Here is a 111,175-nt window from a genome sequence, read left to right on the forward strand (position 1 = left end):
CCGGGAACCACCCGCTCGGTCTGCCGCGGGTTGGTGGCCGTGCCCGAGATGCGGTGGATCTGGTTCTCGAACTTGGCCTCCGTGATCTGCGCGTTGCGGCCGCGGTCGGGCCGGAAGGCGTCAAGCAGGAAGGCATCGGCCACCGACAGCCGGCTCGGCCCGAAGTCCTTGCTGGCATCGCCTCCGCCAAGCCCGAACAGCAGGAGGATGGGCCGGACGCCGGGCTTGTCCGCCTCGTTCAGGCCGAGCAGCCTGTCGCCCGGAAGGGCGCCGGTCGTCCATTCGAGGAGCGCTCGCATCCGCCCCTTGAGCGAGGAGCCCGGCACATAGGGCAGTTCCGTCACCGGGTCGCGGATGACCGGCCGGTCGATCCCGCCGATCCGCATTTCGAGATCGCCGGCGCCGATGTGGAGGCCGGTCACGACCTCGAGCTCGGCCTCGATCCGGTGGATGGCCTGAAGGGCGCCATGGGGATTGTCGTCGGGCATCTTCAACCTCACTTGTCGGGTGGCATGAAGCCGATGACGGCCTCGAACATGGTGCAGGCGTTGGCCAGCGTCTCGCGGTCCCTCACTTCCTCCAGAAGGCGGCGCAGGAAGGCCGTGAACTCGGCGCTGACAAGGTTGCCGCCATCGCTCTTCCGTTCCGCAGCATAGGCCGCGCGCGCATTCAGCATGCGGATGAAGGGCAGGGCCCTCCGGAACTCCTCGTCCTCGCCCCCGGCTGGCGCGTGCGCAACGGGAAGGCGGGCCCGGAAGCGCAGCAGCTCGTCATAGAAGCGTCGCACCTGGCTGCGCTTGTTGGGTCCCTGGCCGGCCGCCGGCCGCAGGGTCTTTGCCACCTGCTGCGCCACGGTATCGAACAGGCCGGGCTCGGGCGACGCGAGGCTGATCTTCTCAATGACAGTCTTGAACTCCTCGCTCTGGACCTGCGGCCGATCGTCGGCGCGCCGCGGGCCCTGTCCCGGACCGCCCGGCCCTCGCGGCCCGCCCCCCAATCCTCGTCCGGGCTGCTGCGGCATCAGTCCCTCCGTGCGTAGATCTGGTCGAACAGCGCGATCCGGAAGGCATCGCCCGACCGGCCGATGCCTTCCTCGCCAAAGTCCCGGATCATGGCCAGGATCGCTGCATCCTGCCGGCGCCGCGCCTCGTCATCCCGCGCGCGGCCATCCGCGCGCTCGACATGGCGCCGGGTCTGGTAGAAGAGGTGGCTGCGCCACAGCGCATCCTCGGGGCGGATCCGCTCGCCCTCCCCTCTTGGCGCGTCGAGCCGCCGCTTCATCTCGGCAAGCCGCAGCAGCCCGTAGAGATAGCCGGAGCTGAGTGCCGCGCCATCGCCGTCTCGGCCCTCGTCCTCGCGCGCGCTGCGACGGACTTCGTCCCCGAGGTGCCGGCTGAGCCGCCCCATCATGTCGGTCACCCGCTCCCACTCGGCCCAGCCAATCACGCTGTCGAACAGCGCGATCGCATCCTTGAGCGGTTTCCCATCCGGCGCCTTGCGGCCCTTGGCCTGTTCCAGGGCGTCGTCGGCGGCGCTGGCCAGCTGCCGCACCGGGAAGCCGGGCTTCGCCATGGCATAGCCGGCCGAGAAGTGGATGGCCGGGTTCTCCGCCACATAGCGACGGAAATCCTCCCGAAGCGCCTCCGCGAACCGCCGCGTCGTGCGCCACGGGCCGATGAAGAAGAAGTCGTCGCCACCCGCGAACACCGTGTAGATGTTGCGCAACGTTGCATCGGCGGCCAGCCGGTGCGGCACCCAGAGCGTGAAGAAGGCATTCACCCGGCGCGACAGCTCGGCGAAGCGGGCGAAACTGGGCTTGCCGGGCATCCGGGCGAACAGCGCGCCCAGATCGTCGATGTCGCCTTTCAGTACGCCCAAGGCCTCAACTCCGACGACCCGATCATCCGCAAGGACATCACGATCCGCGCGCGCCAGATGCTCGAAGGTCAGCATCTGCCCGCGCGCCACGGGCTCGAGCCCGTCGAAGCGCGGGTCGGCGGCCGGATCGTGGCCGGCAACCGGCACATGCGCCGCGATTGCCCGCCGCGCATAACCGCTCCACGGCACGGCATCCGCCTCCGGACCGGGCAGCGACAGGTCGAAGGCGCGGCGCAGCCGCCCGTCGGCGGCGAAAGCGCCGAAATTGCCGGTGGCGTCAGCACTCCCGGTCAGCAGCACCCGATAGCCGAAATAGTCGAGGTCGAGCATGCCCGTCGCGTCCGGCGCGCCGTCGGCCCGGAAGACGAGGAGGCGCGTGTCCGAAGGGTCGGCGAGCGCCGCGCCCAGCGCGATCGCATCGGCCGAAAGCGGATGCGCCCCCTCGCGATCCACTTCGAGCCCGGGTGCCGCCGGCAGCCGTCCGTCGAACCGGCAGGCCCCGAATGCGAAGTCGGCGGCCCGGATCGGCTCCGGTGCCCCGGTCCCGGCCAGTGCGAATATCCGCCGCTTCGCGACCTCCAGCTCTTCCCACAGCCGCTGCTGCACGGCAGCAAACCGGCCGTCCGCCACGAAATCCTCGGGGCTCGCCGCGGTCGCGGCAAGCGCGATCCCGAACAGGCCGAAGGTCTCCGCAACGAACCAGTCGTCCAGCCGTTCTCGCACCCGCGCGACCGCGGCCCGGGCGTTCTCGCAATTGGGCGCCACGATCAGGAACTTGCCCGCCGCGTTCAGGATCTGGCTCGTTGGCGGCAGCGCCAGTTCGTCGAGGAGGGCCAGCGCCGCGAGCTCGGTCAGCAGCGAGACCATCGCCGAGCGTCCGCGCAAGAGCCGAGCCGCCTTCTTCTGCGTCTCGGCCGCCCCGCCGAAGACGAACTGCTGGATCCCCGTGAAATCGCCCTGCACCAGCAGGAACTTGGGTTAGCTCCAGTCGCTGCGGTCCCGCTGCGCCGCCACGACCATGGCCTCGTCGTCCCCCCGGTCGTGATGGAAGCGCCACAGCGCCGTCGCCAGCGCCGCCACGGCCTTCGAATGGTCATAGAGCGAGACGTCGGGCCGCGTGCCGAAGGCGGTCGCCGACGGGATGGCGTGCGCCACCGTCAGCCACAGCGTGTCGAAATGGTCGAGCCACAGCGGCCATTGCGTCCGGTGGCTCTTAGGGATCAGCCCAACGCCCGATTTCTCCGCCTCCCGCCCGGCGAGCTGGTCCCACAGCGCCCGATAGGCGGCCACCGCCTCCGCCTCGCTCGGCGCGCGGCGCGGCTCCGGCATCAGCGCCACCGGCGAAAGCGGCTTCAAAGGATAGCGGAACTGAAAGTCCCGCTCGGACGCGATGCGAGGAGCCTCGGCCTCGGGCCCTCCATACTCCTCGAACCGCACGAGCAGCCGCGCGGTCCGGAAATCCTCCCGGTCCTTCGCCGCGTTATAGTCCTCCCAGGTCTCCCGCTCGAAACCCGAAGCAATCCGGTCGGCCGCCGCCACCACCCACTGCAGGAAGGTCTTCGGCTTGTGATGGGCGGCCGCGGCATTCACCAGACTATCGGTCACATCCGGCGCCGCCATCGCCGCGAACGGGAAGGGGTCGGCCCCGAGCAGCTCCGGCAGGTGCCGCTCGAGCATGTCGAGCGCCAGCGCCGTGTCCGCGGCATGCAGGTGGGAGAAGTAGCCCGGATCGCGGTCGTTGGCCCTGCGATGCGGGCAGTAGAGCTGCTGGTTCGCCTCCCGCTTCGGGTCGTTGTCAAACAACCGCGCCCGCTGCGCCAGCTTGCCCAGATCGTGCAGGAAAGCAGCGAAAGCGACCCGACAGCTCGCTTCCATCAGCCGCTTGTCCGTCATCGTCCCTCCCCTATCGAGTCGCATGCAACAGCAGCGCGACAAGCAACGCAAGCCACCCGCCCCAGAACAGGGCGGTGAGCCAGCGGCACCAGGGGGGCGTGCGTTGCGACATGCCGCGCCCCTGCCACACCCGCGCACCCCCGTGCCGGCCTGCAAGCTTGCAGCCCCGGCCCTGCCCCGCGGCCTGCAAGCCTGCAATCCGCCCGCGGGCCCGCGGCGCCTGCCATCATGCCCCCATGCACCGCATCCCCCACCTCGTCGCCTGGGACATCGCCTGCCCCCGCCGCCTCGCCCGCGTCGGCCGGGCCGCCAAGGGCTGGAAGACCGCCGGCCAGCTTTCGGTCGCCGAATGCCTCGTCACCCCGGCCGAGCGCCAGGCGCTCGCCACCGAGCTTGCCGGCCTCGTCGCCCCGGCCGAGGACCGTCTCCACCTCTTCCGCCTCGATCCGCGCCAGCCGCCCCTCCTCTTCGGCGTCGCCCGGAGCCAGGGCACGCGCCCCTTCCTCGTCACCTGACGGAGCCGCCCCATGACCAGCCTCTACGTCGACCGCCGCGGTGTCGCCCTCAGCCTCGATGGCGACGCCATTGCCTTCCACGAGGGCGATGCCCGCATCGGCACCGTGCCGCTCGGGCCCGTCGAGCGGATCTACCTGCGCGGCGACGTGCTCCTCTCCGCCGGCCTCCTCGGCCGCATCGGCGCGCAGGGCGTCGGCGTCGTCATCCTCTCCGGCCGCCGCGCCCAGCCCACCCTGCTTCTTCCCCGCCCGCACAACGACGCGCGCGTCCGCGTCGCCCAGCTCGACTCGGCGCGCGCGCCAGCCCGCGCGCTTGCGCTCGCCCGGCTCTTCGTTGCGGCCAAGATCGCCGCCCAGCACGATCTCCTCGTCGAGATCCGCGCCAGCCGCCCCGAGCTCGGCCACGCGCTCGCCGAACCCGTCCAGGCGCTCTTCCGCATGCGCGGCCACGCGGCCCGCAAGGCCGATCTCGACCAGCTGCGCGGCCTCGAGGGCGCTGCCGCGCGCCAGCATTTCGCCGGCCTCGCCCACGCCTTCGCGCCCTCGCTCGGCTTTGCGGGCCGCAACCGCCGCCCCCCGCGCGATCCGGTGAATGCCACCCTCTCGCTCGCCTACACCCTCCTCCACGCCGAGGCCGTGCTCGCCGCCCACGGCCACGGCTTCGACCCGCATGTCGGCTTCCTCCACGGCATCGACTTCGGCCGCGAGAGCCTCGCCTGCGATCTCGTCGAGCCGCTCCGGCCGGCGATGGAGCGCCTCGCCTGGCGCCTCTTCGCCGAACAGACGCTTCGCGACCGCGACTTCACAACCGAGAAGGATGGCGCCTGCTTCCTCCAGAAGGCGGGGCGCGCCCGCTTCTACGAGGCGGTCGAACCCGCGCTCGAGGACTGCCGCCGCCGGCTCGACCGCACGCTCGCGGCACTCCGCCGCCAGCTTCTCGGCGACGAGGGCGTGGAGGCGGTCGAGGCCGCGCTTGCCGCCGGCGCTGCGCCCGACGCCGGCGCCGACCCGGACTCCGACGGCGATGGCTGAGGCAGGCCGCCGGCCCTTCCTCGTCGCCTACGACATCCGCTCGGCGAAGCGCTGGCGGCGGCTGTTCCGGGGGCTCAAGCGAGTCGCCATCCCCATCCAGTATTCGCTCTTCTACGGCGAGTTCACTGCCGCCGGTCTCGCCAAGGTGGTGGCGCTCGTCGAGGAGGTGATCGACCCCAGGGCCGACGATGTTCGCATCTACCCGCTGCCGAAGGGCGGCTGGCAGGCGCGGATCGGCCGGCCGGTACTGCCCGAAGGCATTGGCTTCACCGGGCCTCCGGCGGCGTTCCGGGGCGGGGTGCGCGGAGGTGAGCAGGGCAGGGCCGCGCCCACCCCTTCGCCGGCAGCGGCGCCAGCCGCGCGGCCGCGGGAGGCCCGGGCGATCGAGGCGCGCGCGCAGACCGGCCAGCGCCGCGGCATCCGCCTCTTCTGAAGGCAGCGGCTTGCCTTGGGCCGGGGATTCGCTAGTCTTGCCGTGCCGTGCGGCGGGAAGGGCATGGCGTCCGGCACCGCGGCGGCTGCGGCAGGAAAGATGGTTAACGCCGATATACCTCCTCGGGTGGCCGCGATTCTGCCTAAGGCTCTTTGGAACCTGTTGAGAACCTTGGGCGAATCCGGCGCTGGAGTCGGAACGACACCCCGATCTTCAGGGGATTGAGACAAACATCTGCCTGGCAATGTCCTCAGGCAGCTTATAGTCGGAACGACACCCCGATCTTCAGGGGATTGAGACTCCAGGCAGGCCGCGCCCTTGACGACCGCGATGGTCGGAACGACACCCCGATCTTCAGGGGATTGAGACAGAGTGCTCACGGCGGGGCGTCACCCCCGCCGCGTCGGAACGACACCCCGATCTTCAGGGGATTGAGACCGCCGGGGCGAGCGCATTGTAGACGTCATCGATTGTCGGAACGACACCCCGATCTTCAGGGGATTGAGACCGGCACCACCGCGCCGGGCGTGACGAACCTTGTGTCGGAACGACACCCCGATCTTCAGGGGATTGAGACTTCTCAGCTTCGGCGAAGAAATGCGCGAGGGATGCGTCGGAACGACACCCCGATCTTCAGGGGATTGAGACCGGCACCACCGCGCCGGGCGTGACGAACCTTGTGTCGGAACGACACCCCGATCTTCAGGGGATTGAGACTTCTCAGCTTCGGCGAAGAAATGCGCGAGGGATGCGTCGGAACGACACCCCGATCTTCAGGGGATTGAGACCGGCACCACCGCGCCGGGCGTGACGAACCTTGTGTCGGAACGACACCCCGATCTTCAGGGGATTGAGACTGTCGAAGCCGGTGCGGGCTTCGACGATGGTGCGGTCGGAACGACACCCCGATCTTCAGGGGATTGAGACATGTACCCTGCCACCCAACGGGCGCAGGGGGTCTTGCGTCGGAACGACACCCCGATCTTCAGGGGATCGAGCCTCCCGAACCTGCCCCCCGCGCCCGGCGGTGGCAGCCGAGCGCAGTCCCGCACGCGTCGGCCCGCCTCGCAGCCACCACCGCAGGGGTTGCGCTTTCCCGCCCGCAACGCGAAAGGCGCGCACATGCAAGGCGGTCATGCGGAAAGGGCGGCGGAGCGGCCGCGGCGCTCGGTGCTCTACCTGCCGGCCGCCAATGCCAGGGCGCTGGAGAAGGCGAAGGGGCTTCCTGCCGACTGCCTGATCCTCGATCTCGAGGACGCAGTCGCCCCTGACATGAAGGAAGCGGCGCGCGACGCGGCGGTGGCAGCGGCGGCGGCCGGGTTCGGCCAGCGCGAGGTGGCGATAAGGGTCAACGGAGTCTCGACCCGCTGGTTCGAAGCCGACGCGGCGGCCGTGGCGCAAAGCGCGGCCGACGTGATGGTGGTGCCCAAGGTGGACGGCCCCGGCGACGCCGCGCGCGCCGTGGCAGCAGCCGGCGGCAAGCCGGTCTGGGTGCTGGTCGAGACGCCGAAAGCGGTGCTGGCGGCGGACGCGATCGCGGCGGTTCCCGGCATCACCGGGCTCGTCGCCGGCTTCGCCGACCTTGCCAAGGACCTCCACGCCCGGCCGGGCAAGGGCCGCGAACCGCTGCACCTTGCCATGGGGATGATCGTGCTCGCCGCCCGCGCGCACGGCATCCTCGCCTTCGACGGCGTCTTCATCGACCTCGACGACCCGGCGGGACTGGAAGCGGAGACGCAGGCTGCGCGCGCCTTCGGCTTCGACGGCAAGACCTGCATCCACCCCTCTCAGCTCGAGGTGGTGAACCGGCTGTTCAGTCCGAGCCCGGAGGAGATCGCGGATGCGCGCGCACTGATTGCCGCGCACGAGGCGGCGCTGGCCGAGGGGCGGGCGGTTGCGACCCACCGGGGCAAGATGGTCGAGGTGCTGCACGTCGCCGAAGCGCGGCGGCTGCTTGCGATCGCTGCGGCGATCGGGGCGGAGGGCTAGGCGCGCCCTTCCGGAAGCCACGAAGGGCGCAGCAGGGTGGCAGGCCGGCCGCCGACGGTCAGCGGGGCATCGAGGAACTCGGTGCGCAGGAGCGCGAAGCGAAGGTCGCCCGCCCCTTCCCCGCGCAGCGTGCCCGCCTCGCGGTCGCCCGCCATCACCCGGCCGTCGCCGGCCGGGCCCGAGAGGCGGAGCGGCAGCAGGCGCTTCCGCACCCTGTCGCGGTGGTGCATCCGCGCCGTGTTCTCCTGGCCGACGTAGCAGCCCTTGGTGAAGGAGACGGCGTTGAGCTCGCGCGCGTTGGTCTCGAGCCAGAGAAGCTCGTCCTGGCCGATCTCGGCCTGCTCGGGCACGCCCTGGGCGATGCGGTGAGCGTGCCAGTCGGCAAGGCTCGCATCGGGCGCGCAGGCGCCGGCGGGGGCGATCCAGCGGCGGCCGAGCGCGGCAAGCCGCGGGTCGGCGGGCATGTCGGGAAGGGTGTCGCCCCAGGCGGCGAAGACGGCAAGCTCGGTCGGCGCCACCTCGACCGCGCGGCGCAGGCGGAACATGAGGAGGCGCTTCTGAAGCGCGTCGGCGACGCTCGTGTCGCAGTCGAGGAGCACATCGTCCCCGTCGGCGTGGAGGAGGAAGGCAAACAGCGCCTTGCCCTGCGGCGAGAGAAGCCCGGCGGCGAGCGGGCGGCCTTCGGCGAGCTCGCCGATGTCGGAGGGGATCATGGCCTGCAGGAAGGCGCGGGCATCGGGGCCGGAAATCCGCAACAGCTTGCGGTCGCTGAGGTGGGCAAGCGGCATCGCCGCGGCTAGATAGGTTTCACGCCCATGACGACAAGGTTCGATCTTCTCTTCCGCCGTGCCGAGGTCTGGACTCCGGGCGGCCTCGCGCCCCTTGACCTTGCCGTCTCTGACGGTCGCGTCGCGGCGCTCCTGCCGCGCGGGGCAGGGCACGCGGCGGACGAGCTGGACTGCGCCGGGCTCACCATCCTCCCCGGCGTGATCGACACCCAGGTCCACTTCCGCGAGCCGGGGCTTGAGCACAAGGAGGATCTCGAGTCCGGCTCGCGCGCAGCGGTGATGGGCGGCGTCACCGCCCTCTTCGAGATGCCGAACACCAACCCGCTGACCGACAGCGCCGAGGCCCTTGCCGACAAGCTTTCGCGCGCTGCCGGGCGGATGTGGTGCGACCACGCCTTCTACATCGGCGCGACCGCCGCCAATGCCGACCAGCTTGGAGAGCTGGAGCGGCTGCCGGGCTGCTGCGGAGTCAAGGTGTTCATGGGGGCGTCCACCGGCAACCTGCTGGTGCCCGACGATGCGACGCTTGCCCGGGTGCTCGCCTCGGGCCGGAGGCGGGTTGCCATCCACGCCGAGGACGAGCCGCGGATGCAGGCGCGCCGGCACCTGCGCGTTCCCGGCGACCCCTCGAGCCACCCGGTCTGGCGCGACGACGAGAGCGCGCTCCTCGCCACCCAGCGGGCGGTGCGACTGGCTCGCGCCCATGCCCGGCCGGTCCACATCCTCCACGTGACGACTCCCGCCGAGCTCGAATGGCTGGCCGGCCACCGCGACATCGCAAGCTCGGAAGTGACGCCGCAGCACCTGACGCTCGCCGGCGAAGAGGCCTATCCCCGGCTCGGCACGCTGGCGCAGATGAACCCCCCCATCCGCTCGGCCGCCCACCGGGAGGGCCTGTGGCACTGGCTGGCCGAGGGCGTGCCCGACGTGGTCGGCTCCGACCATGCGCCGCACACGCTGGACGAGAAGGCGCGGACCTACCCCGACACGCCCTCGGGCATGCCGGGCGTGCAGACGCTCCTGCCGCTGCTCCTGCACCACATGGCCGAGGGCAGGCTGACGCTCGCCCGGCTGGTCGACCTCACCTCGGCCGGCGCCCAGCGGCTGTTCAACCTGGCGGCCAAGGGCCGGATCGCGGCGGGCTATGATGCCGACCTTTCGGTCGTGGACCTGAAGGGGGAGATGACGGTCACCAAGGACTGGCTCCAGTCCCGCTGCGGCTGGTCCCCGTTCGAGGGGATGCGGCTCAAGGGCCGGGTGGTGGGCACCGTGGTGCGGGGCCGCCGCGTCATGTGGGAGGGCGAGCTCCTCGGGCCGCCCGCCGGCCGGCCTATCCGTTTCGTCGACACGCTTGAGAAGGACGCATGACCCTCACCCTGAGCTTCCCCGAGAGCGCGCCTGAGGCGCCGGCGCTGGTCCTGTTTGCAGCCGAAGGCGGCGCGCTCACGCCCGCAGCCGCCGAGGCCGACCGGGCGACCGGCGGCCAGCTTGGCCGGGCGATGAAGGCGGCTGCCTTCACCGGCCGCAAGGGGGCGATGGTGGAGCTGCTCGCCCCCGCCGGGCTTGCGGCCGAGCGGGTGCTGCTCCTGGGGCTGGGCGAGGCGGGCAAGGCCGATGCCCGGGTCTTCGAGGAGCTTGGCGGCAAGATCGCCGAACATCTCCAGCTGAAGGCGAGCGGAGCCGTGGCCGATCTCTCCAGGCTTTCGGGGCTTGGCCTGCCGCTCGCGGAGGCCGCCGCCCATCTCGCGCTCGGCGCGGCGCTCAGGGACTGGCGCCACGACCGCTGGCGCACCACCTTGAAGGAGCATGAGAAGCCGAAGCTCGCGCGCCTTGCGGTTGCCGGTGCACCGGGTGCCGAGGCCGCCTTCGCGCCCCTTGCGAAGGTGATGGAGGGCGTGTTCCTCACCCGGCGGCTGGTCACCGAGCCCGCCAACGTCATCTACCCCGAGACCTTCGTCGAGCAGGTGATCGCCGCCGCGAGCCCGCTCGGGCTTGCCGTCACCATCCTCGACGAGGCGGAGATGACGCGGCTCGGCTTCGGCGCGCTGCTTGGCGTGGCGCAGGGGTCTGCGCGGCCGCCGCGCCTTCTTGCCCTCGAATGGAACGGCACGGGCGACGCCAACGCGGTGCCGCTGCTGCTGGTGGGCAAGGGCGTCACCTTCGACACCGGCGGCATCTCGATCAAGCCGGCGGCCGGCATGGAGGACATGAAGTGGGACATGGGCGGCGCGGCAGCCGTGGCCGGCGCCATGGTCGCGCTCGCTGGCCGCAGGGCGAAGGCCCGCGTGGTCGGCGTGTGCGCGCTCGTCGAGAACATGCCCGACGGCAAGGCGCAGCGGCCCGGCGACGTGGTGACGACCCATTCCGGCCAGACCGTCGAGGTGATCAACACCGACGCCGAGGGGCGCCTCGTGCTCTCGGATGCGATGTGGTGGGCGCAAGCGCGCTGGAAGCCCGACGTGATGCTCGACATGGCGACGCTGACCGGCGCCATCATCATCAGCTTGGGCCACGAATATGCCGGCATGTTCGCGAACGACGACGGGCTCGCCGCGCAGCTTGAGGCCGCTGGCGAGGCTTCCGGGGACCGGCTGTGGCGGATGCCGCTCGGCGAGGCGGGCGGCGCCTACGACAAGCTCATCGAGAGCCAGATCGCCGACATGAAGAACGTGGGGCCGCGCGAGGGCGGCTCGATCACGGCGGCCCAGTTCCTCCAGCGGTTCGTGGCCGAAGGGGTGAAGTGGGCGCACCTCGACATCGCTGGCACCGTCTGGAAGGCAAAGGCGGGGGCGACGCACGACAAGGGCGCGACCGGCTTCGGCGTGCGGCTCGTCGACCGGTTCGTCGCAGCGACGCGCGAGGCCTGAGCACTTGGGCGATTCCGGCCGGATCGAGGTCGGCTTCTACCACTGCACCCGCCGGCCGGCGGCGGAGGTGGCCGTCCAGCTCGCCGCGCGGGCCTGGGAGGCGCGGCAGCGGCTCCTCGTCGTGAGCGGGGCGGAGATGCTGGAGCGGCTCGACCGGCTGCTCTGGACGCAGGACCCGGCGAGCTTCCTGCCGCACGGGCGGGCGGGGGGGGGAGACGAGGCGGAGCAGCCCATCCTGCTTGCGGAAGCCGTCACGCCGGCCAATGGCGCGGAGCTCCTGATGCTGGTCGCAGCACCGCTGCCGCCGCTGCCGCAGCCCTTCGCCCGCGTGTTCCACCTGTTCGACGACGGGAGCGAGGCGCACCTCAGGGCGCGGGAGGAATGGAAGGCGCTCGCCGGCAGCCCGCACGCCACGCGCATCTTCTGGAAGCAGACGGCTTCGGGCAGGTGGGAGAAGCAGGGCTGAGGGGCGCCCCCGGCCCCGCGATATGCTATGGGCAAGCCATGAGCCATGTCCTCGACGCGCCGCCGCCAGAGGCCGCGCCCGACTGGACCGTGCCGCAGCGCTGGGAGCGCTTCACGGCCGGGGAGCACGCGCGCTGGCGCGCGCTGTTCGACCGGCAGATGCGGCTGCTTCCCGGCCGCGCCGCGCCCGAGTTCCTCGACGGGGTGGCGAAGCTCGACCTTGCCGACGGCGTGCCCGACTTCCGCCGCCTCTCCGAGCGGCTCATGAAGCTGACCGGCTGGCAGGTGGTCGCCGTGCCCGGCCTCGTTCCCGAGGCGGTCTTCTTCGCGCATCTTGCCGAGCGGCGGTTCGTTGCCGGCAACTTCCTGCGCGACGCGGGCCACATGGACTATCTCGAGGAGCCGGACGTCTTCCACGACGTCTTCGGTCATGTGCCGATGCTCGCCCACCCGGTCTTTGCCGACTACATGCAGGCCTATGGGCAGGGCGGCCTCCGGTCGATCGGGTTCGGAAGCCTCGACAAGCTGGCGCGGCTTTACTGGTACACGGTCGAGTTCGGCCTGGTCGAGACCGCGGAGGGCCTCAGGATCTACGGCGCCGGGATCGTGTCTTCGGCTGGCGAGAGCCGGTTCGCGCTCGAGAGCCCGAGTCCCAACCGGCTGGGCTTTTCGCTCGAGCGGGTGATGCGCACCCGCTACCGGATCGACGCCTTCCAGCAGACCTACTTCGTCATCCCCTCGTTCGAGGCGCTGCTCCGCCAGACGCTCGAGACCGATTTCGCACCCCTCTACGCCCGGCTTGCCGCGCTCCCCGACCTCGGGATCACCGACATCCTGCCGGAAGACCGGGTCTTCACCCGCGGCACCCAGGCCGAGGCCGCCCCACTGCGGGATGCCGCCGCCTAGAGGATGAACTTCGAGAGGTCGCTGTCGCGCGCGATTCCGGCAAGCTGCTTCTCGACATAGGCGGCATCGACCGTCAGCGCCTTCGTCTCGCCGGAGTCGAAGGAGATTTCCTCGAGGAGCTTCTCCATGACGGTGGCAAGCCGCCTTGCGCCGATGTTCTCCACCCGCTCGTTCACCTCCGCGGCGATGCGGGCGATCGCCTCGATTCCGTCGGGCGCGAAGGAAAGCTCCACGCCTTCGGTCGCCATGAGTGCCACATACTGGCGCACCAGCGACGCCTCCGTGTCGGAGAGGATGCGGACGAAGTCCTCCTTGGTGAGGCCCTTGAGCTCGACGCGGATGGGGAGGCGCCCCTGGAGCTCTGGCAGGAGATCGGCCGGCTTCGCCACGTGGAAGGCACCCGACGCAATGAAGAGGATGTGGTCGGTCTTGACCGGGCCGTACTTCGTCGCGACCGTCGTGCCCTCGATCAAGGGCAGCAGGTCGCGCTGGACGCCCTCGCGGCTGACCGAGCCGCCGCGGATGTCGGAGACGGCGATCTTGTCCACCTCGTCGAGGAAGACGATCCCGTTCGCCTCGGCTGCCTTCACCGCCTCGCGCGTCAGCTCTTCGCGGTCGAGCCGCCGGTCGCTCTCCTCGTTGACAAGATGCTCCCACGCGGCCTCGACCGGCATCCGGCGCCGCTTCGTCCGCCGGCCGCCCATCGCCCGGCCCAGGATCTCGCCGAGGTTGATCACCTGACCCGCGCCCATGCCGGGAAGCTCGAAGGGGAGCGGAGGCCCCGTGTCCTCCACCTCGATCTCGACTTCGCGGCCCTTCATCTGGCCATCGAGGATGCGCTGACGGAAGGCGAGCCGGGTGGCCTCGCTTGCGTCCTTGCCGACGAGGGCGTCGATGAGGCGTTCGAGCGCGGCGGCCTCGGCTGCCTCGCGCACGCTCGCCCGGCGGGTGTCGCGCACGAGGCGGATCGCGTCCTCGACAAGATCGCGGATGATCGAGTCGACGTCACGGCCGACATAGCCCACCTCGGTGAACTTGGTTGCCTCCACCTTCACGAACGGCGCGTCGGCGAGCTTCGAAAGCCGGCGGGCGATCTCGGTCTTGCCGCAGCCGGTCGGGCCGATCATGAGGATGTTCTTCGGGACCACCTCCTCGCGCAGCTCGGGCGGGAGCTGCTGGCGGCGCCAGCGGTTCCTGAGCGCGATGGCGACTGCCTTCTTGGCCTCGGTCTGGCCGACGATGTGGCGGTCGAGCTGGGCGACGATGGCCTTTGGCGTCAGCGCGGCATCGGGCGCGAAGGCGGCAGGCCTCGGCATCTCGTTCATCCGATCGACTCCAGGGTGAGCTGGTCGTTGGTGTAGACGCAGATGTCGGCGGCGATCGCCATGGCCCGCCGCGCGATCGTCTCGGCGTCGAGGTCGGTTTCCGCCAGCGCCCGGGCAGCGGCCAGCGCATAGTTGCCGCCCGAGCCGATGGCCGCGATGCCGTCATTGGGCTCGAGCACGTCTCCGGTGCCGGTGAGGAGGAGGGTCACGTCGCGGTCGGCCACGATCATCATGGCCTCGAGGCGGCGGAGGTAGCGATCCTGCCGCCAGTCCTTGGCAAGTTCCACGGCCGCACGGGTGAGCTGGCCGGGGAAACGCTCGAGCTTCGCTTCCAGCCGCTCGAAGAGGGTGAAGGCATCGGCCGTCGAGCCGGCGAAGCCGCCGATGACGGCACCATCGGCACCGATCCGGCGGACCTTCCGGGCATTGGGCTTGATGACGGTCTGGCCGAGGCTGACCTGGCCGTCACCGGCGACCACCACGCGGCCGCCCTTGCGCACGGAAAGGATGGTCGTGCCGTGCCACGAGGGGGGAGAGCTGCTCAGGGAATGGTCCTTCGTCTTGATGTGCGCCATGTAGGAAGCCGGCCGGCCGGGCGGTAGGGGTGGACGCCTGGCGGGCGCCCGGCCGCGCAGGGCCTCAGGGGCCGGGGCCCGGCCCGCAGGCCGCGCGAAGTGCCTGCCAGCCCGCCTCGTCGAGCGCCGGCTGAAGCGCGCCCCTGGCCGCCCGCGCCGCGGCCTCGAACCGCGCGAGCCGCTCGGGAGTCGGCGGGTGGGTCGAGGCATAGGTGCCGAGTGTGGCGAAGAGGTCCCGGCCTCGCCCGCTCGCGCCCTCCTTGGTCGCCCTCGGCTGGTGGCGTTCGAAGAAGGCGACGAGGCCCTTCGGCGAGACGCCGGCCCGCGCGAGCGCTGCCAGCGCGAACGCGTCCGCCTCGCGTTCCATGTCGCGGCTCATGGCATGGCTCAGGAGCGTGTCGGAGAGTCGGCCGATGTCGCTGCCGCCGAGCAGCACCGACATGCCGAGATTGCGCAGCAGCATGCGGGTTGCGTGCCGGTGCTGGATGTGGCCGAGCTCATGGGCGAGCACGCCGGCCACCTCGTCGGGGCCGGAGGCTTCGGCGATGAGGCCACGCGTGAGCAGCACCTGCCCGCCAGGGGCCGCAAGTGCATTGGCCACGGGCAGGTCGGCGATGCGGAGGGTGATCGGCTCCACCATGCCGCCCTCCGGCGCGAGCCGCGCGGCAAGGCCGGCGAGCGCGGCGTCGGCCTCCGGGCTCGTGCAGAAGCGTCCGCCCGAGATCTGCGCGACGACCGCCTCGCCAAGCGGCCGCGTGATGGCCGCAGGCACGCGCGGTGCGGCCGCCTCGAGGAGCGGCCCGCCGCGGAACCAAAGGAGCGCCGCGCCGCCGAGCAGCAGCGCCGTGACGGCAAGGTAGAGCGCGGCCGTCCGCGCGGGCCGTGCGCGGGCCCTGCGCAGCAGCGCCCGCTCGCGCTCCGGGAGCCTCGGGCGCGCGACCAGCCGCCAGTCGGGCCGGGACCTGCGGCCGATGACCGTGCGGTCGGGGAGGTCGCTCACCATCAGGAGTTCGCCGAAGGCGAGCCGCTCCTCCTGCCCGTCGGGCAGCAGGAGGAGGAGGCCGTTCCCGGTTGGCAGCAGGCCCACCTCGCGGCGGTCGGAGGTGACGCCGTCCGTGAGGACGGCCGGCCAGGCGTCCGCCCGTGCCGGCTCAGATCCTGTCAGGGTCGAAGCCCTCGGCATGGCCCTTGCCGTGCGCCGGCGTGAAGCGCAGGGACGGGCGCACCCCATGCGGGTCGGAATGGCGCTCGGTGCGGATGCCCGCCGTCCGGAAGGCCCGGTGCCGTCCCGGCAGCATTCGGGCGAAGGGCCCCGGGGTCATGATCTTCGGCAGGCCCACGTTCCGCCCCTTCCCTCGGTGCTTACGGCACGAGCACGAGCTTGCCGGTGTTGCCGCCGGTGTAGAGGAGGGTCAGCACCTCCGGGAAGCGGTCGAGGCCGTGGCGCACGTCCTCGACAGCGACGATGCTCCCGTCGGCCAGGCCGGCCATGATGTCGGCCCGCGCCTCGGCGTAGCGGGCGGCATAGTCCCACACGACGAAGCCTTCCATGCGCGCCCGCTGGACGAGAAGGTTCAGGTAGTTGCGCGGCCCGCGGATGCTGGCGAAGTCGTTGTAGCCGGAGATGGCGCCGCAGATGACGACGCGGGCGCGGCGGGCAAGCAGCGACATCGCGGCCTCGAGGATCTCGCCCCCCACGTTGTCGAAATAGACGTGGATGCCCTCCGGCACGGCAGCCGCGAGCGCCGGGCGCACCGGGCCCGCCTTGTAGTCGATGCAGACATCCGCGCCGAAGCGTTCGGTGACAAGACGGCACTTCTCCGGCCCGCCGGCGATCCCGACGACCCGGCAGCCGTGGCGCTTCGCAAGCTGGACGACGAGGCCGCCGACCGCGCCGGCGGCTGCCGAGACGACGACGGTCTCGCCCGGCTGCGCGGCGCCGACGTCGAACAGGCCGAACCAGGCCGTCATCCCCGGCATGCCGAGCACGCCGAGCCACCGCTCGAACGGAGCGACCGCAAGGTCGATGGGTTCGAGGTCCCGGCCGCGCACGCAGGCGAGCCGCTGCACGCCCATGCCGCCCATCACCGTGTCGCCCGGCTTCCAGCGCGGATCGCGCGATGCGAGGACCACGCCGGCTGCGTTGGCGCGCATCACGTCGCCAAGGGCGACCGGCGGAATGTAGCTCTTCCCCTCATCCAGCCAGCCGCGCATGGCCGGGTCGAGGCTGATTGCCTTCACCTCGACGAGCACCTCGCCCTCGGCCGGTTCGCGGGCCGGCTCGTCGGCGATGGTCCAGGTCTCGGGCCCCGGCAGCCCCGTGGGGCGCCGCGCAAGTCTCACCGTGCGGTTGGTCATCTCCGCTCCTCCCGTGCCTTTCGTACCAGAAGCTTGTCCGCCTCGGTAAAGGCGAAGCGCCACATGAGGAAGAAGAAGATGGCCGGCAGCCCGAAGCCGGTCGCGAACATGTGCGCGGCCTCAGGGAGCAGCAGGAGGGTGGCCCAGCCGTAGAGGAACGCCGGGACGGCGCAGGCCAGGATGGAGAGGCGCCACATCGGCACGGCAGTGCCGAGCGTGCGCACGAGAAGGATCTGCTTGGCAACGGCCATGACCAGCATGGCGGCAAGGAGGCCGGCGGCCGCTCCGGCGCCGCCCCAGGCCGGCACGAGGGCGACCGCGACGGCGGCCTCGAGGGCAAGGGCCGCCATGCTGATGGCGAGGTTCAGATGGCGCCGCGTGTAGATGAGCGCCGACTCGGCGATCGAGGCCTGGCTTGCGGCAAGCTCCGCCAGCAGCAGCAGGACGAGGACGATGCCGCCGACCGCGAACTCCGGGCCGAACAGGCCCATAGTGCCTCGGGCGGCGATGCCGATCATCATCACCACGCAGAGCTGGATGGTGATGACCCAGAAGCCCACCTGGGAGAGGTGGCCGGCGGCCTCGGCGTGGCGGTTGGCGGCGAGCGCGCGCGAGAGGAGCGGCGCAAGGATGGGGTCGAAGCTGGTCCGAAGGCGCCCGGCGAGCGAAGCAATCTGCTGGGCGACGTAGTAGATGCCGACCACCTCGGCCGAGGCGAGGCGGCCGAGGATGAAGAGGTCGAGCCGGCGCGACGTCCAGTCGATGACGTCGGCACCGGCGACCGGCAGATTCTCGCGCGCCATCGCCGTCATGCGCGCGAGGCTCGGGCGCCAGCCCCGGGGCCGGCCGAACTGGCGCACCGCCGGACCCCAGGCCACGAGCGATGCCGCAACGAGCGCGAGAACATAGGCGAGCAGAAGGCCCGCCGGGCGCAGCGGCGTGAACCAGAGGCCGATGGCGGCGATCGAGAGCACCCAGGGCTCGATGAGCGAGCGCGAGAGCACCTGCACGTCGATCCGCTTGTGGAAGGCGAGGCCTGACAGCAGCAGATCGAGGACCGCGATCAGGATGACGAGGAGGGCAAGGAAGCGTTCCGCCTCGAAGCGGAGCCCGCTTGGGAAGAGGAGGCCGGGCAGGAGGGCCAGCGCCGTCGCTATGACGGCCCCGGCACTCACGATGAGCAGCATCGCGTCGGCGAGCACATGGGCGTCGGGCTGGCGGCCGCGGGCAAGCGCCAGCGCGATGCCGCGCTTCAGGCCGACAAGCGCGAGGGCCGCCGCGAACTCGACCGTGATGGTGGCATAGGCGAAGCGGCCGAGCTCCTCGGCGCCGTAGAGCCGGCCGCCCACCACGAGGAACGGGATGCGCGCGATGAGGCGCATGACGTAGCCGAAGACATTCTGCCGGCCGCCGCTCGCCAGTTCCGCGCTGGACATGGACGCCGCTATGGGCAGGCGCGCCGCACTTGGGAAGCGGCCGGGCGCGCGCCCCGCTTTCCTTCCCCCGGCCGTTGCGGCAGGGCGGCCACATGCGGGTCCGCACCTCTCATCTGCTCGCCTGGTGCGGGCCCTGCCTGCCGCTTGCCGCCATCGGGCTGCCGCTCGTCGTCTACCTGCCCCCGCACTATTCGGGAACGCTCGGTCTCTCGATCGGCACCGTCGGCTTCCTGTTCGCGGCCGTGCGGCTCCTCGACATCCCGCTCGACCCGCTCCTCGGCGCGCTCATGGATCGCACCCGCGGCCGCTTCGGCCAGTTCCGGCCCTGGCTGGTGGCAGGCGCGGCAGTGCTGGCGCTCGGCGTCTGGCTCCTCTTCATGGCCCCTCCCGGCGTCAGCGCCTCGGCTGCCTTCGCCTTCCTCTTCCTGCTCTATCTCGGCTACTCCATGGCGGGCCTCGCCCAGACGAGCTGGGGCTCGCGACTGTCGGCCGACTATGCCGAGCGGGCGCGCATCTTCGGCTGGTGGACCGCGATGAACGTGCTCGGCACCATCCTCGTCCTCGTCATCCCGCCGCTGGTGCTCAACTTCGCTGCTGGCGGGCCCGGTGCGGGCGTCCACGCCATGGGCTGGTTCATCATTGTCCTGCTGCTCCCCGCCGCGCTGGTGGCCGCGCTCGCGGTTCCCGAGGGCGCAGCGCCCGGGGCGGCCCACCAGCTCTCCCTTGCTGCCGCCCGCGCCGTCCTGGCGGACCGGCGGATGCTCCTCCTGCTTGCCGTCGACCTGCTCGCCTCCGCGGTGCCGGCGGTCACCGGCGCGCTCTTCCTCTTCTTCTTCACCGAGGTGAAGGGCTACAGCCCGGCCGACACTTCCGTCCTCCTCCTCTTCTACTTCGTCGCGGGGCTGGCCGCCGCGCCCCTCTGGATCCGGCTTGCCACCCGCATCGGCAAGCATCGGGCAGTGGCGCTCGCCCTCGGCTGGATTGGCGCGATCCAGCTCCTGATCCTCGTGCTGCCCGAGGGGAACGTCCCGCTTGCCGGCGCCGGCATGGCGCTTGCCGGCCTGCCGTTCGCCGCGCCCGTCTTCCTGCTGCGCGCGATGCTTGCCGACCTCCTGGATGCCCAGCGGCTCGACCGGCTCGAGGCTGCCGCCGAGGACCGGGACACGACCGGGCTCGCCTACGCCTTCGTGACCGCGACCGCCAAGCTCGGCTATGCCGTGCCGGTCGGCCTCCTCTACCCGCTGCTTGGCCTGTTCGGTTTCGACCCTGCCCCCGGCGCCCGGAACGAGGGCGCTGCCCTGTCGGGGCTCACGGTCCTCTTCCTCGTGCCGCCGCTCCTGTTCGGCCTCGCCGGTGCGCTCCTCGCCTGGCGCTGGCCGATCACGGCCGACGCCCATGCCGAAATCCGCCGCCGGCTCGAGGCCTCAGCCAAGCCCGCGTGAGACGACGTCGAGAAGGTCGCGCGAGAGCCCGGGAGCCTCTGCCAGCCGTTCGAGCGCGGCCTTCATCGCCGCGTCGAGAGGTGGGGCCATCCGCTTCCACCGGGTGAGCGCCTGGGCCACGCGGCTCGCGACCGAGGGGTTGAGGCGGTCGAGCGCCAGCGCCGCCTCGGCGACGAACGCATAGCCCTCCGCGCAGTTGAACCGCAGCTGGTTCGCAGTGAAGCCAAGGAGGAGCGCGCGGGCCCGGTTCGGGTTCGCAAGGTCGAACGCCGGATCTTTCGCAAGCTCGCGGACCACGGCAAGCGTGTCCGCCCGCGTCGAGCCGGCCTGAACTGCGAACCACTTGTCGAGCAGCGTCGGGTCGCTGCCGTGCCACGCGCGGAACAGGCGGAGCGCCTCGAGCCGCTCGACCGCATTCGACGAGGCCAGGGCGGTGAGCGCCGCCATCCGGTCGGTCATGCCGCGGCTGTCGGTGAACATGAGGAAGGCGGCTGCAGTCGCTTCGTGCGCGTCGGTTGCCATGAGGGCGGAGAGCGCCACGCCGCGCAGGCGCCGCTGGCCCTTGGCCGCCGGCGAGAGGTCGCGCGGGTCGGGGCTGCCTGCGTGGAACGCTTCCCAGAGCGCGGCCTCGCAGCCAGCGAGGATGGACCGGCGCAGCGCCTCGCGCGCTGCGTGGATGGCAGGCGGGTCCACCCGCTCCATCCGGTCGCCGACGAGCGCCTCGGACGGTAGCAGGATGGCCTCGGCGACGAACGCCGGGTCGCGGTCCCGCCCTGCGAGGGTGCTGGAAACCGCTGCCACCACGTCGTCGTGGCCGACCGGCTCGCCCCGTTCGATGCTGCGCAGCATGGCCAGCAGCATCAGGCGCTGGAGCGCATCGTAGCGGGCGAAGGGGTCGTCGTCGTGCGCAGCAAGGATCGCGAGCTCGGCGGGCTCCGGATCGGGGGACAGGAGCACGGGGGCGGAAAAGCCGCGGTTGATCGAAAGAAGGGTCGGGCCGGTGACCCCCTCGAACCGGACCTCCGTCTCGCGTTCGGCAAGTGTCACGAGGGTCGGGCCGGCCAGCCGGGTGCCGTCCGGCCCGAGCAGCGCCACCTCGAGGGGAATGGGGAGCGGCGGGGCGTCCGCACCTGCAACCGGGTTCGCCTGCGAAAGGCGCAGCACCGTGCCGGCCTCCGCCGGCTCGAGCCGCGCCTCGACCCGGGGCGTGCCCGCCTGCCGGTACCAGCGGCGGAACCGCTCTGCGTCCAGCCCCTCTGCTGCCATCGCGGCGAGGAAGTCGTCGATGGTGGCGGCCTTGCCGTCGTTCGCGGCGAAGTAGCGGTCGGCAGCGCGGCGGAAGGCGTCCGCGCCGAGCAGCCGGTGCATCATGCGGATGAGCTCGGCGCCCTTGTTGTAGACGGTTGCCGTGTAGAAGTTGGAGATCTCGAGATACTGCTCCGGCTGGACGGGGTGGGCAAGCGGCCCCGCGTCTTCGGGGAACTGGAAGGCGCGCAGGCTTCGCGCTTCCTCGATGCGGCGGACGGCCGGCGAGCCCAGCCAGTGGGTGAACTGCTGCTCGCGGAAGACGGTGAAGCCTTCCTTCAGCGACAGCTGGAACCAGTCGCGGCAGGTGACGCGGTTGCCTGACCAGTTGTGGAAATACTCGTGTGCAACCACCGCCGCGACGGCGTCGAGGTCGAAGTCGGTCGCGGTCTCCGGGTCGGCGAGGATATAGCGCGCGTTGAAGATGTTGAGGCCCTTGTTCTCCATCGCGCCGAAGTTGAAGTCATGGACGGCGACGATGTTGAACACGTCGAGGTCATACTCGCGGCCGTAGGCCTCCTCGTCCCAGCGCATCGCCGCCTTGAGCGCCTCCATGGCATGGGCGCATCGCGGCACGTCATCGGGCGCCACCCAGATCGCGAGCGCCACTTCCCGGCCGCTTCGCGTGACGAAGCGGTCCCTGAACGCCTCGAGCCGGCCTGCGACCAGCGCGAAGAGGTAGGAAGGCTTGGGGAAGGGGTCGTCCCACTCGGCGAAGTGGCGGCTGCCGGGGAGATCGCCGGAGGCGCCGGGGTTGCCGTTCGAGAGCAGCACCGGGAAGGCCGTGCGGTCGGCCTCGAGCCGGACGCGGAAGCGGGCGAGCACGTCGGGCCGGTCGGGGAACCAGGTGATGCGGCGGAAGCCCTCGGGCTCGCACTGGGTGCAGAGGTTGCCGCCCGAGGCGTAGAGGCCCATGAGCCGCGTGTTGCCCTCGGGCCGGATGGCGCTCGTGGTCTCGACGACCGCGCGATCGGCGGCGGGCGCCAGCCGGAGCCCGGCGGAGAGGTCATTCGGCACCGGCTGCGGCGCGCCGTCGACGTGGAGGGCGAGCAGTTCGAGCTCTTCCCCGTCGAGCACGAGCGGCCGGTCGTGGGTGCCGTTCCGGACAACCGCGAGCCGGGCGTGGACGAGGGTGCGCCGGGGGTCGAGCTCGAAGCGGAGGTCGACCGTCTCGACCAGCCAGTCGGGCGGCCGGTAGTCGGCGAGGCGGGTGGGCATCGGCACGGCCGAAGGGGTGCGGGGGCTCTCCATCCCGATGGCGCTAGGCCCGCCCGCGCTGCTCCACAAGCCGGAAGGCGCTCACCCCCGCCGGGCAAAGGCGAGGCCGGCCGCGAGCCCAAGCCCGAGCGCAAGCGCCACGGCCGTGAGGCCGTAGGCGAAGCCGTGGCGGTGGGCGAAGAGCCAGATGGCGCGCTCGAACCCGGTCTTGTCGATGATGATGGGGGCGGTTGCCCGCGCCCGCACCCGGCCGTCGCGGATGAGGTAGATCTCGGCACGATAGTCGCCCACCGGCACTGCCGAGGGGATGGGGATGCGCGCGCGGTAGAGGACGTCGGCGGTGATGCGCACGCCATAGGGCTGCTCGACATAGAGCCCGGCCTTCCGGCGCAGGGCAAGAAGGCCGTCCTGGAAGCGGCGGCCGGTCTCGGGGTCGACGGCGGTTGCCGGCGAGAGCTGGAGGTAGGAGAGGCCGATCTCGTAGATCGCCGCGTTGCGTTCGTCGAGGAGCTGGTCGACCGGCGCCGAGGTCGCCACCGCATAGAAGCCGGGCGCGCTCTCGAAGCGCACGGCCTCGCGGTTCACCCAGATCCCGAGCACGCGGCCCTTGCGGCGGATGGTGAGGGGCTCGGCCGGCCCGCGGATGACGATCGCGATCCCGGGCACGTCGGCAGGAAGGCGGCCGCCCGGATACTGGATGGCGCCGAAGACGAGGAGCTCTTCGCCCGCGAAGCGGTAGGAGATGTCGATCCGGCTCTGCGAGAGGTCGGCAACCAGGGTCGGCTCGGCGGCCCGCGCCAGGGCCGGAAGAAGCGCAAGAAGGAGCGCGAGGAGCGCCCTCATGCGAGCGCCGTCTCGATCGAGTAGAGGTCGCTCGGGGTGAGCGTCAGGCCCACGAGCAGCCGCAGCGCGACGGCCAGCACGAGGAGCGCGAGCGCAAGGCGCAGGCGCTCGGGCGCAAGGCGCTGCGCCATCCTGGCCCCGAGCTGGGCGCCGACGACGCCGCCCACCAGCAGCAGGGCCGCAAGCACGATGTCCACCGTCTGCGACTGGACGGCGTGGAGAAGCGTGGTGACGGCCGTCACGAACACGATCTGGAACAGGCTCGTGCCGACGACCGTCGCGGCGGCCATGCCGAGGAGGTAGAGCATGGCGGGCACCAGGATGAACCCGCCGCCGACCCCCATGATGACGGTGAGCACGCCGACGAGGGCGCCGATGAGGAAGGGCGCGAGCGGCGAGATGTAGAGGCCGGAACGGGGAAAGCGCATCCGCCACGGGAGCACGGCAACCAGCGGATGGTGGCGGCGCGTCGGCCGGGGCGCGGGGGCCCCCGACCGCAGCCGGCGCAGCGCGGCCAGCGACTCCTTCAGCATGAGGAGGCCGATGGTGCCGAGAAGCGCCACGTAGGTGAGGCCGATCACCACGTCGACCTGGCCGATGGTCTGGAGGCGCTGGAAGAGGAGGGAGCCGGCAGCCGCCCCCACGAGCCCGCCGCCCACCATGACGAGCCCCATCTTCACGTCCACGCCGCCCGCCCGGTAATGGTTGAGGGCGCCCGAGACCGACGCGCCGGTCACCTGGGTGGCGGAGGACGCGACGGCGATGGCTGGCGGAATGCCGTAGAAGATGAGGAGGGGCGTGGTGAGAAACCCGCCGCCCACCCCGAACATGCCGGAGAGGAAGCCGACGCCGAGCCCCAGCGCCACGATCACGAGCGCGTTGACCGACATCTCGGCGATCGGGAGGTAGAGATCCACGACCGTCCGCTTATCGGGCGAAGGCGGCAGCGAAAAGGCGCCGCCGACCCGGCCGCGGCGGCGCCTCCCGGGCCGGCCGGCGTTCCCGCGCGGCCGGGGTGCCCCAGGTCAGGCGATGACGGTTGGCACCACGCCGTCGCGCCGGCGCCGGCGCATCGCCCAGCCGACGAGGCCGAAGCCGGCAACCAGCATCGCCCAGACGCCGGGCTCGGGAATGACGCCGGCCGCGATGTTGTCGAACTCGAAGCTGTTCTGCCCCGAGGTGAAGACGATGCGGTTGACCGGCGTCGCCCCGAACTGGAAGAGGAAGCGGGCGTTGGCGTTGGGGTCGGTGCCGGAGCCGTTGGCGACACCCGGTGCCGCGAGCGCCGAGCCGGTGAAGCTCGCGACGAGGCCGGAGGGCCCGAAGAAGCGGACAAGGTTGGTCGGGTCGAGCGAGCCGACGTCGAACGAGACCGAGCGCAGGAGCGGGGTGTCGATGATCGCCGTCTCGAGCGGCGTGCGGCGCACCGACATGTAGAGGCTCGGGTTGCCCGGAAGCGGCCGCGCGATGCCGGGGATGAGCCCCGCCGCGCCGCTGTAGACCCCGGCATTGCCCGAGACGGTGAAGCCGGGGGCGGGCGGCGCGTCGAAGGTGACGGCGAGGATTTCGCCGGGGGCAAGCGTGCCATAGGGCGCCTTCACGAACGAGACGGCGCCAGCAGCAGAGGCGAGCGTGGCGGCTGCGGCAGCAGCAAGAAGGATGCGCATGGACCTGACTCCTGACGGGTGTTGCCGTCGAGTTACGGCGGACAAGCGCGCGCTCCAACCGGCGCTCCGCCGGATTCACGATGATTGACATTGCGTTAGGCATCTTTGTCCGGGACCTTGCCGAGGCGGGCCACGCGCGCCATGTCGATGGCCATGACCGAACCCGTCCACGTCATCGGCGGCGGCCTTGCCGGCTCGGAGGCCGCCTGGCAGCTGGCGCAGGCCGGCCACCCCGTCGTGCTCCACGAGATGCGGGGGGACGTGATGACGCCGGCGCACCGGACCGACCGGCTGGCCGAGCTCGTCTGCTCGAACAGCTTCCGCTCAGGCGATGCCGAGCGCAACGCCGTCGGCCTCCTCCACGCCGAGATGCGTGCGCTCGGCTCGCTGGTGATGGCAGCGGCCGACGGCGCCCGCGTGCCCGCAGGCTCGGCGCTCGCGGTCGACCGCGACCTCTTCGCCGCCGAGGTCACGCAGCGGGTCTCGGCGCACCCGCGCATCGCGCTGGTCCGCGAGGAGGTGCGGGCCATCCCGCCCCACTGGGCTGACGTCATCGTCGCGACCGGGCCGCTCACCTCCGACGCGCTCGCCGCGCACATCCAGACGCTCACCGGCGAGGCGCACCTCGCCTTCTTCGATGCGATCGCGCCCATCGTCCATGCCGAGACGGTCGACATGGGAATCGCCTGGCGCCAGTCCCGCTGGGACCGGGGCAGCCCCGACGGCGACGGCGACGATTATGTCAACTGCCCGCTCGACCGGGAGCAGTATCGCGCGTTCGTGGCCGCCCTCCTTGCGGGCGAGAAGATGGCCTTCAAGGACTGGGAGCATGTGCCCTACTTCGAGGGGTGCATGCCGATCGAGGTGATGGCCGAGCGCGGGCCCGAGACGCTCCGCTTCGGGCCGATGAAGCCGGTCGGCCTCACCGATCCGCGGACCGGCCGGCGGCCCTATGCCGTCGTCCAGCTCCGGCGGGAGAACCGCGCCGGCACGCTCCTCAACATGGTCGGCTTCCAGACCAAGCTGAAGCACGGCGAGCAGGTGCGGATCTTCCGCACCATCCCGGGGCTCGCGCGCGCCGAGTTCGCCCGGCTCGGCGGCCTCCACCGCAACAGCTTCATCCGCTCGCCGGTCCTGCTCGACTCGTGGCTGCGGCTGAAGGCCGACCCGCGGATCCGCTTCGCCGGCCAGATCACGGGCTGCGAGGGCTATGTGGAAAGCGCCGCCATCGGCCTTCTGGCCGGGCGGTTCGTCGCTGCCGCGCGCGCGGGGCGCCCGCTCGGCCCGCCGCCGCCGGAAACCGCGCTCGGCGCGCTCCTCGCCCACATCACGGGGGCCGCCAACCCCGAGACCTTCCAGCCCATGAACGTGAACTTCGGCCTGTTCCCGCCGGTGGACGGGGCGGGCCGGCGCGACCGCAAGGCGATGATGACGGCGCGCGCGCGGGCTGCGCTTCAGCAGTGGATCGCCGGAAGCGGGGGCCAAGCGGGCGGGGCGGCCACACCCGAGCCTGCCGCGAGGCCGGCGCTGCCGGCGGCCGCCGGCTGAGACCCGGCCTTGCGCCGGGCACGGCGCCGGCTAGGGACGGGTGCAGGGTTTTCAAGAACGGGGAGGGGGAGATGGGGCGGCTCGAGGGCAAGCGGGCGCTGGTGACGGGAGCCGCCTCGGGGCTCGGCCGGCGCATTGCCGAGCGGTTCGTGGGCGAAGGCGCGCGCGTGCTCCTGACCGACATCGCCGGCGACGCGGTGGCCGCGGTGGCGCAAGGGCTCGGCCAGCCCTGGGCCCGGCTCGACGTCACGAACCCTGAGGAGTGGACGGCCGCGCTCGACGTGGCCGCCGCCGCCTTCGGCGGGCTCGAGCTCCTCGTCAACAACGCCGGGATCGGCCCGGGCGGCACGGTCGAGGAGACCACGCTCGAGACCTGGCGCCGCTGCCATGCCATCAACCTCGACGGCACCTTCCTCGGCTGCAAGCTGGCGCTGCCCCTCATGCGCGAGACGACCGCGCGCGACGGCACGCTGGGGGCCATCCTCAACCTCTCCTCGATCGCCGGGGTGATCGCCGCGGCCAACATGGCCGCCTACAACAGCGCCAAGGCCGCGGTGCGCCACTTCACCAAGTCGGTCGCGCTGCACTGCGCGCGGGAGGGCGGGCGGATCCGCGCCAACTCGCTCCACCCCGCCTTCATCGACACGCCGATCCTCGACAATTTCGAGGTGCCGGGCCTCGACCGCGCGGGCCTTCTCGCCAAGCTCGGCCGGCAGATCCCGCTCGGCCGCGTGGGCGAGCCCGACGACGTGGCCTGGGCGGCGGTCTACCTCTGCTCGGACGAGGCGAAGTTCGTGACCGGCGCCGAGCTCTTCATCGACGGCGGCATCAGCGCCCGCTAGCTTCCTCGCGCACCAGCCGGACGAGCTCGTAGACGAGGTCGAGCGCGGCGCGGGGGCTGAGCGTATCGGGGGCAACGGCGCGCAGGCGCTCGCGCAGGGCGTCGGCCGGCCGAGGCGGCGCGGCGGGGGGAGAAGCCGCGCGGAACAGCGGCAGGTCGGCGAGCGCCTCGGCGGCGCCACGGCCCACCTCGCCCGCCTCCAGCCGGGCGAGCACCTCCCGCGCCCGGGCCAGCACCGGTTCGGGCACGCCGGCGACGCGCGCCACTTCGAGGCCGAAGCTCCCGGGCGCTGCCCCTGCGGCAATCTCGTGAAGGAAGACCAGCCGGCCGTTCCATTCCTTGGCCCGGGCGCAGCGCAGTGCGATGCCGGGCTGCTGGCCTGCCAGCGCGGTCAGCTCATGGTAGTGGGTGGCAAAGAGCGTGCGGCAGCCGCGCGCGGCAAGTGCTTCCGTCACTGCCCAGGCGAGCGCGAGACCGTCCCAGGTGGCGGTGCCGCGCCCGACCTCGTCGAGGAGGACAAGCGAGCGCTCGGTCGCGCCGCGGAGGATGGCCGCGGTCTCCGCCATCTCCACCATGAAGGTGGAGCGCCCCTCGGCGAGGCTGTCGGAGGCGCCGACCCGGCTGAACAGCCGGTCGACGATTCCGAGCCGGGCTTCGGCCGCGGGCACGAAGCTCCCGGCCTGGGCGAGGACGGCGACGAGGGCGTTCTGGCGCAGGAAGGTCGACTTGCCGCCCATGTTGGGGCCGGTCACGAGCCACAGCCGCTCCTCCCCCTCGAGGCGGCAGTCGTTGGGGACGAAGGGCTCGCCTCCCGCCTGCCGCGCTGCCTCGACGACCGGGTGGCGCCCGGCGGTGACCGCGAACTCGGTGCCGTCGGTGAGTTCGGGGCGAACCCAGCCGCCTTCGGCTGCCCGCTCGGCAAGGGCTGCGGCCATGTCGCAGGCGGCAAGTGCTGCTGCGCGGGCGCTGATGGCATCGGCCCAGGCGAGCACGGCTTCCGTCAGCCGCGCGAGGTGCGCGGCCTCGATGGCGAGCGCCTCCTCGGCAGAAGTCGCAATCCGGTCGGCGAGCGCCCTGAGGCGCGGCTCGTCGAACCGCATGGCGCTGCCGAGCGTCTGGCGGTGGAGGAAGCTGCCGGGGAGCACCGGCCCGTGCCGGCTCGGCACCTCGACATGGTAGCCGAGCACGCCGTTGTGGCGGATCCTGAGGCTCTGCACCCCCGTCTCTGCGCGCAGCGTGGCCTCGAGCGCGGCAATCGCAGCCCGGCCATCGGTCGCAAGCCGGCGCGCCTCGTCGAGCGCGGGGTCGGCGCCGTCGGCGATCGCGCCTCCGGCGCTCGCCTCCACCGGTGGGCGCTCGGCAAGCACCGCGAGCGCCTGCGAAAGCTCGGCAAGCGGTGCAAGCGCCTCGGCGAGGCCGCCGAGCGGCCCGTCTGAGGGAAGCAGGGCCGAAAGCCGGCCGGCGGCCGCAAGCCCGTCGCGGATCTGGGCGAGGTCGGGCGGGCGACCGCGGCCGGCGGCAAGCCGGGCGAGCGCGCGGGCGAGGTCGGGCGCCTGACGCAGGAGCGCGCGGGTCTCGGCGCGAAGGCGGGAGTTGGCGAGGAAGGCCTCAACGCGGTCGAGCCGGGCCTCGATCGGCTCGCGCCGGGCAAGCGGGGCAGCGAGCGCGTCGGCAAGCAGCCGGGCGCCGGCTGCCGTCACCGTGCGGTCGACGGCCGCGAGCAGGCTGCCGGCCCGGGTGCCGCCGCTGCCGCGCACCAGCTCGAGGCTTGCCCGGCTCGCGGCGTCGATCGCCATCACCGCCTCGGCCTCGAACCGGCGGGGCGGCTGGAGCCGGACGGGCGCACCGCGCGCGGTGCGGTCGATGTGCGCGAGAAGGCCGCCGAGCGCCGCGAGCGCCGGGCGGCCGAAGCCCTCGGCCGCACCCGGGCCGAAGCGGCGCACGAGCGCCCGCTCGGCCTCGAGGCTGTCGAAGCCGGGGAGGCTGGCCGAGGTCAGGGTCTCGGCCGGGGCAAGCCGCGCCAGCTCGTCGGCAACGGCCTCGGCCGCGACTTCGCCGGCGGCGAGCTCGCCGGTCGAGACATCGGCCCAGGCAAGCCCCGCCCGGTCTCCGGCCGGAAAGACGGCGGCGAGCAGGCTTCGGCCGCGCGGGTCGAGCAGGCGCTCCTCCATGAGCGTGCCGGGGGTCAGCACGCGGACGATCTCGCGGCGGACGATGGCCTTGGCGCCGCGCCGGCGGGCGGCGGCCGGGTCCTCCATCTGCTCGGCAATCGCGACCGCCCGGCCGGCGCGGACGAGGCGGGCAAGATAGGCCTCCTGCGCATGGACCGGGATGCCGCACATGGGCACCGGCCGGCCCTCGTGCTCGCCGCGGGCAGTGAGCGCGATGTCGAGCAGGCGCGCCACCTCGCGCGCGTCGTCGAAGAAGGCCTCGTAGAAGTCGCCCATGCGCACGAGGAGGAGCGCATCCCCGGCCTCGGCCTTGAGGGCGAGCACCTGGCCCATCATCGGGGTCGCGCCCGGCGCGATTGCGGAGCCCATGGCCGCCTCGTAAGAGGTCGGCGGACGTTTCGCAAAAGGGAGTGGCAGCGCCGATGGCCGACCAGGACCGCCCGGTCTTCTCCGAGCGCGAGGCCCTCCTGTTCCACTCCGCGATCCGGCCGGGCAAGCTCGAGATCGTCGCGACGAAGCCGATGGCGACGCAGCGGGATCTTTCGCTCGCCTACTCGCCCGGCGTCGCCGTGCCGGTGCTTGCCATCGCCGAGACGCCCGAGGCCGCCTACGACTACACCGCCAAGGGGAACCTGGTGGCCGTGATTTCCAACGGCACCGCCATCCTCGGGCTCGGCAACCTCGGGGCGCTTGCCGCCAAGCCGGTCATGGAAGGCAAGGCGGTGCTCTTCAAGCGCTTCGCCGACGTCGACTCGATCGACCTCGAGATCGCAACCGAAGATGTCGAGCGCTTCATCCAGGCGGTCGAGCTGCTCGAGCCGAGCTTCGGGGGCATCAACCTCGAGGACATCAAGGCGCCGGAATGCTTCATCATCGAGGACGAGCTCCGGTCGCGGATGAACATCCCCGTCTTCCACGACGACCAGCACGGCACCGCGATCATCGCGGCCGCCGGCCTCATCAACGCTGCTTACCTCACGGGCCGTGACCTCCGCGACATCCGCCTCGTCGTCAACGGCGCAGGGGCGGCCGCGATTGCCTGCGCCGAACTCGTCAAGGCGCTGGGCGTGCCCTCCGACCAGGTGATCCTCTGCGATTCCAAGGGGGTCGTGTGGCAGGGACGCACCGAGGGCATGAACCAGTGGAAGGCGGCGCACGCCGCGCCGACCCCGGCCCGGACGCTTGCCGAGGCGCTGGAAGGAGCCGACGTCTTCTTCGGGCTCTCGGTCAAGGATGCGCTGACGCCCGAGATGGTGCAGCGCATGGCGCCGCGGCCCATCATCTTCGCCATGGCCAACCCCGATCCCGAGATCCGGCCCGAGGTGGCGCGCGAGGTCAGGCCCGATGCGATCATCGCGACGGGCCGGTCGGACTACCCCAACCAGGTCAACAACGTCCTCGGCTTTCCCTACATCTTCCGCGGCGCGCTCGACGTGCGCGCGACCAAGATCAACGAGGAGATGAAGCTGGCCGCCGCCCGCGCGCTTGCCGAGCTCGCGCGCGAGACGGTGCCCGACGAGGTGGCCTCGGCCTATGGCGGCGGGCGCGTCTTCGGGCCCGACTACATCATCCCCGCTCCCTTCGACCCGCGGCTCATCGAGGCCGTGCCGGCGGCAGTCGCGAAGGCGGCCATGGACTCGGGCGTGGCCCGCCGGCCGATCTTCGACATGGAGGCCTACAAGCTCGAGCTCCGGGCCCGGCTCAACCCCACCTCCTCGGCGCTCGCCGCCACCTTCGAGGCCGCGCGCGCCCGGCCGCGGCGGGTGGTGTTCGCCGAGGGCGAGCAGGAGGTGGTGCTGCGCGCGGCGGTCTCGTTCCGCGCCTCCGGCTACGGCGAGCCGATCCTCGTCGGCCGCGAGGAGCCGATCCTCGAGGCCTTCCAGCGCATTGGCGTGAACGACCCCGAGACCTACCGGATCCACAACAGCTCGAACAGCCCGCTCGTTCCCGAGATGGTCGAGCGGCTTTACGCGCGGCTGCAGCGGCTCGGCTGGCTCCGGCGGGACTGCCAGCGCATGGTGAACCACGAGCGCAACATCTTCGGCGCGCTCCTCCTCGAACTCGGCGAGGCCGATGTCTTCGTCTCGGGCATCACCCGCCACTTCACCCAGGTCTTCGCCCAGCTGAAGCTGGTGGTGGACCCAAAACCCGGCCACGTGCCCTTCGGCTTCCACATCTTCGCCGGCCGGCAGTCGACCATCCTCGTCGCCGACACCACGGTCAACGAGCGGCCGACTGCCGAGATGCTGGCCGACATCGCCACCACGACTGCCGAGGCCGCCCGCCGGCTCGGGATCGAGCCCCGTGTCGCCTTCGTCTCCTACTCCAACTTCGGCAACCCGCCGGGCGAGCACCTCGGCGAGATGCGCGAGGCCGTCGCGCTCCTCGACAAGCGCCGTCCGCCCTTCGAGTATGACGGCGAGATGTCGGCCGACGTCGCGCTCAACCCCAGGATGCGCGACGTCTACCCCTTCATCCGCCTGACCGGGCCTGCCAACGTGCTGGTGATGCCGGGCCTCCAGTCCGCCAACATCGGCGCCAAGCTCCTGAAGGAACTCGGCGGCGGCCGGGTGCTCGGGCCGTGCCTCATGAACATGTCGCGAAGCGTGCAGGTGGCGCCGATGACGGCGGGCGCCTCCGATCTCGTGACGCTCGCCGCCCTCGCGGCCGCCGGGGTCGTCGGCTAGCAGCGCCTTCCGGCATGCCGCCGCTCCTCATGATCCACGGCATGTGGGGCCGGCCGGAGACCTTCGCCCGGCTCCGGCCTGAGCTTGCGGCGGCCGGAATCGCCTCGGTCGCTCCCGCACTGCCCTGCCACGACATTCCGCCCGGAAGCCCGGCACCGCCCGCGCTCGGGCGGATCCGGCTCGAGGACTATGTGACGGCGCTCGCTGCCGAAGTGGCGGCGCTCGGCGAGGCCCCCGTCATCCTCGGCCACTCGCTCGGCGGGCTCCTCGCCCAGCTGGTCGCCGCCCGCACCGGCGCCGCCGGGCTCATCCTCCTCGCGCCGGCGCCCTCGGCCCAGACGCTGCGCCCTTCCCTTGCGCAGGCGGCAACGCTCCGCCGGGTGACGCTCGGCTGGGGCTGGTGGCGCAGGCCGACCCTGATCGACGCGGAGGCCGCGCGCTTCGGAGTCTTCAACGGCGTGCCGGAGGCCGAAGCCGCGGAGGGGGTCGGCCTTCTCACCTGGGACTCCGGGCCTGTGCTGGCGCAGCTGGCCTTCCCATTCCTCGACCCGCAGCGGGGCTCCCGCGTGGGCTACGAGCGCCTGCGCATGCCCGCGCTCGTGCTGTTCGGCGCGCGTGACCGGATCGCGACCGCCGCGACCGCCCGGGAGACGGCGCGCCGCCTGACCGGCCGGGTCGACTATCTCGCCTGGGCAGACTGCGGGCACTGGTTCTTCCACGATGCCATCCGGCCCCGGCTTGCCGAGGCGATCGGCCGGTTCATGGCAGGCCTCTGATGGCGTTGACGCCAGCCGGCGCCGCCCATAGCGTGAACCGAGGCGAGCATGGGCGCCCCCGGCCGGGGAGACGCGGGTGATGACGGAGAGAGCTGGGGTGTCGCGTCCGGAGTGGTCGCGCCCGGGGGTGTCGCGCCGGGGCGTGTTCGCCGGCGCTGCCGGCCTTGTCGCGCTGGCCGGCGCGCCGGGGGCCGGGCGGGCCGCGCCGGCGCCCGCGCCCGCGCTCTTCGGCCCGCCGCCGGGCGTCGCCCAGCTGTCCCGGAACGAGAACCCCTACGGCCCGTCGCCGGCCGCGCTTCGCGCCATCGCCGAGACGGCCGCGCTCGGCTGCTGGTATGCCAACGCGGCGACCGAACGGCTGGCGGCCATGATCGCCGAGCGCAACGGGCTTGCCCCCGACCACGTCATGGTCGGCGCCGGCTCGTCCGAAGTGCTCGACTGCGCCACCATGGCCTTCGGCCGGAGCGGGGCGATCGTCGCGCCCGAGCTCCTGTTCGACCCGCCGCTTGCCTATGCGGAGGGCAAGGGGGTGGAAGTCCGCCGCGTGCCGCTTGCCCCGGACATGGGGATCGACCTCGACGCGCTCGCTGCGGCGGCGCGGGCGCCGGGCGTGGCGCTTGTCCACCTCTGCAACCCCAACAACCCGACCGGCCTTGCGATTCCGGGCGCGACGCTTGCTGCGTTCATCGACCGCCTGCCAGGCCACGTGACCGTGCTGGTGGACGAAGCCTATAACGAGCTCACGCCCGACCCGCCGGCCTTCTCGGTGGTGGGCCGGGTGCGCGCCGGAGACCGCGTGATCGTGACGCGCACCTTCTCCAAGCTCCACGGGCTGGCCGGCCTCCGGGTCGGCTATGCGCTCGGCCGGCCGGACCTTCTCGAGCGGCTGCGGCCCTGGAGCATGTCGGTCGGTGGCAACACCGCGGGACTCGCCGCGGCCGTCGCCAGCCTCGACGATGCGCCGTTCCTTGCCATGTCGCGCGCGCGGATCGTGGAGGGGCGGGAGATGATCGCGGCGGCCGCCGCCGCGCAGGGCTTGCCGACCCTGCCATCGGCTGCCAACTTCGTCCTGGTGCGCGTGCCCGACGCCGAGCGGCTGCGCGCAGCACTGGCGGCCGAGAAGATCCTCGTGCGCGGGCCCTACGGCCGCTTCCGCGAGTGGTCGCGGGTCTCGTGCGGGCGGCTGGAGGACATCCGCCGCTATGCCGAGGCGCTGCCGCGCGCGCTTGCGGCATGACCGCGGTCCGGTTGGTGCGGCGCGGCCGTTCCGCTTCGGCAGGGGGGCCGGGCGGCCGGGTGGAACGGGCGTTAACGGAATTTCAAGTGGAGTCCTGGCCGGACCTGGGGTAGGGCGCTTCTGCCATGAGTCCGCGCGAACGGATCCTTGAACCCTACACGCGGCGCGTGAACGACCTGCCGCACCGGCTGCGCAAGACCCTGGCCGTCTCGGCCATACTCTTCGTTGCAATGGTGGTCGGTTTCCTGACAGCCGTCCTGCCGCAGGAGTTCATTGTCATTCCCCTGCTGCCGCTGATCGTCCTTCTCCTTGTCGTGCTCTGGATGGCGCCGGACATCGATCCCGAGCTTGATCGCAGCGTGTGCAAACTTTTCCTGCTTTACACGGGGGCAGCGCTGGTCTGGCCGCACTATGTGGCGTTCGTCCTTCCGGGCGTCGGCTATCTCACGCCGCCCCGGCTGTTCCTCATTCCGATGGTTGCCGTGGCGATCTACTTCATCGCCACCTCAAGCCGGGCGCGGGGCATGATCGCGGACGGGTTCAACGTGTCGTCCGTGGCGAAGTGGTCGTTCATCTTCTTCATCGTGGCCCAGGCTGCCATCACTATCGCGACCAACACTGTGAACAGCCGCTGGCTCCTTGGGCTCGTCATCTGGTATTTCATGACGGTCGCTGCCGTCATCGTCTTTTCCTATGAGGGCACGGTCCGCAGGTTCGTCGGCCTCATCCTTGCCGGGGTCATCGTCGTCTGCCTTTCTGCCTTTGCGGAATGGACCCAGAGCTACAAGTTCTGGATGGACTGGTTCCCGCCCTGGCTCCAGGGGGACCCGGAACTCTGGAACAAGGTGATGCAGGGCTCGGGGCGCGCCGGGACCGACATTTATCGGGCCTCGGGCATCCTGCTGACGCCGGTGACCGTCGGCGAGTTCATCGCCTTCACGGCGCCCTTCACCGTCTGGTATATGATCACGGCCAAGACGGTCCGCGACGGGGTGATCGGCATCCTCGTGATCATCGCGCTGGCGCTCGGCGCATGGGGTTCCTACTCGCGGACCACCTTCGTCGGCCTCATCGTCGGGCTGGGGGTCTTCGCGTTCCTCTGGTCGATCCGTCGCCACCAGCGCTCGGGCCGCACCCGCGACCTGGTGGGTCCCGCTGCGGTGTGGGCCTTCCCGGTCATGGCGCTCCTGACACTGCTCAGCGTGCTGTTCGTCGGCCGGGTGCGCCGCGCGGTTCTGGGCGGCGGGGAACACCAGTCGAGCAATGATGCGCGCAAGATCCAGTGGGAGAAGACCTTCGACCTTCTCGAAAGGAATCCGATCGGCTACGGGAGTGGCCGTTCGCCTGAGCTGATCGGCTACATGAACCCCGGCCGCAACAATTACACGGTTGATGGCTACTACATGACCCTTCTGGTCGACTACGGAATCCTGCCGTTCCTCGCCTTCGTCATCTTTTTCTTCGCTTGCGTCTGGGTTGCATCAAGCACCTACCTGCGCGCCCGGACACCCGACGAGGATGCAAGCGTCGCTGTCGCCTCCGCGCTCACCGTGTTCCTCGTGACAAAGCTGGTCTCGGCGCAGACCGAAGTGAATTACATCATGTTCCCGGTGGCGGCCATGGCGCTGGCGCTCGCCGCCCGGCAGCAGCGGCGACTGATGCGCGATGAGGCGCCGCCGGTCTGGCAGCCCCCCGCGCGCCGTGGCGTTGCGGTGCCGTCGCGCCCTGTCCTTGGACTGCCGCGCATGAGATGACGGGCGGGGGGCCGGCCCGGGGGGCTGTTCCGGGCCGATCCGGCACCGGGTGCTTGCGGTGCCGCGCGTGACCCGGTTGGCGGGCAGCGACGGGGCCCTCCCGGGCAGACAGACAGGAGAAGCTGGTTGCGAACCCTCTTGAAGCAGTTGCGGGACCGTGCGGTCGGCGCGATCTATGCCGACGATTATGACCGCCTGATCCGGTTCAATGCCATTCCCCGCCCCAACTATGCTTATATCCTCTGGATCGCGGCAGACCTGGCAAAGCGGCTCGGGATCCCGGCGATCTCGGCGCTCGAGTTCGGCGTTGCCGGTGGCAACGGTCTCGTGGCGATGCAGGCCCACGCCGACCGAATCGCGGCGATCACCGGCATTTCGATCAGGGTCTTCGGGTTCGACACCGGAGTCGGCCTGCCGCCGCCCAAGGACTATCGCGACCTGCCCTATGTGTGGCAGGAATCCCAGTTCCGGATGGACGAGGCGGCGCTGCGCAAGCGGCTCGGCAAGGCCGAGCTGATCCTCGGCGACGTGCGCCAGACGCTGGCCGGCTTCGCCGAGACGCACCAGCCGCCGCCGGTCGGGGCCATTTCCTTCGATCTCGACTATTATTCGTCAACCGTTGCGGCCTTCGGCGTGTTCGGCATCCCCGCCGCCTTCCGCCTGCCGCGGATCCTCTGCTATTTCGACGACATCCTCAGCACGAACCTCGGGCATGTCGGCCCGGCGGTCGGCGTGCCGCTGGCGATCGAGGAGTATCGCCGCGCCCATCCGCGCCACGCCCTCGATCCCCTGACGCACCTCGAGTTCGCCTATCCGCCGGCGCGGCGCTGGCACCGCCAGATCTACTCCTTCGGCGACTTCGACCATCCGCGGTTCAACGACTTCATCTACGGCGTCGACCGGCAGCTCCCGCTCGCCTGACGGCGGAGCCGGCGGCCCCGGCCTCGGCTCACCAGCGGCCCTGGCGGATGCGAAGCCAGCTTCCGGCAAGCGACCGCAGCGTTTCCACCACGCCCGCGCGCCGCGCCGCGCGCATCACCGCAAGCCCCGCCATGCGCGGCCGCGGCAGCCCGGCGAGCGCCATCGCCGCCACCCGGCTCGCCACCAGCCGTTTCCGCCGCGCCTGCGACGGCTGCATCGAATCGATCTCGGTCACCTTGATGGGCGTGACCGCGAGCACGCCGTCGGCAACGGCGCGGGTCAGCGCGGCTGCTCCTGCGGCCGTGCGGGTGAGGATCAGCGACCGCCCCTCGGCCTCCTCGAGGAGGGGGTAGCCGGCCTCGTCGGCATGCCATGCGTCGGCCGCGGCGATGTCGGCCACGCCGCCCACGGCATCGGGGCAGATCTTGCAGCGCCACTGCACCTCCTTCGAGAGGATGGCGCCCCAGCTGTCGGGGTAGCTCATGCTCGCGCGGCGGCCGTCCTTCGTCACGGCTTCGGCCCGGCCCGGCCAGCCGTTGCCCCGGTAGCGGAAGCTCGCGACGTCGTCCGTTGTCAGCCCGAGTTTCGCGATGATGCGGTCGGTGCCCGTCTGGCTCGGGGTGGCCGCGCAGAAGAAGGAGAGGAGGAGCGGGAAGCGCGCGGCGATGCTCGGGTCGGCTGCCATCAGCTGGCGCAGCGCGCCGACATCGCAGGGCTTGCCGATGAAGAGGATCGGCCCCGGCCTCTCGAGCTCGGTCATGAGTTCGGCCAGCGGCGCTGCGGGGGCGTAGCGCGAGCCGGCAGCGGCCAGCACGTCGTCGCGACCGGTCGAGCGGCGGATGGCGGTCAGCAGCGGCGCGTCCGGGTCCATGCCCACGTGCAGCACCCGGGTGACGAGCCCGGTCGCGAGCGCGTGGAGCGCAAGCGCCGAGAGCGCGCCGCCGGAGGAGGCCGCGAAGCGGAGCTCCGGGTCGGTCGCGTAACCCGTCAGACAGTCGCGGATCGGGCCCCAGTAGGGGTGGACCGAGGCCGAGGCGGACGGCTCCCACGGCGCGACCGTCGCGCCCGGGCACGCGCGGGCCAGCAGCGCGTCCGTCTCGGCCGGGACCGGCCCGACGGCCCTCGGCCGCCACCAGCCCTTCGCGTCGCGCGCCATGGCGATGCCCGGCGAAACCCCGGCGCAGAGCCCGCAGCCGCTGCAGCTGTTGGCGCGGAGCACCCGTGCGAGGCTGGGCGGAAGCTCGTGCTGGCCGGTCACGCTCTCTCCTCGCTCGATCGCGCACCCCTGGCTGCCCCAGCCCCCGGTGGCCAGCCGCAGCGCCGGGAAGGCCGCTTGGGGTCGGGGGTCAGACCTTCTCGACGAGCGCGGTGCGCCGCTTCCCGTCGCGGGCCTCGGCTTCGATCCCCTCGAGCGCCCGCGCGACGATCCGGTGGTGCACGTCGACCGCCGGGCGCTGGTTCGAGAGGTCGATCTCGGGCGCCATCGGGCCCTCGGTGCGGATGCCGCCGAGCGCGACCTTCAGGAACTTCCACGGCTGGCTGAAGGCAACGTCGGCTGCCGTCGGCTCGTAGCCGCAGTGCGCCATGCAGTTGGCGCACTTCGCGTAGCGGCCGGTGCCGTAGCTGTCCCAGTCGGTCGTCTCCATGAGCTCGGCGAAGCTCTGCGCATAGCCCTCGCCCAGCAGGTAGCAGGGCCGCTGCCAGCCAAAGACGTTGCGGGTGGGCATGCCCCAGGGCGTGCAGCGGAACTCCTGGTTGCCGGCGAGGAAGTCGAGATAGAGCGGCGAGTGGGAGAGCGACCACTTCGCCCCCCGTGCCTTCTGGATGCGGAACAGCTCGCGGAAGAAGGTCTTCGTCTTCTGCCGGTTGAGGAAACTCTCCTGGTCGGCGGCGCGTTCGTAGGCGAAGCCTGGCGAGATCGAGATGTTGACTCCGAGGCCAGTGGCGAAGTCGAGGAAGTCGGCCAGTTCCTCGGCCGGGTAGCCGTCGAAGACGGTGGCGTTGGCATTCACCTGGAAGCCGGCCGCCTGCGCCGCCCGGATGGCCTTCACCGCCTTGTCGAACACGCCGTCCTGGCAGACCGCGCGGTCGTGATGCGCCTTGAGGCCATCGAGGTGCACGGAAAAAAAGAGGTAGGGGCTCGGCGTGAACTTGTGGAGGTTCTTCTCGAGGAGAAGCGCGTTGGTGCACAGCGAGACGAACTTGCGGCGCTCGACGAGGCCGGCCACGATCTCGCCGATCTCCCGGTGGATGAGCGGCTCCCCGCCGGGGATGGCGACGATGGGGGCGCCACACTCGTCGGCCGCGTCCCAGCATTCCTGCGGCGTGAGCCGGCGGTTGAGGATCGGGTCGGGGTAGTCGATCTTGCCACAGCCCGCGCAGGCGAGGTTGCAGCGGAACAGCGGCTCCAGCATGAGCACGAGGGGATAACGCTTGCGGCCGGCAAGCTTCTGCCGGGCGATGTAGGCGGCGACCGCCGCCTGCTGCTTCACGGGAACAGCCATGTCCTCTCGGACCTCCCTGACCATCGAAATCGGACCGAAAGGGTCCGTGTTGCGCCCTCGCGTGGACCAGGCGCGCCCGAGCGTCAAGCCCTGCGCGGGAAAGACGGCCGAATCGGGGCGGGGCGTTGCCGGTGGATGACGCCCTCGTCATCGGCGCAGGGCACAACGGCCTCGTCTGCGCCTGGGCGCTGGCACGGGGGGGTCTGCGCGTCCGGGTGCTCGAGAGGCGCGCGGTCGTGGGCGGCGCCTGCGTGACCGAGGAGTTCCACCCCGGCTTCCGCAACTCGACGGCGAGCTACACCGTCTCGCTGCTCGCGCCAGAGATCATCCGCGAGATGGGCCTCGCCCGCCATGGCCTCCGCCTGCTGCTTCGCCCCGAGGCCAATTTCCTGCCCACCGAGGATGGCCGCTTCCTGCTCGCCGGCACGCGGACCGCGGCCGAGGTCGCGAAGTTCTCCGCGCGCGATGCGGCTGCGCTCCCCCGTTACATGGCCTCGCTCGAGCGGATCGCGACCGCGCTGCGCGGCCTCGCCCGGCGCCTTCCGCCTGCGGGCAGGGGCGATGTGGCCGATCTTCCCGGCCTGCTGCTTGCCGCGCGCGAAGTGCGGGCCTTGCCGCTTGCGGATCGGCAGGCCCTCCTGCGCCTCCTTGCCGGCAGCGCCACCGAGTTCCTCGAGGGCTGGTTCGAGTCCGAGCCGGTGAGGGCCCTCTTCGGCTTCGATTCGGTCGTCGGCACCTGGGCAAGCCCCTCCACCCCCGGCACCGGCTACGTCCTTCTCCACCACGTCTTCGGGGAGGTGAACGGGGTCAGGGGCGCCTGGGGCCATGCGGTCGGCGGCATGGGGGCCATCACCCGGGCCATGGAGGCAGCATGCACGGCAGCCGGCGTGACGATCGTGCGCGAGGCCCCGGTCGCCCGTGTGCTGGTGGCGGGCGGGCGCGCACGGGGAGTCGAGACCGAGGACGGCCGCCTCTTCCCCGCCTCCCTCGTCGTCGCCAACGTCGGGCCGAAGCTCCTCTTCTCGCGCATGGTGGCACCCGAGCACCAGCCGGACTGGCTGCAGGAGGGGATGCGCAGCTTCCGCACCGGCTCGGCAAGCTTCCGGATGAACGTCGCGCTCTCGGGCCTCCCCCGCTTCGCTGCCCTGCCCGAGCCCGGCCCCCACCTTGCCTCGGGCATCATCCTTGGCCCCTCGCTCGGCTGGATGGACCGGGCCTGGCGCCAATCGGTCGAGACGGGCATGGCGCGTCGTCCCATCGTCGACATGCTCATCCCCTCCATGCTCGACGACAGCCTCGCGCCGCCGGGCTGCCACGTCGCAAGCCTGTTCGCCCAGCATTTCGCCCCTCGGCTCCCCGGCGGCCGGCCATGGGACGATGCCGCGCGCGCCGAGGCAGCGGACCGCGTGCTCGATGTCGTCGAGCGGTTCGCACCCGGCTTCCGCCGGCTGGTGGTGGGCCAGCTGGCGCTTTCGCCGGCCGATCTCGAGGAGCGGTTCGGCCTTGTCGACGGGGACATCTTCCACGGCGCCATGCGGCTCGACCAGCTGTGGGCGGCGCGGCCGCTGCTGGGCCTGGGGAGCTACCGGACGCCGATTGCGGGGCTGTGGCTGTGCGGCGCGGGTGCGCACCCGGGGGGCGGCGTGACCGGGCTTCCCGGCCGCAACGCGGCGCGCGCGATCCTGGCTGCGCGCCGGCTGGGCCGCGCCTGAGGGGCATGCGCGCGCCGGCGAATCGGGGTAGGAAGAGACGGGAGGACGCGATGGAAACACCCGAAGCGCCCGAGGAGGGCATCGGCATTCCGACCGATACGCTGGCCTGGATCATCCTCAAGGCCCGGGCGTTTGACGCACAGGCCGGGGTCTCGGACCCGGACGAGGCCTCGAACAGCGCCGACGACCGGTTCGTCTCGGTGCTGGAAGGCCAGAGCGACGACCCGACGGGGGACGAGCTCCACGACCTGATCGATTCGCTCTCCGATGACGAGCGGGCCGCACTCGTGGCCCTTGCGTGGATCGGCCGGGGCGACTTCGAGGCCGAGGAATGGCCCGAGGTGCTCGCCATGGCCCGCGAGCGGCGGCAGGGCTCAACGGCCCGCTACCTCATGGAGATGCCCCTCCTCGGTGACTATCTCGAGGAAGGGGCGGCGGCGCTCGGCATCAACCTCTCCGACGAAGAGGCCGATGGCTATTACCACGGGCGCGCGCGCACCGGGGAGTGAGCGGGCAGCCCGGCCGCGGGGCCGGGGCCGTGCCGCCGGGGGTTGAGACCGGCCAGCGCGCCGGGCAGAGCGCCGGGATGCGCTGGCTTCTCCTTCTTCTCCTGCTGCTCCTGCCCCTGCCCGCGGCTGCCGACCCGCGGCTCGAAGCGGCGCTTCCCGAGATCCGCCGCGGCTTTGCCGACTGGATGCGCGACAGCCGCGTGCCGGGCCTCGTCTGGGGCATCGTCACGCCCGAGGGCCTTGCCCATCTCGAGACCGCGGGCCTCGCCGACCTCGAGACAGGCACCGCCGTCACCGCCGAGACCGCCTTCCGCATCGCCTCCATGTCCAAGGCCTTCACGGGCCTTGCCATCCTCCTCCTGCGCGACGAGGGCCGCCTGCGGCTGGAGGACCCCGTTGCCCTCCACATCCCCGAGACCCGCCGCTGGGCCCGGGCGACTCCCGACAGCCCGGCCATCACGGTTGCCGACCTTCTCCACCACACCGCGGGCTTCGTCACCGACGACCCCTGGGGAGACCGGCAGCAGCCCATGGCCGAGGCCGACTTCTCGCGCCTGCTCGCTGCCGGAGTCCCCTTCACGCGCGGAACCGGCACCGCCTTCGAATATTCCAACCTCGGCTACGCCACGCTCGGGCGCATTATCACCAACGCCTCGGGGATGGCCTACCAGCGGTTCGTGGCCGACCGGCTGCTGCGCCCGCTCGGCATGCAGGCCACCACCTACGATGTGACCGCGGTACCGCGCGCGCGGCTTGCCCGCGGCTACCGCTTCGAGGGCGGCCGCTGGGTCGCGGAGCCCGAGATGGCCGACGGCGCCTTCGGCGCCATGGGCGGCCTCGTGACCACCGCCACCGACTACGCCCGCTGGATGGCCTTCCTGCTCTCCGCCTGGCCAGTGGGCGAGCCCGGGACCGGCCCCGGGCCCCGCGCCACGGTCCGCGCCATGGCAGCCGCGGGCGGGCCTCCGCAGGCCCGGCCGCGGCCCGGAAGCCAGCCCTGCCGCATGGCCGTCGGTTACGGGGCCGGGCTGCTCGTCGCCGAGGACTGCGACCTCGGCCGCGTGCTCTACCACGGCGGCGGCTACCCGGGCTATGGCTCGCACATGCTCCTCCTGCCCGAGGCGGGGGTGGGCGTGTTTGCCTTCGCCAACCGGACCTACGCCGGGCCGTCGGCACCCGCCTGGGAGGCCGCGCTCGCGCTCCGGCGAAGCGGCTTCGCAAGCCCGCGCCCGCAGCCTGTCTCGCCGGCGCTTGCGCAAGCCTATGGCGCCGTCGCGCGCATCTGGCAGACGGGCCGGATCGACACGGTGCCGGAGAGCCTTGCCATCAACATGCTCCTCGACCGCTCCGCGGAGCTGTGGCGGGTCGAACTTGCCCGGCTGAAGGGCGAGCTTGGCGCGTGCGACACCTCCGCGCCGGTCACGGCGACGGGGGCGCTTTCCGGCCAGTTCCGCTGGGCGTGCCGCTTCGGCCGCCTTGATGGACAGATCCTGCTGGCACCCACGCCCGCGCCGCAGATCCAGGCGCTGCGCCTCGCGATCGTCGGCCGCTGAGGCGCTCAGCCCGCACCGAAGAGCGCGTCCGCCGCGTCGGATGCGACGGGGCAGGGCGGCGCGGCCGGCACGGGAATGGCCGACACGATCGCCGTCTCCCCGAGCGCGCGAAGCTGGTGTTCGGCGCCCCAGCCATGCTCCACATGGCCCAGCCCCATCACGCCGACCGCGACGGCCTCAGGGTGCGCCCGCCGCGCTGCCAGCAGGCCTTCGGCAAAGGCCCGGTCCCACACCGTCTGCGCCTCGACGAAGCGGGCGAGCGCTGCCGGGTCGGGCTCCTTCGCATGCGTGGCGAAGACCCGCTCGAGGCTCGCGACATAGGCAGGCGGTGGCGGTGCGGGCCTGCCGACCGGCGCGCCGCCCGCGGCGGCCTTCGCATAGCCCTCGCGCCCCACGGCGCGCACGAAGGCCCGGTCGATGTTGAGCGCAACCAGCGGCACCCGCCGCTCGCGCGCCAGCTCGAGCAGGGGCAGGTAGGCCGCGAAGTCGTGGCCCCAGTGCCGGTCCCAGCCGCTCTCGGCGCGGAAGGCCTCGGCCGAGAGCGCGCCCGCGACCCAGCGGTCGAGCGCCGGCTGGGCGCTCCGCGGGAGCTGCTCGAGCCCCAGCACCACCGCGCGCCCGCGCTCGAGGAGCCCGGCCACCACGTCCGCCTGCCAGCGGTGGTGCGAGGGGGTGGCGTGCTGCTCGCCGAGCAGCACCACGCCCGCTGCCATCGCCCGGTCGAGGAAGGCCTCGCGGCTCATCGGCTGACCGCTGCGGTCGGCCCAGGCCCCGGGGGGAAGGCAGCCGGGGGCCTGGCTCGCCGGTGCGGCAACAAGGGATGACAGCGCCGCCAGCGCAGGGATAGTGGCCATCATGGAGAAACCGATGGCACGGCGCCGGGCGGAAGGGGAGGCCCCGCTGCTGCTGATTCTCGGCCTCGGCTACTCTGCCGCACGGATCGCCCGGGAGATGCGGGCGGCAGGCTGGGAGGTGGTGGGCGTGCGCCGGGCTGCCTCGGCCGAGGTGCTGGCCTTCGACGACCCGGCCGTGCCGGAGCTGGTGGGCGCGGCGCGCGCGGTCCTCTCGTCCGTCCCGCCCGACGGCGAGACCGGAGCCGACCCGGTGCTGGCGCGCTTCGGCGCCGCGCTTGCGGCCACTCCCGCGCGGCTCCTCTACCTCTCCTCGACCGGGGTCTACGGCGACACGGGCGGCGCGGTCGTCGACGAATCGTCGCCCGTGGGCACGGGGCGCCGGCAGGCCCGCACGGCGGCCGATCTTGCCTGGCAGGCGCTGGGGGCCACGGTGCTTCGGCTTCCGGGCATCTACGGTCCGGGCCGTTCCGCGCTCGACCAGGTGCGGGCCGGAACCGCAAGGCGCATCGACCGGCCCGGCCATCGCTTCAACCGGATCCACGTGGAAGACATCGCCGGGGCGACGCGCGCCATCCTCGAGTCGGGGGCAGCCGGGGTCTTCAACCTCGTCGACGGCTGCCCGGCCGAGCCCCGCGCCGTGGTCGAGGAGGCCTGCCGGCTGCTCGGAGCCCCCTTCCCCCCGCTCGAGCCGTTCGCGCTCGAGCGCTTCTCGCCCGCGGCGCGCGGCTTCTGGTCGGAACGCCGCATCGTCGCAGGGTGGAAACTCGCACGGTGCACGGGCTACCGTCTGCGCCACCCAGACTATAAGGCGGGCTTGAGGGCCATTCGCGCGGAGGAGCAGGCGGCATGAAGTTCGGAACCAGCCAGACGGGCGTCGGCAGGTCGGTCGAGCGGGTGGAGGACGGCCGGTTGCTCACCGGCCGCGGCCGCTACACCGACGACATCCGGCTGCCGGGCATGCTCCACGCGGTCACTCTGCGCTCGCCCTACGGGCATGCGCGGATCCGCCGCATCGACACCTCTGCTGCCGCGGCGATGCCCGGGGTGGTTGCCATCTACACCCACGCCGACGTGGCCGACTACGGCCCGGTGCCCTGCATGGTGCCGCTCTCCGGCCCCATCCAGACTCCGCGCCTGCTGCTTGCGAAGGACGTGGTGCGGTTCGTGGGCGATGGCGTCGCCTTCGTGGTGGCCGAGACCCGCGAGCAGGCCCGCGCCGCGGCCGATGCGATCGAGGTGGACTATGAGGAGCTGCCGGCGGTCGCCTCGATCGCGGCCGCGACCGCGCCCGGTGCGCCCAAGGTCTGGCCCGAGGCACCGTCGAACGTCCTCTTCACCTGGGAGGCCGGCGACGCGGCCGCTGCCGATGCGGCGATCGCGGCCGCCGCCCACCGCGTGTCGCTCCGCATCGTCCAGAACCGGGTGGCGCCCACCTCCATGGAGGTGCGCGCCGCCGTCGCCCAGTGGGAGGAGGGACAGGGAATCCTCCATGTCGGAAGCCAGGGCGTGGCCGGCATGCGCGCGCTCCTTGCCGGCATGGTCCTGAAGTGCCCGCCGGAGAGCCTGCGCATCGTCACCGGAGACGTCGGCGGCGGGTTCGGCATGAAGACCTTCATCTACCCCGAATATGCGCTGGTGCTGCACGCCGCCCGGGCGCTCGGGCGGCCGGTCAAGTGGGCGGGCGACCGGTCCGACGCCTTCCAGACCGACACCCACGGCCGGGCGATGGAAAGCGACGCCACGCTCGCGCTCGACGCGGACGGGCGCATCCTCGGCCTCAAGGTCGAGACCTGGTCCGACCTCGGTGCCTACCAGGCCCAGTTCGGCCCCGCGATCCAGACCTTTGCCGGCGGGCGGATCCTCGGCGGCGTCTACCGGATTCCGGCCATCCACAACCGGGTCCATGGCGTCGTCACCAACACCGCCCCGGTCGATGCCTATCGCGGCGCCGGCCGGCCGGAGGCGACCTACATCATCGAACGGCTGATGGATGCGGCCGCCCACCGGCTCGGGCTCGGCACCGACGAGATCCGCCGGCGCAACCTGCTCACCCCCGACGAGCTGCCCCACGCCAACGGCCTCGGCCTCACCTTCGACGTGGGCAACTTCCCGGCCGTGCTCGAAAAGGCGCTGGCCAACGCCGACTGGGCCGGGGCGCCGGCACGCAGGGCCGAGGCGGCCCGGCGCGGCCGGCTCCATGGCCGCGGCCTCTGCTACTATGTCGAGATTGCCGGCGGCGGCTCGGCCGAGGAGTTCGCCGACGTCCGCGTCGGGTCGGACGGGGTCGTCGAAGTGGCGGTCGGCACCCAGTCGAACGGGCAGGGACACGAGACGGTCTACGCCCAGGTGACGGCCGAGCGGCTCGGCATCCCCCTCGAGCAGGTGCGGATCGTCCAGGGCGATACTGCACGGCTCGACCAGGGCCATGGCACCGGCGGCTCGCGGTCGATGGCCTGGGGCGGCTCGGCCTGCCTCGAGGCGGCCGACGCGCTCGTCGCGCGCGGGATCGCGCTGGCCAAGGCCGACCTCGGCGACGAGGTGGACTATGCCGAGGGCCTGTTCCGCGCGCGCAATTCCAACGCCTCGCTCTCGCTCGCGGAGCTGGCCGCGCGGCACCCGGGCGGGCTCGACGGCCGCTCCCGCTACGCGCCGGAGCAGCCACGGCCGACCTTCCCCAACGGCTGCCACGTGGCCGAAGTGGAGATCGACCCGGAGACGGGGGTGGTGGAGGTGACGCGCTACAGCTGCGTCGACGACTTCGGGACCATCATCAACCCGCTTCTCCTCCAGGGCCAGATCCACGGCGGGGTAGCGCAGGGCCTCGGCCAGGCGCTGCTTGAGAACGTGGTCTACGACGAGGCAGCGCAGCTGCTGACCGGAAGCTTCATGGACTATGGCCTGCCGCGCGCGGACGACATGCCGCCCGCGATCGCCTTCGATTCGCTGCCGACCCCCTCTCCCACCAACCCGCTGGGGGCCAAGGGCTGCGGCGAGGCCGGCACCATCGGCGCCATGCCCGCCATCATGAACGCCATCATCGACGCGCTCGGCGGAACACAGCTCGAGATGCCGGCGACGCCCGAGAAGATCTGGCGCCTGGCGCAGGCCCAGAGGCTCCCGCAGGCCGCGGAGTAGGCATGGCCGGCTGGCTGCTCAAGTCCGAGCCCGACGTCTACTCCTGGGACGATCTCGTCCGCGATGGCGAGACGGTCTGGGATGGGGTGCGCAACCCGCAGGCAGCGGCCAATCTTCGCGCCATGCGGGTCGGCGAGGAGGCGCTCTTCTACCACTCCAACATCGGCAAGGCGGCGGTGGGCATCTGCCGGGTGACCGAGACCGCCTTTCCGGACCCGACCGACCCGAGCGGCCGCTGGGTCGCCGTGCGGGTCGCACCCGTTCGTCCGCTGCCGCGGCCGGTGAGCCTCGCCGAGATGAAGGCCGACCCGGCGCTTTCCGGCTTCCAGCTCATCCGCCAGTCGCGCCTGTCGGTCGTGCCGGTGCGGCCCGCGGAGTGGAGCCGGGTTCTCGAACTGGCCGGAGAGCCGCCCGTCGCGGGCGCAGCGCGCGCCACCGGCTGACCGGAGGCGCGCGCCGTCCTCGGCGTCAGCGCGGCTTTGCCATCCCCGCGGCTGCCTGCTTCGGCGTCATCATCGCGCTGTTGTCGCGGCCGCCATCCTTGAATTCCTGGGCTTCCCGCCGCTGGGCCGCCGGGCCCTGGACGCAACGGTCGCGCACCTCCTTCGAGCACACCGGAAGGTCGGTGGCCGGCGCCATGTCCTGGGCGAGGACCGGCGCGGCCAGAGCCGCCGTGGCCAGGAACGCAAGCAGGATCTTCATGAACAGGTCCTCCTCGAGGCCGCCCCCTCTCCCCCCAATGGGAACGGCGCGGCTCGAGGCTGATAGCAGCCGCGGCGCCTTCTCGCCAGACGGGGGTGAAGGCGGCCGGTGCGCGATCAGTCCGGGCGAGACCAGATCCATGCCCCCACGAGCAGCATCAGCGCGGCAACCAGCAGGAGAAGGGGCCAATCGGGCGCGCGCCACGCCCAGAAGATGGCAAGACCGGCGGCCATGCCAGCGGCCGAGGCGCGCTTGGCCGCCGGGGGAATGGCCCGGCGCGCCCGCCAAGCCTGCAATCCCGGGCCGAAGCGGGGGTGGGCGAGGAGCCAGCGCTCGAGCTGCGGCAGCGACCGCGCGAAGCCGAAGGCGGCGAGGATGAGGAAGGGCGTGGTGGGCAGGAGCGGCACGACCACGCCGACAAGCCCCAGCGCCAGCGCCGCGGTGCCGAGCGCCAGGTAGAGCAGGCGGGCGACACTCCAGCGCGACGGCGCCGGTCGCGCCATCAGCCGGCAGCGAGCGTGCGTGCGACGCGCGCCAGCCGCTCGCCGGCATCCGTAGCCAGGGCCGCGATTTCCGGCCGGCTCCCGAGCCCGCCGGCGCCGAGCATGACCGCGGCATCGACGATGCGGACGAGGCTGCCGCCGTCCGTCTCCTCCACCGTCACGTTGCAGGGCAGGAGCAGGCCCATCTCCGGCACGGCGGAGACTGCTCTGTGGGCGAGCGCGGGGTTGCAGGCGCCGAGGATGGTGTAGCGGCGGAAGGAGACCCCGAGCTTCTCGCGGAACGCCTTGTCGAGGTCGATCCGCGAGATGATGCCGAAGCCGGCCTCGCCGAGCGCGGCCGTCGTGCGATCGATCGCCGTCTCGAACGGGCAGTCGAGGCGGACCTCGGTTCCAAGCTCGGCCATTTGCGCTTCCCTTCCGCCTTTCCTATCGCCCCCAAGGCCCATGCGACTCTACGGGACCGACCCAAGCTTTTACACGCGCAAGGCGTGGCTGTCGCTGACCGCGCTCGGGCTTCCCTTTGCCTATCGCCTCAAGACGCTGGCCAACAAGGCCGAGGTGGAAGCCGCGGTCGGCGGCTACCACCGCTTCCCCGTGGTCGACCTCGGCGACGGCACGTGGCTGGTCGACTCGACCCGGATCAGCCTTGCGCTCTCGGCCCGCGCGCCAGAACGGAGCCTCGTGCCCGACGACCCGGCGCTCGCCATCCTCGCGAGGATTGCCGACGACTGGTTCGACGAATGGTTCCTGAGGCCCGCCATCCTGTTCCGCGCGAAGTCGGCGGCAACCCGCGCCTGGGTGGCGCGGACGGGGGCGCTCAACCTGCTCGGCCGGCACCATGGCGAGGCGCCGAGCAAGGCGGAGGAAGAGGCGATCGCCCGCCTGCTGCCGGGCATCGACCGCTTCTTCCTCGAGAGCTGCGCGACGAACGGGGTGATCGGCGCCGGGATCGACGAGACCGAAGCGCTGCTCGCCCGCGCGGCAGATGTCCTGCGCGACGCGCTTGCCCCCTTCCTCTTCGGGAGCCGGCTCTCGCTGGCCGATGCCGCGCTCTGGGGCTTCCTCGATTCAGGCCTGCTGTGGGAGCCGGAGGCGCGCGCATGGGTCGAGGCACATGCCCCGCACCTCATCGGCTGGCACGCCCGCGCGCTGGCGGCAGCCCGCGCCGGCGGCGGCGCCTGGGACGCGCTCGAGGTGGCGGCCGCGCGGCTCGAGCCGCTGCTGGGGGGCGATGCGCTCGGCTTCGCGCCCTTCCTCGCGGCCAACCGGGCCGCGCTTGCCGATGGCACGAAGCGGGTCCGGGTGGGTGCCGTCGAGGTGCCGGCGCGCGGCTTCACCGAGAAGTGCCGGGCGGAGATTGCCGGCGAGATCGCCGCGCTCGCGCCGGCCGATCGTGCCCGGCTGCAGGCAGCGGCGGGTGACTGGCCGCTGCTTGCCGTCTATCTTGAGCGTTGAGGGAGAGCGGGATGGACCGGCTGGGCGAGGACGAGACCTGGGTCCGCATGTCGGGGGTGTCGCGGCGGGCGGCGCTCGGCGGCGGCGCCGTGGCGCTCGGCCATGCGCTTGCCGCCCAGCCGGTTGCCTCGACCGTCATCCGCACGCCGGCCGAGGGGCTAGAGGCCACGATGCTGCGCTTCCCGGCCGCAGGCGGGTTCCTGATGAACGCCTATCGCGCGAAGCCCGCGCGCGGGAAGCCCCGCCCGGTGGTGCTCGTCGTCCAGGAGATCTTCGGGCTCCACGAATGGATCCGCGACGTGACCCGCCGCCTTGCGCACGCCGGCTTCTACGCGATCGCGGCCGATCTTTTCCAGCGCCACGGGGACCCGACGAAAATCGCCGACATCCGGACCTTGCGCGAGGCCATCATCAGCAAGGTGGCCGACGCGGACGTGATGGCCGATCTCGACGCGCTTGCCGTCTTCGCGGCGACCGATGGCGGCAACGCCCGGCGGCTGGGCATCACCGGCTTCTGCTGGGGCGGGCGGATCGTCTGGCTCTATGCCGCCCACAACCCGCAGCTGAAGGCGGGCGTTGCCTGGTATGGCCGGCTGACGGGCGACGTGAATGCGCTGACACCGCGCAACCCGATCGATGTGGTAGGCCAGCTCAGGGCCCCAGTGCTCGGCCTCTACGGCACGCAGGACCGGGGGATTCCGGTCTCCGACGTCGAGGCGATGAACGCCGCACTGAAGGCGGCGGGCAGGCCCTCGGAGATCCGGCTGTTCGAGGCCGACCACGGCTTCCTCGCCGACTATCGCCCGAGCTATTCGCCGACCGCGGCACCGGTGGCCTGGGCGGCGGCGCTCGACTGGTTCAGGAAGCTCTGAAGCCGGCGAGCGCGGCGAGAAGCGCTTCGCCGAACTCCGGGCGGGTGACGGCCGACATGTGATTGCCCGGCACCTCGAGGAGCCGCGCGTCGGGAAGCGCTGCAGCCAGCGCCGAAGCCGAGCCGTTGTCGCGGTCGTCCGTGCCGCAGATCACGGCGACCGGCAGGGTGAGTTCGGCCAGGGCAGACTCGGGCGTGCCGCGGAAGCCGGAGACGAGCGGCAGCAGCGCCTCGGGTTTTGGGACATTGGCCTTCATGAAAGCCTCGGCGAACCATTCGGCCGAGTTGCGCGGCCAGCTGCCCCGCCCCTCGATCAGCCGGGCGAACCAGCGGCCCCGCGCCTCGCCGCCCGTCAGCCCCTCGAGCCCCATGCCGGCAAGGATCGCCGCCCGCGGTCTCACCTCCCCGCGCACGAGGAGCCGGACGGTGGTGCGCGCGCCGAGCGAATAGCCGCCGACGACAAGCTCGGGCCCAAGGCCGAGGTGGGCGACGAGCGCCTCGGCATCCTTCGCCAGCGCGTCCTCGGGCCAGCCCTCGGGGCCCGCGGGCGCGTCGCTCGCGCCATGGCCGCGGAGATCGGGAAGGATGACGCGATAGCCGGCCGCGACGAGGCGCGCGGCCGTGCCGTGGCGGACCCAGTTCACCTCCGCGGTCGAGAAGAGGCCGTGGAGCAGCAGCACCGGCGGGCCCTCGCCCTCGTCGCGGAAGGCAAGGCCCGTGCCGTCGAAGCTTGTCAAGCGCGGCATCAGCCCTTCTTCAGGTGGCGGCGGCCGAGGAGCTCGGCGATCTGCACGGCATTGAGCGCCGCGCCCTTGCGGAGATTGTCGGAGACGCACCAGAGCGACAGGCCGTTCTCGACCGTGGGGTCCTTCCGAACGCGGGACACGAAGGTGGCATAATCCCCCACGCACTCGACCGGGGTGACGTAGCCGCCGTCCTCGCGCCGGTCGACGAGCATCACGCCCGGGGCCTCGCGCAGGATGGCCTGGGCGCGGGCGACCGAGAGGGGCCGCTCGAGCTCGACGGTGATGGCCTCGGAATGGCCGACGAACACGGGCACGCGCACGCAGGTCGCGGTCACCTTGATGGCGGGGTCGAGGATCTTCTGGGTCTCGACCGCCATCTTCCACTCCTCCCTGGTGTAGCCGTCGTAGCCCGAGTCGGGCCCGAGGAAGACGTCGATGTGGGGAATGACGTTGAAGGCGATCTGCTTCGTGAACCTGGCAGGCTCGCGCCGGTCGCCCACGAAGATGGCGCGCGCCTGCTCGAAGAGCTCGTCCATGGCGGCCTTGCCCGCGCCCGAGACCGACTGGTAGGTCGACACCACCACCCGGCGGATGGTGGCGGCATCGTGGAGCGGTTTCAGCGCGACCACCATCTGCGCCGTCGAGCAGTTGGGGTTGGCGATGATTCGGCGCTTCGCGTAGCCGTCGATCGCGTCCGGGTTCACCTCGGGCACGATGAGTGGCACGTCGGGCTCCATGCGGTAGAGCGAGCTGTTGTCGATGACGATGCAGCCCGCTGCCGCGGCGCGGGGGGCGTGGATCTTCGTGGGCCCCGAGCCGGCGGCGAAGAGGGCGATGTCCCAGCCGGAGAAGTCGAAGTGCTCGAGGTTGCGGACGGTGAGCTCGCGGCCCGTCTCGCCGAAGTCGACCCGGCTCCCGACCGAGCGCGACGAGGCGACGGCCGCGACCTCGTCGGCAGGGAACTCCCGCTCGGCAAGGATGTTCAGCATCTCGCGGCCGACGTTTCCGGTCGCGCCGACGACGGCAATCCTGTATCCCAAGGCATGTCTCCCGAGGTTGCCCGACCAGCGGGCGGGCAGCGGGGGGGGCCTAGCGGGAGACGTCGGGCGAGGGAAGCGCTCTTGCCTGAAATCTGGCGTGGCGTGGGCGCTGGCGAAGGAGGCGGCGGGTGGCGACGGATGCGAAGGACCTTCTCGACTCGATCCGCGCAGGGGCGCCGTCCCTGTTCCGGCTGCGCTGGTGGGCGATCGCGCTCAAGGGCCTGTTCGGCGTCATCTTCGGGATCCTCGCGCTGGTGACGCCCGGGCCGGCGCTCTTCTCGCTGGTGCTCGTCTTTGGCATTTTCGCAGTCGCCGACGGCATTGCCGGGGTCATCGCGGCCTGGGGCCGCGCGCGGAACGGCGAGGCCTGGGTCTGGTTCGCGGTGGCGTCGGTCGCGTCGATCGTGCTCGGCGTGCTCGCCTTCGTCTGGCCGCTCGCGACTGCGTTCGTGCTTACCCTCTTCATCGGTGCGAACGCGGCGGTGACGGGGGTCGCGACGCTCGTCTCCGCGGTGCGCCTCCCGGCCGACCATGGCCGCGGCTGGTTCATCCTCGCCGGGATCCTGGGCCTCGTCTTCGCCGGGCTCATCCTGTTCAACCCGCTTGCCGGCGCGGTGGCCATCACGTGGATCATCGGCGCCTGGGCGTTCGCGACCGGCATTCTCTTCATCCTGGTCGGCTTCCGGCTGAGGTCGCTGAAGGGGCGGCTCGATGCCGGGCTGGAGCGGGTGCGGGACCGGCTCGCCGGAGGCGGCTGAAGCCCTAGCGCGCGCGGGCGGGCGTGGCGCCGGCGAACAGCGCCGGAGGCGCGACCGTTCCCATGGTGATGTAGAACTTGGCAAGGTCGTCGAACTTCATGCCCGGCACGACCCGGACGTTCGCGGCGGGCACGAAGAGCAGCGCGCCACCGATGGGCACGGGGGCGGTCGGGATGAGGATGAGCCGCGACGGCCCGTTGCCCACGTCGAAGACCTCGGGGCTTGCAAGCAGGGCCAGCACCTCCGCGCCATCGCCGAAGCGGGCGGTGACCACCGACATGGAGGCCATTTCCTCCTTGCTGTCGCCGCCCATGGTGCGGACGAGCTGGGCAAAGGGCTGGTAGAGCTTGCCTACGACCGGCAGGCGGGAGAGGAGGCCATCGACCCAGGATTCGAGGAGACCCTTCGCGCCCGACTGCACGAGGGCGCCGAGCGCGGTGATGCCGGCGACGATGACGAGCAGGCCGAACCAGAAGCCGGCGGCGGCACCGGCGGCGCCGAGCGTGACCAGCCGGCCGAGCCCGGCGATGAGCCCGCCGAGGAAGGTGTCGGGCCCGAAGACGGCGCCGAGCTGGCCGAGAACCCAGGCCAGCGCCACCACCGTCAGGATGAGGGGGAGGAGGAAGAGGAGGCCGGTGAGGAACAGGCCCGCAACCTTGCGGGCCAGGAGCGCCGGCGACCGGCGGGCGAGGTCCGCAAGGCTGGTCATGAAGCAAGTGCGGCGACGATGGCTGTCCCCATCTCGCGCGTCGAGAGGGTGCCGCCGAGGTCGCGGGTGCGGGCGCCGCCTGCGAGTGCAGAGGCAACCGCGGCCTCGACCCGATCGGCTGCGTCCGGGCGCCTGAGCGAGTGGCGAAGCGCCATGGCAAGGCTCAGGATCGCGGCGCAGGGGTTGGCGATGCCCTTCCCCGCGATGTCGGGCGCCGAGCCGTGGATGGGCTCGTAAAGGCCGGGCGCACCCGGCGCGCCGAGGGCGGCCGACGGCAGCATCCCGAGCGAGCCGGTCAGCATGGCGGCGAGGTCGGAGAGGAGATCGCCGAAGAGATTGTCGGTCAGGATCACGTCGAACCGGCGCGGGTTGCGGACCAGCTCCATCGCGCAGCTGTCGGCCAGCATGTGCGAAAGCGGCACGTCGGGGTGGCGCTCCTTCTGCCGGGCGGTGACCACCTCGCGCCAGAGCAGGCCCGATTCCATCACGTTCGCCTTGTCGACCGAGGTGACGTGCCCGCCCCGGGCGCGGGCGAGCGCGAAGGCGACATCGGCCACGCGCACGATCTCGTGCTCGGCGTAGCGCTGGGTGTTGAGGCCGACCCGCTCGCCGGAGGGAAGCCGCTCGATCCCCCGCGGCTCGCCGAAGTAGACGCCGCCCACGAGTTCCCGCACGAAGAGGATGTCGAGGCCTTCGACCACCTCGGGCTTCAGCGTCGAGGCATCGGCCAGCGGCGGGAAGAGCCTCGCCGGACGCAGGTTGGCAAAGACGCCCATGGCGTGGCGCAGCGCCAGAAGCCCGGCCTCGGGCCGAAGGTCATAGGGCTGGCTGGCCCATTGCGGCCCGCCGACCGCGCCCATGAGGACGGCGTCGGCCGAAAGCGCGGCCGCCTTCGTCGCCTCGGGAAGCGGCACGCCGTCCGAGTCGATGGCCGCGCCCCCGAACGGCGCTTCGGCAACCTCGAGACCGGGAAGGGCGAGGGCCTCGAGCACGGCCCGCGCTTCGGCGATGACCTCCGGGCCGATCCCGTCACCCGGGAGCAGCAGCAGCTTCATGACCGGGCGGCGGCGCCGGCGATCCACGGCCGCTCCCCTGCCATGCGCGCCTCGAAGGCATCGATCTGGGGCAGCAGTGTCTCGGTGATCCCGATCTGGTCGAGGCCCTGGAGCAGGCAGGCCTTGCGGAACGGGTCGATCGGGAAGGTGAAGCGGTCCTGATAGGGGGTCGTCACCGTCTGGGCCTCGAGATCGACGGTGATGGGCAAGCCCTCGCGCGCCACCGCCATCAGCCGGTCCACCTCGGCCTGCGGCAGCGCGACGAGGAGCAGGCCGTTCCTGAAGCTGTTGCCGGCGAAGATGTCGGCGAAGGAGGGGGCGATGACGCAGCGGATCCCCATGTCGAGGATCGCCCAGGGGGCGTGCTCGCGGCTCGAGCCGCAGCCGAAGTTGTCACCGGCGATCAGGATCCGGGCGCCGGCGAACTCGGGCCGGTCGAAGATGTTGTCCGGGGCCTCCCGCAGTGGCGCAAACGCCCCCTTGCCGAGGCCGGCGCGGGTCAGCGCCTTCAGGTAGCGGGAGGGAATGATGACGTCGGTATCGACGTTGGGGGCGCCGAAGGGAATCGCGCGCGACGTAAGGCGGGTGAAGGGCTGCATGCGCTGCCCTTAGCGCCCGGCGGGCGGACAGGGCCAGCCGCTTTCGCGGGTCTCAGCCCGGGCGCTGAAGCCGGGGAAGCTGGGCGCGGAGAAGAGCGAGCGTCGCGTCGCTCGTCGCGGCAGTCCCTACCGAAAGGGGCAGGCGGTCGACGACATCCTCGTGGCGTCCGACCTGCTCCATGGCCCAGGCGCCGAACAGCCGCTCCTCGGCGGGTGCCAGCTCGAGCAGCTGCACGTCCCGGTGGCGGAGGTCGGAGCAGATCTTCTCGAACAGCGCTTCGACCGCCTCGAGCGGGCCCTCGATCGCCTGGAGGAACTGACCGTCGACGTGGAGAAGCGCACCGGTGATGCCGATGCGCACATTGGCTGCCCTGGCCCGCGCGACAAGGTCGGCAACCTCGGCCTCCGCCGAGGCCTCCGGCAGATTGGCCCGGCTGCGGTAGACGAGGCGGTAGAGCATCATCCGGTCTCCACGCGGCTGTGCGCCCGGAACAGTTCGGCCACGGCGTCGGCCGGGACCGGCCGGGAAATCAGGTAGCCCTGCAGCTGGCTGGCGCCCTCGCCCAGCATGAACGCGCGCTGGGCCTCGGTCTCCACCCCTTCCGCCGTGACGGCCATGCCAAGCCGGCGGCCGAGCGTGGTGATGGCGCGCACGATCGAGGCGCTGTTGGCATGGTGGGGGGCGAGCTGGATGAAGCTGCGGTCGATCTTGATCTTGTCGAACGGGAAGCGGGAGAGGTGGCTGAGCGAGGAATAGCCGGTCCCGAAATCGTCCATCGAGATCTGGATGCCGCGGGCACGCAGTGCGGCGAGCGTCGCGATGGTGGAGCCATCGTCGTGGAGGAGCGCGGTCTCGGTGATCTCGAGTTCCAGCCGGGACGGAGCGAGCCCGGTCTCGCCAAGGATGGCAAGCACGGTTTCGACGAGGCCGGGCTCCTTCAGCTGAAGAGGCGAGAGGTTGACGGCGACCGTGAGCGTGCCGGGCCATTGTGCAGCGTCCTCGCAGGCGCGGCGCAGGACGAAGGTGCCGATCTCGCCGATGAGGCCGATCTCCTCGGCAAGCGGCACGAAGACCGATGGCGGCACGGTGCCGCGCTCGGCATGGTGCCAGCGGACCAGCGCCTCCGCGCCGGTGAAGGCGCCCGTCGCCGCGTCAACCTGCGGCTGGTAGTGGACCTGGAGCTCCCTGCGGGCGACCGCGCGCCTGAGATCGAGCTCGAGGTCCCGGCGCTGCTGGCGGCGCATCGTCATCTCGGTCTCGAACAGGCGCCAGGTGCCGCGCCCGGCTTCCTTGGCGGCATAGAGGGCGATGTCGGCGCTCTGGGCGAGCGCATCGGGCGTGCGGCCATCGGCAGGCGCCAGCGCGATCCCGGCCGAGGCGCCGATCTCGAGCACATGGCCGTCGATCACATAGGGGCGGCGGGCAATCTCGATCAGCCGGTCGGCCAGCGCCTCGGCCTCGGCCGCATCGGCAACCGACGCGAGCACGGCGAACTCGTCGCCGCCGAGCCGGGCGAGGAGATCGCCCTCCCGCAGGGCGGCAGACAGGCGGCCAGCCACCCGGCGCAGCAGGGCATCGCCCATGGCGTGGCCGAGCGTGTCATTGATCGGCTTGAAGCGGTCGAGATCGAGCATGACGAGGGCCACCCGGCCGACGAGCCGCGCCCCGGGGCCGAGCCGCGCGGCGAGCGCCTCGCCGAAGCTGCGGCGGTTGGGCAGCCCGGTGAGCGGATCGAGATGGGCAAGCCGGCGGATCTCGGCCTCCGCCGACAGGCGCTCGCGCTGGTCGCGGATGGCCACCACCCGGTGGGCGCTGTCGCCGAGCGCGATGTCCTGGGCAACGATCCTGACCGGGATGGACGTGCCGTCCGCATCCGTCACGGTCGCGTCGCGCTCGCGGCCGACCGGCACGTCGGCGGCGGCGGCGATGCCCGGCAGGATCTCGGCGAGCGATCGGCCGAGAACCGAGTCGCGGCTGCGCCCGAGCATCTGCTCGAGGCTGCGGTTGAGACCGACGATCCGGTCGCCGTCGCAGATGAGGAGGCCTTCGACCGCGACATCGGCGAAGTCGCGCAGCCGCCGCTCCTCGGCCCGCCGGCGCCGCTCGAAGCGGACCGAGACGAAGACCGCGACAAGCGCCAGCGCGAGGACGAGGAGCGCTGCATTGGTGACGAGGACCAGAAGCGTCTCGCTGGACAGCGCGCCGGGGCGGATCTGGCGGAAGGGGTCGGGCGTGACGGTGACGGCAGCCATGCCGAGGAAGTGCGCGGCGCAGACCCCGAGCATGAGGAGCGTTCCCGCCGACCGGCGCACGAGCCGGTGGCGCGACCAGGCCGCATGGCCGGAGGCGACGGTGAAGAAGACCCCGGAGATGACCGAGGCGGTCACCCAGCTCGGCTTCCAGTGGAGCGTGCCGGGCACGTCGTAGCCGGCCATGCCCGTGTAGTGCATGGCCGAAATGGCAAGGCCCGAGACGATCCCGCCCAGCGTGCGGCCCCCGGGGCCTGGCCGGCCGATGGCGATCAGGCTGCCGAGGCCGACGAGGGCGACGGCAAGGAAGAAGGAGCCGACGGTCGCGTCGAGCGCGAAGGCGACCGGAACCCCGGGCCGGTAGGCAAGCATGGCGATGAAGTGCGTCGCCCAGATCGCGCTGGCGGTCGCGAGCGTACCTGCCGCGCCCCAGAGGAGCTGGTCCCGGCCACGCGGGCTGCGCGCAACGACGCCGCCGATGGCATAGGCGCTGTGCATGCCGATGGTGCAGATGACGGCGGCGAGCGCGACGATGCGCAGGTCATGCGCTTCTGTCAGGCATGTTGCCAGCGTGTCGAATGCGCCCTGCACCCCGGCGGTAACGGCCACCGCAGCCTGCGCTTCAGACGGGGCTTGGGCCTGCGCTGGAGCCCCGGCCCTGCGCGTGGCACAGGATCTCCGTGGTCCCCGCGCCTGCACCCGAACCCGATGCGCTCGCCTGGTTTGCGGCCGGCGGGCCCTTCGGCGGCACCGTGCCCCGCCGGATCGACACCCATGCCGCCAGCGTCTTCCTCGCCGGTGACCGGGCGTGGAAGCTCAAGAAGCCGGTGAGCCTCGGCTACCTCGACTTCTCGACTCCCGAGCGCCGGCGCGCGGCGCTTGCCGCCGAGCTTGCCCTCAACCGGCGGACCGCGCCCGACGTCTATCTCGGCCTCCATCCCGTGGTCCTGGGGCCCGAAGGTCTCCGCCTCGGCACCGCGGGGGAGGGCGGGAGCGCGATCGACTGGGCGCTCGAGATGCGCCGCTTTCCCGATGGCGCCGTGCTCGCCGAGCGGGCCCAGCCCCTCGCGCCTGCGGAAGCGCTCGCGCTCGCCGACGCCATCGCCGCGTTCCAGGGAAGCCTTGCGCCGCTGCCGAGTGACAGCGCCGGAGCCCTGGCGCCGGTGCTGGAGGGCAACCGGCGGAGCCTTGAAACCGAGGCGGCCATCCTCGGGCCAGCGGCGGTGGAGCAGTTCCTCGCTACCGAGGTGCGCGCCTTCGCCCGGCTCCGGCCGCGGCTCGGCGCCCGCCGCCCGGTCCGCGGCCACGGCGACCTCCACCTCGGGAACATCGCGATGGTGGGCGGCCAGCCCATCCTCTTCGACGCGCTCGAGTTCGACGAGGAGCTGGCGACCGGCGACGTCGCCTACGATCTTGCCTTCCTGCTGATGGACCTCTGGGCCCGCGGGCTCCGCGACGAGGCCAACCTCGTCATGAACCGCTGGATGGATCTCACTGCCGACGAGGCGGCCGGGCCGCTTCTGCCCTTCCTGATGGCGGTCAGGGCCAGCATCCGCGCCCATGTGACGGCCACGCGCGCCCGCCAGACGGGCGATTCCGCAGCGGCTGCCGAGGCACGCCGGCTGCTGGCGCTGGCGACCGGCCTCAACGCGCCCGTGCCGCCGCGGCTGGTGGCCATCGGCGGGCTTTCGGGCACGGGGAAGTCGAGCGTCGCGCGGCTGCTCGCCGCCGGGCTCGGTGCACCGCCCGGCGCCCGGCACCTGCGCTCGGACGTGATCCGCAAGCGGCTCCACGGCGTGCCGCCCGAGACCCGGCTGCCGCCGTCGGCCTACGGCCCGGGCAGCTGGCCGCCGGTCAGGGCCGAAATGCACCGGCTTGCGAAGCTGGCTCTCGAAGGCGGGCAGGCCGTCCTGCTCGATGCCGTCCACGCCGACCCCGCCGACCGGAAGGCGGCCGCTCTGCTTGCGGCTGCGGCCGGGGTCCGCTTCGACGGCCTGTGGCTCGAGGCACCGCTCGCCGTGCGGCTCGCGCGGGTGGGTTCGCGCGTGGGCGATGCGTCGGATGCCGACGCGCGGGTGGCCGAAGCGCAGGAGGCAATCGATCCGGGCCCGCCCGCGCCCTTCGTCGCCATCGATGCGTCGGGCCCGCTCGCCGCGGTCGTCAGCCGCGCGCAGGCGCTGCTCGAGCTTGATGGGTCTCCGCCGCCGGGCAGTGCCGGGTCTCGGCCGCCGCGATGAGCCTTTCGGTCTCGTCCCGGTCGAGCCCGGTCCGCTGGCCGTCGGCCGCCATCCCCTCGAGAAGCCTGCGCGCCTCGGCGTAGAGCGGGCAGGCCTCGCGCGCCCGGTCGAGGCCGGCGAGCGCGTCGCCGAGCGACGCGAGCCCCTTCACCAGCATCCGCCGCCGGTCGGCGTCTGCCGGCCGGTCTGCGAGCCACTGCCGGCGCTCGGCAACCGCCTCGCTCAGCACGCCGGCCGCCGCCGTCCGGTCACCGGCTGCGGCAAGCGCCTGCCCGTAGGAGAGGCGGGTCGCCCGTACCCAGAAGCCAAGCGCCGCGTCGCTCGGGTCGGCCCGGGCGAGCGCCTGCCAGCCGTCGAGTGCGGCGCCGAGCAGCGGCAGCGCCAGCCGCGGGTCCCCGGCCGTCACCATCGTCGAACCGAGGTTCCACTGCTGGCGGAGCAGCGCCCAGCGGAGGCGATTGTCGTCCGGCCAGCGCGCTGACGCCGCCTCGGCCGCCGCAAGCGTCTCCCGGTAGCCGGCAAGCGCCTCGGCAAGCGCGCCGCGATAGTAGAGCGCCTCGGCTTCGAGGTCGCGCGCCCGGAGCTGGCGGAGCGTCACGACCGGCGTATCCGCGGGTTCGGGCGCGACCCGCCGGGCCGCGGCGAGCGCGGCCTCATGGTCGCCGGCCCAGCTTGCAAGCTCGGCGCGGGCGAGCCACCAGTCCGCTGCCAGTGCTCCGCTGCCTTCCGCCAGCGCGACGCCTTCCGCCTCGGCGAGGAGCGCTTCGGCTTCGGCCAGCGCGCCGGCGCCGCTCGCCAGGCGGGCCGCCTCGACGAGGATGGCGGCACGGATCCGGGCTGCATCGGGCGCCGGATCCTCGGCGACCAGCGCGCGCGCTGCATCGAGCGAACGGCGGGCGGCTTCGCGGTCGCGCAAGCTCGGCCGGTCGATCGCGCCCTGCAGCACGGCGAGCCGCCGCCAGGCTTCGGCCGCCTCGCGCCGCAGCGGTGGCTTCGCGCCCTCGAGCGTTGCGATCCGGGCGAGGACGCTGACCGCCTCGGCGGCGAGCGCGGCCCGGACTGCGACTGGGCCGGGCGCGCTGTCGAGCTGGTCGTTGAGCGCTGCGACCTGGCCGGCGGCGAGGCGGACCAGGTCGCCGGTGCGGGCCTCGGCGAGCCGGGCCTGCTCGCTCGCCCGCCAGCCGAACCAGAGCGCCGAACCCAGCAGCAAGAGGAGGAGAAGCGGCGCCACCCGGCGCCAGAGAACGGCGTGCGGCAGGGGCGCGGCGGGACGATGGGCCGCGGGCGCCGGCTCCATGTCGGCTTCGGCGCGGCTCCGCGCCACCCATTGGTCGAGCTCGTCGGCAAAGGCATAGACCGGCGCGCGGGCCTCGCCCGGCAGCCGGTGCACCGGCAGCCCGCGGGCCTGCTCCCATCGCTTGGCGGTGCGCTCGTCAACGCCGAAATGCCGGCCGATCTCCTTCCAGCCGCGCAGGCGCGCCCGCTCGCCGGGCTCGGCGGCCCGGATGCCTGCCTGTGTTCCGCTGGCGTCGAGCATCGCGTGCCGAGCCTAACACGGCCCTTGCGCGCCTGCCATCAACCATCTTTCCCGGCCGATGTCCCGTCATGTCCCGACCTGTCCCGACATGGGGCATGGCGTAAACGTCGGTCCACCAACAGCTTCCCGACTGCTGGCCAAGGGGGCCATCGCCAACACGGGAGTGTGGACCATGCTGAAGGGACTTGTCGCTGCCGCACCGCTTGCGGCCCTGCTTTCGACTGCTGCGATTGCCGCGCACGTGCCGATCGGCTTCTTCGCCGAGGCCCGGGGCACTGCGCAGACGACCAACGGTTTCACCGTCAGCGCGCTGGGCGACGTCTGGTTCCGGAACGGCGCGCTCGTCGGCGAGCCGACCGGTTTCGGCGTGGGCGCGACGGGAGCGTGGAACGCCGGGCCGATGGTGCCGGGCGCGACCGAAGTGTGGGCCACCACGCTGGCCGATGCCGGCGCGAATGGCCGGGTCGACACCGTCGCGTCGGCAAGCCTCGACCGCGGCGAGCTGAAGGTGCTCGTCGATTCCGCCGCGCTCGGGCCCTTCGCCAGCTCGGGCAGTGCCCAGGCGCGCGTCCTCGATGCGATCTGGTTCACCAACACGAGCGGCGGGGCGCTTCCCGTCACGCTCACCATGGCGGTCGACGGCGCGATCTCCGGCAGCGGCAGCTCTGCCTTCGGCTTCAGCTACATCGGCCTGTCCTCGGGCGGCGGGGGGACCTGCAACAGCCTCGGCCAGTGCATCACCCCCAATCCGGACGGCACCGGCACCACCTTCTTCGAGATCTATGGCCTCATCGATCAGCTGGCGACGACGAAGTTCACCTTCCGCTCCGGCGCCTTCGGCCCGTTCGACGCCGACATCCCCTGGTGGAACTTCGACCTGCGGTCCGGCCATGACCCGGCCTCGGGCCTCTACGACTATGCGAAGTCGCTGACGCTCTGGGTGCCCACCGGCGAGACCACGCTGTTCGTCGACGGCTGGTTCCGGCTGACGGTGTGCAACGGCAACGTCCGCTGCGACTTCGCCAACAGCTCGGCGCTGCGGCTGGGGCCGCTGCCCGCGGGGCTCAGCTTCACCTCGGCCTCGGGCGTGTTCCTGACCGGGCTCGGCGACCCGCCGCCGCCGGGAGGCGGAGTCATTCCCGAGCCGGCCAGCTGGGCGATGCTGATCGCCGGCTTCGGCCTCCTGGGCGGCATGGCCCGCCGCCGCCGGCCGGCGCTCGCCTAGGGCGACACGGAGACCGGGGGCCGCGGCAGCGGCCCCCGCGCCGCCTCGAAGGCGGCGCCGAGCGCCAGGATCCGCGCATCCGCCCAGCGCGGCCCGAGGAAACTCAGGCCGGCGGGAAGCCCCCGCGCCACGCCCATCGGCACGCTCAGGTGCGGCGTGCCGGCCACTGCGGCAATCGTCGAGACGCCGGGGAAGCGCGGGGGCGTATCGCCGTTGACCGTATCGATGAGCCAGGCCTGCGGCGCGGTCGGTGCGACGAGCGCGTCGAGCCGGTGGCGGGCAAGCGTCGCGGCAAGCCAGCCATCGGCAGCGCGGAACGCCGCCTCGCGGGCCGCGCGGTGCGACTCGCTCCCGGCCGCGGGAGCTTCGAGGGAGGCCTCAAGCAGGTCCTGGCCGAAGAGGGACAAGGCCTCGGGGTGGGCGCGGTTCGCAGCGATGACGTCGGCGAGCGAGCGCGCCGCAACCGCCGGAGGCGCAGCGGCGAGGTAACGGTCGAGGCCGGCGCGGAACTCGGCCTTGAGCACGAGGAACTCGTTGGCGCCGATGTCGGCTGCGTCCGGCCCGTCGGCGATGTCGACCAGCGTGGCTCCCTGCCGGCGCAGCAGGTCGAGCGCGGCCTCGAACAGCGGGCCGACGGCTTCCGAGCCCGTGGTGGCGAAGCGCAGCACGCCGATGCGCGCGCCGGCGAGCGCACCCTCGGGCAGCGGCGCCCGGAGCGAAGCCGCGTGCCGGTCGGCCCCGGCGGTTGCCGGGTCGGCCGGGTCGGTTCCGGCCATGGCCGCGAGCAGGCGCGCTGCGGTCGGCACGTCGGCCGCCATCGGCCCGGCGGTGTCCTGGCTTTCGGCAAGCGGCACGATGCCGCTGCGGCTGACGAGGCCGAGCGTCGGCTTCATGCCGACGATGCCCATGACGGACGCCGGGCAGACGATCGAGCCGTCGGTCTCGGTGCCGATGGCGGCCGTGACCATGCCGGCGGCAACGGCGGCACCCGAGCCCGAGGAGGAGCCGCAGGGGTTGCGCGCGAGCGCCCAGGGGTTGGCCGTCTGCCCGCCGAGGGTGGACCAGCCGGAGATCGAGAATTCCGAGCGGAAGTTGGCCCATTCCGAGAGGTTGGTCGTGCCGACGATGACGGCGCCGGCGGCGCGGAGCCGGGCGACGAGGGGTGCATCCGCCGCTGCGACATTGGCAGCAAGCACGGCGCTGCCCGCCGTGGTGGCGAGCCCGCGAACGGCGATGTTGCCCTTGACGAGGACGGGGAGGCCGTGGAGGGGCCCCGGGGCCCTCCGGCTGCGGTCGAGCGCGCGGGCCTGGGCTGGCGCGGCCGGGTCGAGATCGATGATGGCGTTCACCTGCGGTTCGAGCGCCGCGATCCGTGCGAGCGCCGCCTCGACGGCAGCTGCTGCGGACGGAGGCTCCGCCCCCTTTGCCGGCGCGGCGAGCAGCAGGGCAAGGACGAGGACGCGCATGTCCTGCTCCTCCACGCCCGTGGGCGCCAGGTCAACCGCCCGCTGCGGAACCGGGTGGTGTCGCCTCGCCGGGTGCAGGCCCGTGGCGGAAGGGAAGCTCGGCTTCGAAGAGGGCGGCCTCGCGGGCGACGGCGGCGCGCTCGCGCTCGAGGAAGTCGGCGACTGCTGCCGCCAGGCGCAGGTCGGCCAAGTGGTGCATCGAACGGGTGATGACGGGCCGGTAGCCGCGCTTCACCTTGTGCGGGCCCTGCGCGCCGGCCTCCACCCTGGCAAGGCCAAGGTGGCCGGCGATGTCGATTGCCTGGTGGTAGCAGAGCTCGAAGTGCAGGAAGGGGATGTCCTCGATACAGCCCCAGTGGCGGCCGTAGAGGCAGTCCGAGCCGAGGAAGTTGAGCGCGCCCGCCACGCGGCGCCCGCCCCTGACCGCCACGACGAGGAGCACCCGGTCGGCCATGCGCTCGGAGAGGAGCGAGAAGAAGGCCCGCGTGAGATAGGGCCGGCCCCACTTGCGGCCGCCCGTGTCCATGTAGAAGCGGAAGAAATCGTCCCAGACGGCTTCGGTGAGGTCGGAGCCGGTCAGCCACTCCACCCGGTCGACGGCGGCAAGCGCGGCCTCGCGCTCGCGCCGGAGCTCCTTGCGCTTGCGCGAGGAGAGCTGGCCCAGGAAATCGGCGAACCCGCCGAGGCCGCGGGCGTCGAAGTGGAACTGGATGTCGTGGCGTTCGAGCCAGCCGGCGGCAGCGAAGGTCTGGACGTCCTCCGCCGGCAGGAAGGTGGCGTGCGCCGAGGACCAGCCCTCATGCGCAACCACCGCCTCGGCCGCGCGGACCAGCTGCGCCCGCACGGCCGGATCGGTGGCCAGGATCTTGGGCGCGGTCGCGGGCGTGAAGGGGGTCGCGATCTGGAGCTTGGGGTAGTAGCGGCCGCCGGCGCGGTGCCAGGCCTCCGCCCAGCCGTGGTCGAACACATATTCGCCCTGGCTGTGGCCCTTGGCGAAGGCCGGCATGAGGCCCGCGGGCCGGCCTTCGGCGTCCTCGGCGAGCAGGTGGGCGGCCTGCCAGCCCGCGCGCGCCACCGCGCTTCCCGAATCCTCGAGCGCCGAGACGAAGGCGTGGCAGACGAAGGGGTTGTCCGGCCCGGCGAGCCGGTCCCAGTCGGCAGCGGGAAGGTCGGCGGCGCGGTGGAGGATCCGCACCCGGCCGGCAGCCCCGCCGTCTGCCATCTCAGGAGACGGCGACGACGGCGTCGATCTCGACCGCCACGCCCCGCGGAAGGACCGCGACACCCACGGCGGAACGCGCATGCCGGCCCCTTTCCCCGAACACGGCGACCATGAGGTCGGAGGCGCCGTTCGCCACTTCCGGCTGGTCGGTGAAGCCGGGCGCCGAGTTCACGAACACGCTGAGCTTCACGATCTGCGCCACGCGGTCGAGCGAGCCGAGCGCCGCCTTCATCTGGGCGAGGAGGCCGATGGCGCAGCGGCGCGCCGCCTCCTGGCCCTCGGCCACGCCCATGTCCTCGCCGAGCCGGCCGCGGATGAGCTGGCCTCCGGCGTCGAAGGGGATCTGGCCCGAGATGTGGAGGAGGCCAACCGCCTCCACGAAGGGGACGTAGTTGGCCGCGGGCGCGGCTGCCTCGGGCAGGGCGATGCCGAGTTCGGCGAGGCGGGCGTCGATCGTCATGGCGCGGTCTCCATCCATGTCCTGATCCAGGTCTCGGCCTCTGCCCATGCGTCATGGCGCGCATGGGCGTCGGGGGCAGCGGGGATGAGCCGGCGCAGCTCCGGGTCTGCCACCATGTGGAGCCGGCCCACATGGGCGGCATGGGCGGCGACGCTCGCGTGGTGGGGCGGAAGATCGTCGACGAAGACCGCGCGGCGCCCCCCGGCCAGCGCCTTCACCACCCGGCCCTTGCCGCCATCGTTGGCATGGACGGGCAGGTCGAGGCCGAAGCCGCGCAGGACGTTCGCGCGGATGTCGCGGTAGGCTTCCGGGATGTTGGTCAGCACGGCGACGTCCATGTCGCGGGCAAGCGCCGTGATGGCCGCGACGGCGCCTTCGGCAGGCGCCTGGAGCGTCTGGCCCTCGGCGAAGAAGCCGTCGAGCAGCGCCGGGAAGGCTGCCGGATCGAGCGGCCGGCCGTCGGACTTGTGGCGGATGTTGCCGACGAGCGCGAAGCTGTCGAAGCGAAGCTCGAGGCCGTGGGCGGCCTCCAGCCACTGCCGGAAGGGCGCGGCGAAGCGGAGGATGACCTCGTCGCAGTCGAGAATCAGGAGCGGGCGCACAGCGCCGCGGGCTCTACGCCAAGCGCGGAGGCGACCGCCAGCAGGTCGGGCTCGTGGCCGGCGAGAAACGCCGCAACGGCGGCCAGCACATCCGCTTCGCCCGCCCGGGCGCGCAGCGTTGCCGCGTCAAGCCCGGTGAGCGCCAGGAAGCGGTCGCGCAGCCTCTCGTCGGCGACGATGTGGGCGAGCGCGCGAAGCAACAGGGTGTCGTCTGCCATGCCGTCGGTCGCGCTCCCGGCGGGCCTGCCGGCGGTTTTCCCGGCCTTGGCGGCCGCCCCCAGCCTTACTTGATCTTGGCTTCCCTGAACTCGACGTGCTTGCGCGCGATCGGATCGTACTTCCGGAAGGAGAGCTTCTCGGTCTTGGTGCGCGGGTTCTTCTTCGTCACATAATAATAGCCGGTGTCGGCGGTCGACACGAGCCGGATCTTGACGGTGGTGGGCTTGGCCATGGGGACCTCGGAGCGTTCTTGCGGGCGTGGGCGACGGGATTCCGGCCCCGCGGGCGGGCGGGGAGCGGCGAGCCGATAGGCGGGAGGGGGGCGGCAGTCAAGATTTGCGGGACCGCTCGCGGCGGAAGCGGGCGTGGCGCGGCGGTGGCGGCCCGCGCCGCTCGCGCCGGGGCGGTGCCGCCACCCCGGGCAGGGCGAAGAGGACGGCGCCGGTCGCCGGGTCGGCCGAGGCGATCGTCACCTCGAGCCGCTGGCCCACCCGGTAGCGGGTGCCGCTCGTCTCGCTCTCGAGCGCGCGCGCAGCCTCGTCGAACCAGAAGTGCTCGGGGCCCAGCGCCGAGACGGGGAGCAGGCCATCCCCGCCGAGGCCGTCGACGGTGGCGAACAGGCCGAACTTCTGCACGCCCGTCACGCGGACCGTCACCGTCTGACCCTCGCGGCGGTGGAGGTGGGCGGCGATGTAGCGGGCGAGCGTGTCGCGCTCGGCCTCCATCGCCCGCCGCTCGGTCATCGAGATGTGGTCGCCGATGGCGGCGAAGCGCCGGCCGGCGCCTTCGGGCAGCCCGCCCTCGCCCAACCCCAGCGCTGCGACCAGCGCGCGGTGGACGAGGAGGTCGGCGTAGCGGCGGATCGGCGAGGTGAAGTGGGCATAGGAGCCGAGCGCGAGGCCGAAGTGGCCGGTGTTCGCCGGGCCGTAGTAGGCCTGCGTCTGGGTGCGGAGCACCTGTTCGGCGATCGCCTGCGCCTCCTCGTGGCCGCGCGCGCGCTCGAGCACCCGGTTGAAGAGCGCCGGGGTGATGACCTGGCCGAGCGCGAGCGGAAGGCCGAAGGTCTCGAGATAGTCCCTGAGGGCCAGCAGCTTGTCGCGGCTCGGCGGCTCGTGGTCGCGGTACATGACGGGCGCCTTCTTCCGTTCGAGCTGGCGTGCTGCCGCGACGTTGGCGGCAATCATCATCTCCTCGATGACGCGGTGGGCGTCGAGCCGCTCGCGGACGCTGACGTCGGCCACGTTGCCGGCCGCGTCGAGCACGACGCGCGCCTCGGGCAGGTCGAGTTCGAGCGGCGCGCGCCGCCTGCGCGCCACGTCGAGCGCCCGCCACGCCGCCCACAGCGGCGAAAGCAGCGGCAGCATCGCGCCGGCGCCCGAGTCCACGATGGCCTGGGCCTCCTCGTAGGCGAGGTTGGCCGCGACGCGGATGACGGCGCGGTGGAAGGAGAAGCGCCGCACCGTGCCGCGCGCGCCGAGATGGAGCTCGCAGGCGAGAACCGCCTTGTCGGCCCCGGCCTTGAGCGAGCAGGCGCCCGCCGAGAGCGCCTCGGGCAGCATGGGGACGACGCGGTCGGGGAAGTAGACCGAGTTGCCGCGGGTGAAGGCCTCGCGGTCGAGCACCGAGCCGGGGCGCACGAAGAAGCTCACGTCGGCGATCGCCACGCGGAGCAGGTGGCCGCCGTCGGGGAGCGGCTCGGCCTGGACGGCGTCGTCATGGTCGCGCGCGTCCGGCGGGTCGAGGGTGAGGAAGGGGAGGTGCCGCCAGTCCTCGCGGGGCCCGAGCGGCAGGCCGGCCGCGGCCTCGGCCTCGGCAAGGGCTTCCGCGGAGAAGCGGTGGGGAAGGCCCTTGGCGTGGATCTCGATGAGCGAGAGCGAACGGTCGGCGAACGGGTCGCCCAGCCGCTCGGTCACGTGGGCAACTGCGCGGGCGCCGCTGCCGCGGACCTCGGCCTTCAGAAGCTCCCCCACCCGGACCGGCGCCTCGGCCGAGATCGCGAAGTCGTGCCGCAAACGCCGGTCGACCGGCACCAGGCGGAGCTGGCCGTTGATGCTGCGGGCAATGCCCAGCACTTCGGTCTCGCCGCGCTTCAGCCGCTTGATGGGGCTGGCGCGGAACCCTTGGCCCTCCTCGGCGATGCGGGCGAGCACGCGGTCTCCGAGCGCGAGGCGCACGCGGCGGCTGTCGACTGCGACCCGGGGTGGCGCGCCCTCGCCCGCCCAGCGCTCCGGCACCGCCTGGACGCGGCCGCCGTCTGCCGCCACCACCTTCAGCACCGTCACCTTCGGGAGGCCGCCCGCGCGGTGGTAGCTGCGGCCCGGCCCGGCGGCGAGGAGCCCTTCCGCCTCCATCTCGCGCAGCAGGGCCTTCAGTGCCACCCGCTCCTCGCCGCGCAGGCCGAAGGCGCGCGCGATCTCGCGGCGGCCGACATCGGCTCCGGCTTCGGCCACGAAGCGCAGGATCGCCTCGCGGTCGGGAAGCGGCATCAGGCGCCCGCGGCCCTGCGCCGGGCCGGGGCCTTGCCCCCGGCCTTTGCCGCCTTCGCCGTTGTCCGCGTCTTTGCCTCGGCCGGCGCGTCCGCCCCGGGCGCGGCCTTGGGCGGGGTCCTCGAGGGTGTTTTCGCGGCTGGCTTCCCCCGCTTGCCCCTGCGCGCCGGGGCCGCCGCGCGCTCGGCCAGAAGCTGAAGCGCGTCCTCGAGCGTCGGCTCGGTCACGCCCTTCGGCAGGGTCGCGTTGGTGGTGCCGTCGGTGACGTAGGGGCCGTAGCGGCCGTCCATGAGGCGGATTTCGGCGCCCGTCTCGGGGTGGGTGCCAAGCACGGCGCGCGGCGCAGGCGCGGTCCGGCTGCCGCGCGGCCGCGCCGCTGCCTCGGCCAGCTTCACCACTGCCGCGTTCATGCCGATGGTGAGCAGCTCCTCGGTCGAGGCGAGGTTGGCCGACTTGCCGTCGTGCTCGAGGTAGGGGCCGAAGCGGCCCAGCTTCGCCACCACGGGCTTGCCCGTCTCGGGGTGGAGGCCGAGCGCGCGCGGCAGGGCAAGCAGCCGGCGCGCCATGTCCTCATCCGGCGTGCCCACGTCCTTCGGCACCGAGACCCGCTTGTCCCCGCACTGGAGGTAGGGGCCGAACCGGCCCGAGCGGAGCTCGATCCGCTCGCCGGTCTCGAGCGTACCTACCACGATGGGGCCCGCCGATTCGCCGTGGGCGCCGAAGGCCCGGCGGTAGCGGCAGGCGGGGTAGTTGGAGCAGCTGATGAACGGGCCGTAGCGGCCGACGCGAAGCGCAAGCCGCCCGTCGGCGCAGGCGGGGCAGGCGCGCGGGTCGGTGCCGTCGCCGCGGGGCGGGAACAGCATGGGGGCGAGGTGCGAGTCGAGCGCGGCGTCGATGTCCCAGGGCTTGGCTGCGAGCACTTCCTCGGTCTTCGGCCGGAAGTCCTCCCAGAAGGCCCGCAGCACCTCGAGATAGGAGGCCTCGCCCGCCGAGATGTCGTCGAGCCGGCTCTCGAGGCTGGCGGTGAAGTCGTAGGAGACGTAGCGCTCGAAGAAGCGCTCGAGGAAGGCGGTGACCAGCCGGCCCTTCTCCTCCGCGTGGAAGCGCTTCTTCTCGAGCCTGACGTAGGCGCGGTCCTTCAGCACCTCGAGGATGGCGGCATAGGTGGAGGGGCGGCCGATGCCGAGCTCCTCCAGCTTCCTGACGAGCGAGGCCTCGGTGTAGCGGGGCGGCGGCTCGGTGAAGTGCTGGACGGCCTTCGCCTCGAGAAGGCGCGGCCGGTCGCCGACCGCCAGCGCCGGCAGCCGCTGGCCATCTTCCTCGTCCTCCTCGTCGCGCCCCTCGGCATAGAGGGCGAGGAAGCCGGGGAAGATGATGACGGAGCCCACCGCGCGCAGCGTCACGCCGCCGTCTTCCGAGACGAGGTCGATGGTGGTGCGCTCGAGCCGGGCCGAGGCCATCTGCGAGGCGACCGCCCGCGTCCACACCAGCCGGTAGAGCCGGGCTTCCTCGCCGGTGAGGCCGGGCTTCGCCGGCCCTGCGGCGAAGTCGGTGGGGCGGATGGCCTCGTGTGCCTCCTGGGCGTTCTTCGCCTTCGCCGAATAGGCGCGCGGCTGCTCGGGCAGAAAGTCCGGGGGGTGGTCCCGGGCGATCAGCGCGCGCGCGGCAGCAATGGCTTCGGGCGCCATGGCGACCCCGTCGGTGCGCATGTAGGTGATGTGGCCTGCCTCGTAGAGACGCTGGGCAAGCCGCATGGTCTCCGCTGCCGAGAGCCCCAGCTTGCGCGCGGCCTCCTGCTGGAGGGTGGAGGTGGTGAAGGGCGGGGCCGGGTTGCGGGTGACGGGCCTGCGCTCGACCGCCGTGACCCGGAAGGCGGCGGCGGAGACGCGCGCGCGCGCGGCATCTGCCGTGGCGGCATCGGGCAGGTCGAACTTGCCGAGCTTCTTCCCGTCGAGCGCGACGAGCCGCGCCGAGAAGCCCTCGAACAGGCCGTCGACGGTCCAGTATTCGCGCGGCACGAAGGCCTCGATCTCGGCCTCGCGCTCGCAGATGAGCCTGAGCGCCACCGACTGCACCCGGCCGGCCGAGCGCGCGCCGGGAAGCTTGCGCCACAGCACGGGCGACAGGGTGAAGCCGACGAGATAGTCGAGCGCCCGGCGGGCGAGATAGGCATCGACGAGGGCCTGGTCGATGGCGCGGGGCGCCGCGATCGCCCGGCTGACGGCATCCCTGGTGATGGCGTTGAAGGTGACGCGGGCGAGGCCGCCCTTCGGCACCGCCTTGCGCGCAGAGAGAAGCTCGGCGAGATGCCAGGAGATGGCCTCGCCCTCGCGGTCCGGGTCGGTCGCGAGAAGCACCCGGTCGGCCGTCTTCGCCTCGGCGACGATTCGCGCCACCTGCTCCTTCGAGCGCTTGTCGGCCACCTCCCAGCGCATCGCGAAGTCGTGCTCGGGGTCGACGCTGCCGTCCTTCTCCACGAGGTCGCGCACGTGCCCGTAGCTTGCCAGCACCCGGTAGCCGGGGCCGAGATAGCTCTCGATCGTCCGGGCCTTGGCCGGCGATTCGACGATGACGAGGTCCATCCCGCTGCTGAGCCCTCAAGCCTCCCCGCCCCCGGCGCCGCTCCCCGGGCCGAAGTGCCGCGCGCCCTAGCCGCGCTGCCGGCGCTCGGCAACCGTCAGGCGCTCGCCACGCGCCCGCCGGAGTGTCGCACGACGGTGCCGGCAAGCTCCATGTCGGTGAGGAGTGCAGTGACTTGCGCTGCGGGAAGGCCGCTCTCGCGGACGAGAAGGTCGATGGGCACCGGCACCGGCGAGAGGAGCGCGGCGAGGCGCTCCGCGGCATCGGCCGGGCGCGAGTCGGCCGGGGCCTCGGGGGCGTCCCGGGCCTCGGGCGCGGCAGCCGGCGCGGGGGGTGCCTCCGGAGCGCGCGCGCCGGCCAGCGCGAACGGGCGCAGGGCGGCGATGACGTCGGCGGCGTCCTCCACGAGCGTCGCCCCGGCCTTGAGCAGCGCATTGCCGCCGCGGGCGCGCGGGTCGAGCGGGTGGCCGGGCACCGCCATCACCTCGCGCCCCGCCTCGCCGGCGAGGCGCGCAGTAATGAGCGAGCCCGAGCCGAGCGCGGCCTCGATGACGACGAGGCCCTCGGCGAGCCCGGCGATGAGCCGGTTCCGGCGCGGGAAGTGGCGCGCCTGCGGCTCGGTTCCGGGCGGCATTTCCGAGACGAGGAGGCCCAACGCGCCGATCTCCTCCTGGAGCGCGGCGTTCTCGGGCGGGTAGGCGACGTCAAGGCCACCGGCGACGCAGGCGATGGTGCCGGTGGCGAGCGCGCCCCGGTGGGCCGCCGCGTCGATCCCCCGCGCAAGCCCGGAGACCGTGACGAAGCCGGCCTGCCCCAGTTCCCGGGCCATGGCTTCGGCAAGCCGGCGGCCTGCGGCACTGGCGTTGCGGGCGCCGACGATGCCGGCCGTGGGCCTCGCTGCCAGCGCGGCGTCGCCCTTCACCAGCAGCACCGGCGGCGGATCGGCAAGGGCGGCAAGGCGCGGCGGAAAGGCTGCCTCGCCGGCAAACACGTGGCGGGCGCCGAGCCGGTCGGCGGCGGCGAGCTCATCCTCGGCCAGCGCCTGCGGGGCGAGCTCCCGCCCCTCGCGCCGCCACAGGTCGGGCAGGGCGGCAACGGCGCGCTCGCCGCTCCCGAAGCGGGCGAGGAGGCGATGGAAGCCGACCGCGCCTACGCCCTCGGTGCGGGCGAGGCGCAGACGGGCCAGCCGTTCGGCAGGCGCAAGCGTCATCGCCGGGTGCCGATCCGCGGCTCGGTGCCGGCCCGGAGACGAGCGATGTTCTCGCGGTGGGTCCAGAGCACGAGGAGGGCGAGCAGCAGGAACAGCAGCGCCGCGCGGGTCTCACCGAGCGCGAGGGCCGCGGCGGCGGCGGCGAAGCCGCCAGCCATGCCGCCGGCCGACGAGATGCGGGTTGCGAGCGCGACGCCAAGCCAGGCGGCCGCGAAGCCCGCACCCGCGAGCGGGAGGAGCGCGAGGGCAGAGCCGAGGAAGGTTGCCACGCCCTTGCCGCCGCGGAAGGCCAGCCAGACGGGCCAGACATGGCCGGCGAAGGCCCCGAGGACGGCGGCAAGCGCGGCGGGCTCGCCAAGGAAGTGGCGGCCGAGCAGCACGGCGGCTGCCCCCTTGCCGGCGTCAAGGAAAAGGGTGGCGGCAGCGAGGCCCTTCTTCCCTGTGCGCAGCACGTTGGTGGCGCCGATGTTGCCCGAGCCGATGGCGCGGATGTCGCCCGCTCCGGCCAAGCGGGTGAGAAGCAGGCCGAAGGGGACGGAGCCGAGGAGATAGCCGAGGCCGAGCGCGAACAGCAGGTCCACGCCTGCCCGCTACTCGTGACGCGCCCGGCAGGAAAGGGTGTCAGCTGTCCCGCAGTTCGCGGACGACGGTCTCCACCTCCGGCTCGGCCTCGGCCATGGCTTCCAGCTCCTGCTGCAGGCCGCGGAGGATCCGCGCCACATATTCGCGCTGGAGCCGGTTGCGGGCGAGACCGGTCTCGCGGTCCGGCCGGTAGGTCTCGATCGCCTGGCGGTCGAGGTAGCCGCTCGCCTCGAGCAGGCGCTCGAGCGTGTCGAGCCGCTCGCGGGTGACGGCGAGTTCGCCGGCGACCGCCATGAGGATGGAGAGCAGCCGGTCGATCGCCGGGTCGTCGAAATAGGCCGGGCGCTTGCCCTTGGCCTTCGCCCCGGCAAGCAGGATGGGGTCGAAATCGGAGGAAGCGTTCATCTCAGGCGGCCTTCCGGGCTTCGACTGCGGGCTTCCAGGCGCCATAGGCGTCCCAGACGGCGGCGCGGCCATGGTCCTCGGCGGCGCCGGTCGGCGCCTCGGGGAAGATGGTGCGGTCGACGACGGCCTTCACCCGCGCCGTGAACTGGCTCTCGCGCGGCAGCCCGGCCGCCTCGAGGATCGCGGGCAGGTCGAGCGCGTGCATCGCCGACCAGAAGGGCTCGTTGTTGTTGAAGGCGTCCCAGTCGCGCAGGAACTGCTCGAGGAGCGGCATGGCATCGGTGTAGTTGGGCTGCTCGAGGTGGAGCATGAGCCCGCCGGGCGCGAGCACGCGCGCGCCCTCGGCGATGATCCTGGGCAGCGCCTTGCCGCTGGTCTCGTGCAGGAACATGGTCGTTTGCACCCAGTCGAAGAAGCCGTCCGGGAAGCGCGAGAGATCCTCGGCGTTCATCTGCACGAAGCGGATGTTGGTGACGCCCAGCGCCCGCGCCCGGGCGTGGCCGTAGCGGAGCACTGGGGCGGCGGTGTCGACGGCCCACACCTCCGCCTCGGGGAAGGCTTGGGCGATTGGCACCGCGTTGTGGCCGATGGTGCAGCCGATGTCGAGGATGCGCTTCGGCTTCCAGCCCGGGCGCTCCTCGCGCACCCAGCGGGCGATGGCCTGGCCGCCGCCGTCGGAGAGCGCGCCGAGCGCGCCGCCGGTGGTGGCGAAGATCCCGCAGTCATAGTTGGCCCCGGCCGAGACGTCGCCGGGGAAGAGCTCGCCGTGATAGCTTCCCGGCATGCAGTGGATGTCGACCGCCGCCTGGTAGCGCGGCGTTTCGACCGAGGGGTCGAGCTCGAGCGTGTCGCAGCCGGCGTTGAGGGCGGCGGCCCGCTCGGCCAGCGCGTGGGCCTGCCGCAGCACGATGGAGCGGCCGTTCTGCTGGCGCATCTCCATGCTGTTGCGCTTGAGCGCGCTCCAGAAGCGGTGCCACGGGTCCCGGTTCATCGCGTGGCGCACCTCGAAGCGGTCCTTCGGCTCGCGGCCGTGGGCGGCGACGAAGGCGGGGCGCACGCGCGTTTCCCACGCCAGGCGGTTGCCCGCGCCGAGCGCGCCCGAGAGGTGCCGGTTGAGGTTGGCCAGGAAGTTGAACCGCGCCACCTCGTCGTGGGTCGGCTCGGGGAACATCGCGTGGCGGGCGACCTCGGTGTAAGGCGGGGGGACGTCCTGGGCGGTCATCGGCGGGCTCCTCATCATCGTCCGAATCTGGCGCGCGAGCGCCTCAGATCAACCCTTCGCGTGCGCGGCGTTCAATGACTTCGCGCAAGATCTGGACGGCGTCCCCCGGCGCCCGCGCGCGGACCTTGCCGTCTTCGAGCAGGCTGTCGGCCGGCTGGACGACGCCGGCGTAGGTGTCGCGGAACGGCTCCAGCCGCTGGCGGGCGAGATAGTTCGCCATGCCCGGCTTGCGCCGGGCGCGGCGGGCGGCCTCGATGTCCACCTCGGCAAACGCGTTGCAGTTGGCGCCTGAGAGACTCTCGGCAAGGACGGTGCCGCGCCAGTCGATGACGGCCGAGTTGCCATCGGCGCTCGCGCCGGTGATCCCTGCCCCGGTGATGCCGGCGGTGTTGGCAGAGACCACCCAGGCGAGGTTCTCGAGCGCGCGGGCACGCCGCGCGATCTGCTTGGCGGTGGGCACGAGGCTCCCCGATTCGGAGGAGGAATGGACGAAGATCTCGGCGCCGCGCAGCGCGTGCGCCCGGGCGATCTCGGGGTAGAGGATCTCCTCGCTCGCGATCGCCGCGATCCGGCCGATTGCGGTGTCGGCCACCGGGAAGATCGCCTCGGGGCCATAGTGGCGGGTGTATTCGCTCCACACGTCGTGCGGGCTTGGCGTGTACATCGAGTTGAGCCGCCGGTAGCGCAGCACCACCTCGCCCGACGGGGCGAGGACGACGCTTGCCTGGAAGTGGAGCCCGGGGAAGTGCGGGTCGCTCTCGTAGGCGTTGGCGGCGATGAAGAGGTCGAGCCGCTTCGCCATCTCGCCGAGCGCGGCATATTCGGGGCCGTCGGGTGCGAAGACCCCGCGCGCCTGGAAGTCGGGGACGCGGCCGGTGGGGAAGCCGGTGAAGAGATACTCGGGCAGCACCGCGAGCTTCATGGGCGTGCCCGAGAACTTCTCCAGGAAGTCCCGGGTTCCGGCCAGCTCGGTCTCGAGCTCGCGGATGTGGGCGAGGATCCCGGCACGGGCGGCGGCGGCATCCGGGGCTGCCTCGACGCTCCGCGCCGTCAGCTGCATCGCAACGGCGAGATAGGGCGAAATCATGCGGCGGCAGGCACGGTTCCGGGCGCCTTCAGGACAGGGTAGCGGCCGAGCGTGAGCAGGAGCAGAGCGCCGCCGACGAAAAGGCCGGCAGCCGCGAACAGCATCGGGTCGTAGCTGCCCGAGAGATCCCTGACCCGGCCGTAGACAGCCGGCGAGATGGCAGACGCAATGGCGAAGGCCATGTAGAGCGTTCCGTAGATGCGGCCGTAGTGGGCCAGGCCGAAGTAGCGGCTGGCCAGATAGGCGATGAGGTCGGATTCCGCCCCTGCGGCAAATCCGAGCAGGAAGGCGGCGCCGGCGGCGACCGCGAAGTCGGGGCTGGTGCCGGCAAGCGCCACGGTGGCGATGGCCGGCAGGCAGAGGATGGGGAGGCAGACCGCCGGCGCCCAGAAGCGGTCGAGGAGGAAGCCGGTGACGAGCCGGCCGGCGAGGATGGAGAGGCCGAGGATCTGCATGATGTTGGCGGCCCGCTCGGGCGTGAAGCCATGGAGCTTGACGATCTCGGGCATGTGGATGTGGGCACCGCCATAGGCGAAGGCGACGAGGAAGATCGAGGCGAAGATCGCCCAGAAGCGGCGGTCCTTCAGCGCTTCGGCGAAGGTGATGCCTGCGGCTGCGGAGACGTCTCCCTGCGGGCGTTCCGCTTCCCTCGGCTCGCGGAGCAGCAGGAGGCCAACGGGGAGGCCGACGAGCAGGGGAAGGGCGGCGAGCACGAGATGGGCGGTGCGCCAGCCGTGCGCGCCGATCGCCCAGGTGACGAGCGGAGGGATGACGAGCGCGGCAAGGCTGGTGCCGATCAGCATGATGCCGAGCGCGAGGCCGCGGTTGCGGAAGAACCAGAGGTTGACGATGCGGGAGAAGGTGACGGGGGTGGAGCCGATGCCGACGAAGCCGACGAGCACCCAGATGGCGTAATAGGTCCAGATGGACGTGCCGATCAGGGCGAAGCTTGCGAAGGCGAGGCCGAACAGCCCGAGGCTGGCGAGCGCGACGGGCCTCGCGCCATGGCGATCGGCCATGGCCCCGAACAGGGGGGCGAGGGAGGCGGCGAGCACCCCGAAGATGGTGATGCCGAGCGACATGGCGCCGAAGCTCCAGCCATATTCCCGGGCAAGCTCCGGCATGAAGAACCCGATGCTGTTGTAGGGCACCGGCGAGGCGCCTGTCGCGACGCCCAGCAGGCAGGCGAGGAGCACCGGCCATCCCCGCCGGAACTCGCTGGCCTGGGGCGCGGCCGCGCCCGCCGGTCCTGCCGCGCCCGCCAAGCGACTAGAACTTCCGCTTCAGGCGCACCAGCCAGGTTCGCGGCAGGTTGAGGTAGGTGTAGTTGACGAGGCTCGACTGGCCGAACTCGGTGTCGAAGCAGTTGTCGCACTCGAGCGCGAGAAGCCAGTTGTCGTCGTCGGTGCGGAGCGCGAGGCTTGCCGACACGAGGAAGTGCGAGTCCGTGCGCGAGCCGGTGATGACGTCTCCGCTGAACGGGTTGGCCGGGTAAAGTGCGCCCGAGGGTGCCCGGATCGAGCCGGAGAAGATGGTGGCGTTGGCCGTTCCCTGCTCGAGACTGGAGCGCCAGGTCACGTTGACCGAGGGCGAGAGGATGACGCCCGACCGCTCGAAGGGAAAGTCGTAGGTTCCGCCGAAGGAGAGGCTCCAGTCTGGCGTGCGGACCGGTGTGGCGATGTCGCCGGTGGCGGTCACGATGCCGGCGGCGCAGTCGGGCGCATTGTCGGCGCCGACCCCGAGCGGGATGCGGCCGGCAGCGAGCTGGGCGCGGCAGTCGGCCTGCTGCTGGCGGATCGCCTTCACGCCGAACCGGTTGGGTGCCAGCGTATCGGAGACCTTGTACTTGTCCTTCTGGTAGCCGAGGTTGGCATAGACGTTGAGCCGATCGAGCGGCCTCGCGGTCAGCTCGAGCTCGACGCCCCGGTTCACATAGTCGGCAAAATTCTGGGTGATGAAGGTGATGGCGCCGGTCGCCGGGTTCTGGAAGGCAGACGGCGTCTGCAGGTCCTTCGTGTCGAGCCAGAAGACGGTGAGGTTGGCCTGGAGCCGGTTGCCGAACCACTGGGAGCGCACGCCGCCCTCGTAGCTCCAGACGAACTCCGGGTCGAAGGGCAGGAAGAGGTTGTTCGCGGTTGCCCGCGCGTTCCACCCGCCCGACTTGAAGCCGTTGGTCGCGCTGGCGAAGAAGAGGAGATCCTCCTCCGGCTTCCAGTTGACCACGAAGCGGGGTGTCCACTTGCGTGTCTCCAGCCGGGTCGGGATGGGCGTGCCGTTCGAGGCGACGAGGCTGGCGCCGAGGCAGGTCGGCGGCTTGGGAAGGACGGCGCAGGTCGCGCGGTTGTCGAGGAGCTGGGCGGTCTTGGTCTCATCAGTGTAGCGCACGCCACCCGTCACCGTCAGCTGGTCGGTCAGCTTGACGTCGGCCTGGAGGTAGACCGCCTGCGCCTTGGTGTCGTTCACGAGGATCCGGTCCGCCAGCAGCAGCGGCAGGCCGGTGGGGGAGCCGATGTCGAGGGTGAAGAGGTCGGCGAAGTCGGTCTGGTTCGATTCGTCGTAGAGGTAGAAGCCGGCGACGTAGTCCACGACGCCGCCGAACAGGCTGCCGTCGAGCTTCACTTCCTGGGTGAACTGCTGGTGCCTGCCGGCGTTCAGGATGGCGAAGCCGCCGTTGGTGAAGCCGCGCACCGCCGGAAATGGGTTGGCAGCGGTCGGCGACGCCCGGCCGTCCTGGAAGTCGAGGGCGAAGTCCTGGCTCATGTCGACGACGCCCGTGATGATCGAGAGCCGGTGATTGTCCCCCGCCCACTCGATGTTCGAGGTGACGAGGAGCGTGCCGACCTCGTTGCCGAGCCCGAAGTTCGCCTTCCGGCCCGTCACCGTCTGGGTGTAGCGGCCGCCCGCCGGGCCGCCTTCCCGCATGCCGGTGGTGACAAAGCGCCCCGCGCAGTTGGTCGGGTTCCGGGGATCGCAGGTGAAGTTCAAGAGGTTCTCGCCGTTCGCCTCCATCCAGGCGACGGCAGCATTCCAGGTCAGCCGCTCGGTGGCCCTGAGCTGCACCGCCGCGCGCAGACCCAGCATGTCGTTGTCATTCAGGCGCTCGCCGGTCGTGGTGTTGCGGACATAGCCCTTGTCGTCGTTCCAGTAGCCCGAGAGCTTGACCTGGATGGCCTCCGACAGCGGCAGGTCGACCGAGCCGCGGACCAGCACCCGGCCGTAGGCCCCGTAGCCCGCCTCGAGGAACCCGCCGAATTCGTCCCCCGGGCGCTTCAGGATGACGTTGACGGCGCCGCCGGTGGTGTTGCGGCCGAAGAGCGTGCCCTGCGGTCCGCGCAGCACCTCGATCCGCTCGACGTCGAAGAAGCCGAAGTTGTTGCCGTTCTGGCGGGAGAGGTAGACCTCGTCGACATAGGTGCCGACCGGGGGGTCGAAGGTGGCGATCGTCTCGGTGTTGCCGAGACCGCGGATGTAGTAGGCGTTGGCGGAGCCGAGGCCCGTGTTGTTCGAGCCGAACATGTTCGGCACGAAGTTGAGAAGGCCGAGGGTGTTGAAGATGACGCGGGTCTCGAGCGTGTCGGCGGTGAAGGCCGAGACGGCGAGCGGCACGTCCTGAAGGCTCTCCTCGCGGCGCTGCGAGGTCACCACGATCTCCGGCAGGGCGCCAGGCTGCGCCTCGACCTGCTGGGCGAGGGCGGAACCTCCAGACGGCCCGAGAGCCGTTGCTGCAAGCAGGCACGAACGCACGATCTTCCGCATGGCCAAGCTCCCGTCCTGTTCCGGCGCGGCCCCCCGCTCCCGGACTGCGAAGGCCCCGGCACCCCTGCGCACGCGCCGCCTTCTCCTCGTGCGGCATTTGTCCGGACAACTTTACTCGGCAGGCCGCTTGTGCCTAGTGCATCCGTGCAACAGCCGTCCAGCAAAAGCGAGGTTTCCGTGGCAGACTCCCCTTCCGCCTATCTCGTCGTCACCGCCACCGTCCGGGACCGGGAGAAGATGGCGGCCTACAACCGGGCGCTGGCCGAGACCGGCCTCTATGCCCGGCATGGCGGGCGCTACCTCCTCGTCGGCCGGCCGGTCGAGGATCTCGAGAGCTGGGAAGGGCGCGCCGTGGTGGTCGCCGAGTTCCCGAGCGTCGAGGCGGTCAGGGCCTTCTGGCATGACCCCGACTACCAGGAGAGGGTGAAGCCGCTCAGGGCCGGCGCCGGCGACTTCCACGTCGCCATCTTCGAAGGCGCGCGCTGATGGCGTTGCTCGAGTCGGCCTACCCGGTCCTCGTCTGGCTCCACGTGCTGCTGCTCGTCGTCTGGCTGGGCGGGGACATCGGCGTGTTCCTGCTTGGCCAGCACTTCCGCCGCCGCCACGCCTACAGCCTCGAGACGCGCCTCGTGCTGCTGAAGCTCCTCGTCGCGCTCGACATGGGCCCGCGCTCGGCCTGGGCGCTGATGGTGCCCTCCTCGATAGCGCTGCTCGCGGCCGGCGGCTGGTGGCCGGGGCTCGACTGGAAGCTGCCGGCGCTGGCGCTCGGCATCGGCCTCTTCTGGCTGGCGCTGGTGTGGGTGGCGCATCTCAACGACCAGACGCCGCTTGCCGCGCGCTGCCGGCAGCTCGAGGGCGTGCTGCGCTGGGGGCTGGCCGGCTTCTATCTCCTCCTCGGCCTGCTGTCGCTGCGCAACGGCGGCCCGCTGCCCGGCTTCGTCGCCTGGAAGGCGCTGCTGTTCGGGCTCATCTTCGTTGCCGCCATCCTCATCGACATCGCCTTCAGGCCAGTCGGGCCGCGGCTGGTGGCCCTCATTCGCGACGGCTCGTCGGACGCGACCGAAGTGCCCCTGCGCGCGGCCATGGACCGCACGCGCATCTTCGTGCTGGCGGTCTACGCGCTCCTACTCGTCACCAGCTACGTCGGCGTGGTGAAGCCCGGCACCTAGCCCGCGCGGGGGCCGAGGGACGGACGTGCCGACACGGCAGCGCCGCCCGGTCGCCTCTTCGGAAAACGGCTCCCCCCTTCATGCCCCCGGCCGGGCACGCGGCCCGGCGGGCACCGAGTCACGCCGCCTTGGGCGCCATGATCATGAGCATCTGCCGGCCTTCCATGCGCGGCGCCTGCTCGATCTTGGCATATTCGGCGGCGTCATCGCGCACCCGCTCGAGGAGCTTGAGCCCGAGCTGGCCGTGGGCCAGCTCGCGGCCGCGGAAGCGAAGCGTGAGCTTCACCTTGTCCCCCTCTTCGAGGAACTTGCGCACGGCCTTCATCTTGACCTCGTAGTCGTGGTCGTCGATGTTGGGCCGCATCTTGATTTCCTTGACCTCCTGGACCTTCTGGGTCTTGCGGGCGGCGGCAGCCTTCTTCTGGGTCTCGTACTTGAACTTGCCGACATCGAGGAACTTGCACACCGGCGGGTCGGCGTTGGGCGAGACCTCGACCAGATCAAGCCCGACTTCCTGCGCCGCGGCGATGGCTTCGCGGGTGTACATGATGCCGAGATTCTCGCCATTCTCGTCGATGACCCGGACGCGGGGAACGGTGATGTACTCGTTGTAGCGCGGGCCATTGAGCGTCTGGGGCACCGGCATCATCGCGCGGCGGCTGAACGGGGATCGGATGGTCGTCTCTCCTCGATGTGGAACGTGCCCGATGAAGATAGCGCGCCGGCGCCCGAGCGAAAAGGGGCGGACGTGGTTCAGCCGTCTTCGGGAAGCGGAATCCACTCGGTTTCGCCCGGCACCGTGCCGAATCGGCCACCCTGCGGCGCCGCCGCCCAGTCGGCCTTCGCCGCCGCGATAGCCGCCGGGTCGGAGGCCACGAGGTTCCACCAGATGTGACGGGGCCCGTCGATCGGCGCACCGCCGAACAGCAAGAGGTGCCCCGCCTCCGCAACGGTGAAGCGGAAGGGGCCCGCCGGGGCGATGATCATGGTGCCGGGGCCGTGGGTGCCGTCGCCAATGCCGATCGCCCCCGAGGCGACGTAGATGCCACGCTCCGCGTGCGCATCGGGCAGCGCGAGCTCCGCACCGGCACGGCCGGCGACGTGCAGGTAGAAGATGGGGTGGGGGAAGGCGACCGGCGCGGTGGCGCCGAAGGCGGTGCCGGCGAGGAGTACCGCGCGGCAGCCCGAGAGGTCGAGCACGGGGAGGCTTTCCGCCGGGTGGTGGACGAAGGCCGGGGGGTCGGCCTCGTGGGCCTTCGGCAACGCCACCCAGGTCTGGATGGCGTGGATGCGGTGCCCTGCCGCGCGTTCCTCCGGCGGCGTGCGCTCGCTGTGCTGGATGCCGCGGCCGGCCGTCATCCAGTTGACCGCGCCGGGGCGGATGTCCTGGACGAACCCGAGGGAATCGCGGTGGCGGAGCGCGCCCTCGAACAGGTAGGTGACGGTGGCAAGGCCGATGTGCGGGTGGGGCCGCACGTCGATGCCCTTGCCCGGCGGGAAGTCCGCAGGCCCCAGGTGGTCGAAGAAGATGAAGGGCCCGACCGTCCGCTGCGCCGGGTGCGGCAGAAGCCGCCGCACGGCAAAGCCGCCGAGATCCCGCGGCCGGCCCTCGATCCGGATCATGGCGAACCCCCTTTCCGCAATGCTGCCGCCCGTGGAGACGGCGCGCTCCCGCCGGGTGCGACGCTGTCCCTGTCGAGGCGTGGCAGATGACCGGTGAGGCGGCGGCGAACGCGGGCAAGCGGTCTTTCTATCGACCACCAGACAAGCACGGCCCAGCCCACCGAGAATGCGGCGGCGAGAGTCGCGAGCCCCAAGATGGAGATTTCGGGGAGGTTCGTCCGAATTGCCCAAATGAGGACATGATGGCCGAGATAAAGCGTGTAGGACCAGACGCCCACCATGCGAATCCAGGCCCAGTTCAGTGGCCGGAAGAGCGGGTGATCGGGGCGGGATACGGCATAGTGGAAGAGCACAAGCAGTGCCGCGCCCTGCAAAGTGTAGCGCCAGGTCGCGCGGAAGCTCTCGTCACGGTAGAGCAACGAGATGGTGATCCCGAGAAGCGCCAGTCCCATCAGGAACCACATCCCGGCACCGCCCCCTGGCACGCGAGCGCGAAAGTCGGTCTTCCACCAGAGGAGCGCGAGCAGGCATCCCCACAGAAGCGAGTCGAAGCGCGTGTCCGTGGAAACATAGATGGTCCAGTCGGAGGTGCCGAGCAGATACCAGCGGACCATGCGCCAGCCCAGGATTGCGGCAAGCAGGGCGCCGATCTGCCACAGCCTGACATGTCCGCGGGCCACCCCGATGAAGAGAAGCGGGAAGACGAGATAGAAATGTTCCTCGACCGAAAGTGACCAGAGCACCCGCAGGCCTTCGACACCAGCGGTGCGGTCTCCGGTGGCGACCGCGAAGTAGTTGTAGAAAAAGAAGATCTGGCTGAGCAGAGTCGCCGGGTCGAGGTCGGCTGGAACCAGGCCGGCAAGTGCAAGTGCGACGGCGCCCGCGAGGGTCACAAGGAGCGGGGGGATGAGCCGGATGACTCGCCGCGCGTAGAAGGCGCGGAGCGAGACGGTACCCCATCGATCCCATTCGCGCGCAAGCAGCGTGGTGATGAGGAACCCCGAGAGGAAGAAGAAGATCGTGACCCCGAACCCACCGGGCACCGGGACAGCGAAGCCGACATGCGAGACAAACACGATCCCGACGGCAAGTGCGCGGAGCCCGTCAAGCGACGGGATGTTGTCGTGGCCGGCTGGCGCGGCACCTGCGCTCTGACGGGGCGAAACGAGCCGTTCGGTCATCGCGCGGGGGGTCCTCCCTTCGATCGCGGCTCCTTGGCAGGGGTGGTGCGGCACGACAATCCGCCCCGGCCGCCAGCGGTCCCGCCTCGCGTTGGCCGGAAGACGGCTTCGCGCCAGCCGGGCTTGCAGCTAGTGCCGGGGCCACATGGATGACGGAGGATCGGGATGCAGCTGAAGGATCGGGTCGCGATCGTGACGGGGGCGGCAAGCGGCATCGGCCGGGCCATTGCCGAGGCGTTCCATCGCGAGGGGGCGCGCGTCGCCATCGCCGACCTCGCCGGCGACCGCGCTGCAGAGGTGGCGGCGGCGCTCGATCCCTCGGGCGCCACGGCGATGGCGGTTCCCATGGACGTGACCGACGAGGCCGCGGTCGACTCGGGCACGGCCGCCGTGATCGAGCGGCTGGGCGGGCTCGACATCCTGGTGTCCAACGCCGGGATCCAGATCGTCGCGCCGCTCGTCGACTTCACGCTCGCCGACTGGCGCAGGATGCTCGCCATCCACCTCGACGGCGCGTTCCTGACCACCCGGGCGGCGATGCGCCACATGCAGGCAAGCGGGCGGGGCGGGGCGATCCTCTACATGGGCTCGGTCCATTCCAAGACCGCCTCCAAGCTGAAGGCGCCCTATGTCACGGCGAAGCACGGGCTCCTCGGCCTTGCGCGCACGGTGGCGAAGGAGGGGGCGGCGCACGGCATTCGCGCCAACGTGATCTGCCCCGGCTTCGTGCTGACCCCGCTCGTCGAGAAGCAGATCCCCGAGCAGGCGAAGGAATTCGGCATCTCGGAAGAGGAGGTGGTGAAGACCATCATGCTGAAGGAGACGGTGGACGGTGAGTTCACGACGCTCGCCGATGTCGCCGAGGCCGCGGTCTTCCTCGCCGGGTTCGGGAGCGCGGCCTTGACCGGCCAGTCGCTCATCGTCTCCCATGGCTGGCACATGGAGTAGCGGGCGCGTGCACCTGCCGGTGAGGGAGCGCGCTGGCGCGTCTGGCATTTCCGGGAGCCTGCGCTACATCCCGGCAATGGACGCGCTTCTCTACGGTGACCTTGCGCCCGACGAGGCTGAGCGCCTCGCCCGGCGCCACCTCTCGGGCTACGACGACGGCGAGCTCTACCTCCAGTATGCCGTGTCCGAATCGCTCGGGTTCGACGACGGGCGCCTGAAGACCGCAAGCTTCGACACGAGCCGCGGCTTCGGCCTGCGCGCGGTTTCCGGCGAGACGACCGGCTTTGCCCACTCGACCGAGGTGAGCGCGGCAGCGATCGCCCGGGCGGCCGAGACGCTCGCGCTGGTCGGCCCCGGCACCGCGCCCGCCCCGCCGCCGCGCGGCACCAACGCCCGGCTCTACACCGACGCCAACCCCCTCGCGTCCGTCCCCTTCGACCGCAAGGTGGCGCTTCTCCAGGCGATCGATGCCCATGCCCGGGCGGCAGACCCGAGGGTCGCGCAGGTCTCGGCCTCGCTCGCCGCCTCCTGGTCGCTCGTCGACATCGTCCGCGCCGACGGCACGCGCGTGCGCGACATCCGGCCGCTGGTGCGGCTCAACGTCGGCATCGTCGCCGAGGCGAACGGGCGGCGCGAATCGGGCAGCTGGGGCCTTGGCGGGCGACACCTGCCCGACGCGCTGCTCGCCCCAGAGGTGTGGCAGGATGCGGTGGCGCGCGCGCTTTCGCAGGCGCTCGTCAACCTCGAGGCGGTGCCCGCACCCGCCGGCGAGATGCCGGTGGTGCTTGGGCCCGGGTGGCCGGGCATTCTCCTCCACGAGGCGGTCGGCCACGGGCTCGAGGGGGACTTCAACCGCAAGGGCTCGTCGATCTTCGCCGGCCGGGTCGGCGAGCGGGTGGCCGCGCCCGGCGTCACCGTCATCGACGACGGCACGCTCGAAGGCCGGCGCGGCTCGCTCAGCGTCGACGACGAGGGCACGCCGACGGCGCGCACCGTCCTCATCGAGGACGGCATCCTCAAGGGCTACATGCAGGACCGGCTGAACGCGCGGCTGATGGGCGTCGCCGAGACCGGCAACGGCCGGCGCGAGAGCTACGCCCATGCCCCCATGCCGCGGATGACCAACACCTTCATGGCCGCCGGCACCGAGGACCCTGCGGCCATCATCGCCCGGGTCGACCGGGGCATCTACGCCAAGAGCTTCGGCGGCGGCCAGGTCGACATCGTCTCGGGCAAGTTCGTCTTCTCCTGCACCGAGGCGTGGATCATCCAGAAGGGGCGGCTGACCGCTCCCATCAAGGGCGCGACTCTCATCGGCCACGGACCCGAGGTGATGCAGCGCATCGCTGCGATCGGCAACGACCTCGCGCTTGATCCGGGCATCGGCACCTGCGGCAAGGCCGGCCAGTCGGTGCCGGCCGGGGTCGGTCAGCCGACCCTTCTCGTCGAACGGCTGACGGTGGGCGGCACCGCGTGACGGCGGGCCCTGCCGCCGCGCCGCTGGCCGAGCTTGAACGGCTGCACGACGTCGCCCTTGCCGAGATCATGGCCGGGCGGCTGCGCACCGCAGGCATTGCCGCGACCCTCTTTGACGCCGGCTTTGCGGGGCTCCTCGGCGGCGGCCTGCCGGGCATCCGGCTCATGGTGCCGGCAGCCGACCTCCGCGCGGCCCGGGCGCTCCTCAGCGCGCCGGGCTCCGACCAACCCATGCACAAGGATTAGGCAGGGGCGAGGTCGATACCCCTCCTTGGCTGAATTTCTGGGCAGCGGCGGCGCCTCGTCTGCTGCAGCGCACAAGGTGGCACCCCGGGCGCGAGGTTGGCACGAATCCTGCATCGCGCTCCGGCGGGCTTGGCTCGTCGGAAAGGGGGTCGTCGCCTTGAAGCTGATCATTGCCGTGGTGAAGCCGTTCAAGCTGGACGAGGTGCGCGAGGCGCTGACCGCGCTTGGCGTCACCGGCATGACGGTCACCGAAGTGAAGGGGTTCGGCCGGCAGAAGGGCCAGACCGAGATCTACCGCGGGGCCGAGTACACCACCAACATGGTGCCGAAGGTGAAGATCGAGGTGGCCGTGACCGATGCGCTCGCGGCCCGCGCGGTCGAGACCATCCAGCAGGCCGCGCACACCGGTGCGATCGGCGACGGCAAGATCTTCGTCGTCGAGCTGGCGCAAGCCGTGCGGATCCGCACCGGCGAAACCAACGAGACCGCGCTGTGAGCGCGATCCTGCCCATCAGCAAGGAGGGGTGCTTGTCCGTGCCGTCGTTCCATCGTTTTGCTACCGCGCTGAAGGCCTCCGCCCTCGCGCTCCTGTGTCTTGCCGCCCCGGTTCTCGCCCAGGAGGCGGAGGCCCCGGTCCCGAACAAGGGCGATACGGCGTGGATGATCGTGGCCTCGGTGCTGGTCATGCTCATGATCGTGCCGGGTCTCGCCCTCTTCTACGGGGGTCTCGTGCGCACCAAGAACATGCTCTCGGTGCTGACCCAGGTGACGGCGGTGGCGAGCCTCGCCATGCTCATGTGGGTGATGGTGGGCTACAGCCTGTCCTTCGGCGGGGACTTCAACCAGTTCATCTCGATGGGCAAGTTCTTCCTGGCCGGGATGACCTCGGACTCGACGGCGGCCACCTTCACCGACGGCGTCGTCATCCCCGAGTTCATCTTCGTCGCCTTCCAGATGACCTTCTCGGCGATTACCGTCGCGCTCGTCGTCGGCGGGCTCGTGGAGCGGATGAAGTTCTCCGCCCTCATGGTCTTCGCGCTCGTCTGGCTGGTCATCGTCTACTACCCGATCGCGCACATGGTCTGGTATGCGGGTGCCGACGAGGCGACCACCGGCCTCATCTTCGGCTGGGGCGCGCTCGACTTCGCCGGCGGCACCGTCGTCCACATCAACGCCGGGGTCTCCGCGCTCGTCGGCGCCTACATCCTCGGCAAGCGCATGGGCTACATGAAGGAGCCCATGCCGCCGCATTCGCTGACCATGACGCTCATCGGCACCGGCCTGCTCTGGGTGGGCTGGTTCGGGTTCAACGGCGGCTCGGCGCTCGAGGCCGACGGCATTGCGAGCCTCGCGGTTCTCAACACCTTCGTCGCGACCGCTGCCGGAATCCTCTTCTGGATGCTCTGCGAGAAGGTGACCGGCCACAACGGCTCGCTGCTGGGCGCCTGCTCGGGCGCCATTGCCGGTCTTGTCGCGGTCACGCCCGCCGCCGGCAACAGCGGTCCGTTCGGTGCCATCCTTCTCGGGGCTGTCGCCGGCTTCCTCTGCTGCCTGTTCGTCATGCAGCTGAAGCCGAAGCTCGGCTTCGACGACAGCCTCGACGTGTTCGGGATCCACGGCATCGGCGGCATCATCGGCTCGGTGGGCACCGCCTTCACCATGCTGCCCGCGCTCGGCGGCCCCGGCGATCCGGCCGAGTATGTGCTCGGCGCCCAGCTCTGGATCCAGGTGAAGTCGGTGCTCGTCGCCATCGCCTGGGCCGCGATCGGGTCGGCGATCGCCTTCGGCATCGCCAAGGCGCTGACCGGCCTTCGCGTCAGCCCCGAGGTCGAGCGCGAGGGGCTCGACCTCGGCGAGCATGGCGAGCGCGCCTACAACTTCTGAGCTTCCCTTCCTCCCCAAGGAACCACCTCCCCCGGCGGGCAACCGCCGGGGGCTTCTTTTGGCGAAAGCGCGAACGCCAGCCTGCAGCGCAGGGACGAGCGCGTCGCCCCTAGCGCGGGCGCGGGAGGTTCGGGCGGAAGGGCGGCGGCGGCCCCGCCGGCCGCTCCCGGCGCGGCTGCTGCGACTGGTAGGCGAGCAGGCAGTGGTCGGGGCAGTAGGGGAAGCCGTGTGCGACCGGCTGGCCGCAGAAGTGGAAGTCGGGCTCGTCCGGGTGACCGATGGGCCACTTGCAGATCTTGTCGGTGAGGTCGAGGAGGGTGACCCGCTTCGGCCGTTCGGATGGGCGCACCAGCTTCCGCGGTGCGGCTGGAACGGTCGGCGGCGCGACTGCCGGCGGTGCCTCGGCCTCGGCTAACGCGGCAGTCTCCGCGGCCGCGGGCGCCTCTGGCGGCGGCGCGGCTTCCGGCGCCGGCTCGGGGCGGGTCTTCGCCTTTGCCGCGGGATCCTCGGTGCGGCCCTCGCCGCCGCGCAGCGGCGACGGGCGGGCAGCAAGCCCGAGCCGGTGGGCCTTGCCGATCACGGCGTTGCGGGTGAGCCCCTCGCCGAGCGCCTCGGCGATCTGGCTCGCCGACCAGCCCTCCTGCCAGTAGCGCGTGAGAAGGGCGATCCGCTCCTCGGTCCAGGCCATGCTTGTGTCCTCGCGTCGGTCAGATGGTCTCGCGGGCGCAGACGCTGGTCCGGCCTCGATCCCCGGCCGGGCGGTGATCTTGTCGAGGGGGCAGCGCGCCGTCTAGGTGCCCCGCCGTGGACCACGCCCGCTCCCCCATCCCGCTGCGCCCGCCCGGCGAGCCGGTCATCCGCGGCGTCAACTGGCTGGGGGTCTGGACCCTCTATGTGAAGGAGGTGCGGCGCTTCTTCAAGGTCCAGATGCAGACGATCTGGGCGCCCGCCATCACCACCCTCCTGTTCCTCGCCATCTTCATGGTCGCGCTCGGTGGCGTGAAGCGGGAGGTGCTCGGCGTCGCCTACGGCAGCTTCCTCGGGCCCGGCCTCATCATCATGGGCATGGCGCAGAACAGCTTCCAGAACACGGTCTCCAGCCTCATCATCGCCAAGGTGCAGGGCACGATCGTTGACGTCCTCATGCCGCCGCTCTCGCCGCGCGAGCTCCTCGCCGCCTGGGTGGCCGGGGCGGTTACGCGGGCCTGGCTCGTCGGGCTCGCCATCTGGGGCGCCATGCTGCTCTGGCCGGACGTCAACGTTGCCATCGCCCACCTGCCGCAGGTGCTGCTGTTCGGCACGCTCGGCGCCGTACTCCTTGCCCTGCTCGGAGTGCTCACCGGCCTCTGGGCGGAGAAGTTCGACCACGGCGCGGCCGTCACCAACTTCGTCGTGCAGCCGCTCACCCTGCTCTCGGGCACCTTCTACGCGATCGACCGGCTGCCCGAGGCGATGCAGGCGGTCTCGCGCGCCAACCCCTTCTTCTACATGATCGACGGGTTCCGCGCGGGCTTCATCGGCGTCGCCGAGGCCGACCCGCGGCTTGGCGCGCTCGTCGTCGGCGGCCTTGCCCTCCTCCTCTGGGTTGCGGCGTGGCGCCTCCTCGAATCGGGGTGGAAAGTCCGCGCCTGAGCCGCTATCCCCCCGGGTCGCGGCGGTCCGGGCGGCCGCCGTTTTCCATTGGCCGACCGCGAGGACCTGCCCATGATCCCCGTGCTGATGCCCGTCTACGCCCGCTCGGAGGTTGCGCCCGTCCGCGGCGAGGGCTGCTACCTCTACGATGCCGAGGGGCGCCGGTGGCTCGACTTCGCGAGCGGAATCGCGGTCAACTGCCTCGGCCACGGCCACCCGCACTTCACCGCGCGGGTGAAGGCGCAGGTCGAGACCCTCATCCATGTCTCCAACCTCTACGCCTCGCCGCAGCAGGAGGCCGTCGCCCGCCGGCTGGTCGCGCTCACCTTCGCCGACACGGTCTTCTTCACCAACTCCGGCGCCGAGGCGATCGAGTGCGCGGTCAAGACCTGCCGCCGCTTCCACTTCGCCGCCGGCCGGGCCGAGCGCTACCGCATCCTCACCTTCTCGAACGCCTTCCATGGCCGGACCATGACGGCGATCGCGGCGACCGACCAGGCGAAGCTCCGCGACGGCTTCGAGCCGCTGCCCGACTGGTTCCGGGTACTCCCCTTCGACGACCTCGCCGCTGCCGAGGCCGCCATCGACGACTCGATCGGCGGCATCCTGGTGGAGCCGGTCCAGGGCGAGGGCGGGGTGCGCCCGGCCTCGCCCGCCTTCCTCCAGGGCCTCCGCCGCCTGTGCGATGCCCACGGCCTTCTCCTCATCCTCGACGAAGTCCAGTGCGGCGTGGGGCGCACGGGCACGCTCTTCGCCCACGAGCAGTACGGCATCACCCCCGACATCATGGCGATCGCCAAGGGCATCGGCGGTGGCGTGCCGGTCGGCGCGTGCCTTGCGACCGAGCGGGCGGCCGCCGGCATGACGGTCGGCACCCATGGCTCCACCTACGGCGGCAACCCGCTTGCCATGGCCGCCTGCGAGGCGGTGCTCGACATCGTCGCCGAGCCGGCCTTCCTCGAGACCGTCCGGGCGCGCGCGGCGCGGCTGCGCGGCGAGCTCGAGCAGATGATCCCCAACCACCCGATCTTCGAGGGCGTGCGCGGCCTCGGGCTCATGCTCGGCCTCAAGCTGCGGACCGACAGCCGCGCCTTCGTCGCCCACCTGCGGACCCACGGGCTGCTGACCGTTGCCGCAGCCGACAACGTCGTCCGCATCCTCCCTCCGCTCGTCATCGAGGAGGAGCATATCCGCGAGGCCGTGGCGAAGCTCTCGGCCGCGGCGGCAGACTACCGGGTGCCGGAGGCCGCCTGAAGCGTGCGCCACTTCCTCACCCTTGCCGATGCCGGCCCGGCAGCGCTCCGGCGGATCCTCGACTGCGCGCATGCCCTCAAGGCCGCCCGCGCCGGCCGGCCGAAGGGCGCGGCCGACGACGGCGCGCGGCTTGCCGGACGGGTGCTCGCCGCCATCTTCGAGCGGCCGTCAACGCGCACCCGGCTCTCGTTCGACATCGCCATGCGCCAGCTCGGCGGCGGCACCATCACGCTCGCCGCGGGCGACCTGCAGCTCGGCCGGGGCGAGACCATCCACGATACCGCCCGCGTCATGTCGCGGATGGTCGATGCCGTCGTCATCCGCGCGCGCGCGCATGCCGATCTCGAGGCCTTCGCCGCCGCTGCCGACGTGCCCGTCATCAACGGGCTGACGGAGCGCGCGCACCCGTGCCAGGCGGTTGCCGACCTGATGACGGTGGAGGAGCGGCTGGGCCGCCCGGTCGCCGGCACCCGCTGGGCGTGGCTGGGGGACGGCAACAACGTCGCCCGCTCGCTGATCGAGGCCGCCGGCCTCATGGGCTTCGCGCTCCGGGTCGCAACGCCCCCGGCCTACGCCCCCGATGCGGGCGTCGTGGCTGCCGCCCGGGCCCGGGGTGCCGCTGTTGAGACCATGGACGACCCGCTCCGCGCGGTCGCCGGGGCCGACGTCGTCGCCACCGACACCTGGGTGTCGATGGGCGACGAGGACGCGGCGGCCCGCCGGCGGGCGATGGAGCCCTTCCAGGTGAACCCGATGCTGATGGCCGCTGCCCGCCCCGGCGCCATCTTCCTCCACTGCCTGCCCGCCCACCGCGGCGAGGAAGTGACCGACAGCGTGATCGACGGGCCGCAGTCCGCCGTCTGGGACGAGGCGGAAAACCGGGTCCACGCGCAGAAGGCCATCCTCCTGTGGCTGTTCGGCCACCTCGGCGACTGACGCGCCGGGGCGAAGGCACGGGAGGCACGGACATGGCGGACTGTGACCGGGTCTTCGGCTTCCTCATCCCCGGGCGCGACGTGCGCGGACGGGTGGTTCGGCTCGGCCCGGTGCTCGACGAGATCCTCTCGGCCCATGCCTATGCCGAGACCCCGGCGCGGCTGCTTGCCGAGGCGCTGGTCCTTGCTGCGCTCATGGGGGCCATCCTTCGCCCCGACGAGGGGCAGGTCACGATCCAGGCGCAGCCGGCCGGCCGCCGCGAGGCGCCCGTCAGGCTGCTGGTCGCCGACTTCCTCGGCGGCGCCCTGCGCGGCTACGTCTCCGTCGACCCCGACCGGCGCCTTGCGCCCGAAGCGGGGCTGGAGGCCATGTTCGGCGGCGGCAACCTCGTCATCACCCTTGACCAGGCGGCAACCGCCGAGCGCTACCAGGGCATCGTTGCCCTCGAGGGGCCCTCGCTCGCGGCTGCCGCCGAGACCTATTTCGCGAACTCGGAGCAGCTGCCGACGCTTGTCCGCCTCGTCGCGCGGCGCAGGCCCGACGGCTCGATGACGGCAGGCGGGCTCATCCTCCAGCACCTGCCGCGGGGCGAGGCGGGCGGGCCCCGCCTCCACGTCGAGGAGGCCCACCCGGACTGGGCGCATGTCGCAGCCCTGGCCGCGACCGTGACACCCGAGGAGCTCGCCGACCCTGACCTCCCGCTCGAGACGCTGCTCTGGCGGCTGTTCCACGAGGACGAGGTGCGGCTTTTGCCTTCCATGCCGCTCTCGCGCGGCTGCCGCTGCTCGGAAGCCTATATCCGCGAGGTGCTGCTGCGCTTCCCCGAAGCCGAGCGGGCGGCGATGCGCGGCGAGGACGGCCGGATTTCCGTCGACTGCGAGTTCTGTTCGAAGCGGTTCGTCTTCGCGGTCTAGAAGCCGTGGCCGTTCCGGCCGATATTGGGGACATGCGCCATGCCCTTCCCTTCCTCCTCGTCGCGGGCGCGCTGCCGGCGGCCGCGGCGCCCGCGGCTCCTGCCCTGCGCATCTTCGCCGACGGCTTCCCGAGGGGCGCGTGGGAGGCCAGCGAGGGCGGGCGGGGCGCTGCGCGCCGCATGACGCTTGCCGACCCGGCGGCCCTGCTCTTCGCCGGCCGGGTTCTCCCGCGCGATTGCCGGCTCACGGTGCTTGCCGACACGCCCGAGCGCGCGGTCGTGAGCTGGACCTGCCCGGGGGGCGACAGCGGCCGCAGCGAGATCCGCCGCGACCATGCCGGCCTCTACGTCGTCCATGCGCAGGGCGTGAGCGGCCGGCTGCCGTTCGCGTCAAGCGCCGAGTACCGGTTCCTCGGCAACTGAGCCGGGCCCTCCCCGGCTGCGGCGCCCGGCGGGCGCACGCGGATGGCGAGCGGCCGAGGGCGCGGGGTGGCCGAGAGCGGGGGTGGCCGAGAGCGCGGGGTGGCCGAGGGCGCGGGGTGGCCGAGAGCGCGAACGGCGAAGGGCGCGAACGCTGGCGGATCGGGAGGGGCCGGGACCGCAGGCCGCCGCCGCGCGAGCCTCCGAAGAGCGGGGCGGCCGCCTCCGGCCCCCTTGGAGCCCGCCGTCAGTCGAAGTGGAGGTCGCCCCAGGGCGGAACGGCGAGATAGGGCGCGATGTCGACGTCGGCGAGGTTCGCCGGGTTCCACTTCGGCGAACGGTCCTTGTCGATGAGCTGGGCGCGCACGCCCTCGTAGAAGTCGTGGCCGGACTTGATGGCCGAGACCATGCGGAACTCGCGCACGAGGCAGGCCTCGATGCTGTCTCCGGCGCCCTCGCGCACGCCGTGAAGGCTGAGCTTCAGCGAAGTGGGGGACATGCGGCGGATGATGGCCGCCTGCGCGCGCGCCCAGTCATCGCCGTCGTCGAGCGAGAGGAGGATGTCCTCCACCGTGTCGTGGCTGAAGTGGAAGTCGATGCCGTCGCGCAACGGGGTGACCGAGTCCGGCCCCGGGTCGCTGTCGAAGGTGGCAAGCACCTCCTCGATGGGCTCGTGGCTGTGGGCCAGCCGCTCGACGAGCACCGGAAGCTCGGCCGCCTGCACGAAGTGGGTGGCGATGCCGGCCGCCTTGCAGGCCGCGCCGTCGAGCCGGGCGCCGGTCAGCGCCGCCCAGGTGCCGATCTCGCCGGGAAGCCGCGGCAGCGCATGGGTGCCGCCGACGTCGGGGATGAGGCCGATGCCGGTCTCGGGCATGGCAAAGAGGGTCCGTTCGGTTGCCACCCGGTAGTGCCCGTGGATCGAAAGACCGACGCCGCCGCCCATGGTGATGCCGTCGATGAGGGCCACGTGGGTCTTGGCGCAGGCGGAAATGGCCTGGTTCATCCGGTACTCGTCGAAGAAGAAGCCCTCCCACTCGGGCGAGCCGGAGCGGCCGGCGTGGTGAAGCGCGACCACGTCGCCCCCGGCGCAGAAGGCGCGGTCCCCGGCGCCCTCGATGACGATGGCGGCGATCTCCGGGTCGAGCGACCATTCGAGGAGCTGGCGGTGGTAGGCCCGGCACATCGCCCGGTTGAGGGCGTTGAGTGCCTGCGGGCGGTCGAGCGTCGCGATGGCCACCCGGCCCTCGCGGCGGAAGCGGATCCCCTCGGTCATGCGTTCCTCTCCAGCATGAAGCCCTCGCCCTCGAGCGGGGTGGGCACGCAGCTCGTGGACAGCCGGGCGAGCAGCCGGCCCTCGGGGTCGTAGAGGTCGCTCTCGGCGAAGGCCACGGTGCGGCCGAGCTTCAGGCAGCGGCCCTCGGCGAGGATCTCCCGCCCCATCTTCGCCGGGGCAAGGAAGCTCACCTTGAACTCGATCGTGGGAACGACGATCCGCCGCTGCGACTTGACGATCACGGCGAAGGCGGCGGCATCGTCGAGCATGGCAGCGAGGATCCCGCCCTGCACATGCCCCATGGGGTTGCAGAACTCGGGCTTGCCGACGAAGCGCATGCGGACCGTGCCGGCAGCCGAGTCGAGGGCGAGGAGCTCCTGGCCGAGGAGTTGCGCCGTGGGCGGGATGCGCGTGCGCATCCGCTCGAGGAGCTCGGCATCGGTCATGACCATCAGGCGCCCCCTCCCCCTTCCAGCTGCGCGATCGTGACGAGCCCCAGCTCCTGAAGCGCCGGCGCCAGCGGCGCAAGGGGGGCAAGGGGGCCAGTGGCCAGGAAGCGGCCCGGCGCGGGCGGCGGCCGCCGGTCCCCGAGCAGGGCCTCGACGCGCCGCGCGATCCCCTCCGCCCCGTCGACGAAGGCGAGCGCCCGGGGGGCCGCGGCGGCAAGCTCGGCGGCGAGCAGCGGGAAGTGGGTGCAGGCCAGCACCACCGTGTCGAGGCGCTCGCCATCCGGCTGGTCGAGGAGGCCAGCAAGCGCTGCCGCCGGCACCGCAGGGTCCACGGGCTCGCCGCGGAGCTTCGCCTCGGCCGCCGCGACGAGCGCGCTCGACCCGAAGCGGAGCACCCGGCAGTCCGCAGCGTGGTCGCGGGCAAGGGCGTCGACATAGGGCTGGCGGATGGTCGCCTCGGTGCCGAGCACGCCGATGACCCGCGTCCTCGAGCGGGCCGCGGCCGGCTTGATGGCCGGGACCGTGCCGACCACCGGGCAGGCGATGACCGGGCGCAGCCAGCCGAGCGCGATGGTGGAGGCGGTGTTGCAGGCGATGACGACAAGCGCGGGCCGGATGCGCTCGGAAAGCCGGCCGACGAGGCCCGCGACTCGCGCCGAGACCTCGGCCTCGCCCTTGGTGCCGTAGGGAAAGCCCGCGGTATCCGCGCAGTAGACGCACGGCAGGTCGGGCAGGCGGCGGCGGATCGCGGCGAGCACCGAGAGCCCGCCCACGCCCGAATCGAGGAGGACGACGGGCCCCGCCGGTCGGTCGGTCAGGCGATCCGCTCCTTCACATAGGGGCCTGGCGCGTCGTCAAGCGGCGGGTAGGCCGGGTGAGTGCCGGGGATGCGCGCCGGCACGCGGCCGCCGGAGCGCGGCGCGAGCCAGGCGATCCAGTCCGGCCACCAGCTCCCCTTCGTCTCCTTCGCAAGCGCCTGGAACGCGTCGAGCGTGGCAGGCAGAGGCGTGCCCTCGGGCAGCGTCCAGTGCATGTACTTGTTCGCAGCCGGAGGGTTGATCACCCCGGCGATGTGGCCCGAGCCTGCCAGCACGAACCGCACCGGGCCCTTCAGCTGCTGCGTCAGCTTCCAGACCGAGGCGGCGGGCGCGATGTGGTCTTCCTTGCCCGCCTGGATGTAGGCCGGCGTCCGGATGAGGCCGAGGTCGATCGGCGTGCCGAGGACGGAAATGCCGCCCGGCTTCGCCAGAAGGTTGTCGCGGTAGAAGTCCTTCAGGTAGGCGAGGTGCCACTTCGCGGGCACGTTGGTGGGGTCGGAGTTCCAGTAGAGCAGGTCGAAGGGCACGTACTCCTTTCCCAGCATGTAGTTGTTGACGACGTAGTTCCACAGGAGGTCGGTCGGCCGGAGAAGGTTGAAGGTGAGCGCAAGGTAGCGCCCGTCGAACACGCCCGAGGCGCCGAGCTTTTCGATCGTCGCCAGCATCTGGTCGTCGACGAAGTGGAGGAGGTCGCCGGCGTCGGAGAAATCGGTCTGCGCAGTGAAGAAGGTCGCGGTCGCCACCTTCTCTGCTTCTCCGCGCGCGGCAAGCAGCGCCAGCACCACCGCAAGCGTGGTGCCCGCCACGCAGTAGCCGATGGCGTGGACCGACGGCACGCCGCAGATCTCGCGTACCACGTCGATCGCCGTCAGGAAGCCTTCCTCGACATAGGTGTCGAGCGTGGCGTCGGCCGTCTTCTCCGAGGCCTGGGCCCAGGAGACGACGAAGACGGAGAGGCCCTGGTCCACCGCCCAGCGGATGAAGCTCTTCTCCGGCGTGAGGTCGAGGATGTAGAATTTGTTGATCCACGGCGGAAAGATCAGGAGCGGGACCTCGAAGACCGTCTCCGTTGTCGGCTGGTAGTGGATGAGCTCGAACATCCGGTTGCGGAAGACGACCTTGCCCGGCGTTGCCGCCACGTTGCGGCCCACCTCGAAGGCCGTCTCGTCGGTCATCGTGAGCTTGCCCTGGGCAAGGTCGCGCGCGAGGTTCTCGAGGCCCTTCACCAGGCTCTGGCCGCCCGTCTCCTGCGCCCGGCGCAGCACCTCCGGGTTGAGGAGGGCGAAGTTCGCCGGGCTCATCGCCTCGACGAGCTGGCGGGTGTGGAAGCGCAGCCGCTCCGCCATGCCGGGCGACAGCTTGTCGAACACGTGCGTGCCCTCGAGCGCGTGGTGGGCGGCGAGCAGGTAGCTCTTGCGCAGGAGGTCGAAGACCGGGTTGGCCTCCCAGGCCTCGCCGCTGAACCGCGGATCGTTCGTCCTGACGTTGGGGGGCAGGCTGCTCGGCCGTCCGGCCACGAAGTCGGACCAGAGCCGGAGCTGGTCGGCCCACCAGTCCCCGGCGAGCTTGGCGAGCTCGGCGGTCGGGGCCTTGCCGGCCTCGTCGAGCGCCGCGCGGCCGAGCTCGGCGAGCTGGCCGAGCGGCTCGAACCAGGCCGCATAACCGCCGGGCGGCGCGGACGGGAGCGGGGGCGCGGTCTCCAGCGCCTTCGTCAAGGCCTCGAGGAGCGCGCGGTTCGTCTCGGCGAGCGCGCCGAGCATGGCCTCGAAGGCGGCGAGCGGCGTTGACCCGGCCGTCCCTGCCTCGGGCGCCGGCTCTGGCCGGGCGCCCGCGCCAGCTTCGGCAGCGGCCGTCGCGCCGGTCTCGGCACCCTCCGCGGGCGGCGGGCTCTCCGCGGCAACTGGTGCGCCTGCCGCCGGGGGTGCGACCGGCGCGGGTGCCTCGGCTGGAGCCGCCCCCGGCGCGGGGGGTGCAACCGGCTCGGGCGCCGGAGCTGCCGCCGCCTGCGCGGCGGCCTTGCGTGCCCCGGCCTTGGTGCGCGGGCCAGCAGGCCCCCGCGTCCTTCCTCCCCTCGGCCCTGACCCGGGAGCCTTCGCGCCCTTTCGCGACCCCTTGTTCTCCGCCATCGCGTCCTCGCGCCCGTTCGCCGTGCCCCAGCCCCTTGCCTGCGCCGGCCCGGCTGTTCAAGCGCCCGGCCCTGTGGCAGGGGCATCTCTCCCGCCTGCCGGATGCACCCATGGAAGAGTTCTATCGGATCCGCCGCCTGCCGCCCTACGTCATCGCCGAGGTGAACGCGATGCGCGCGGCTGCGCGCCAGCGCGGCGAGGACATCATCGACCTCGGCATGGGCAACCCCGACCTGCCGCCGCCGCCCCACGTCATCGCCAAGCTCGCCGAGGTCGCGGCCAAGCCCGACGCGCACGGCTACTCGAGCTCGAAGGGCATCCCCGGGCTGAGGCGGGCCCAGGCCGGCTACTACGCCCGCCGCTTCGGGGTGGAGCTCGACCCCGAGACCGAGATCGTCGTCACGCTCGGCTCGAAGGAGGGGCTCGCCAACCTCGCCCAGGCCATCACGGCGCCGGGCGACGTGGTGCTTGCCCCCAACCCCTCCTACCCCATCCACACCTTCGGCTTCATCATCGCAGGCGCCACCATCCGCTCGGTGCCCACCACCCCCGGCCCTGCCTTCTTCGAGGCGCTCGAGCGCGCCGTGCGCTTCACCGTGCCCAAGCCGACCGTGCTCGTCTTCGGCTACCCCTCGAACCCGACCGCCGAGGTGGTGGACCGCAGCTTCTACGAGGAGGTGGTCGCGTTTGCGAAGGAGCATCGGCTCTGGGTGCTCTCCGACCTCGCCTATGCCGAGCTCTACTTCGACGGGAAGCCCACGCCCTCCATCCTCGAGGTGCCGGGGGCGAAGGACGTCGCCGTCGAGTTCACCAGCATGTCCAAGACCTACTCGATGGCCGGCTGGCGGATCGGCTTCGCGGTCGGAAACCGCACGCTCATCAACGCCCTCACCCGGGTGAAATCCTACCTCGACTATGGCGCCTTCACGCCCATCCAGGCAGCGGCGGTTGCTGCGCTCAACGGCCCGCAGGACATTGTCGAGGCCAACCGCGCGCTCTACCGGCGCCGCCGCGACGTGCTGGTCGAGAGCTTCGGCCGGGCGGGGTGGGAGATCCCGCCGCCGCCCGCCTCCATGTTCGCCTGGGCGCCGCTGCCGCCGGCGCTGAAGGAGATGGGCAGCCTCGAGTTCGCCAAGCAGCTGCTGACGCATGCGGGCGTCGCCGTGGCGCCGGGCGTCGGCTACGGGGAGCTCGGCGAAGGCTTCGTCCGCATCGCCCTCGTCGAGAACGAGCAGCGCCTCCGCCAGGCGGCGCGCAACATCCGCCGCTATCTCCAGGCCATGGGCGTGAACGCGCCAGCGGCCCGAGCCGCGGGCTGAGCCATGGCCGCCGCCCTGGCGAACGGACCGCTCAGCGTCGGCCTTGCCGGCCTCGGCACCGTGGGCGCCGGCGTGGTGCGGCTGCTTGCCGCCAACGCCGACCTCGTCGCAGCGCGGGCCGGGCGGCCCATCCGGGTCTCCGCCGTCTCGGCGCGCGACCGCGCCCGCGCCCGGGGGGTGGACCTTTCCCCTTTCGCCTGGGAGGATGACGCGACCCGGCTCGCCGCCCGCGACGACGTCGACGTGGTGGTCGAGCTGGTGGGCGGGGCCGATGGCCCGGCGCTCACGCTTGCCCGCGCCACGCTCGGGGCGGGCAAGCCGCTGGTCACCGCCAACAAGGCCATGCTCGCGCACCATGGGCTCGAGCTTGCCATGCTTGCCGAAACCGCTGGCGCTGCGCTCCGCTTCGAGGCGGCCGTCGCCGGCGGGATCCCGGTCATCAAGGGGCTGCGCGAGGGGGCCGCTGCCAACCGCCTCGCCCGCGTCTACGGAATTCTGAACGGCACGTGCAACTACATCCTCTCGCGGATGGCCGCCGAAGGCCTCGAGTTCGCCGACGTGCTGGCCGATGCCCAGGCCCATGGCTATGCGGAGGCCGACCCTTCGTTCGACATCGACGGGGTGGATGCTGCGCACAAGCTCGCGCTCCTTTCTGCGCTTGCCTTCGGCACCCCGCCCGACCTCGGCCTTCTTGACATCGAGGGCATCCGGCAGGTGCGGCTGGCCGACGTCCGCCAGGCCGAGGCGCTCGGCTACGAGATCCGCCTCGTGGGGCTTGCCGAGCGGCACGGCGAGGCGCTCGCCCAGCGCGTCGCTCCCTGCCTCGTGCCGCGCGCCCACCCGCTGGCCAGCGTGACCGGGCCCCTGAACGCGGTGGTGGCGGAAGGGGACTTCGTCGGCCGCCTCCTCTTCGTCGGCGCCGGCGCCGGTGCCGGCCCCACGGCAAGCGCCGTCGTCGCCGATCTCATCGCGATTGCCCGCGGCGAGTCGGGCCCCGCCTTCTCCACACCCGCAGCAGCGCTGGCGCCGCTGCCCGCCGCCAGCCCGGCCGCGCGCGCGGGCCGCTTCTACCTGCGCCTTCGGGTCGAGGACCGGCCCGGCGTGCTCGCGGATCTCACCGCCATCCTCCGCGACGCGGGGGTCTCGATCGAGAGCCTGAACCAGCCGGCCAGCGGAGCCGAGGGCACGGCCCTTGTCGTCATGGTGACGCACGACTGTGCTGAGACTGCGGCGCGGGCGGCTGTTGCCAGCATGGCCCGCCTGCCTGCGGTTGCCGAGCCGCCGCTTCTCATGCCACTGCTGCCGACGGAGGGAGAGTGATGGCCACAGCGCTCAAGCCGCGGACTCCGCCGCCTGCGGACCAGAGCAAGGTTCTCGACCGCGTGCTCGTGCTCGAGATGGTCCGCGTGACGGAATATGCCGCGATCGCCGCCTCGCGCTGGATCGGCCGCGGCGACGAGAAGGCGGCCGACCAGGCCGCGGTCTCCGCCATGCGCGATGCGCTGAACCGCCTCGCCTTCGACGGCACGGTCGTCATCGGCGAGGGCGAGCGCGACGAGGCGCCGATGCTCTACATCGGCGAGAAGGTGGGAACGGGCGAGGGCCCCAAGATCGACATCGCGCTCGATCCGCTGGAAGGCACCACCATCACCGCCAAGGCCGGCCCCAACGCGATGGCGGTGCTCGCCATCGCCGAGGAAGGCGGGCTCCTCAACGCGCCCGACGTCTACATGGACAAGCTCGCCATCGGCCCCGGCTACCCCGAGGGCCTCGTCAGCCTCGAGCGGACGCCGACCGAGAACATCGAGGCGCTGGCGGCAGCCAAGGGGGTGGCTCCCAACGAGATCATCGCCTGCGTGCTCGACCGGCCCCGCCACGAGGCGCTCATCCGCGAGCTCCGCGCCATCGGCTGCGGCATCCACCTCATCGGCGACGGCGACGTGGCCGGGGTCATCGCCGTCACCGACCCGGAGACCACCATCGACGTCTACATGGGCTCGGGCGGTGCGCCCGAGGGGGTGCTGGCGGCGGCCGCGCTGCGCTGCGTCGGCGGCCAGTTCCAGGGCCGCCTCCTGTTCCGCAACGACGACGAGCGCGCCCGCGCCCGCCGCATCGGCATCACCGACCTCGACCGGATCTACGAGCTCCACGATCTCGCCCGCGGCGACGTCATCTTCGCTGCGACCGGCGTGACCGACGGCTCCCTGCTGCGCGGCGTGAAGCGCCTGCGCACCGGGCGCATCACAACCGAATCGGTCGTCATGCGGGCGTCGTCCGGCACCATCCGCTGGGTGCGCGGCGACCGCAACGGCGACCCGCCGCCGCTGCGCTGAGCCGCGCCCGCGCATCGGCCGAGGCGCCGCTCGGAGTCGCCTGCGGCTTCTCCGGCCGGCCCTGGGCGTGGCGGGCCGCGCCGCTCGACCTCGCGCAGGCCCAGGCCCATGCCGAGGACGCGGTTGCCGCCGGCCTTGCCCTTGCCCGCGGCTGCACCGAGGCGGAGCTCGAGCGGGTGCTGCGCCCGCGCCTGCGCGACTGGCTGCCCGACCCTTCCGCCTTCCGCGACATGGATGCCGCGGCCGAACGGCTCGCCGACGCCGTGGTCCGCGGCGAGGCCATCACCGTGTTCGCCGACTATGACGTCGACGGCGCCACCTCGGCTGCCATCCTGCTCCGCACGCTCCGCGCGCTGGGCAGCGCGCCCGACCACTACATCCCCGACCGCCTGCTCGAGGGCTATGGCCCGACGCCGGAAGCGCTCCTCGCCCTTGCCGCCCGCGGCACCCGCCTCGTCGTCCTGCTCGACTGCGGCACGCACGCCTTCGCGGCGCTGGAGGCGGCCCGGGCGGCCGGGCTCGAAGCGATCGTCGTCGATCACCACAAGGCCGCAACCGCCCTTCCGCCCGCGTGCGCCATCGTCAACCCGAACCGGTTCGACGAGCTTGCCGACGGCGGCGTGGCCGCCGCCCACGCCGGCCTCTGCACCGCCGGCCTTGCCTTCCTGCTTGCGGTTGCGCTCGTGCGCGCGCTGCGGCGGCGCGGCTGGTTCGCAACACGCCCCGAGCCCGCCCTCCCCGCGCTCCTCGACCTCGTCGCGCTCGGCACGGTGGCAGACGTCATGCCGCTCGTCGGGCTCAACCGCGCCTTCGTTGCGCTGGGCCTGAAGCGCCTTGCCGCGCGCGCGAACCCGGGCCTTGCCGCCCTTCTCGAGGTCTCGAGGCTCTCGGCCGCCTCGGCGCGCGACCTCGGCTTCCACCTCGGCCCGCGGGTCAACGCCGGCGGGCGGGTCGGCACGGCCGATCTCGGGGTGCGCCTGCTCACCACCGAGGATCCCGAGGAGGCCCGGCGCCTCGCCGCCGAGCTCGACGCGCTCAACGCCGCCCGGCGCGAGATCGAGGCCGCCGTGACCGAGGCCGCGCTCGCCGCCGTCGACCCGGCCGCGCCGGTTGCCGTCGCCGCCGGAGAGGGCTGGCACCCCGGAGTCATCGGCATTGCCGCCGGCCGCCTCAAGGACCGGCTCGACCGCCCCGCCATCGTCATCGCGCGCGAGGGGGACCGCCCGGCGAAGGGCTCGGGGCGTTCGGTTCCGGGTGTCGACCTCGGCGCGGCCGTGCTCGAGGCGCGCGAGCGCGGGCTGCTCCTCGCCGGCGGCGGCCACGCCATGGCCGCGGGCCTCACCGTCGCGCCCCACTGCATCCCGGCGCTTGTCGCCTTTCTCGCCGAGCGGCTCGGCCCCGCGCTCGCCGCCCGCCCGGCCACGCGCCCGCTTGCCGTCGATCTCTCGCTGGCCCCGCGCGGGCTCACCCCGGCGCTTCACGCCGCGCTTGCGGTAGCCGGGCCGTTCGGGGCCGGCTGGCCGGCGCCGCGGGTGGCAGTGGGGCCGGTCCGCGTGGTCGAGGCTGCCGAGACGGCGAGCGGCGGCCATGTGCGCCTCCTCGGCGCGGGGCCGGATGGCGCGCGGGTGCGCGCCGTCATGTTCCGCGCGGCAGCAACGGCGGCAGGTGCGGCGCTCCTTGGCGCGAGGGGGCGGCTCCTCCATCTTGCCGGCGAGGTGGTCCGCAACGACTGGCAGGGCGAGGCCCGCGCCGAACTCCACCTTGACGACGCTGCACCCGCCGACTAGTCGGCTCGCTCCCGCGCCGCGGCCCCTTCGTCTAGCGGTCTAGGACGTCGCCCTTTCACGGCGAAAACACGGGTTCGAGTCCCGTAGGGGTCGCCACCGGCCGCGCTGCCGCATGGCGCCGCCGTCGTTCCCTGCGCTCCTCCCGAAGGCCCCCGCGCTCCCCAAGCTCCCGCGCCCCCAAGCTCCCGCGCCCCATGCCACCGGCGGACGCGTCCGCCGCGGCGTCCTTCCCAAACGTCCCCGGGACGCTCCGCTGCTCCGCTCCGCGCGCGGCCAGCGCCGGCAGGGCGCGTCAGGCGCCGGCCGCGGCTTCCGCACCGCCGGCCTGGCGGGCGCGGGCGGCCTGGAACCCCGGCCGCTCCTTGAGCGCGTTCCACCAGGCCCGGATCCGCGGCGCGACGCCCTCGATCAGCTCCAGGTTCTCGGCCAGCTGGAAGGCATAGCCCACGCAGATGTCGGCCGCCGTGAACCGGCCGGCCACCAGATAGGACCGGCCGTCGGCGAGCATGCGGTCGATCCAGAGCGTCCGGCCGAGGAACCACTTCGCATAGTCGGCCGCCACCTTCGGCTGGCGCCGCTCCTCGGGCTCGAGGCGCGTGTAGCGGAGCACCAGCGTCTGCGGGAAGGTGAGCGTCGCATCGGACTGGTACATGAGGTTGAGGAAGGCGCCATAGTCCGGCTCGTCAGGCTCGACCATGAGCGGAGTCGGCCCGTAGCGGATGCCGAGATAGTGGCAGATGCCGGTCGACTCGGTCATCGCGACCTCGCCGTCGGTGAAGAAGGGCACGGTGCCGAGCGGGTTGACCTGGAGGTAGGCCGGCTGCCGCCAGCGGGGCGGGAAGGGCAGCAGCTCGAGCTCGCAGGGGAGGCCCATCTCCTCCACCATCCACAGCACGCGGAACGAGCGCGCCTCGGCGCAGTGCCAGAGCTTCATCGGCAGGATCCCCGGTTGGTTGCCCCCCTTGCCTAGCGGCGCCCGGCCCGCCAATCACCCTCTCCCATGGACCAGATCCGGATCCGGGGCGGGCGCAGGCTTGAGGGGCGGCTCGTCATCTCGGGCGCCAAGAACGCCGCGCTCGCGCTCATGCCGGCTGCGCTTCTCACCGACGAGCCGCTCACGCTCAGGAACCTGCCGCGCCTTGCCGACATCGACACCTGCGGCCACCTCCTGAACCAGCTCGGAGTCTCGACCCATGTCCAGGGCGCCCGGCCCGACGAGTTCGGCCGGGTGATGACGCTGCGCGCCGGGCGGGTTTCCTCGACGACCGCGCCCTACGACATCGTGCGGCGGATGCGCGCCTCGATCCTGGTGCTGGGCCCGCTCCTTGCCCGCGAGGGTGTGGCCACCGTCTCGCAGCCGGGCGGCTGCGCCATCGGCAACCGCCCGATCGACCTGCATCTGAAGGGCCTCGAGGCGCTGGGTGCGGAAATCGAGCTCGAGGCCGGCTATGTCCGCGCCCGCGCGAACGGCGGCTTGCGGGGCGCGCGCATCACCTTCCCGACCGTCTCGGTGGGCGCCACCGAGAACGTCCTCATGGCCGCGGTGCTGGCCAAGGGGGCCAGCGTCATCGAGAATGCGGCGCGCGAGCCCGAGATCGTCGATCTCTGCCGCTGCCTCGTGGCCATGGGCGCGCGCATCTCGGGCATCGGCACCGAGCGGCTCGAGGTCGAGGGCGTCTCCCGCCTGCACGGTGCGACCTACCGGGTGATGCCCGACCGGATCGAGACCGGCTCCTACGCCTGTGCCGCCGCCATCACCGGCGGCGACGTGGTGCTCGAAGGCGCCGAACGCGAGACCATGGGGGCGACCATCGCCGTCCTCGAGGAGGCAGGCGTCAGCTTCACCGATGTCGACGGAGGCCTGCGCGTCACCCGCGCCGACGGGCTCCGCGGCGTCACCGTCCAGACCGCGCCCTACCCCGGATTCCCGACCGACATGCAGGCGCAGCTGATGGCGCTCATGTGCGTGGCCGACGGCGCCTCGCTCCTTACCGAGACCATCTTCGAGAACCGCTACATGCACGTGCCCGAGCTTGCCCGGATGGGCGCCGACATCACCGTCAAGGGCCGCTCCGCCATGGTCCGCGGCGTGCCGCGGCTTGCGGCTGCGCCCGTGATGGCGACCGACCTCCGAGCCTCCATGTCGCTCGTGATTGCCGGCTTGGCGGCCGAGGGCGAGACCGTGGTCCGCCGGGTCTACCACCTCGATCGCGGCTACGAGCGGCTGGAGGAAAAGCTGGCCGGCATCGGCGCCGAGATCGTCCGCGTGGCCGACGAGGGACCATGAAGGGCCGGCTCCACCTGCGCGCCGAGGATGCGGAGGACGTGCCTGCGCTGTCGGCGCTCGCCCAGGACTTCGTCGCCCGCGCCGCCGACATCGGCTTCGACATGCGTGCGCGCCGGCTCGTGCTTCTCGGCAACCGCTTCTGCTGGGAAACCCGCCGGCCGATGCGCACGCGCACCGCCCTCGTCCTCTCCAGCCTGCTCCGGGTCAAGCGCCGCAACTGGCCGGCGGACGGCGAGACCGTCCTCGAGCTGCTCGCGATCGAGGCGGAGGAGGGGGAGGAGGCGGTCACCCTCCGGCTGCACTTCGCCGGCGGCGCGGCGATCCGCGCCGAGGCCGAGTGCGTCGACCTCCTGCTCGACGACCTCGCCGACCCGGTGCCGACGCCCCGGAAGCCCGTGCACCGGCCGGGCTGACCTCCCGGGCGTCAGGCGAAGTCGGGCTGCGCCTCGGGCCGTGCCGCCACGAACGCCGGGTGGTCGGCGACGGCCGCCTCGATGGCGAGCAGCTTCGGGAAGCGGTTTAGGTCCACGCCGAAGCGGCGGCCATTGGCCAGCTGCGGCACGATGACGAGATCCGCCAGCGTGATGGCCGGGCCCATGGCGTGCGGGCCGGGCGCCACCATCGCCTCGACGGCCGCGAGCCCGTGCGCCACCGTGTCATGCGCCCAGGCGCGTGCGGCCTCGGCTCCCGCCAGCGCCTCCACCCGCTTCAGCACGCCGACGTTCTGGATGGGATGAAGGTCGGCCGCGATCGCAAGCGCAACGGCGCGCACCTTCGCCCGCGCGACCGGCTCGGGCGGCAGCAGCGGCGGCTCGGGATGCGTCTCCTCGAGCCACTCCAGAATGGCGAGGCTCTGGGCGAGGACGGTGCCGTCGTCGAGCGCGAGCGCGGGCACCAGCCCCTGCGGGTTCAGCGCCAGGAAATCCGGGTGGCGCTGGGCGCCGGTGCGCAGGTCGTGCGCCACCGTCTCGAACGCCAGGCCCTTCAGGTGAAGCCCGATCCTGACGCGCCAGGTCGCAGTCGAGCGGAAATAGCCGTGCAGCCGCATGGCGCCGCCCTAGCCGGGCGTCTCGCCTGGCTCCAGCCCCGCTGCAGCCTGGCCGCAGCGCCGGCTAGTTCCGGATCGACGACCGGAGGATGTAGCGGCCGTTCTCGAACTTGCCGAAGAGCTGCGGCACCGCCGGGTGATGCACCGGTTCGGGGCGTTCCTCGCGCACCAGGTTCTGCTGGCTCACGTAGGCGATGTAGGCGCTCTCCTCGTTCTCGGCGAGGAGGTGGTAGAAGGGCTGGTCCTTGCGCGGCCGGATCTCCTCGGGGATCGCCTGCCACCATTCCTCGGTGTTGGCGAACTCGGGGTCGACGTCGAAGATGACGCCACGGAAGGGAAAGAGCCGGTGGCGCACCACGTCGCCGATTCCGAACTGCGCCTCGAAGACGCGCGGCGCGGGCGCCGCCGCAGCGGCGTTTTCGGTCGTGAGCGGTGCCGTCGGGGTCGAGGGCTCGACCCCCGCAGGCGGCACGCCGGGGTTCTGAGCGTCGTTCATTCCTGCACCTCTCGTGCCGGCGCGCGGAGCGCCGGTTGCGCGTGAAATATATGACGGCACGATGGCACGAAAAGGGAGGGCGCTTGCGCGCGCGGCCTCGGGCCGCTAGGCGGCGACGCTCGCGCGCGCGGCCGGCGTCTCTTGCGGAGAGGTGGCAGAGTGGTCGAATGCGGCGGTCTCGAAAACCGTTATGGGTGCAAGCCCATCGAGGGTTCGAATCCCTCCCTCTCCGCCACCGCTGCGGCGTTCTTCCGCTCCGCGAGACAGGAAACGAGCGGCAGGCGCCGAGCCCGCATCGCCGGATGCGGGCCCGCTGCTTCTCGGATGTCGGGCGCACCCCGGCACGCCCCCAGCGCCGCATCCGCTCTCCCCGGGCATCCAAGGTCGCTCCGCCATGGCACAACCCCGCAAACAGCGCTGCGCAGCATGAGGTTGACGTCCTCACCCATGTCCCCCGGGGCGCCAGCTGGTGCCCCGCCGCCGCTGTCACCTGGCGCGCATCCAGGAGAATGAAGCTGGTCGAACCCTTCAGTGCGACGGGTCTGAAGGTGAAGGCCTGGCGCGGCAGGTGGTGGGCGATCGCGGCGGCCGCCTCCCTGCCCGGTCGGAATGCCTGCATGCGACAGCCCAAAGGCGATGTCTCCGTTCCGTCGTCGGGCGGCGCGGCCGCCTCGGAGGAACGGAAGACAAGGCCGATGCTCCTTGTGACCTCGGGGCCCTTGCGCCGGTTCACTGGTCGCATGCCTCTGCGAGGCGGGCCGCGGCCGTCTGACCGTTCGCGATCCCGCTGATCTCGAAGTCCGCGTCGCAACGGTCTGAGGGGTGCGACATGCGCGCATTGCCGCTCTGGGCCCGGGCGCACGCGCGACAGGCGTGTCGGCGCAGGCTTGCGCGCGGCGGCTGCAAGCCTGCAGCGCCGCACAGGGCGCCCTGTTCGTGCGAGATGCACGAGCGTCGCCCGGATGGTCCGGGCCGGTTCGGAGGCAGGCGCCATGATCCACGTCCAGACCTTTTCGGCAGACCCCAGGGCACCGCGGCCGCGGGCGCTGCGCACCCGTCACGCGAAGGTGCGCCAGCAGCAGCGCGGCATCCCCGACATCGTCGTCGACGGCCTGCTCGACTTCGGCCAGCCGTCGCGCACGCCCGATGGCCGCGCCTGGCGCTGGACCTTCGGCAAGCGCGGCTGGGCGCGCTTCTCGGCCTTCGTCGGCCCGGCCGCCCGCCAGCTCGACCGCTACCGCCGCGCCTATGTCATCACCTCGGATGACGATGTGGTGCTGACGGTCGCCCACGGCTGGCGCTAGGCTGGCAGGCGGGAGGACCCTCGATGCCGCATCCGAAGACGCTCATCTTCACCACCGGCGAGACGCCGCAGGTGGTCACCGAAACGCTCTGGGCGCTCAGCCACCGCGATCCGCCCTGGCTTCCGGACCGGATCCTCCTTGCCACCACTGCCCGGGGCGCCGAGGTCTACAGGAACGGCCGCTCCGACGCGCGGGGAGTGCTTCCGCCGCTCCTCGGCGCGGGCGGCAGGCTGGCCGAGCTGTGGCGCCAGCTTGCGCCCGGCCGGCCCCTTCCGGAGCCCAAGGTGCTGGTGCCCGAGGGCCCGCACGGCCCCATCGAGGACCTGCGCACCGAGGCCGAGGTCGAGGCCTTCGCCGAGACCCTTCTGAAGGCCGTGGCCGGGGTTACCGCCGGGCAGGAGGGCGAGCTCCACCTCTCGCTTGCCGGCGGTCGCAAGACGATGAGCTTCCTCGCCGGCCAGGTCCTCTCGCTCCTCGCCCGCCCGCAGGATGTGCTCTCGCACGTCCTGATCGAGCCGGCGAGCCTCGAGTTCCGGCCCGACTTCTGGTGGCCGGGGGACGGCTCGCCCGGCTCGGAGGATGCGCAGGTCGGCCTCCACCAGGTGCCGTTCCTGCGCGCCCGCGCCTGGGTGGACCCGGAGACGATCCTCGCCGGCCCCGAGGGCAGCCGCTTCCGCGCTGCGATCGCCCGCGCCAACCTGGGGCTGGCTGACCCCGATGTCGCGCTCGATCTTTCCACCTGCCGGGTCGAGGCCGGCGGCCTCTCCGTCACCCTCACCCCCCGCGAGGCGGCAGCGCTCGCCCTCGTCTTCGTCGCCGCCAAGCGCGGCGTGGAGCTCGACAGCTACCGCGCCGGCAGGAAGACGCTCCCGATGCTTGACGGGAAGCGCGAGGCCGCGCGGCGGCTCTGGGCCTGGCTGGTGGCCGCGACCGATCTTCCCGCCATCCTCCAAGGCGACCGGGTGGAAGAGGATGACGGGCATGTTCCACCCCATCGCTACCTCGCGCACCAGATCGATCGTCTCGCCGCTGACTGCACCTACAGCGGCGCGATCGGCCCCGGCATCTCCCGCGCCCGGGACAGGCTCCGCAACGCCTTCTCGCCCGCGCTTGCCGACCGGATCCTGACGAGCAAACCGCCGTCCACCCGGCTTCCCCCCGGCCGCATCACCGTCCGCGTGCCCGCCGCGCTTGCCACCCACCCCGACCGTCCGCCCGAGGTCGAGGCCGCGCCCGACTGAGCCGCCCGGCCCCGGCCCGAGTCCGCAAGCTTGCAATTCCCCCTGGGGGCGCCGGCGCGTGGCATGGCGGCGCCCATGAGCATCGACCTTCACCTCCTTCTCGCCCCGCCGCCGGCCGACCCGGGCCGGCGCGTCGCTGCCGAGCGCGCCCGCCTCGCCGCGGCCGCCCGCGTCCGCGTCGCCGTCACCCGTCACCCTGAGGCGGCCGCACCGGCCCAGACGGCGCCCGCCGCGGCCGAGGCCGCCACCGTCACCCCCATCCGCACCCGGAGCCAGCCATGACCGACATGCCCCACTTCCCCGCCCCGCACGCCACCGCCCTCGATCCGTGGGAAGCCGCCCGCCTCGCCCAGGCCGAGGCCGCGCGCGCGGCCGCCGTCCGCGCCCGGGCCGGCCGGCTCGCGGCGCTGCGCAACCGGCTCGCCCGGCTCGACGAGGCGCTCGCCGACCTTCTCGCCCAGCGGGCGCGGGCCCGCCGCCGCATCCTCGACGAGGGGCTCAACCCCTTCGCGCCGCCCTTCGCGCCCTCGGTCTTCTGGGCGGTCGTGGCCGTCATGCTCGCCCTCGAGGTGCCGGTGAACAAGGCTGCGCTCGACGTGCTCCTGCTCCCCGAGCTCGAGGCGTGGATGCTCGCCCTGTTCCTCGGCCTTGCCAACCTCTTCGCCGCCAAGGCAACCGCCCGCGCGCTCCGCCAGGCGCGCCGCGCCGATGGCGTCTGGCCGTGGCTGCTCGCCGGCTTCGTCAACGCCCTTCTCGTGGCTGCCGTCGCCGCCGTCGCGGTGCTGCGCGCCCGTGCTTCCGGGGCGGGCGACCTCCCCTGGGCCTTCCTTGCGCTCCAGCTCCTCTTCTACGCGGTCGCGCTCTTCCTCGCCTTCCAGCAGACCGCGCCCG

At 72.2% G+C, this 111,175-nt stretch carries 105 protein-coding genes, 2 tRNA genes and 1 CRISPR repeat array (1 of these 108 cut by a window edge); of the genes, 51 read left to right on the top strand and 56 right to left on the bottom strand.

The genetic code is table 11. From position 1 onward, the window contains the following. The 4 genes from csm3 to H3H34_RS13350 all read right to left on the bottom strand — a co-directional run. A partial coding sequence (gene csm3 / locus H3H34_RS10515) for a type III-A CRISPR-associated RAMP protein Csm3 (protein ID WP_194745254.1) occupies window positions 1-488 on the bottom strand: 488 nt, incomplete at its 3' end. 8 nt (window positions 489-496) lie between these two features. After that, a complete protein-coding gene (gene csm2 / locus H3H34_RS10520; protein ID WP_207790906.1) occupies window positions 497-1,021 on the bottom strand; it encodes a type III-A CRISPR-associated protein Csm2 in 525 nt (174 codons plus the stop codon). Further along, a complete protein-coding gene (gene cas10 / locus H3H34_RS10525; RefSeq protein ID WP_408033957.1) occupies window positions 1,021-2,847 on the bottom strand; it encodes a type III-A CRISPR-associated protein Cas10/Csm1 in 1,827 nt (608 codons plus the stop codon). The genes csm2 and cas10 overlap by 1 nt, the downstream gene beginning before the upstream one ends. A 9-nt stretch (window positions 2,848-2,856) precedes the next feature. Further along, window positions 2,857-3,771, bottom strand: a complete 915-nt coding sequence (locus tag H3H34_RS13350; protein ID WP_207790908.1) for an HD domain-containing protein — start codon at window positions 3,769-3,771, stop codon at window positions 2,857-2,859. A gap of 236 nt (window positions 3,772-4,007) precedes the next feature. Here H3H34_RS13350 and H3H34_RS10530 point away from each other — a divergent pair, with 236 nt between their 5' ends. From H3H34_RS10530 to H3H34_RS10545, 4 genes are all read left to right on the top strand, one after another. Continuing rightward, window positions 4,008-4,286: a CRISPR-associated endonuclease Cas2 gene (locus H3H34_RS10530; protein ID WP_194745256.1), complete on the top strand. Its 279-nt coding sequence runs from the start codon at window positions 4,008-4,010 to the stop codon at window positions 4,284-4,286. A 12-nt stretch (window positions 4,287-4,298) separates the two neighbouring features. Continuing rightward, the gene (cas1, locus tag H3H34_RS10535) at window positions 4,299-5,318 is read left to right on the top strand and encodes a CRISPR-associated endonuclease Cas1 (protein ID WP_194745257.1); all 1,020 of its coding nucleotides are present in this window, start codon (window positions 4,299-4,301) and stop codon (window positions 5,316-5,318) included. Continuing rightward, a complete protein-coding gene (gene cas2, locus H3H34_RS10540; RefSeq protein WP_194745258.1) occupies window positions 5,311-5,751 on the top strand; it encodes a CRISPR-associated endonuclease Cas2 in 441 nt (146 codons plus the stop codon). The genes cas1 and cas2 overlap by 8 nt, the downstream gene beginning before the upstream one ends. Before the next feature lie 192 nt (window positions 5,752-5,943). Continuing rightward, window positions 5,944-6,751: direct repeats of the CRISPR family, unit length 36 nt; unit sequence GTCGGAACGACACCCCGATCTTCAGGGGATTGAGAC. 170 nt (window positions 6,752-6,921) lie between these two features. Next, entirely contained in the window at window positions 6,922-7,740 is an 819-nt protein-coding gene (locus H3H34_RS10545) for an HpcH/HpaI aldolase/citrate lyase family protein (RefSeq protein WP_328831866.1), read from the top strand. Here the strand turns inward: H3H34_RS10545 and ygfZ are convergent. After that, window positions 7,737-8,528: a CAF17-like 4Fe-4S cluster assembly/insertion protein YgfZ gene (gene ygfZ / locus H3H34_RS10550; RefSeq protein WP_194745260.1), complete on the bottom strand. Its 792-nt coding sequence runs from the start codon at window positions 8,526-8,528 to the stop codon at window positions 7,737-7,739. The genes H3H34_RS10545 and ygfZ overlap by 4 nt on opposite strands. Window positions 8,529-8,555: 27 nt before the next feature. Here ygfZ and H3H34_RS10555 point away from each other — a divergent pair, with 27 nt between their 5' ends. From H3H34_RS10555 to phhA, 4 genes are read left to right on the top strand one after another with little or no spacing between them, the layout of a single operon-like run. Then, window positions 8,556-9,896 carry a dihydroorotase gene (locus H3H34_RS10555; protein WP_194745261.1) on the top strand — a complete coding sequence of 447 codons (1,341 nt, stop codon included), beginning with the start codon at window positions 8,556-8,558 and terminating at the stop codon, window positions 9,894-9,896. Next, window positions 9,893-11,395: a leucyl aminopeptidase gene (locus H3H34_RS10560; RefSeq protein ID WP_194745262.1), complete on the top strand. Its 1,503-nt coding sequence runs from the start codon at window positions 9,893-9,895 to the stop codon at window positions 11,393-11,395. Before H3H34_RS10555 ends, H3H34_RS10560 begins: the two co-directional genes overlap by 4 nt. Before the next feature lie 4 nt (window positions 11,396-11,399). Then, complete coding sequence (locus tag H3H34_RS10565; RefSeq protein WP_194745263.1) at window positions 11,400-11,861, top strand: DNA polymerase III subunit chi; 462 nt, start codon at window positions 11,400-11,402, stop codon at window positions 11,859-11,861. 38 nt (window positions 11,862-11,899) lie between these two features. After that, entirely contained in the window at window positions 11,900-12,766 is an 867-nt protein-coding gene (gene phhA, locus H3H34_RS10570; protein WP_194745264.1) for a phenylalanine 4-monooxygenase, read from the top strand. Here phhA and hslU read toward each other — a convergent pair. The 6 genes from hslU to H3H34_RS10600 form a co-directional block, all read right to left on the bottom strand. After that, window positions 12,763-14,082 carry an ATP-dependent protease ATPase subunit HslU gene (gene hslU, locus H3H34_RS10575; protein WP_194745545.1) on the bottom strand — a complete coding sequence of 440 codons (1,320 nt, stop codon included), beginning with the start codon at window positions 14,080-14,082 and terminating at the stop codon, window positions 12,763-12,765. The genes phhA and hslU overlap by 4 nt on opposite strands. A gap of 5 nt (window positions 14,083-14,087) precedes the next feature. Then, window positions 14,088-14,666 (bottom strand): ATP-dependent protease subunit HslV, encoded by a 579-nt coding sequence (gene hslV, locus H3H34_RS10580; RefSeq protein ID WP_194745265.1) that lies wholly within the window; start codon window positions 14,664-14,666, stop codon window positions 14,088-14,090. Between the two features lie 64 nt (window positions 14,667-14,730). After that, window positions 14,731-15,849 carry a M48 family metallopeptidase gene (locus H3H34_RS10585; RefSeq protein ID WP_194745266.1) on the bottom strand — a complete coding sequence of 373 codons (1,119 nt, stop codon included), beginning with the start codon at window positions 15,847-15,849 and terminating at the stop codon, window positions 14,731-14,733. Next, window positions 15,818-16,006: a hypothetical protein gene (locus H3H34_RS10590; protein ID WP_194745267.1), complete on the bottom strand. Its 189-nt coding sequence runs from the start codon at window positions 16,004-16,006 to the stop codon at window positions 15,818-15,820. The genes H3H34_RS10585 and H3H34_RS10590 overlap by 32 nt, the downstream gene beginning before the upstream one ends. A gap of 22 nt (window positions 16,007-16,028) precedes the next feature. Beyond that, window positions 16,029-17,024 (bottom strand): NADP-dependent oxidoreductase, encoded by a 996-nt coding sequence (locus H3H34_RS10595; protein ID WP_194745268.1) that lies wholly within the window; start codon window positions 17,022-17,024, stop codon window positions 16,029-16,031. Then, a complete protein-coding gene (locus H3H34_RS10600; RefSeq protein WP_194745269.1) occupies window positions 17,021-18,460 on the bottom strand; it encodes a lipopolysaccharide biosynthesis protein in 1,440 nt (479 codons plus the stop codon). The genes H3H34_RS10595 and H3H34_RS10600 overlap by 4 nt, the downstream gene beginning before the upstream one ends. A gap of 92 nt (window positions 18,461-18,552) precedes the next feature. Here H3H34_RS10600 and H3H34_RS10605 point away from each other — a divergent pair, with 92 nt between their 5' ends. Next, entirely contained in the window at window positions 18,553-19,902 is a 1,350-nt protein-coding gene (locus H3H34_RS10605) for an MFS transporter (protein ID WP_194745270.1), read from the top strand. On the opposite strand, the gene pepN is transcribed toward H3H34_RS10605, so the two are convergent. From pepN to H3H34_RS13700, 4 genes are all read right to left on the bottom strand, one after another. Further along, entirely contained in the window at window positions 19,885-22,458 is a 2,574-nt protein-coding gene (gene pepN, locus H3H34_RS10610) for an aminopeptidase N (protein WP_194745271.1), read from the bottom strand. The two genes, H3H34_RS10605 and pepN, sit on opposite strands and share 18 nt — an antisense overlap. Window positions 22,459-22,506: 48 nt before the next feature. Further along, a complete protein-coding gene (locus tag H3H34_RS10615) occupies window positions 22,507-23,268 on the bottom strand; it encodes a TIGR02186 family protein (RefSeq protein ID WP_194745272.1) in 762 nt (253 codons plus the stop codon). After that, window positions 23,265-24,185, bottom strand: coding sequence for a sulfite exporter TauE/SafE family protein (locus tag H3H34_RS10620; RefSeq protein WP_194745273.1), 921 nt, complete (start codon window positions 24,183-24,185; stop codon window positions 23,265-23,267). Before H3H34_RS10620 ends, H3H34_RS10615 begins: the two co-directional genes overlap by 4 nt. 108 nt (window positions 24,186-24,293) lie before the next feature. Then, a complete protein-coding gene (locus tag H3H34_RS13700) occupies window positions 24,294-24,935 on the bottom strand; it encodes an Npun_F0296 family exosortase-dependent surface protein (RefSeq protein ID WP_194745274.1) in 642 nt (213 codons plus the stop codon). 153 nt (window positions 24,936-25,088) lie between these two features. On the opposite strand from H3H34_RS13700, the gene trmFO reads away from it, so the two are divergent. Together trmFO and H3H34_RS10635 are read left to right on the top strand one after the other, a co-directional pair. Next, window positions 25,089-26,483, top strand: coding sequence for a methylenetetrahydrofolate--tRNA-(uracil(54)-C(5))-methyltransferase (FADH(2)-oxidizing) TrmFO (trmFO, locus tag H3H34_RS10630; protein ID WP_194745275.1), 1,395 nt, complete (start codon window positions 25,089-25,091; stop codon window positions 26,481-26,483). 71 nt (window positions 26,484-26,554) lie between these two features. Then, a complete protein-coding gene (locus H3H34_RS10635; protein WP_194745276.1) occupies window positions 26,555-27,325 on the top strand; it encodes a glucose 1-dehydrogenase in 771 nt (256 codons plus the stop codon). Here H3H34_RS10635 and mutS read toward each other — a convergent pair. After that, window positions 27,312-29,864 (bottom strand): DNA mismatch repair protein MutS, encoded by a 2,553-nt coding sequence (gene mutS / locus H3H34_RS10640; RefSeq protein WP_235945758.1) that lies wholly within the window; start codon window positions 29,862-29,864, stop codon window positions 27,312-27,314. The two genes, H3H34_RS10635 and mutS, sit on opposite strands and share 14 nt — an antisense overlap. Window positions 29,865-29,917: 53 nt before the next feature. On the opposite strand from mutS, the gene H3H34_RS10645 reads away from it, so the two are divergent. The 5 genes from H3H34_RS10645 to H3H34_RS10665 all read left to right on the top strand — a co-directional run bounded on the left by H3H34_RS10645 (window position 29,918) and on the right by H3H34_RS10665 (window position 36,870). Beyond that, window positions 29,918-32,182: an NADP-dependent malic enzyme gene (locus H3H34_RS10645; protein ID WP_194745277.1), complete on the top strand. Its 2,265-nt coding sequence runs from the start codon at window positions 29,918-29,920 to the stop codon at window positions 32,180-32,182. A gap of 14 nt (window positions 32,183-32,196) precedes the next feature. Continuing rightward, entirely contained in the window at window positions 32,197-32,958 is a 762-nt protein-coding gene (locus H3H34_RS10650; protein WP_194745278.1) for an alpha/beta hydrolase, read from the top strand. Window positions 32,959-33,055: 97 nt separating this feature from the next. Next, on the top strand, window positions 33,056-34,195 hold the full coding sequence (locus H3H34_RS10655) for a pyridoxal phosphate-dependent aminotransferase (RefSeq protein ID WP_328831875.1): 1,140 nt from the start codon (window positions 33,056-33,058) through the stop codon (window positions 34,193-34,195). A gap of 125 nt (window positions 34,196-34,320) precedes the next feature. Next, window positions 34,321-35,949: an O-antigen ligase family protein gene (locus H3H34_RS10660; protein WP_194745280.1), complete on the top strand. Its 1,629-nt coding sequence runs from the start codon at window positions 34,321-34,323 to the stop codon at window positions 35,947-35,949. A gap of 126 nt (window positions 35,950-36,075) precedes the next feature. Continuing rightward, entirely contained in the window at window positions 36,076-36,870 is a 795-nt protein-coding gene (locus tag H3H34_RS10665; RefSeq protein ID WP_194745281.1) for a hypothetical protein, read from the top strand. A 28-nt stretch (window positions 36,871-36,898) separates the two neighbouring features. On the opposite strand, the gene H3H34_RS10670 is transcribed toward H3H34_RS10665, so the two are convergent. Then, window positions 36,899-38,128: a Coenzyme F420 hydrogenase/dehydrogenase, beta subunit C-terminal domain gene (locus H3H34_RS10670; protein ID WP_194745282.1), complete on the bottom strand. Its 1,230-nt coding sequence runs from the start codon at window positions 38,126-38,128 to the stop codon at window positions 36,899-36,901. 88 nt (window positions 38,129-38,216) lie between these two features. Further along, window positions 38,217-39,374 carry an adenosyl-hopene transferase HpnH gene (gene hpnH / locus H3H34_RS10675; RefSeq protein WP_194745283.1) on the bottom strand — a complete coding sequence of 386 codons (1,158 nt, stop codon included), beginning with the start codon at window positions 39,372-39,374 and terminating at the stop codon, window positions 38,217-38,219. 131 nt (window positions 39,375-39,505) lie between these two features. Here hpnH and H3H34_RS10680 point away from each other — a divergent pair, with 131 nt between their 5' ends. The 3 genes from H3H34_RS10680 to H3H34_RS10690 all read left to right on the top strand — a co-directional run bounded on the left by H3H34_RS10680 (window position 39,506) and on the right by H3H34_RS10690 (window position 43,148). After that, window positions 39,506-41,086 carry a phytoene desaturase family protein gene (locus H3H34_RS10680; RefSeq protein WP_328831879.1) on the top strand — a complete coding sequence of 527 codons (1,581 nt, stop codon included), beginning with the start codon at window positions 39,506-39,508 and terminating at the stop codon, window positions 41,084-41,086. A gap of 50 nt (window positions 41,087-41,136) precedes the next feature. Continuing rightward, window positions 41,137-41,595: a DUF3775 domain-containing protein gene (locus H3H34_RS10685; protein ID WP_194745285.1), complete on the top strand. Its 459-nt coding sequence runs from the start codon at window positions 41,137-41,139 to the stop codon at window positions 41,593-41,595. A 77-nt stretch (window positions 41,596-41,672) separates the two neighbouring features. Beyond that, the gene (locus tag H3H34_RS10690; protein WP_194745286.1) at window positions 41,673-43,148 is read left to right on the top strand and encodes a serine hydrolase domain-containing protein; all 1,476 of its coding nucleotides are present in this window, start codon (window positions 41,673-41,675) and stop codon (window positions 43,146-43,148) included. 5 nt (window positions 43,149-43,153) lie between these two features. On the opposite strand, the gene H3H34_RS10695 is transcribed toward H3H34_RS10690, so the two are convergent. Next, window positions 43,154-43,891 (bottom strand): ChaN family lipoprotein, encoded by a 738-nt coding sequence (locus tag H3H34_RS10695; RefSeq protein ID WP_194745287.1) that lies wholly within the window; start codon window positions 43,889-43,891, stop codon window positions 43,154-43,156. Window positions 43,892-44,015: 124 nt separating this feature from the next. Between H3H34_RS10695 and H3H34_RS10700 the strand changes: the two genes are divergently transcribed. From H3H34_RS10700 to H3H34_RS10710, 3 genes are read left to right on the top strand one after another with little or no spacing between them, the layout of a single operon-like run. Continuing rightward, window positions 44,016-44,852 (top strand): Rossmann-fold NAD(P)-binding domain-containing protein, encoded by an 837-nt coding sequence (locus tag H3H34_RS10700; protein ID WP_194745288.1) that lies wholly within the window; start codon window positions 44,016-44,018, stop codon window positions 44,850-44,852. Next, window positions 44,849-47,137: a xanthine dehydrogenase family protein molybdopterin-binding subunit gene (locus tag H3H34_RS10705; RefSeq protein ID WP_194745289.1), complete on the top strand. Its 2,289-nt coding sequence runs from the start codon at window positions 44,849-44,851 to the stop codon at window positions 47,135-47,137. The genes H3H34_RS10700 and H3H34_RS10705 overlap by 4 nt, the downstream gene beginning before the upstream one ends. A 2-nt stretch (window positions 47,138-47,139) precedes the next feature. Continuing rightward, window positions 47,140-47,580, top strand: a complete 441-nt coding sequence (locus H3H34_RS10710) for an EVE domain-containing protein (RefSeq protein WP_194745290.1) — start codon at window positions 47,140-47,142, stop codon at window positions 47,578-47,580. 25 nt (window positions 47,581-47,605) lie between these two features. On the opposite strand, the gene H3H34_RS13360 is transcribed toward H3H34_RS10710, so the two are convergent. From H3H34_RS13360 to H3H34_RS10725, 3 genes are read right to left on the bottom strand one after another with little or no spacing between them, the layout of a single operon-like run. Then, window positions 47,606-47,980: a hypothetical protein gene (locus H3H34_RS13360; RefSeq protein ID WP_207790909.1), complete on the bottom strand. Its 375-nt coding sequence runs from the start codon at window positions 47,978-47,980 to the stop codon at window positions 47,606-47,608. Next, a complete protein-coding gene (locus H3H34_RS10720) occupies window positions 47,956-48,342 on the bottom strand; it encodes a YbaN family protein (RefSeq protein WP_194745292.1) in 387 nt (128 codons plus the stop codon). The genes H3H34_RS13360 and H3H34_RS10720 overlap by 25 nt, the downstream gene beginning before the upstream one ends. Beyond that, window positions 48,342-48,746, bottom strand: a complete 405-nt coding sequence (locus H3H34_RS10725) for a DUF302 domain-containing protein (RefSeq protein ID WP_194745293.1) — start codon at window positions 48,744-48,746, stop codon at window positions 48,342-48,344. Before H3H34_RS10725 ends, H3H34_RS10720 begins: the two co-directional genes overlap by 1 nt. 40 nt (window positions 48,747-48,786) lie before the next feature. On the opposite strand from H3H34_RS10725, the gene H3H34_RS10730 reads away from it, so the two are divergent. Both H3H34_RS10730 and H3H34_RS10735 read left to right on the top strand, forming a co-directional pair. Further along, a complete protein-coding gene (locus H3H34_RS10730) occupies window positions 48,787-49,797 on the top strand; it encodes a glutathione S-transferase family protein (RefSeq protein ID WP_194745294.1) in 1,011 nt (336 codons plus the stop codon). Window positions 49,798-49,808: 11 nt separating this feature from the next. Beyond that, the gene (locus tag H3H34_RS10735; RefSeq protein WP_194745295.1) at window positions 49,809-50,669 is read left to right on the top strand and encodes a dienelactone hydrolase family protein; all 861 of its coding nucleotides are present in this window, start codon (window positions 49,809-49,811) and stop codon (window positions 50,667-50,669) included. On the opposite strand, the gene H3H34_RS10740 is transcribed toward H3H34_RS10735, so the two are convergent. Both H3H34_RS10740 and H3H34_RS10745 read right to left on the bottom strand, forming a co-directional pair. Then, a complete protein-coding gene (locus tag H3H34_RS10740; RefSeq protein ID WP_194745296.1) occupies window positions 50,656-51,414 on the bottom strand; it encodes an alpha/beta fold hydrolase in 759 nt (252 codons plus the stop codon). The two genes, H3H34_RS10735 and H3H34_RS10740, sit on opposite strands and share 14 nt — an antisense overlap. After that, a complete protein-coding gene (locus H3H34_RS10745; RefSeq protein ID WP_194745297.1) occupies window positions 51,414-52,454 on the bottom strand; it encodes an aspartate-semialdehyde dehydrogenase in 1,041 nt (346 codons plus the stop codon). The genes H3H34_RS10740 and H3H34_RS10745 overlap by 1 nt, the downstream gene beginning before the upstream one ends. 128 nt (window positions 52,455-52,582) lie before the next feature. On the opposite strand from H3H34_RS10745, the gene H3H34_RS10750 reads away from it, so the two are divergent. Continuing rightward, window positions 52,583-53,212 carry an HdeD family acid-resistance protein gene (locus tag H3H34_RS10750; protein WP_194745298.1) on the top strand — a complete coding sequence of 210 codons (630 nt, stop codon included), beginning with the start codon at window positions 52,583-52,585 and terminating at the stop codon, window positions 53,210-53,212. Window positions 53,213-53,216: 4 nt separating this feature from the next. Here the strand turns inward: H3H34_RS10750 and H3H34_RS10755 are convergent, their stop codons facing one another. The 5 genes from H3H34_RS10755 to H3H34_RS10775 are packed head-to-tail and all read right to left on the bottom strand — an operon-like array spanning window position 53,217 to window position 58,434. After that, a complete protein-coding gene (locus tag H3H34_RS10755; RefSeq protein WP_194745299.1) occupies window positions 53,217-53,921 on the bottom strand; it encodes a DUF502 domain-containing protein in 705 nt (234 codons plus the stop codon). Further along, a complete protein-coding gene (leuB, locus tag H3H34_RS10760) occupies window positions 53,918-54,976 on the bottom strand; it encodes a 3-isopropylmalate dehydrogenase (protein WP_194745547.1) in 1,059 nt (352 codons plus the stop codon). The genes H3H34_RS10755 and leuB overlap by 4 nt, the downstream gene beginning before the upstream one ends. Further along, on the bottom strand, window positions 54,973-55,575 hold the full coding sequence (gene leuD / locus H3H34_RS10765) for a 3-isopropylmalate dehydratase small subunit (RefSeq protein WP_194745300.1): 603 nt from the start codon (window positions 55,573-55,575) through the stop codon (window positions 54,973-54,975). The genes leuB and leuD overlap by 4 nt, the downstream gene beginning before the upstream one ends. A gap of 52 nt (window positions 55,576-55,627) precedes the next feature. Continuing rightward, window positions 55,628-56,038 carry a BLUF domain-containing protein gene (locus tag H3H34_RS10770; RefSeq protein ID WP_194745301.1) on the bottom strand — a complete coding sequence of 137 codons (411 nt, stop codon included), beginning with the start codon at window positions 56,036-56,038 and terminating at the stop codon, window positions 55,628-55,630. Next, a complete protein-coding gene (locus H3H34_RS10775) occupies window positions 56,035-58,434 on the bottom strand; it encodes a bifunctional diguanylate cyclase/phosphodiesterase (protein WP_207790910.1) in 2,400 nt (799 codons plus the stop codon). The genes H3H34_RS10770 and H3H34_RS10775 overlap by 4 nt, the downstream gene beginning before the upstream one ends. A 71-nt stretch (window positions 58,435-58,505) precedes the next feature. Here H3H34_RS10775 and H3H34_RS10780 point away from each other — a divergent pair, with 71 nt between their 5' ends. After that, entirely contained in the window at window positions 58,506-60,062 is a 1,557-nt protein-coding gene (locus H3H34_RS10780; protein ID WP_194745302.1) for a bifunctional aminoglycoside phosphotransferase/ATP-binding protein, read from the top strand. Here H3H34_RS10780 and H3H34_RS10785 read toward each other — a convergent pair. Next, window positions 59,986-61,599, bottom strand: coding sequence for a hypothetical protein (locus H3H34_RS10785; protein ID WP_194745303.1), 1,614 nt, complete (start codon window positions 61,597-61,599; stop codon window positions 59,986-59,988). The genes H3H34_RS10780 and H3H34_RS10785 overlap by 77 nt on opposite strands. 172 nt (window positions 61,600-61,771) lie before the next feature. Here H3H34_RS10785 and H3H34_RS13705 point away from each other — a divergent pair, with 172 nt between their 5' ends. Further along, a complete protein-coding gene (locus H3H34_RS13705; protein ID WP_235945763.1) occupies window positions 61,772-62,824 on the top strand; it encodes a PEPxxWA-CTERM sorting domain-containing protein in 1,053 nt (350 codons plus the stop codon). Here the strand turns inward: H3H34_RS13705 and H3H34_RS10795 are convergent. From H3H34_RS10795 to H3H34_RS10865, 15 genes are all read right to left on the bottom strand, one after another. After that, window positions 62,821-64,290, bottom strand: coding sequence for an amidase (locus H3H34_RS10795; protein WP_194745304.1), 1,470 nt, complete (start codon window positions 64,288-64,290; stop codon window positions 62,821-62,823). The genes H3H34_RS13705 and H3H34_RS10795 overlap by 4 nt on opposite strands. A gap of 31 nt (window positions 64,291-64,321) precedes the next feature. After that, window positions 64,322-65,512 (bottom strand): GNAT family N-acetyltransferase, encoded by a 1,191-nt coding sequence (locus H3H34_RS10800; protein ID WP_194745305.1) that lies wholly within the window; start codon window positions 65,510-65,512, stop codon window positions 64,322-64,324. A gap of 1 nt (window position 65,513) precedes the next feature. After that, window positions 65,514-65,972 carry a RidA family protein gene (locus tag H3H34_RS10805; protein ID WP_194745306.1) on the bottom strand — a complete coding sequence of 153 codons (459 nt, stop codon included), beginning with the start codon at window positions 65,970-65,972 and terminating at the stop codon, window positions 65,514-65,516. After that, window positions 65,969-66,574 carry an HAD family hydrolase gene (locus H3H34_RS10810; protein ID WP_194745307.1) on the bottom strand — a complete coding sequence of 202 codons (606 nt, stop codon included), beginning with the start codon at window positions 66,572-66,574 and terminating at the stop codon, window positions 65,969-65,971. Before H3H34_RS10810 ends, H3H34_RS10805 begins: the two co-directional genes overlap by 4 nt. Then, complete coding sequence (locus H3H34_RS10815) at window positions 66,559-66,792, bottom strand: DUF3572 family protein (protein ID WP_194745308.1); 234 nt, start codon at window positions 66,790-66,792, stop codon at window positions 66,559-66,561. Before H3H34_RS10815 ends, H3H34_RS10810 begins: the two co-directional genes overlap by 16 nt. A gap of 65 nt (window positions 66,793-66,857) precedes the next feature. Then, entirely contained in the window at window positions 66,858-67,025 is a 168-nt protein-coding gene (gene rpmG, locus H3H34_RS10820) for a 50S ribosomal protein L33 (protein WP_194745309.1), read from the bottom strand. A gap of 97 nt (window positions 67,026-67,122) precedes the next feature. Further along, window positions 67,123-69,279, bottom strand: coding sequence for a ribonuclease R family protein (locus H3H34_RS10825; RefSeq protein ID WP_194745310.1), 2,157 nt, complete (start codon window positions 69,277-69,279; stop codon window positions 67,123-67,125). After that, a complete protein-coding gene (gene topA / locus H3H34_RS10830; protein WP_194745311.1) occupies window positions 69,279-71,861 on the bottom strand; it encodes a type I DNA topoisomerase in 2,583 nt (860 codons plus the stop codon). The genes H3H34_RS10825 and topA overlap by 1 nt, the downstream gene beginning before the upstream one ends. Before the next feature lie 95 nt (window positions 71,862-71,956). Further along, window positions 71,957-73,069, bottom strand: coding sequence for a DNA-processing protein DprA (gene dprA / locus H3H34_RS10835; RefSeq protein ID WP_194745312.1), 1,113 nt, complete (start codon window positions 73,067-73,069; stop codon window positions 71,957-71,959). Next, window positions 73,066-73,650: a glycerol-3-phosphate 1-O-acyltransferase PlsY gene (gene plsY / locus H3H34_RS10840; RefSeq protein WP_194745313.1), complete on the bottom strand. Its 585-nt coding sequence runs from the start codon at window positions 73,648-73,650 to the stop codon at window positions 73,066-73,068. The genes dprA and plsY overlap by 4 nt, the downstream gene beginning before the upstream one ends. A 40-nt stretch (window positions 73,651-73,690) precedes the next feature. Then, entirely contained in the window at window positions 73,691-74,056 is a 366-nt protein-coding gene (locus H3H34_RS10845) for a hypothetical protein (protein ID WP_194745314.1), read from the bottom strand. A gap of 1 nt (window position 74,057) precedes the next feature. Beyond that, window positions 74,058-75,278: a class I SAM-dependent methyltransferase gene (locus tag H3H34_RS10850; RefSeq protein ID WP_194745315.1), complete on the bottom strand. Its 1,221-nt coding sequence runs from the start codon at window positions 75,276-75,278 to the stop codon at window positions 74,058-74,060. Between the two features lie 43 nt (window positions 75,279-75,321). Continuing rightward, window positions 75,322-76,365 (bottom strand): nitrilase-related carbon-nitrogen hydrolase, encoded by a 1,044-nt coding sequence (locus H3H34_RS10855; protein ID WP_194745316.1) that lies wholly within the window; start codon window positions 76,363-76,365, stop codon window positions 75,322-75,324. Beyond that, complete coding sequence (locus tag H3H34_RS10860; protein WP_328831892.1) at window positions 76,362-77,561, bottom strand: MFS transporter; 1,200 nt, start codon at window positions 77,559-77,561, stop codon at window positions 76,362-76,364. The genes H3H34_RS10855 and H3H34_RS10860 overlap by 4 nt, the downstream gene beginning before the upstream one ends. A 73-nt stretch (window positions 77,562-77,634) precedes the next feature. After that, complete coding sequence (locus H3H34_RS10865) at window positions 77,635-80,121, bottom strand: TonB-dependent receptor (protein ID WP_207790912.1); 2,487 nt, start codon at window positions 80,119-80,121, stop codon at window positions 77,635-77,637. A 177-nt stretch (window positions 80,122-80,298) separates the two neighbouring features. Here H3H34_RS10865 and H3H34_RS13905 point away from each other — a divergent pair, with 177 nt between their 5' ends. Continuing rightward, window positions 80,299-80,607: a DUF1330 domain-containing protein gene (locus tag H3H34_RS13905; RefSeq protein WP_194745317.1), complete on the top strand. Its 309-nt coding sequence runs from the start codon at window positions 80,299-80,301 to the stop codon at window positions 80,605-80,607. After that, on the top strand, window positions 80,607-81,290 hold the full coding sequence (locus H3H34_RS10875; protein WP_194745318.1) for a hypothetical protein: 684 nt from the start codon (window positions 80,607-80,609) through the stop codon (window positions 81,288-81,290). Before H3H34_RS13905 ends, H3H34_RS10875 begins: the two co-directional genes overlap by 1 nt. Before the next feature lie 118 nt (window positions 81,291-81,408). On the opposite strand, the gene infC is transcribed toward H3H34_RS10875, so the two are convergent. The 3 genes from infC to H3H34_RS10890 form a co-directional block, all read right to left on the bottom strand. Next, window positions 81,409-81,936, bottom strand: a complete 528-nt coding sequence (infC, locus tag H3H34_RS10880) for a translation initiation factor IF-3 (RefSeq protein WP_194745319.1) — start codon at window positions 81,934-81,936, stop codon at window positions 81,409-81,411. A 107-nt stretch (window positions 81,937-82,043) separates the two neighbouring features. Continuing rightward, window positions 82,044-82,913, bottom strand: a complete 870-nt coding sequence (locus tag H3H34_RS10885) for a pirin family protein (RefSeq protein ID WP_194745320.1) — start codon at window positions 82,911-82,913, stop codon at window positions 82,044-82,046. Beyond that, on the bottom strand, window positions 82,910-84,094 hold the full coding sequence (locus H3H34_RS10890; RefSeq protein WP_194745321.1) for an acyltransferase family protein: 1,185 nt from the start codon (window positions 84,092-84,094) through the stop codon (window positions 82,910-82,912). Before H3H34_RS10890 ends, H3H34_RS10885 begins: the two co-directional genes overlap by 4 nt. A 165-nt stretch (window positions 84,095-84,259) precedes the next feature. On the opposite strand from H3H34_RS10890, the gene H3H34_RS10895 reads away from it, so the two are divergent. From H3H34_RS10895 to H3H34_RS10915, 5 genes are all read left to right on the top strand, one after another. After that, window positions 84,260-85,042, top strand: coding sequence for a 3-hydroxybutyrate dehydrogenase (locus H3H34_RS10895; RefSeq protein ID WP_194745322.1), 783 nt, complete (start codon window positions 84,260-84,262; stop codon window positions 85,040-85,042). Between the two features lie 76 nt (window positions 85,043-85,118). Next, window positions 85,119-86,519: a metalloprotease TldD gene (gene tldD / locus H3H34_RS10900; RefSeq protein WP_207790913.1), complete on the top strand. Its 1,401-nt coding sequence runs from the start codon at window positions 85,119-85,121 to the stop codon at window positions 86,517-86,519. Further along, a complete protein-coding gene (locus H3H34_RS10905) occupies window positions 86,516-86,764 on the top strand; it encodes a putative signal transducing protein (RefSeq protein WP_194745324.1) in 249 nt (82 codons plus the stop codon). Before tldD ends, H3H34_RS10905 begins: the two co-directional genes overlap by 4 nt. Before the next feature lie 157 nt (window positions 86,765-86,921). Beyond that, window positions 86,922-87,260 carry a P-II family nitrogen regulator gene (locus H3H34_RS10910; RefSeq protein WP_194745325.1) on the top strand — a complete coding sequence of 113 codons (339 nt, stop codon included), beginning with the start codon at window positions 86,922-86,924 and terminating at the stop codon, window positions 87,258-87,260. A 38-nt stretch (window positions 87,261-87,298) separates the two neighbouring features. After that, on the top strand, window positions 87,299-88,648 hold the full coding sequence (locus H3H34_RS10915; RefSeq protein WP_408033958.1) for an ammonium transporter: 1,350 nt from the start codon (window positions 87,299-87,301) through the stop codon (window positions 88,646-88,648). A 109-nt stretch (window positions 88,649-88,757) separates the two neighbouring features. On the opposite strand, the gene H3H34_RS10920 is transcribed toward H3H34_RS10915, so the two are convergent. Continuing rightward, a complete protein-coding gene (locus H3H34_RS10920; protein WP_194745326.1) occupies window positions 88,758-89,336 on the bottom strand; it encodes a GcrA family cell cycle regulator in 579 nt (192 codons plus the stop codon). Between the two features lie 116 nt (window positions 89,337-89,452). On the opposite strand from H3H34_RS10920, the gene H3H34_RS10925 reads away from it, so the two are divergent. From H3H34_RS10925 to H3H34_RS10945, 5 genes are all read left to right on the top strand, one after another. Beyond that, on the top strand, window positions 89,453-90,280 hold the full coding sequence (locus H3H34_RS10925; RefSeq protein ID WP_194745327.1) for an ABC transporter permease: 828 nt from the start codon (window positions 89,453-89,455) through the stop codon (window positions 90,278-90,280). A gap of 72 nt (window positions 90,281-90,352) precedes the next feature. Next, window positions 90,353-91,534 carry an aspartate aminotransferase family protein gene (locus tag H3H34_RS13710; RefSeq protein ID WP_194745328.1) on the top strand — a complete coding sequence of 394 codons (1,182 nt, stop codon included), beginning with the start codon at window positions 90,353-90,355 and terminating at the stop codon, window positions 91,532-91,534. Window positions 91,535-91,537: 3 nt separating this feature from the next. Then, window positions 91,538-92,470 carry an ornithine carbamoyltransferase gene (gene argF, locus H3H34_RS10935; protein ID WP_194745329.1) on the top strand — a complete coding sequence of 311 codons (933 nt, stop codon included), beginning with the start codon at window positions 91,538-91,540 and terminating at the stop codon, window positions 92,468-92,470. A gap of 32 nt (window positions 92,471-92,502) precedes the next feature. Beyond that, the gene (gene hslO / locus H3H34_RS10940) at window positions 92,503-93,384 is read left to right on the top strand and encodes an Hsp33 family molecular chaperone HslO (RefSeq protein ID WP_194745330.1); all 882 of its coding nucleotides are present in this window, start codon (window positions 92,503-92,505) and stop codon (window positions 93,382-93,384) included. 32 nt (window positions 93,385-93,416) lie between these two features. Then, window positions 93,417-93,806 carry a hypothetical protein gene (locus H3H34_RS10945; RefSeq protein ID WP_194745331.1) on the top strand — a complete coding sequence of 130 codons (390 nt, stop codon included), beginning with the start codon at window positions 93,417-93,419 and terminating at the stop codon, window positions 93,804-93,806. A gap of 244 nt (window positions 93,807-94,050) precedes the next feature. Here H3H34_RS10945 and H3H34_RS10950 read toward each other — a convergent pair whose 3' ends face one another. From H3H34_RS10950 to H3H34_RS10965, 4 genes are read right to left on the bottom strand one after another with little or no spacing between them, the layout of a single operon-like run. Continuing rightward, on the bottom strand, window positions 94,051-95,076 hold the full coding sequence (locus H3H34_RS10950) for an enoyl-CoA hydratase/isomerase family protein (protein ID WP_194745332.1): 1,026 nt from the start codon (window positions 95,074-95,076) through the stop codon (window positions 94,051-94,053). Then, a complete protein-coding gene (locus H3H34_RS10955; protein ID WP_235945765.1) occupies window positions 95,073-95,528 on the bottom strand; it encodes a PaaI family thioesterase in 456 nt (151 codons plus the stop codon). The genes H3H34_RS10950 and H3H34_RS10955 overlap by 4 nt, the downstream gene beginning before the upstream one ends. After that, complete coding sequence (murI, locus tag H3H34_RS10960) at window positions 95,528-96,343, bottom strand: glutamate racemase (protein WP_194745554.1); 816 nt, start codon at window positions 96,341-96,343, stop codon at window positions 95,528-95,530. Before murI ends, H3H34_RS10955 begins: the two co-directional genes overlap by 1 nt. Then, window positions 96,340-98,103, bottom strand: coding sequence for a PHA/PHB synthase family protein (locus H3H34_RS10965; protein ID WP_194745333.1), 1,764 nt, complete (start codon window positions 98,101-98,103; stop codon window positions 96,340-96,342). The genes murI and H3H34_RS10965 overlap by 4 nt, the downstream gene beginning before the upstream one ends. 476 nt (window positions 98,104-98,579) lie before the next feature. Here H3H34_RS10965 and H3H34_RS10970 point away from each other — a divergent pair, with 476 nt between their 5' ends. From H3H34_RS10970 to H3H34_RS10990, 5 genes are all read left to right on the top strand, one after another. Next, window positions 98,580-99,788, top strand: coding sequence for an LL-diaminopimelate aminotransferase (locus H3H34_RS10970; RefSeq protein ID WP_194745334.1), 1,209 nt, complete (start codon window positions 98,580-98,582; stop codon window positions 99,786-99,788). 3 nt (window positions 99,789-99,791) lie between these two features. Then, window positions 99,792-101,108, top strand: a complete 1,317-nt coding sequence (locus H3H34_RS10975; RefSeq protein WP_194745335.1) for a homoserine dehydrogenase — start codon at window positions 99,792-99,794, stop codon at window positions 101,106-101,108. After that, entirely contained in the window at window positions 101,108-102,121 is a 1,014-nt protein-coding gene (gene glpX, locus H3H34_RS10980; RefSeq protein ID WP_194745336.1) for a class II fructose-bisphosphatase, read from the top strand. Before H3H34_RS10975 ends, glpX begins: the two co-directional genes overlap by 1 nt. After that, complete coding sequence (gene recJ / locus H3H34_RS10985; RefSeq protein ID WP_194745555.1) at window positions 102,118-103,908, top strand: single-stranded-DNA-specific exonuclease RecJ; 1,791 nt, start codon at window positions 102,118-102,120, stop codon at window positions 103,906-103,908. Before glpX ends, recJ begins: the two co-directional genes overlap by 4 nt. Before the next feature lie 20 nt (window positions 103,909-103,928). Continuing rightward, window positions 103,929-104,004: transfer RNA gene (locus H3H34_RS10990), tRNA-Glu, on the top strand. A gap of 196 nt (window positions 104,005-104,200) precedes the next feature. Here H3H34_RS10990 and H3H34_RS10995 read toward each other — a convergent pair. Next, complete coding sequence (locus tag H3H34_RS10995) at window positions 104,201-104,842, bottom strand: glutathione S-transferase family protein (protein WP_194745337.1); 642 nt, start codon at window positions 104,840-104,842, stop codon at window positions 104,201-104,203. A 66-nt stretch (window positions 104,843-104,908) separates the two neighbouring features. On the opposite strand from H3H34_RS10995, the gene murA reads away from it, so the two are divergent. Together murA and H3H34_RS11005 are read left to right on the top strand one after the other, a co-directional pair. Next, on the top strand, window positions 104,909-106,195 hold the full coding sequence (gene murA / locus H3H34_RS11000; protein WP_194745338.1) for a UDP-N-acetylglucosamine 1-carboxyvinyltransferase: 1,287 nt from the start codon (window positions 104,909-104,911) through the stop codon (window positions 106,193-106,195). Next, window positions 106,192-106,608, top strand: coding sequence for a DUF2948 family protein (locus H3H34_RS11005; protein ID WP_194745339.1), 417 nt, complete (start codon window positions 106,192-106,194; stop codon window positions 106,606-106,608). The genes murA and H3H34_RS11005 overlap by 4 nt, the downstream gene beginning before the upstream one ends. Before the next feature lie 11 nt (window positions 106,609-106,619). Here H3H34_RS11005 and maiA read toward each other — a convergent pair whose 3' ends face one another. Further along, entirely contained in the window at window positions 106,620-107,243 is a 624-nt protein-coding gene (maiA, locus tag H3H34_RS11010; protein WP_194745340.1) for a maleylacetoacetate isomerase, read from the bottom strand. Between the two features lie 64 nt (window positions 107,244-107,307). Further along, a complete protein-coding gene (hspQ, locus tag H3H34_RS11015) occupies window positions 107,308-107,739 on the bottom strand; it encodes a heat shock protein HspQ (protein ID WP_194745341.1) in 432 nt (143 codons plus the stop codon). A 145-nt stretch (window positions 107,740-107,884) separates the two neighbouring features. Between hspQ and H3H34_RS11020 the strand changes: the two genes are divergently transcribed. From H3H34_RS11020 to H3H34_RS11040, 5 genes are all read left to right on the top strand, one after another. Next, window positions 107,885-107,974 (top strand) — tRNA-Ser (locus tag H3H34_RS11020). Window positions 107,975-108,731: 757 nt separating this feature from the next. Continuing rightward, window positions 108,732-109,043 carry a hypothetical protein gene (locus tag H3H34_RS11025; RefSeq protein WP_194745342.1) on the top strand — a complete coding sequence of 104 codons (312 nt, stop codon included), beginning with the start codon at window positions 108,732-108,734 and terminating at the stop codon, window positions 109,041-109,043. Window positions 109,044-109,066: 23 nt separating this feature from the next. Further along, entirely contained in the window at window positions 109,067-110,284 is a 1,218-nt protein-coding gene (gene csm6, locus H3H34_RS11030) for a CRISPR-associated ring nuclease Csm6 (RefSeq protein ID WP_194745343.1), read from the top strand. A 75-nt stretch (window positions 110,285-110,359) separates the two neighbouring features. After that, window positions 110,360-110,566, top strand: a complete 207-nt coding sequence (locus tag H3H34_RS11035; protein WP_194745344.1) for a hypothetical protein — start codon at window positions 110,360-110,362, stop codon at window positions 110,564-110,566. Further along, window positions 110,563-111,175: the 5' portion of a hypothetical protein gene (locus tag H3H34_RS11040; RefSeq protein ID WP_194745345.1), read on the top strand. 290 nt of this gene lie beyond the right edge of the window; only the first 613 of its 903 coding nucleotides appear in the window; it begins with the start codon at window positions 110,563-110,565; the stop codon falls past the right edge of the window. Before H3H34_RS11035 ends, H3H34_RS11040 begins: the two co-directional genes overlap by 4 nt.

The organism is Thermaurantiacus tibetensis (genome assembly GCF_015354055.1).
GTDB classification, from domain to species: Bacteria; Pseudomonadota; Alphaproteobacteria; order Sphingomonadales; family Sphingomonadaceae; genus Thermaurantiacus; species Thermaurantiacus tibetensis.

Bases quoted from the DNA above. Each gene is read 5' to 3' on its own strand.
- csm2 (WP_207790906.1), bottom strand. From the start codon at position 1,021: ATGCCGCAGCAGCCCGGACGAGGATTGGGGGGCGGGCCGCGAGGGCCG.
- mutS (WP_235945758.1), bottom strand. From the start codon at position 29,864: ATGGGCTCCGCAATCGCGCCGGGCGCGACCCCGATGATGGGCCAGGTG.
- H3H34_RS10720 (WP_194745292.1), bottom strand. From the start codon at position 48,342: ATGGCGCGACCGGCGCCGTCGCGCTGGAGTGTCGCCCGCCTGCTCTAC.
- H3H34_RS10815 (WP_194745308.1), bottom strand. From the start codon at position 66,792: ATGGCAGACGACACCCTGTTGCTTCGCGCGCTCGCCCACATCGTCGCC.
- leuB (WP_194745547.1), bottom strand. From the start codon at position 54,976: ATGAAGCTGCTGCTGCTCCCGGGTGACGGGATCGGCCCGGAGGTCATC.
- leuD (WP_194745300.1), bottom strand. From the start codon at position 55,575: ATGCAGCCCTTCACCCGCCTTACGTCGCGCGCGATTCCCTTCGGCGCC.
- phhA (WP_194745264.1), top strand. From the start codon at position 11,900: ATGAGCCATGTCCTCGACGCGCCGCCGCCAGAGGCCGCGCCCGACTGG.
- H3H34_RS10635 (WP_194745276.1), top strand. From the start codon at position 26,555: ATGGGGCGGCTCGAGGGCAAGCGGGCGCTGGTGACGGGAGCCGCCTCG.
- H3H34_RS10950 (WP_194745332.1), bottom strand. From the start codon at position 95,076: ATGACCGAGGGGATCCGCTTCCGCCGCGAGGGCCGGGTGGCCATCGCG.
- H3H34_RS10920 (WP_194745326.1), bottom strand. From the start codon at position 89,336: ATGGCCTGGACCGAGGAGCGGATCGCCCTTCTCACGCGCTACTGGCAG.
- H3H34_RS10855 (WP_194745316.1), bottom strand. From the start codon at position 76,365: ATGATTTCGCCCTATCTCGCCGTTGCGATGCAGCTGACGGCGCGGAGC.
- H3H34_RS10605 (WP_194745270.1), top strand. From the start codon at position 18,553: ATGCGGGTCCGCACCTCTCATCTGCTCGCCTGGTGCGGGCCCTGCCTG.
- topA (WP_194745311.1), bottom strand. From the start codon at position 71,861: ATGGACCTCGTCATCGTCGAATCGCCGGCCAAGGCCCGGACGATCGAG.
- H3H34_RS10795 (WP_194745304.1), bottom strand. From the start codon at position 64,290: ATGCGCGTCCTCGTCCTTGCCCTGCTGCTCGCCGCGCCGGCAAAGGGG.
- H3H34_RS10825 (WP_194745310.1), bottom strand. From the start codon at position 69,279: ATGCCGCTTCCCGACCGCGAGGCGATCCTGCGCTTCGTGGCCGAAGCC.
- ygfZ (WP_194745260.1), bottom strand. From the start codon at position 8,528: ATGCCGCTTGCCCACCTCAGCGACCGCAAGCTGTTGCGGATTTCCGGC.
- H3H34_RS10735 (WP_194745295.1), top strand. From the start codon at position 49,809: ATGGACCGGCTGGGCGAGGACGAGACCTGGGTCCGCATGTCGGGGGTG.
- H3H34_RS10585 (WP_194745266.1), bottom strand. From the start codon at position 15,849: ATGCCGAGGGCTTCGACCCTGACAGGATCTGAGCCGGCACGGGCGGAC.
- H3H34_RS10970 (WP_194745334.1), top strand. From the start codon at position 98,580: ATGGAAGAGTTCTATCGGATCCGCCGCCTGCCGCCCTACGTCATCGCC.
- H3H34_RS10845 (WP_194745314.1), bottom strand. From the start codon at position 74,056: ATGAACGCTTCCTCCGATTTCGACCCCATCCTGCTTGCCGGGGCGAAG.
- hspQ (WP_194745341.1), bottom strand. From the start codon at position 107,739: ATGAACGACGCTCAGAACCCCGGCGTGCCGCCTGCGGGGGTCGAGCCC.
- H3H34_RS10685 (WP_194745285.1), top strand. From the start codon at position 41,137: ATGGAAACACCCGAAGCGCCCGAGGAGGGCATCGGCATTCCGACCGAT.
- H3H34_RS10850 (WP_194745315.1), bottom strand. From the start codon at position 75,278: ATGACCGCCCAGGACGTCCCCCCGCCTTACACCGAGGTCGCCCGCCAC.
- pepN (WP_194745271.1), bottom strand. From the start codon at position 22,458: ATGGAGAGCCCCCGCACCCCTTCGGCCGTGCCGATGCCCACCCGCCTC.
- H3H34_RS13350 (WP_207790908.1), bottom strand. From the start codon at position 3,771: ATGACGGACAAGCGGCTGATGGAAGCGAGCTGTCGGGTCGCTTTCGCT.
- H3H34_RS10690 (WP_194745286.1), top strand. From the start codon at position 41,673: ATGCGCTGGCTTCTCCTTCTTCTCCTGCTGCTCCTGCCCCTGCCCGCG.
- H3H34_RS10965 (WP_194745333.1), bottom strand. From the start codon at position 98,103: ATGCTCGGCGCGCTCGCCGAGACGAACCGCGCGCTCCTCGAGGCCTTG.
- H3H34_RS10710 (WP_194745290.1), top strand. From the start codon at position 47,140: ATGGCCGGCTGGCTGCTCAAGTCCGAGCCCGACGTCTACTCCTGGGAC.
- H3H34_RS10600 (WP_194745269.1), bottom strand. From the start codon at position 18,460: ATGTCCAGCGCGGAACTGGCGAGCGGCGGCCGGCAGAATGTCTTCGGC.
- infC (WP_194745319.1), bottom strand. From the start codon at position 81,936: ATGCCGGTGCCCCAGACGCTCAATGGCCCGCGCTACAACGAGTACATC.
- H3H34_RS10945 (WP_194745331.1), top strand. From the start codon at position 93,417: ATGCGCCATGCCCTTCCCTTCCTCCTCGTCGCGGGCGCGCTGCCGGCG.
- H3H34_RS10660 (WP_194745280.1), top strand. From the start codon at position 34,321: ATGAGTCCGCGCGAACGGATCCTTGAACCCTACACGCGGCGCGTGAAC.
- cas2 (WP_194745258.1), top strand. From the start codon at position 5,311: ATGGCTGAGGCAGGCCGCCGGCCCTTCCTCGTCGCCTACGACATCCGC.
- maiA (WP_194745340.1), bottom strand. From the start codon at position 107,243: ATGCGGCTGCACGGCTATTTCCGCTCGACTGCGACCTGGCGCGTCAGG.
- H3H34_RS10595 (WP_194745268.1), bottom strand. From the start codon at position 17,024: ATGACCAACCGCACGGTGAGACTTGCGCGGCGCCCCACGGGGCTGCCG.
- H3H34_RS10725 (WP_194745293.1), bottom strand. From the start codon at position 48,746: ATGGCCGAGCTTGGAACCGAGGTCCGCCTCGACTGCCCGTTCGAGACG.
- glpX (WP_194745336.1), top strand. From the start codon at position 101,108: ATGGCCACAGCGCTCAAGCCGCGGACTCCGCCGCCTGCGGACCAGAGC.
- H3H34_RS11035 (WP_194745344.1), top strand. From the start codon at position 110,360: ATGAGCATCGACCTTCACCTCCTTCTCGCCCCGCCGCCGGCCGACCCG.
- H3H34_RS10895 (WP_194745322.1), top strand. From the start codon at position 84,260: ATGCAGCTGAAGGATCGGGTCGCGATCGTGACGGGGGCGGCAAGCGGC.
- H3H34_RS10700 (WP_194745288.1), top strand. From the start codon at position 44,016: ATGGCACGGCGCCGGGCGGAAGGGGAGGCCCCGCTGCTGCTGATTCTC.
- H3H34_RS13710 (WP_194745328.1), top strand. From the start codon at position 90,353: ATGATCCCCGTGCTGATGCCCGTCTACGCCCGCTCGGAGGTTGCGCCC.
- hslO (WP_194745330.1), top strand. From the start codon at position 92,503: ATGGCGGACTGTGACCGGGTCTTCGGCTTCCTCATCCCCGGGCGCGAC.
- dprA (WP_194745312.1), bottom strand. From the start codon at position 73,069: ATGACGCTTGCGCCTGCCGAACGGCTGGCCCGTCTGCGCCTCGCCCGC.
- H3H34_RS10705 (WP_194745289.1), top strand. From the start codon at position 44,849: ATGAAGTTCGGAACCAGCCAGACGGGCGTCGGCAGGTCGGTCGAGCGG.
- H3H34_RS10770 (WP_194745301.1), bottom strand. From the start codon at position 56,038: ATGATGCTCTACCGCCTCGTCTACCGCAGCCGGGCCAATCTGCCGGAG.
- H3H34_RS10975 (WP_194745335.1), top strand. From the start codon at position 99,792: ATGGCCGCCGCCCTGGCGAACGGACCGCTCAGCGTCGGCCTTGCCGGC.
- H3H34_RS13700 (WP_194745274.1), bottom strand. From the start codon at position 24,935: ATGCGCATCCTTCTTGCTGCTGCCGCAGCCGCCACGCTCGCCTCTGCT.
- tldD (WP_207790913.1), top strand. From the start codon at position 85,119: ATGGACGCGCTTCTCTACGGTGACCTTGCGCCCGACGAGGCTGAGCGC.
- H3H34_RS10730 (WP_194745294.1), top strand. From the start codon at position 48,787: ATGCGACTCTACGGGACCGACCCAAGCTTTTACACGCGCAAGGCGTGG.
- H3H34_RS10785 (WP_194745303.1), bottom strand. From the start codon at position 61,599: ATGCTCGACGCCAGCGGAACACAGGCAGGCATCCGGGCCGCCGAGCCC.
- H3H34_RS10865 (WP_207790912.1), bottom strand. From the start codon at position 80,121: ATGCGGAAGATCGTGCGTTCGTGCCTGCTTGCAGCAACGGCTCTCGGG.
- H3H34_RS10995 (WP_194745337.1), bottom strand. From the start codon at position 104,842: ATGAAGCTCTGGCACTGCGCCGAGGCGCGCTCGTTCCGCGTGCTGTGG.
- H3H34_RS10555 (WP_194745261.1), top strand. From the start codon at position 8,556: ATGACGACAAGGTTCGATCTTCTCTTCCGCCGTGCCGAGGTCTGGACT.
- H3H34_RS10755 (WP_194745299.1), bottom strand. From the start codon at position 53,921: ATGACCAGCCTTGCGGACCTCGCCCGCCGGTCGCCGGCGCTCCTGGCC.
- H3H34_RS10955 (WP_235945765.1), bottom strand. From the start codon at position 95,528: ATGGTCATGACCGATGCCGAGCTCCTCGAGCGGATGCGCACGCGCATC.
- rpmG (WP_194745309.1), bottom strand. From the start codon at position 67,025: ATGGCCAAGCCCACCACCGTCAAGATCCGGCTCGTGTCGACCGCCGAC.
- hslU (WP_194745545.1), bottom strand. From the start codon at position 14,082: ATGCCGAGGCCTGCCGCCTTCGCGCCCGATGCCGCGCTGACGCCAAAG.
- H3H34_RS10885 (WP_194745320.1), bottom strand. From the start codon at position 82,913: ATGATCCGGATCGAGGGCCGGCCGCGGGATCTCGGCGGCTTTGCCGTG.
- H3H34_RS10740 (WP_194745296.1), bottom strand. From the start codon at position 51,414: ATGCCGCGCTTGACAAGCTTCGACGGCACGGGCCTTGCCTTCCGCGAC.
- H3H34_RS10650 (WP_194745278.1), top strand. From the start codon at position 32,197: ATGCCGCCGCTCCTCATGATCCACGGCATGTGGGGCCGGCCGGAGACC.
- csm6 (WP_194745343.1), top strand. From the start codon at position 109,067: ATGCCGCATCCGAAGACGCTCATCTTCACCACCGGCGAGACGCCGCAG.
- hpnH (WP_194745283.1), bottom strand. From the start codon at position 39,374: ATGGCTGTTCCCGTGAAGCAGCAGGCGGCGGTCGCCGCCTACATCGCC.
- H3H34_RS10530 (WP_194745256.1), top strand. From the start codon at position 4,008: ATGCACCGCATCCCCCACCTCGTCGCCTGGGACATCGCCTGCCCCCGC.
- H3H34_RS10560 (WP_194745262.1), top strand. From the start codon at position 9,893: ATGACCCTCACCCTGAGCTTCCCCGAGAGCGCGCCTGAGGCGCCGGCG.
- H3H34_RS10695 (WP_194745287.1), bottom strand. From the start codon at position 43,891: ATGAGCCGCGAGGCCTTCCTCGACCGGGCGATGGCAGCGGGCGTGGTG.
- H3H34_RS11005 (WP_194745339.1), top strand. From the start codon at position 106,192: ATGAAGGGCCGGCTCCACCTGCGCGCCGAGGATGCGGAGGACGTGCCT.
- hslV (WP_194745265.1), bottom strand. From the start codon at position 14,666: ATGGCGCACATCAAGACGAAGGACCATTCCCTGAGCAGCTCTCCCCCC.
- H3H34_RS10805 (WP_194745306.1), bottom strand. From the start codon at position 65,972: ATGACGATCGACGCCCGCCTCGCCGAACTCGGCATCGCCCTGCCCGAG.
- murA (WP_194745338.1), top strand. From the start codon at position 104,909: ATGGACCAGATCCGGATCCGGGGCGGGCGCAGGCTTGAGGGGCGGCTC.
- H3H34_RS10645 (WP_194745277.1), top strand. From the start codon at position 29,918: ATGGCCGACCAGGACCGCCCGGTCTTCTCCGAGCGCGAGGCCCTCCTG.
- trmFO (WP_194745275.1), top strand. From the start codon at position 25,089: ATGACCGAACCCGTCCACGTCATCGGCGGCGGCCTTGCCGGCTCGGAG.
- H3H34_RS10800 (WP_194745305.1), bottom strand. From the start codon at position 65,512: ATGGCAGACGGCGGGGCTGCCGGCCGGGTGCGGATCCTCCACCGCGCC.
- H3H34_RS10875 (WP_194745318.1), top strand. From the start codon at position 80,607: ATGGCGTTGCTCGAGTCGGCCTACCCGGTCCTCGTCTGGCTCCACGTG.
- H3H34_RS13360 (WP_207790909.1), bottom strand. From the start codon at position 47,980: ATGGATCTGGTCTCGCCCGGACTGATCGCGCACCGGCCGCCTTCACCC.
- H3H34_RS13705 (WP_235945763.1), top strand. From the start codon at position 61,772: ATGCTGAAGGGACTTGTCGCTGCCGCACCGCTTGCGGCCCTGCTTTCG.
- cas1 (WP_194745257.1), top strand. From the start codon at position 4,299: ATGACCAGCCTCTACGTCGACCGCCGCGGTGTCGCCCTCAGCCTCGAT.
- H3H34_RS10890 (WP_194745321.1), bottom strand. From the start codon at position 84,094: ATGACCGAACGGCTCGTTTCGCCCCGTCAGAGCGCAGGTGCCGCGCCA.
- H3H34_RS11025 (WP_194745342.1), top strand. From the start codon at position 108,732: ATGATCCACGTCCAGACCTTTTCGGCAGACCCCAGGGCACCGCGGCCG.
- H3H34_RS10615 (WP_194745272.1), bottom strand. From the start codon at position 23,268: ATGAGGGCGCTCCTCGCGCTCCTTCTTGCGCTTCTTCCGGCCCTGGCG.